The sequence below is a fragment of the Roseovarius salis genome, assembly GCF_044472985.1.
GTDB lineage: Bacteria > Pseudomonadota > Alphaproteobacteria > Rhodobacterales > Rhodobacteraceae > Roseovarius > Roseovarius salis.
The window spans coordinates 1-85,450 of record NZ_JBISDG010000017.1 but is presented as its reverse complement, the minus strand read 5'-3'; the positions used below and the strand labels follow the sequence as shown (position 1 = coordinate 85,450).

Here is an 85,450-nt window from a genome sequence, read left to right as displayed (position 1 = left end):
GGCCGCCCCCGCGGCCGAACCCGCCGGCGCGGTCCCGGCCGGCCCGTCGGCCGACGCCGTGATGGCCATGTACCAGGACCGCGACTACGAGGAGGTCAAGCTGGACGGGATGCGCAAGACCATCGCCGCCCGCCTGACCGAGGCCAAGCAGACGATCCCGCATTTCTACCTGCGCCGCGAGATCCGGCTCGATCCGCTGTTGAAGTTCCGCAGCCAGCTCAACAAGCAGTTGGAAGGCCGGGGCGTGAAGCTGAGCGTCAACGATTTCATCATCAAGGCCTGCGCGCTGGCGCTGCAGGCGGTGCCGGATGCCAACGCCGTATGGGCGGGCGACCGCGTGCTCAAGCTGACCCCTTCGGACGTGGCCGTTGCGGTTGCCATCGAGGGCGGGTTGTTCACCCCGGTGCTCAAGGATGCCGAGATGAAGTCGCTGTCGGCCCTGTCCGCAGAGATGAAGGACCTCGCCGCGCGGGCCCGCGACCGCAAGCTCAGCCCGGATGAGTATCAGGGCGGCAGTTTTGCCGTTTCCAACCTCGGCATGTTCGGCATCGACAACTTCGACGCGGTCATCAACCCGCCGCATGGGGGCATCCTTGCCGTGGGCGCGGGGGTGAAAAAGCCGGTCGTGGGCGAGGATGGCGAGCTGACGGTGGCCACCGTGATGTCGGTGACGCTGTCGGTCGATCACCGGGTCATCGACGGCGCGCTCGGCGCGCAACTGCTGGACCAGATCGTGCAGAACCTGGAGAACCCGATGGTGATGCTGGCCTGATCGAGGCCTTTCGCGCCCCGCTCCAGGCCCCGCGGACACGCCGGTTCGCGGGGCTTTTTTTCGGCTTGATCTGGCGCAAGGAAACCGCCGCCGCAGCCGTCTAGGCGAAGGCAAACCATGACAGGAGACCGCCCGATGGACTGGAAAGCCGCGCTTGCCCATACCAGCAAGATCCTCAACCCGTTTCGCAGGGAACACCCGGAGGTGGCGCGCGGGTTTCACGACCTGCACAACGCGGCACTGGCCGAGGGCGCCATGAGCACCAAGGACAAGGAACTTATCGCGCTGGCCATCGGGGTTTCCAAGCAGTGCAACGACTGCATCGGTTTTCACGTGAAGGCGGCGATCCGCGCCGGCGCGACGCGCGACGAGGTCGCGGAAACCGTCAATGTCTGCGTTCTGATGAATGGCGGGCCGGGCTACATGTACGGGGTCAAGGCGATCGAGGCCTACGACCAGCTGGCATGACGCGATCGTGAATGGCTTTGTGGTGCGTGGCCGCCACGATGCGGGCCCGTTGGGCGGCGGGCCGCCTCGACATCGCGGTTCCCGGGGCATACCTTTGTCGCGGGTCCGGCGGCACAAGGACGGTACGATCATGACAGTCGTGAAGACAGCGGCTCTTGGCCTCGCGGCGGCGCTTTCCATGGCAGCCGCGGTGATGACGCCGCGCGTTGGCGCGGCGCAATCGACGGATGCGCTTGCCACGCGGAACACCTTGACCGAAACCGCCGCCATGGAGGCCGAAGCGGCCCGCGGCGCGGTCAATATCCGGCGTGTGCAACCGCCGGTGCTGTTCGATAAATCCTTCCGCGATGCCTCGGCCCGGCGCCATGCCGAGGATATCGCGGCGCTGACGCAGGCCTTTCTCGACCTCGGCCCGGGCGTCGACCCCGACGAGGCCGCGCGCGCGGCGCGCGTGGTTTACACTTACGTCGACCAGCTGGTCGTGGAGTACGAGATCGAGGATCCGCCGCTGGTGCACAACACCAAGGTCAATTTCGGGGAAAAGCCGCGCGGGCTGTGCTGGCACTGGGCGCACGATCTGGACATCCGGCTGCAGATGGAACGGTTCCGGACCCTCCAGATCCATCGTGCAATCGCCAACTACAACAACCTGCGCCTTGAGCACAGCGCCACGATCCTGGGACGCAGGGGCGACCCGATGGAGGAGTCGATCGTGCTCGATCCGTGGCGCAATGGCGGAGAGCTGTTCTGGGAAATCGTGCGGAAGGACACCCGCTACAACTGGACACCCCGCGCCGAGGTCTTTGCCTACAAGCGCGAACTGAAGTCCAACCGCGCCAGGGCCGAGACGCGCAGCCACGCCGATAGGTAACCCCGCCGCCGCCCCCGGACGGGCGCGGCGCCGGCAGCTCATCCGCCCTGCCGGCGGACCCGCTGCGGCAGGGTGCTCCAGTCGCCGGATGTGCCGTCGCCCAATTGCCCGTTATTGTTGTTGCCCCAGCAGAAGGCGATCCCGTCCTCGCGCAGCGCGCAGCTATGCGAGTTGCCCGTCGATATCCCGGTGACCCCGCGAAGCCGACTGACCCGCTCCCTGAACGCGCTGTTCTCGAGCGTGCCGTTTCCAAGCTGGCCAACGTCGTTCAAACCCCAACAGAACAACAGGTTCTTGTCGGTCCGGGCACAGGTATTCTGATCGGCCGCGGAAATGGCCGTGACGCCCGGCAACCCGCTGACCCGTGTCCGGGTCAAACGGTCCTCGGTGGTGCCGTCGCCGATCTGGCCGCTGAAATTGGCCCCCCAGCAAAAGGCCACGCCATTGTCGCGCAGGGCACAGCTGTGACCGCCGCCTGCCGTGACCTGGGTCACGCGGCCAAGCAATTTGACCGCCACCCGGTACTTCCGGATATCGTCCGTTCCGTCACCCAGCTGGCCGAAGGCATTCCATCCCCAGCAAAAGACGCGCCCGGTCGATTTCAGCGCGCAGCTGTGCGATGCCCCGGCAGCAACCTGCGTGACGTCACCGATGTATTTCACCCTTACGGGCGAACGTCTTTCAATGCCGCCGCCATCACCCAGCTGTCCGTTTCTGTTGTAGCCCCAGCACGACACGCGGCCGTTTTCCTCCAGCGCGCAGACATGGTTCCTGCCACTGGCGATCTGCGTCACATCGGCAAGCTGCTGAACACGGACATTGAGCAGCCGGGTTTCATCCGTGCCGTCGCCGAGCTGCCCCAGCCGGTTGTCGCCCCAGCAGAACACACGGCCCGCGTTGTTCAACGCGCAGCTATGCATGAGCCCGATGGATATCTGGGTGATATCACGCAGCTGCTTGACGCGGGTCGGAATGGTCCGCGCCTGCGTCGTTCCATCACCCAGTTGGCCGTATTCGTTCTGCCCCCAGCAATAGACGCTCCCCGCCGCAACCAGCGCGCAGCTGTGATTGACGCCGGTATCCACCTGAATCACCGGGCTGTCACCCGTGAGGTCGATCAAGCTCGCGGCGTCCGGGGCTTCATTCACGGCAACGGCCGGCGCGCCTTGTGTTTCGCTCAGGGCCGCTGCCCATACGGGTGCCAGCGCCAGCATCGCGGCCAGCCCGAAAAACCGGAATTTCGGCATTTTGTTGTTCCTTGCAAATTACTTGGTCAGACAACAAAGCAAGGCACAACGAAAATTGTCAACGTGTCTAGGCAGGGCGTCCCACCGGCGTGGCAGAAATGACGCCCCGCTGGCCACTCTCGGTTCCGACATGCGACAGCCGCCTCCGCACCACCCCGCTCGATGCCGATCCGGCTGCCTGTCTCAGCCCTCGTCGTCGTCGCTGCCGCGCACGCCCAGAAGCTGGTCCATCGCGACCGAGGGCTGGTCGCACCCCGCTTCGCCGACGATCTTGGCCGGCACGCCCGCCACGGTCTTGCAGGGCGGCACCTCCTGCAGCACCACCGACCCGGCGGCGATGCGGCTGCACTTGCCGACGTTGATATTGCCCAGCACCTTTGCCCCGGCCCCGATCAGCACGCCGTCACCGATCTTGGGGTGACGATCCTGTTCTTCCTTGCCCGTGCCGCCAAGGGTCACGGAATGCAGCATCGAGACGTTGTCGCCCACCACCGCGGTTTCGCCGATGACGATCGAATGCGCGTGATCGATCATGATGCCCTTGCCGATCCGGGCCGCCGGGTGAATGTCAACGCCGAATACCTCCGAGGCGCGCATCTGGAAAAAGCGCGCCATGTCGCGGCGACCCTGGTTCCACAGCCAGTTCGCCACGCGATAGGCCTGCACGGCCTGGAAGCCCTTGAAAAACAGCATCGGCAGGATGAACCGGTCACAGGCCGGATCACGGTCGCTGACCGCCACGATATCGGCGCGGGCCGCCACGCCAAGATCGCTGTCCCCGGCATAGGCCATGTCGCAGATCTCGCGCAGGATCTGTTCGGACATCTCGTTGGAGGTCAGCTTCATCGACACGCGGTAGGCCAGCGCCGACTCCAGCGTTCCGTGGTGCAGGATCGAGGAATGAACCACGCCGCCCAGAAGCGGTTCGTGGTCGATGGCCTCTTCCGCCTCGGTCTTGATGCGGGCCCAGACCGGGTCCAGTTCTGCGAGTTTCTTGCGCGTCTCGGCCATGGCATTGCTCCTCCGGCGTGGACCTGAGTATACCAGATAGGCATATACGGTAAAATGCAAAGGCGTGATCGCGAGGTTTACCGAAATGAATGAGCCGGCTCTGAACGAGTTCCGCGACCTGATCGAGACGCGGTTGCGCGATCTCGACGAGGAAGACACCAAGGGAGAGGAGGGGCAGTCGACCGTGCAGCTTGACCAGCAGGCCGTTGGCCGGCTCAGCCGGATGGACGCGCTGCAGAACCAGGCAATGGCCAAGGCCACCGGCGCACGGCGGAAAGCGGAACGCGCCCGCCTGACCGCTGCGCTCGCCCGCATCGAGGAGGGAGAGTACGGGGTCTGCGAGGATTGCGGCGAGGATATCGCGCCCGGCCGGCTGCGGCTCGATCCGGCCGCGACGCGGTGTGTCGAGTGCGCCGGCGGCTGACCCCGTCAGGCCACCAGCGCCAGGCGGGCGAACCTGCCAGGCCCGTAAAGCGCCGACACCTGAGCAACCCTCAGCTCGAAAGCGCCCGACAGCCCGTCGGCGGCCTGCGCGGCCGCGCCGTAGACCCATCGCGGCTCCGCAACCGTTTCTTCCCGCAGGACGGTCGCCCCCTGCGTCACCTGCACGAGGTACCGCTCCGTTTCCTCTCCGATCGGAACCTCGGCCGTGTCCCAACGGTCACCACCGATCCGCGTACGCCGGATCCAGTGGAACGCCATCTCGTCGCCCGCCACGCCGGACACCGTCAGATGCACCGGGCTGTATGGCCTCAGGCCGACACCGCCGAAGGTGAGCGCCGCGTGAACATATGCGGGATCGTCCACCGGCCGCGACGCTGGTCCAACGCGGTAGTGCCGCTCCAGCCCGAGTTGCGCTTCGTGCAGCCCGATCTGCCGCGGGGTGCCGTCGAGACGCACCACGTAGGAACCCACCGGCCAGATCGATGTCGTTTCCGTTCCCAGCTGACCGCGGAGACGGTGACGGATCTCGTAGGTGTCCACGTCGACCAGCGTGGCATCGCGGAACTGCAAGAGCTCCCACCCCTCCGGCCGGCCGTCGCCGATCGCACACAGGTTCCCGCCGCCAAGCAACCTGGTTTCCCCCACGCTTTCCAGAGCGCCCGTCAGCATGCGCACCCGCAGCGGCGCCCCCCTGTCATACCGTCCGCTCGGCGCAGGCAGGAGCGGCGTTTCCGTCAGGCCGATAGGGGTGCGCGCCGCGAGTATCTGGTCAAGGGCGTACCCCGCATCCTCGTCGGAGGCATAGACCGCCGCCGCCCCGGGCCATGGCCGCGCAGTGACCGCGACATGCGGGGCGTGCGGAACTTCTTCCCCTGTCAGCAGGGGCAGGTCCATGAACACCGGCATCACGGGGGCCGGGGCATCAAAGGCATGAGAGGACGGCGGTGTCTCGTCCATCGGCACGGGGCGATAGCTCTCGGGCTCGATGCGGACGGCCTCCAGCCTCTGGGCATGTGCCATCATCTCGACGCGGTCCACCCGGTAGAGCCCCTCGCCGCCCGCCTCCTCCAGCGCGATGACGTCGCCCGCGCCCACGTCCAGCCGCGAGCGTGGCAGCGTCAGCCGCGCGGAATCCGTCGATACACGCGTCTCCGACAGCCAGCGCGCGACGGTCTGCCGCCCCTCGGCCCGCGTCATGGCCAGCGGGATCTCGGACGTCGAAACGGTGGACGCGTCACCGTCCGGCAGCGCCGCCTCCTCGGAGATCACGGAAAAATCGGAACCGGCCTCGATGAAACGCAACCGCACCCGCCCTGCCAGCTCGGCGGCGCTACCGCGCACTTCCTCCACCGGCCCCTCGCGTTCCGGGTCGCGCACGACCTCGTCGCGGCCGATCGCGTGATCGGCCAGCCCGTCACGCCCGCGGAAGTGCAGCGCGCCGCCACGGTCCACCGCGTCGAAGGCATAGCGCATCGCCAGCGGCTGCAAAACGGCACGCGGCTCTGCCACCTGCTCCACGAGATAGCCGCGCACGTGCCCGTGCAGCCCATCCGTCTCACAGGCCAACACGCCACCGCGTGCGCAGCTTTCCTCTATCACGGTGGCCAGCCGCCACGCCGAAACCCGCCCCGTTATCCAGTGGCCGCGCAGATGGTTCGCCCCATCGGTCCAGAGCGCCGTGTTGTTGGGGAAATAGGGATAGGGCCGCGCGTCCCACGCCCATGCATAGGCATGGTCCATGTCCAGCATCGGCCCCCCATACACCGCCGACACCGGATTGTTCCCCGGATCGCGCCAATACCCGGCAATGGCCCGCAGGTACTGGTACTGGATCAACTCGTCCTGCATCCCGCTGGAATAGTGCGGCAACGCCGATTCCGACGACTTTTCGTCTAGGAACTTGTTGGGCTGGTTCGTCCCCTTGTCCACCGCGGGACAGCCGTACTCGGTAAACCGCACCGGCTTGGACTGCGGCACCCACGGACTCGCCTGTTCGGATCGCACCCCCGCGACCCTGTCATGGTGGGGGGTGGCCCACCAGTTGCGGATGTCCTTGTACCGCCAAACCCACGGCTCGCCATGCGCGCCGTCAGTGATCGGCGTGCGGATCTGGGCATCCCGGGCTTGGTCGGAATGGTAATACCAGTCATACCCCTCGCCACCCTCGATGTTGGCCATGAGGTATCCCAGATCATGGATGGCTCCCCAGTGCGCATCGGCGTGGTCCGTGCCCTCGCGCCAATCGCTAAGCGGCATGTAGTTGTCGATGCCGATGAAATCGATGTTGTCGTCGGCCCACAACGGATCGAGATGAAAGAAGCGGTCGCCGCTGCCGTCCCCCGGCTGGTAGCCGGAATACTCCGACCAGTCGGCGGCATAGCTGATCTTGACCTCGGGGCCGAGAATGGCCCGAACCTCCGCGGCGAGGGCAACCAGATGGGCCACCGCCGGAAAGCTGTTGTTCTCGCCCCGTATCTGGGTCAGCCCGCGCATCTCCGACCCGATGCAGAAGCTCTCGACGCCGCCCGCGGCAAGGCACAGCATCGCCTGGTGCAGGATGAAGCGGCGGTACCCCCATTCATCCGGGCCATCATAGGCCACGGGGCTGCGCTTGACCGGGCCGGTATAGTCCAGCGGATCGAAGCGGGCGTTCTCGCCGCCCTCCGCGGTCTCGTCCTCGCCGCCCGCGTCGAGCGAGAAATCCGCAGCCGTGGCCGTGCCGAAGAACGCGTCCACCTCGGCTGCTGCCGCCGCGGTCCCGTCGGGGCTCCCCGGCCGGCCCGGCGCCTCGGACGTCGTGATACGCCCCCGCCATGGCAACGCGGGCTGGTCCGCCGCGTCGCTGTAGGGGTCGGGCAACCCGTTCCCGGCAAGCTGGTCCATCAGGATGAAGGGATAGTACATAACCTCCAGCCCCTCCGCCTTCATCGCCTCGATCGCCTCGATGACGGACTGGTCGGTGGGGGTGCCGCCATAGACGGGGCGCCCCTCGGCATCCTGGGGCACCAACCGGGCATCCGCGCGGCCCAGCCCCGCGACCTGCCATGGCCGGCTGAACCCGTCGGCGGTGTCGTCTTCGACCTTCGGTCGTATCGTGCAGGCTGCGCAACGCAGGTCATCTCCGAACCAGCTCACGACCAGCGACACTGCCCCGCAATTCGGCAGCTCCCCCTGCAGATCGGCCAGCGCCACGTTGAAATCGGGCTCCGCCGCCGGCGTGTTCACGTTGGCTGCCGCGCTGTTGCCAAACTGGCTGCCCACGTTTTCCCGGCCCGTGGACAGCACGTATTCACCGCTGCCCGGCAGCAACGCCACGGCGCGAACCGAGTGCGCGGGGTCCAGCTGGGCCCCGGCCAGCCCCGGCTGCGGCGGTCGCACGACCTCGAACGTGAGCTGCGGCACGCGGTTGCCGAATTCCGACAGCTCCAGATCCTCGATCACGACATAGGCCGTGCCACGATAGGCAGGCACGGTTCCCGGCCCCTCGACCGCTTCGATTTTCGGATCGGGGAGTTGGTCGCGCGTGCCATTGTAGACCCGCATGGTCAGGTCGCTGCGCGGCATTTCCACCCCGTCGGCCCAGATTCGCGACACGTGGCTGATCTCGCCCTCGCACAACCCGATGGCGAGACTGACCGAATAGGTGTACCTGGCCTGTTTCGGCTTGGGCGGCCCGCCCTTGCCACCGCCGGTCACGGTCCGGGTCTCCTTGAACGCGCTCGCCCAGATGACGTTTCCGGCCACGCGCATCCGGCCCTGCACGCGCGCGATCGCGTCGCCCTCCCCGGCCCCCGTGAGGCGCAGGCGACTCACCCGGCCGATCTCGACTGGGTCCGAGCCGAGGCCGAGCAAGCGGCTGTCAATCGACCGGCCGATCGCGGCCCCGGCAAACCGGCCGACGGCCGCCATCGACAGTCCCAGAACCGTGCCGCCCATCGAGCCGCCGATCGCGGCCCCTGCGGCGGACAGTAGTATCGTTGCCATGCCCTAGCCCTCCTGCGGAAATGCGAACCGGGCCACGATGCGCCGCCGCCATGGCGCGCTCAGCGGGCTTTCCACCACCCCGTGACCCGAATAGGCGTGGATGAAACGTGCCGCATCGCCTGTGGCGGCTTGTATCCCGAGATGCTTTGCCACCGCCCCGTCGCGCATGCGGAACAACAGCACGTCGCCTGGGGCCTCCATGCCGGGCGGCTTGGGCAGGCAATGGCGCCGCGCCGCTTGCCACAGGGGTTCCTGCGCCCCTGTCTCGGCCCAGTCGAAACTGTAGGCGGGCACGCGTTCCGGCTCTTGCCCCATCACCTCGCGCCAGACCCCGCGCACCAGCCCGAGGCAATCGGCCCCTGCCCCCCGGCAGGACGCCTGGTGCCTGTAGGGCGTCCCGATCCAGCCGCGCGCGGCGGCCACGGCCCTGTCTCCGACCCGGCTCATGCCCGTCGGCTCCCGCCGTCCAGCTTGCCCGTCCGGGCCGGGTCCGTGATCGTCCAATCGTCGCTCGGCAGGTCCGGAAACCCCTGGAAGTTTACGAAGTTGCTGAACTTGAAGCGACAGGTCGCGGCCCGCTTGTCGCATCCGGCTTCCAGCCTCAGCATATCCCCTTGCGCGACCCGCGCGCGCAAGGGGTGCCAAAGGGTCACCACCCGCCGCCCGCTTTCAAAGCGGTCATCCTTGACGATCCCCGAAAGTCCCTCCGCCGCGCCGCTCAGAACGGTCAGGGTCCCGAAGCGGAACCACCCCGCCTCGTACCCGTCGACCCCGTCGAAGCGGAAGATCCTGCGCTGCTCGACCGTCTCGACGGCTGTTTCGGCGGAATAGCCCGGCGTATCGAGGTCGAATCTGCAGGCCGCATCGCCCAGCACGGCGCCGCAACTCTTCTGGTAGACGCGACCGACCGGGTGGTTGAGAGCATCGGCAAGACCGCGCAGTTCCGCCTCGAAGGCGCCGCCCGCCCGCCTGATCTCGCCGATATGACCGCGGAAGAGCAATGCGCGCTCCTCGACATTGTGCCAGTTGACCAGCCACGCCAGCACTTCCGCCCCGTCGAACCGGCCGGCCTCGATGTCGTCCTCGCGGATCGACGCGTCGCTCAGCGCGCCAAGCGCCTCGGTGTTGTCGACCGACAGGCCCGTGCTCTGCTGCACCGCCAGCGCGCTCAGCCCGGTATCGGCACGAAAGTCGACGCCACCGAAGCAAAGGGCAACGTCATGGTCCGTAAATCCCATGACCGCGCCGTCGCGCCGCGTTATCGACCAGCATCGGCAAACGGTCGTGACCCCCGTCGCCAGATGCGCTGCCAGGTCCGCGTCGAGCCCGCTCATGCCCGCACCTCCATCACCGGCACGCTCGGCGCATCACCCGCCTGGAAACTGGCCAGACTGGTCTCGATCCGGTCGGTGCCGAAACGCACCGGCACGTCGAATTCGAACCCTGCCGTGATCTCCAGCCCCGCATCGGGGGGATGTGCGAAATTGACGATACCGGTGGTCGTGTCCACCTCGTAATGAACGCCTTCCTTCTGGACGACACCGCCAAGCGCAAGGCTGACCGTGCCGGCCACCGGCTTGGCGATCGGACGGTCATAGACATGCGCGCCCGACCGGTAGCGCTTGACCAGCTGAAACGCCGCGGTCACGTCATCGCCGCGGGCGATGACCTGGTCGCCGGGCCCTGGCTCCTCGCGCGCACCGCACGACTTGTAGTCGGTCCAGTCCTTCCAGCGGAAACCGAAGAGCTGGCCCTGCCGCGCCTCGAAAAAGGCAATCAGTGCCTCGACATCGTCGAGGCTGCGCAGGGCCACGCCCGCATCGTAGCGCCGGCGCGAATGGCGCCATGGCGTGTTGCGCTCCTCGTGCCCGTTGGCCAGCGTGACCACGTCCGTATGGCGTTGGGGCCCGCCAACCGAGCCGAAGCTCAGGCTCGCGGGAAAGCGCACCTCGTGAAATCCCATGGGTCTGCCTCCCTCAGCGGTTCCGGTTGCCGCGCCCGATGGCCCGGCCGAGCTGCGCGGCGATCTGCCCGCGCGAACGGCGGAAGCTTTCCGCATCCGGCGTGGTGACGTTCATCACGACGTTGACCGGGCGCGCCGCGGCCTCGGCGCGAACACCCAGCTTGCCGTCGGCGCCGCGCGAAAGCGGCATGATCGCCTCCGGCCCGGCCTCGCCCATCAGCCCGGTACCGCCCCGCATCGGAAACGTGGTGGGCCCGCGCACGATGCCACCGCTGGCAAACGGCATCACGCGCCCCTGGGCAAGGCCGGCCCCCTTTTCAAACGGCAGCATTTCGTTCACCACAGATCCGATACCGTTGGCCACCAGCCCGCCGACTTGGTTCGTGACCGGCCGCATCGCCGCGTTGAAGGCTGCGTTGATCATGGACTGCGCGAGGGTGCGCAGCGCCTCCGACAAACTGTCGCCCTCGACCACCGCGCCCCGGATCGCCCTGTTCAGACCCCGGCTGATACCGCGTTCCAGCACCGCCACGTCCTGCCCCGTGCCGGCAAAGGTCTCGCGCATGCGCGCCATCTCGGCGTTGAAGGCGGCGGCCATGCCGGCGGCGCGGCCCATGTTCTCCTCCAATGCCTCGACCTGGAGATCGAGGTCATCCAAACGGTCGTAACTATCCATCCTGCTTCCCCTCTTGGCCCCGCGCCCGCCCGTGGTCGGGATAGGTGCGCATCAGCTCGTCAAGCCGCCCGCGCATCAAGGGCGCCACGCCGGCCGCATTGCCCAGCATCAGTTCCAGTTCGGCCGGGGTCAGCGCCCAGAATTCATGCGGCCTCAGCCCCAGCCCGCGCATCCCCGCGCGCATCAGCGCCGGCCAGTCCACCCCGTTCATGCCGCCCCCTCCGGCAGCATGAAGGCCCGCGCCAGAAGCGCGGCGGCGACACGCGCCGCGCCCAGCGGGCCGCCCTCGATCTCGGCGTCCACCAGATCAGACGCCCGGCCCTGCCAGCCGCCGCCGCGCAGGCCCGCGACGATCAGCGCCAGCACGTCGCGGGTGGAAAACTCGGCCCGCTCGAACCGGGCCACCAGCTCGACCAGCGTACCGGTCTCCAGCTCCGCCTCCAGCTCGGCCAGCGCGCCCAGCGTCAGCTTGAGCACGTGCCGCCGCCCGTCGATGACCAGCGCAACCTCGCCGGCCCACGGATTTGCCGCCGCCCCGCCCATCGTCAGGTCGCGGTAAAGGTCAGCTGCCCGGCCGAGGCCAGCGACAACTCATAGGTCGCTTCGCCGTCATGGGTGCCTGCGTACTCGATGCTGGCCACCTGGAACGGTCCCTCGACGATACCGAAATCCGGGATCACCACCTGGAAATCCGGCGTCTCGCCATCGAAGAAAATCTGCCGCGCGCGTTCGTCGCTGGCCGAATCGCGGAAAATGCCCGATCCGCTGATGCTGGCCGTTTTCATCCCCGCCCCCGCGAGCAGTTCGCGCCAGCCCCCGGTCGACTCCAGACTGGTGACGTCCACGCTCTCGGCGTTGAAACTCACCCGCGTTGCGCGCAGCCCCGCCACCGTCTGGAAATTGCCGCTGCCCGTCAGGTCAATCTTGACCAGCAGGTCCTTGCCATTCTGCACTGCCATCCCGTTTGCCTCCGAATTTGAAAGGGTCAGCCCGTCTCTTCCACGCGGGCGCGAAAGGTCAGGTCGATCCGGCGCAGCCGGCCCCTGTCCTCGCGCCGCGCCCGCGCGCGCTGAAAACTGATCGCCACCAGACGTCCGCGCGACAGCACCAGGGGCGCATCGGCAAGCGCATCGCTGATGGCCGATGCCGCCGCTTTTGCAGTGCGGAAACCGGCTTCCGCGCTTACCACCGTAACGGTGATCCGGTGCCACGCGCCCCGGCCCGAGCCGTCCGAGCGGTCGCGCACATCCTCCGGCCCGATCGCGACATAGGTTTCGGGCAACGTACCGGCAGGTGGCGCATCGTAGATGGCGCCCCCCAACAGCGCGACCAGCGCCGCATCGCTGCTCAGCTTCTGGTGCACGGCCTCTTGCAGGGCCGCGGACATCGCATAGCTCATAGCGCCAGCTCCTCCTCGGCAAAACAGGTCAGGTAGCGCCCGCCCGCGTCTTGCTCGGCCACGGCCATGATCGCGAAGATACGATCGCCGTCGCGAAACCGTTGCCCGGGCCGGGGCCGCGACGGCGCCCCGCGCGGCGCGGCGCGCACGACGATCCGGTATCGCATCGCGGACAGGTGCGCCCCCTCGCCGCCGGTGTCCCGCCCGGTGCGCGCGTCGATGTCCGCCCAGAGCGTCCCGAGCACGGCCCAGCTTTGCTGCCACCCGCCCGCCCCGTCGGGCACGCGGCTTGCCTCCTCCAGCATCAGCTGGCGGTTCAGTCGGGGCATCGCCATCACGATGCCCCCCCGGCAAATATCCGCACGTTGCGGTAGCGCTCGATCAGGCTGGTCACGCCGAACGGCATGCAGCCCCCGCCGAGCGCCGTCTCGTGACGGTACTCGTGGTAATGCGCGGCCAACAGCAGCACCGCCTGGCCGAGGTCGGCCGGCAGCCCGTCCCAGTCGGGGGCAAGCCCCGCGTCGAAATCCAGTTCCGCGGTCCCGCCCGTGGGGATCACCGGCAGCACCTCGCCTCTCGGCCGCAGCACGGGCCGGTGCATGTGCTCTTCAAGACGGTAAAGGGCCGGGTCGATCACCTCTTCTTCGTCCTCGCGGTTGCGCAGCACCAGCCGCGTCACCGAACTCACCGGGGCCACCGGCAGCGGCTGCCCGGCGGGATCGCGCCACCGCGACACGATCCAGGAAAATGCGCGGGCGATCAGGATCTTGCCCGTGCGTCCTTCGATGGCCGAGATCGCCGCCCGCAGGAAACTCTCCAGAACCGGGTCCTGCACGTCCCCGTCCGAAAAGCCCGTTCCGAGCCGCAGATGCGCCTTGAACGCATCGATCGGGAGCGCAGATTGCGGCACCGCCGTTTCTTCGATTAACATCATGGGCTTGCTCCAGGAACTTCCGGTCCGTCACTCGCTTGGGGCGGGGATTGGCTCCCCGCCCGCGCCGCGACGTCAGGCAATGCCGAATTTCAGCAGCTTGATCGCCGCGAAATCGCTGACATCCCCGCCCACGCGCTTGGTGGCGTAGAAAAGGACATGCGGCTTGGCGCTGAACGGGTCGCGCAGCACGCGCAGGTCAGGCCGCTCGGCGATCGTGTATCCGGCGCCGAAATCGCCGAAGGCGACCGCCATCGCGTCCGTGGCGATGTCGGGCATGTCCTCGGCGATAAGCACCGGATATCCCAGCAGGCGTGCCGGCTCGCCCGCCGCCAGCCCGTCGGACCACAAAAAGCGCCCGTCTGCATCCTTGAGCTTGCGCACCGCGCCGGCCGTGCGCGAGTTCATCACGAACGTGCCGTTCGCGCGGTATTGCGCCCCGAGTGCATAGACCAGGTCGATGATCGCATCGCCGCCGGCGAAATCGCCATCCGCGCCCGTCGGCACGTAGCCAAGGTTGCCCCACGCCCATACATCGTTGTCCACCGCGGGATGAGCGAGAAACCCGGTCGGCTTGTCGGTGCCGTCCCCGGTGACAAAGGCATCCGCCTCCGCCCGGGCGAACCTGTCGGCGATGCGCCCGGCCAGCCAGGCCTCGATATCGAAAGCACTGTCGTCCAGCAGCCGCTGGCTGGCCTTGGGCAATGCGGAAAGCTCGTGCAGCGGAATGCTGATGCGATCGATGCTGGGCGTGCCGGTCTCGGTCGCGCTGCCGGTCTCGGTGGCCCAGCCATGGCCCACGTCGGAATGGTCGACCAGCACGTCATAAGTGCTCGCCTCCACCTGCACGACGTTGGCGATCGCCCGGATCGAAGCGGTCGAGGACAGAACGCTCTTGATGGTTTCCGATGTCTGCGGGTCGACAAGGTAGCCGCCATCGCCCGCGACGGCGGTGTTCAGCGCCTTGCCCTCCAGCTCCAGCCCGCGCAGGCCGTCGTCATCGCCCGAACGCAGATACGCATCGAATGCCGTCCTGTGCGGGGCGCCCTCGTCGGCAGCGGCTGCCAGTGCGGGGCGCGCGGCCCCGGCCGATTTGCGTTCCATCTTGGTCATCTGTTCTTCCTGCTTTTGAAGTCTCTGTTGAATTTCGGCCTGAAAGCCCTTGAACTCACTCACGAAACCCGCCATCGCGGACTTGACCTCGGACACCGGGGACAGGTCGTCCCCGGCCCGAGACTGCATCTCGGACTTGCTCATTGCTGTTCCTGTTGCTTGCGGTGGTCCCCGGCGCGGCCTCAGCTCCGCGCCATCTCCCGGCGCGCGTCCTCGAAGGCCGCGGCCAACTCGCGCAGGGCATGCTCGGCCCGGGCCTCGCCCTTGGCCCCGACCCGCGCACTGGGCAGCATCGGAAAGGTCACCAGCGACACTTCCCACAGCTCCAGTTCGCGCAAGAGCCGCCGGCCCTTGTCGTTCTTCGCCATTTTCACGGTGCGGTAGCCGATGCTCAGCCCGTCGATCGCCCCCGCCGAAATCAGTGCCGCCGCCTCGCGCGCCTGCGCCACGCCGTCCAGCAAGTGACCCTTCACGTAAAGTCCGCGCCCATCCTCGCGCACCTCGTCCCATACGCCGATGGGTTGGGCCGGATCATGCTGCCACAGCATCTTGACCCGACGGCCCTCGGCCCGCAGCCGCTCCAGCGACCGGGCGTAGGCGCCCTTTTCCACGATGTCGCCACCCCGGTCCTTGTCGCCGAACAAACTCGCATACCCAGCGATCACCTGACCCTCCGCGACTTCAAGACCCGCATCGACGCGGCAGAACTTGTGCTCAAGCTCCCACTCCGTCTCCATCTCGATCATCCTTCCTTTCGCATACCCGCCGTTTGCGGCTCAGGGCATCTTGTCCAGCAGGGGCAGAACCGCCTGCGCCACCAGCGCCGCCGCGACACCGTAAACCGCCAGCCACAGCCGCCTTTCCAGCCGGTCCAGCGCCTCCTCGATCTTGTCCAGCCGCTGCGACAACGCCTCCTGCTGCAACTTCGACACGCGCTCATGCGCCTCAAGCCGCAGCGCCGGGTTGCACTGGAACGCCTCGAAACCGTAGCGCATCGCCTGCCGGTCATCCGGCATCCGGCGCCTCCTCGTCATCGGCCAACGCCGGCAGCCCCAGCAGTGCCCGCTTCTCTGCCCTGCTGAGGAAATCGGCCGCCGCAACGCGCGCCCATTGTGCATCCCGTTCCGCCGCCAGCGCCGGCACCTGGTCGAGATCCGGCTTCAACTCCCACGCCTCTGCAGAGAAGCGTCTCAGCCACTCGGCCACGGCCGCCACGACCCGCGTGGCCAAAGGCAACACCGTCAGGCGGTAAAAGGCGCGGTTCGCCTCCTGGTAGTTGGCGTAAGTGGCGTCTCCCGGGATGCCCAACAGCATGGGCGGCACGCCGAACGCCAGCGCGATCTCGCGCGCCGCCGACTCCTTTGTCTTCTGGAATTCCATGTCCGAAGGGCTGAAGCCCATCGGCTTCCAGTCCAGCCCGCCCTCCAGCAGCATCGGCCGGCCCGCGTTGCGAGCGCCCTGGTGGTGGCTTTCCATCTCGCTCACCAGCCGGTCGTACTGGTCGCCGGTCAGCGTGCCCTGCCCCTCGGCCCCGCGATACACGATCGCCCCCGATGGCCGCGCCGCGTTGTCCAGCAGCGCCTTGGACCAGCGGCTCGCCGCGTTGTGAACGTCCACCGCCTGTGCCGCGGCCTGCAGGGCCGACAGCCCGTAATGGTCATCCTGCGGGTGAAAGTTCTTCAGATGGCAGATGACGTCAGGCGCCCCGCTCACGTCGAAACGGTGCTTGCGTCCGCCGACGGCGTACTCGTAGGCCACGGGCCAGCCATCCGCGCCCGGCACCACGCTCATCCGGTCCGACCGCAGCACGTGAACTTCATCCGGCAGATGACCCTCGCCCGCACCGACGGCCTCGAGATAGGCGTTGCCCGTCAGCATGATCTGCCCGTAGAGCGCCTCGAACAGTTCCGCCCGGCCCTGTGCGGGATTGGGCCGCGCGATCAGTGACAGAACGGGATGCTCGGCGTAGCGTTCGGCGCTGTCCTGCAGCACCAGCGGCAGCGATGCCGCCGCCTCGGCCACCATCCGCACACAGCGAAAGCCCACCGGGTTTCCGGCGAAACCGGTCCGCGTTAGCGTGACCGTGTCGCGCGGGCTCCATGCCACGCGGCCGGCGCCGTGCCATGCCATGACAGGCCCCGCGGCACTCGCCTTGGTCTCCGGCACAGCATCTGCTGTCCCGCTATTCCGGAAGAAGTCCAGGATCATCTCTGGGGGTCTCCTTGCTCGTCCGCCTCGTGTCCGGGGGTCACGCCCCGGCGTCGGGCTGCATCAGACGATGAAAGCTTTACGAAAAGTTTATCAGACCGTGCGCACCCGGGGACGCCGCCACTTGGCCGCGGGTTCGATCATCAGCTCCGTCAGCGCCCAGACCAGCGCGTCCACCCGGTCGGGGCTGCCACGCCCCTCGAAGCCACGCGCCGTCATTGCGCACATCTGTTCCTCCAGCTCGGGCAGCTCACCGACATGGGCCACGCGCCCCTGTTCGTAGAGCGCCGCAACCGGTTCCGCCCGGGCAGCCTTGCCCCGGCTGGCGTGCACCGTCTTGACCGGCACAAGCGGATCGACCTGCCGGATCACCTCCGCCACGAGGTCGCCCCCCTGGTTGACCTCGGCCACCAACCTGTCCGCCCCGTATTGCTCCATCGCCCGGATCGCGACGCCGGCCCACGTGGCCGGGCTCGATGCGCTGACGCTGCAATCGGCCAGCACATGAGCCCGCCAGTCCTGCACCGGTCCGCGCGTCACCGCGCCGGCCACCAGGATTCCGCAGGCGTCAGAGGTCTCGCGCCCCGTCATCGGCGGGTCGAGCGCGACCACGACGCGGTCCAGCTCCGGCGGTGCGTCGGCGCGACAGGCTTCCAACCCGCTGCTTGTCCACAACGCGCCCTCGGCCTCGTCGATCAGCACGCCGTCAAGTTCCTGCCGGCCAAGCCGCGTGCCGGCATAGCGCGCCCGGACCTCCTCGAGAAAGGATTGCGCGAGGTTCGCCGCGTTCGCCTCTGTCGGCGCGTGGGTGACAACCGTCGTCTCCTGCCCCAGCAGCTCCTTCAGCACCGGAACACCGCGCGGCGTGGTCGTCACGCAGACGCGCGGTGCCTCGCCCAGCCTCAGGGCGAACTGCAACATGTCCCACGTATCACGCGCCTTTTTCCACTTGGCCAGCTCGTCGACCCATGCGCAGTCGAATTGCGGGCCGCGCAGGCTCTCGGGGTCGTGTGCGGAAAACACCTGCGCCGTGGCGCCGTTGGGCCAGACCAGACGCTTGCGGGTGGCCTGCCATTCCGGGCGGCGGTCGGGGGGCGAGCAGTTCAGGATGCCGCTTTCGCCGAACACCATGACCTCGCGCGCCTGGTCGATCGTCTCGCCCACCAGCGCGACGGTCCGGCACCGCCCCGGATCGAGCGGCCGTGCTCCCTCGACCTGCGCGCGCACCCATTCGGCCCCGGCGCGGGTCTTGCCGGCCCCGCGCCCGCCCATCGCAACCCATACCCGCCAGTCGCCCCCGGGCGGGAGCTGATGCTCCATCGCCCAGAACTCGAACAGGTAGGGCAGCGCCAGCAACTCCTCGTCGGTCAGCCCGTCAAGGAATTCACGCTCCGTCTCTGGCCCTTCTGAGACGATCCAGGCGGCCGCGGATCGAATCCCGGGCCTCGTCGAGGTCGAGGGCGAAGTCGTGAACGATGCCCTTTTCTCTTTTCCTGCGTCTTTCAAGCTGCACCTCCGCTTCAAGGGCGATCTTCAGCCATTGCCGAATCTCGGCGGTGGCCTTGGTCGCATTTTTCAGTTCGCCGAAATCTCCGGTCCTGATCCGTTCGTAGATCACCTCCAGTTCCGCGCGCATGTCGGCGAGCTGCCGCTCCAGCGAACTGATCGAGGTGGTCAGGCCCGTGGGCCCCTCGTCAGGTGTGATCAAAATCATGTTCTTCCGCTTGTGCCCCGCGGGCATTGTCCCGGCGGCTTCCGGGGCGCCGGGCGTATCCCGGCACAGGCGTTGCCCGCACGGTTACAACCTATACGTGTTTTATTCTTTACAGTCAACGTGTTGCATGGCGATGCAGCCATGCAACTGCACGTTTTCATTACATTTTCTTAGGAAACGGGATTTCGCCTTAGCCGGGAATCGCGCACGCCGCGCGGTCGCCTCGGATCAGTTGTCGTCGCGCTGCGCTTCGATCTCGCGCCAGCGCGCCACGTTGCGATTGTGCTCTTGCAGCGTTTCGGCAAAAGCGTGCCCGCCGGTGCCGTCGGCCACGAAAAAGATATAGTCCGTGTCGGCGGGATTTACCGCCGCCATCAGGCTCGCCTCCCCGGGGTTGGCGATCGGCGTGGGCGGCAGCCCCTCGATGACATAGGTATTGTACGGCGTGGCCCGGCGCAATTCGCTCTGGCGCAGGCCGCGGCCCAGTGTGCCCTGACCGTTCGTGATACCGTAAATCACCGTCGGGTCGGTCTGTAGCCGCATGCCGCGCCGCAATCGGTTGACAAAGACACTGGCAACGGTTTCGCGCTCTTCGGGCACGCCCGTTTCCTTCTCGATGATCGAGGCGAGGATCAGCACATCGGTCGGGCTGTCGAGCGGCAGGTCCTCGTCCCGCGCTTCCCAAGCCGCGGCGAGCCGGGTCTTCTGCACCTCGCGCATCCGCTCCAGCAAATCGACACGGTCATCCCCCCGCTCCACCTCGTAGCTGAAGGGGGCAAGGCTTCCCTCTGGCGGGATGCCATCGACCTCGCCTTCCAGCACCTCGATCGCGCCAAGCGCATTGACCACCTGCCAGCTCGTCACCCCCTCGGCGATGGCGATGCGGTGGCGGGTATCCGCCTGCGCCACGACCTGCTGGAACCGTTCCGGCTGCGCGGCATCCGACAACAGGTCGAATTCCGCCACCTCGACGTAATCCTCTGTGGTGGGGTCCAGCTCCCGCACCTGCGTACGCAGCTGTCCGATCCCGACGCGATAGACCACCTCCGTCCCGCAGGTACTGGCCCCGCCCTGCGTGATCAGTTCGCTCACGTCTGCCATGCTGGCGCCGGCGGGGATGAGCCAGCTGCCAGCCTTCAGGTCATCGTCCTTGCCGGCGTATCGCACCCCGATCCGGAACAGCGCACCGTTTGATACCGCGTTCCGCTCCTCCAGGTCGCGGGACACGGCGCGCATGTTGCTGCCTCTTTCCACTCTCAGGCAAATCGATTCTTCCAGCGGGCCTTGCGCGGTGTAGCGGCTCTGCCCCCACAGGATCACGCCGGCAAGCAGAAAGGCCACGACCACGAGAAACGTCAGGAAATTCGAGGCGATGTGCCGCCACATCAGCGTGGCGTCCCCACGCAAAGCGACGCGTTCGTTCCGCCAAAGCCGAAGCTGTTGGACATCGCCACCTCGATCCTGCGCTCCCGCTTGGCGTTTGCGGCAAGATCCAGCGGCGTCTCCACGGCGGGATCATCGAGGTTGATCGTGGGTGGCGCCACCTGATCGCGCACCGCGAGGATCGAAAAGATCGCCTCGATCGCGCCCGCCGCGCCCAGCAGGTGCCCGGTGGAGGATTTGGTGGAACTCATCGTCGCATCCGCCGCCGCGTTGCCCAGCAGGCGCTCTACCGCCCGGACCTCGATCGTGTCCGCCATGGTCGAGGTGCCGTGCGCGTTGATATAGTCCACGTCCGACGGATCCAGCCCGCCGTTCTTCAAGGCGGCCTGCATCGCGCGATAGCCCCCGTCGCCATCCTCGCTCGGGGCGGTGATGTGATAGGCGTCCCCCGACAGCCCGTATCCCAGAACCTCGGCATAGATCTTGGCGTCGCGCGCCTTGGCGTGCTCCATCTCCTCCAGGACGACCACACCGGCGCCCTCGCCCATCACGAAGCCGTCGCGGTCGGCGTCATAGGGGCGGCTGGCGGTTTCGGGTGCATCCCCGCGCTTCGTTGACAGCGCCTTGCAGGCGTTGAAGCCGGCGATGCCGATCTCGCAGATCGCGGCCTCGGCCCCGCCCGCGACCATGACCTCTGCATCGCCATACTGGATCAGCCGCGCGGCGTCACCGATGGCATGCGACCCCGTGGCGCAGGCCGTCACCACCGCGTGGTTGGGCCCCTTGAACCCATAGCGGATGCCCACCTGCCCGCTGACGAGGTTGATCAGCGCACCGGGTATGAAGAAGGGCGAGACACGCCGCACGCCCCGGTCCCGGATCAGCAGGGTCGTCTCCTCGATCGAGCGCAGGCCGCCGATGCCCGACCCGATCATCACGCCGGTGCGCAGACGGCTCTCCTCGTCTTCCGGCGTCCAGCCGGCATCCTTCACAGCCTGGTCGGCGGCCGCGATACCGTAGAGGATGAAGTCATCCACCTTCCGCCGTTCCTTGGGCGCCATGTAGCTGTCGGCGTCGAACGTTCCGTCGCTGCCGTCGCCAAGGGGCACCTCGCAGGCGTATTTCGTGGTCACGTTGCTGGGGTCGAACCGCGTGATCGGCCCGCCGCCGGACTGACCGTCGAGGATGCGCTGCCAGCTTTTCTCGACCCCGTCGGCGAGGGGCGTGACCAAACCAAGACCTGTGACGACGACTCGACGCATCCTGCTGCCCTTTCCAAAAATTCGTCCGCCGCTCTTACCCTGCCAAGGGGCGGAGGGGCAAGCCCGTCGCGCGCGCCCACCGCCCGCGGCGGGGGGCGTGCCGCGAGGCGGGATCAGCGCATCACCGGATCACTTGAATTGCGCCACCGGCTCGCGTTCGGCCTGCGCCAGCTCCAGCGCCTCGGGCAGGTCGATATCCCTGGACAGCAGGGCGCGACCGATCAGCGTGCCCGAGATGTTGGGCACGTATTTCAGGCGCGCGACATCGTCCACGCTGCGCACCGTGCCCCGCGCGATGACAGGGTGACGGGTGACGCCGGCAAGGCCGCTGATGACGCCGAGGCTGCCATCGGACTCCTCGATGTCGGCATCGATATCGGTCAGGATGATCCCCGCAAGCGGCGCATCGTCGAAAGCCTTGATGTAGGTCTCCGGGTCGAACGCGCTCTTGCTGCGCCAGCCCTCGGTCATCACCGACCCCTCGAACACGTCCACGGCCAGCACGATCTGATCGGGATGCCACTTGGCCAGTTCCTTCAAGAGGTCCGGGTCATGCGCCGCCATCGAACCGATCACGATCCGGCCTGCACCCTTGTCGATCCATGTCTCGACGATCTCGCGCGTGCCGAACCCGCCGCCCAGCTGCACGGGGATGCCCGCGGCGCGGATGATCTCCTCGATCAGCTCGTCGTTGCGGCCCTCGCCCGCCAGCCCGTTGATGTCGGTGACGTGCATCCAGCTCGCCCCGGCCTCGGCAAACCCGCGCGCCGTCTCCACGGGGTCGACATGCCAGATGGTGGGCTCCTCGAGACGTCCGCGGGTCAGCGAGACGCACTTTCCGTTATAAAGCTCAAGAGTGGGGTAAATGATCATGAGATGAGCGCCTTTTGATTCGATCCCGCCACCGCGCTGCGGCGGCGTCAATTCACATGACAGGATATTTCATCTGGCACTGCATTTAAATCGGCATGATGGGGTCCGTTCGCGCCCGGCGTGATGATGCCGGACATGCAAAAGGCCCCCGCCGTCGCGACAGGGGCCTCGGGAAAGCTGAAGCCGTGGGACCGGTCGGCCGCGCTTACGACGCTTCGCTGATGAATTTCACCGCATCGCCGAAGGTCTGGATCGTCTCTGCCGCATCGTCGGGGATCTCGATGCCGAACTCCTCCTCGAACGCCATGACCAATTCGACCGTGTCGAGGCTGTCGGCGCCCAGATCGTCGATGAAGGATGCGTTTTCCGAGACCTTGTCCTCTTCAACGCCCAGATGCTCCACAACGATCTTCTTCACGCGGTCCGAGATATCGCTCATGTCTTCGTTCCTCATATTGTCTCGGGCGCCATGGCCCGTTTTCCGCCCCTGCCCACGTTCGGGAAGCGGCCGTGGATTTTGCCCCTCTGGGCGGTTGGTTCAGCCCGGTTTCCCGGGGGCCGGCGCGCGGGGCCGCGCCCGCCCCGGTGCGAAACTGCGCCGCCTATAGCACATGCCGCGCATTTGGCAAATCATTTCCCGGCCTGCGCATTGTGTCGCCGAGCACCCGCCCGAACCCTTTAAATCATGGCCATTCCGCCGTTCACGTGCAGGGTCGCGCCGGTGACGTATCCCGCCTCGGGGCTGGCGAGGTAAAGCACTGCCGCGGCGATCTCCTCGGGGGTGCCCATGCGGGCCAGCGGGATCTGCGCGTTGATCTTGTCCTTCTGCTCGTCGGACAGCTTCTCGGTCATCGGCGTGGCGATGAAGCCGGGCGAAACCGTGTTGGCGGTGATGCCGCGGCTGGCCACCTCGTAGGCGATCGACTTGGTCATCCCCACGAGCCCCGCCTTGGACGCGGCATAGTTGACCTGCCCCGGGTTGCCGGTGCTGCCCACCACGGACCCGATATTGACGATCCGGCCCCAGCGGCCCTTCATCATGGGGCGCATCACGCCGCGGCACAGGCGCATCGTCGCTGTCAGGTTCACGTCCAGCACCGTCTGCCAGTCCTCGTCGGACATGCGCATGAATATCTGGTCGCGCGTCACCCCGGCATTGTTCACGAGGATATCCAGCCCACCCATCGCGTCGCCGGCCTGCTTGGGCAGGGCATCCACAGCCCCCGGATCGCCAAGATCACAGGGCAGGACATGCGCCCTGTCCCCCAGTTCGGCGGCCAGCGCCTCCAGCGGCTCCAGCCGCGTACCGCTCAGCCCCACGCTGGCGCCGGCACCATGCAGGGCACGCGCGATGGCCGCGCCGATTCCGCCCGACGCGCCGGTGATCAGCGCGCGCTTGCCAGTCAGATCGAACATGCTTTGCCGCCTTCTCTTCCAGTCACTGCGCCGTCCCTTATCACACCGCCCATGCTTTGCCAGCCTTCCGCCGCAAAATTGCCGATCACAAGGGCCAGACTGGCGACCGTGTTGGATGGATCGCAAACCTTCTTGTCACAGGGATCAATGTTCGAAGAAAACCCTTTCTATCACGGCGTCAGTCCATTCGGGGACGACACGCTGCTTTCACTGGGCGTGCTCGGCGTCATTCTCTGTGCCGTCGGGCTTGTCAGTCTGCAAATCTTCACGCGGCGAATGGGGCAGGCCCGGACGGGCCGGAAGCAGCATGGCGCCCCCATGCAGCAATTCGACCCCCGCAAGATGCATCTGCCGCAACACCAGATGCACGTGGTCGCCGCGGCCAGCTTCGAGGTCCAGCCGTTACTCAACGGATCAGAGGCCCGGCTGCTTCCCGTGATCGAATCGGCGCTGGCCACGTACGGGCGCGGCCACCGTGTCATGGCGCAGACAAGCCTTGGGGAACTGTTGCGCCCGTGCCATGAACGGGGGCAAAAGGGCCTTGCTGCCGCAGCCCGGGCCGCGATCAACTCCAAGCGCCTTGATTTCGCGATCGTCGACAGGTCCGGACGCCTCGTCGCCGCGGTCGAGTATCAGGGCAGCGGCCATTACGGGCGCACCGCCTTCATGCGCGACGCGGTCAAGCGCGAGGTCTGCCGCAAGGCGGGCGTGCCCTTCATCGAGGTCAAGAAAGGCATGCGCCCCTCGGAACTTACCGAAACGCTTGGGGCACTGCTTTCGCCGGGCACCCCGGCATCCACCGCGGGATAGTGACGGCGCGGGCTCGCTTCAGCCAAGCGTTTCGGCGGCTGCCTTGACATCCTCGGGCGTGCCGACGGCGCGGCAGGCGATGTTACGGTCGATCCGCCGGATCATGCCGCTCAGCGCCTTGCCCGCGCCGATCTCCCAGATCTCCGTGACGCCTTCGCGTCCCATGTATTCCACCGATTCCCGCCAGCGGACCGATCCCGTGACCTGCTCGACCAGCAGCCTGCGAATGGTCTCCGGGTCCTGCACTGCCTCCGCGGCGACGTTGGCCACCAGCGGCACGCGGGGGACGGCGATCTCGACCTCGGCCAGCGCCTCTTTCATGGCGTCGGCCGCCGGCGCCATCAATGCGCAATGAAACGGTGCGCTCACCGGCAGCAGCATCGCGCGCTTGGCCCCGCGTTGCTTGGCCAGTTCCACCGCCCGTTCAACGGCCTCGCGATGCCCCGAGATCACGACCTGCGCGGGATCGTTGTCATTGGCGGCCTGCAACACCTGCCCCTCCGCGGCATCCTCTGCCAGCTGGCGCGCGGCCGCGAGATCCAGCCCCAGTATCGCGGCCATAGCCCCCTCGCCCACGGGGACCGCCTCCTGCATTGCGCGGCCCCGGATGCGCAGCAGCCGCGCGGTGTCGGCCACGCTCAACGCCCCGGCCGCGGCCAGCGCCGAATACTCGCCCAGTGAATGGCCCGCGACCATGCTGGCCGCCGCGATGCCCGCGCCCTCGGCCTCCAATGCGCGCATCGCCGCCAGCGACGTCGCCATCAGCGCCGGCTGCGCGTTCTGCGTCAGCGTCAGATCGTCCTGATTGCCCTCCCAGGTGAGCGCGCTCAGCCTTTCACCCAGCGCCTCGTCCACCTCGTCGAATATCGCCCGCGCCTGCGGATATGCGTCGGCGAGCGCCTTGCCCATGCCAACGGTCTGCGCCCCCTGCCCCGGGAATACGAATGCTCGGCTCATCGCGCTGTCATACCTTCCGTTTCATAGCTGTCCCCAGATATCGCGCCCACCCGTCATAGGCAACGCCCGCTGCATCGCCGCACGTCATTTGTGCGCAGGGCGCGGTTGTTCTTGCGCACGACCTGCCTACCCTAGAGCTGAACGGAAGGGGACATTCGACAATGCCGATCGCGAACACGCCCACCACCTACGGAGCCATCACCAAGACCTTTCACTGGCTTACCGCGCTGCTGATCCTTGCCGTGATCCCGCTCGGCTTTTTCGCCAACGATCTCGCACATGAGGTGCGCGACCCCGACACGGCCGCGACCGAGGCGCAGGTCGCCCGCGCGACTCTGCTGTTCTCGCTGCATAAGACCGTCGGCATCGCCATCTTCCTCGTGGCGGCGCTGCGCATCCTCTGGGCGCTGACACAGCGCAAGCCCGGGCTGCTCAACGGCGACAAGCGGGCCGAGGCGTGGCTGGCCGAAACCGTGCACTGGCTGCTCTACGGATCGCTTCTCGCCGTGCCGCTGACCGGCTGGATCCACCATGCCGCCACCACGGGATTCGCACCGATCTGGTGGCCCTTCGGACAGTCCCTGCCCTATGTTCCGAAAGACGCAGCCGTGGCCGGGCTGTTCGCCACCCTGCACCTCGTCCTGCAATGGGTGCTTTTCGGCGCACTCGGCCTGCATGTCGCGGGCGCGCTGAAGCATCACGTTCTGGACGGCGACGCCACGCTGCGCCGCATGCTGCCCGGCGAAACCGCCGCGTGGCCGGCCGAACGTCAACCCAAACGCGCCCTGCCCTTCCTGACCGCGCTGGCGGTGTGGGCGGCCACGCTCGGCGGTGCGGGTGCACTTGGCTGGTACGCCCCGGACGGGGCGCCACGCGCCGTTGCGCTCGACGCCGTGTCAAGCGAGTGGACGGTGCAGCAGGGCGACCTCGGGATCACGGTCACGCAGATGGGCTCCGAGGTCACCGGCCGTTTCTCGGAATGGACCGCCGACATCACCTATTCCGAAACGCCAGGGCCCGATGGGCGGCATGGCAAGGTCACGGTCACCGTCTCGATCCCCTCGCTGACACTGGGGTCGGTGACCGATCAGGCCATGGGATCGGAATTCCTGGACGCAACGGATCATCCCCGCGCCATCTTCGAGGCCGACATTCTCGCCATGCAGGAGCGGCACGTCGCGCGCGGCACCTTGACCATCAAGGGACGCAGCGTTCCGATCGAGATGCCGTTCGACCTTTCGCTGGAGGGTGATGTCGCCCGCGCCGAGGGCGGCCTGACGGTGGACCGCCGCGACTTCGGTATCGGCATGGGCACGACCGACAAGGATACGCTCGGCTTCAAGGTGGACATCTCGTTTGAGCTCACGGCCACGCGACAGTGATGACGCCGCCCTGTTTACACCCTGTTCATCAAGGGCGCAGAGGAGCGTCACAGAACTGAAAAAGGCCGCCGGCATGTCCCGGCGGCCTGTCTGACAGCTATCTCTGGTGGCTTATTCTGCCTTCCCCGCTTCGATCGAGATCATCACCTCGACTTCGTCGCTCACCGCCGGGGCAAACTTTCCAAGTCCGTAATCCGACCGCATCAGCGTCGTCGTGGCGTCAAAGCCGGCCCAAGGCTGCCCGTCCTTCATCGGGTGCCCCGACGCCTGGTTGAGTTCGGCATCGAGCACGACGTCCTTGGTGACGCCGTTCAGCGTCAGCTCGCCGGTGATCTTGGCCGTGTCCTCGCCGGTTACCTCGATCCCGGTGGAGGCAAAGGTGATCATGTCGTCCTCCTCGGCACCGAAGAAATCGTCGGACATGAAGTGCTCGAAACGCTTTTCCCAGCCGGTGAACATGGACATCACGGGCATCGAAACCGACACGGAGGAGTTGGCCGGGTCCTCCTCATCGAACATGATTTCGCCCTCGAAACCGGAAAACACGCCGTAAGTCGTTGAATAGCCCAGGTGATTATACGAGAACACGACCTGGCTGTGGCTCGGGTCGAGCGTGTATTTCTCTGCGGCGGCCAATGCGCCCGATGCCGTCATGGCAAGAACTGCGGCGATGGTGGTCACTTTCATGGATCAAACTCCCATTGGAAAAGATACAATAGTGCCGAAGATAATGCGGCATTTTGCCCGATCAATCTGTCACGGTTCAACAGGGCCTGTGGACACAGGAACATCTCCCGCCGGACAATCGGCGGGATCGGGCGCATCACGACAGCGAAAGAGCCCGCCGAATGGCCCGCTCCCGGGCGCGGCCACGCACCGGCACCGACAGCGCAAAACGGCCGGCGCGGTCCAAGGCGACAAGACGCCCGTTGCACAGCGTAACTTCCGACAGGTCCGAAAACCCCGCCTGCTTGTTCAAGACCCGCTCGCCCTTGTCGTCCTGCCGAAACACCCGGATCTCGCGCGCGGCGGTGTCGATTTCAACCAGCCTGCGGTGCCGGCCGGCGTCGGCGGCGACCCAGAAAGCAAGACCAAGCAGCGCCATGCCCGCAGAGGCGCCCAGCTTGACCAGCGCGACCGCCGCATCCGGCGCGGAAAAGGCCCACATTCCGGCCGCGGCGATCCACAAGGCCACGGCGAGGCAGCGCTCGAAGGCGCGGACATGCGCTGCGCCGGCGCCTTGAGTGTCGACAATCTGTTCCGGCAGGGCCTGCACCTGCCGGGCGGCCGCAACGACCGCGTCGTAATCCGTGAAGGATTTCATCGCTTCGCCTCGTGACTTTTTGACTGCTCGGCACCCAGCGTGGCCGTCGATCCTGCCGAAATCGGGGCGTGGCGGTGACGAAATCCGGGCCCGGCGCAACAATTGATCCGGCCTTGTCACGCGGCGTGATCCGTCGTATACGCGCCGTTCCTTCCGCGACTGACGTGAACCGCGCACCCTCTCGTGGACGGGCGGCGGAAGGCAAACGCCCGCCTTTGAAGTGCGCCCTGAAAGAAGTGGAGCTTGCATGCCGCTTTACGAGCATGTTTTCATCGCGCGCCAGGACCTGTCCAACGCGCAGGCCGAAGGGCTTGTCGAACATTTCGGCACCGTTCTCGCGGACAACGGCGGCAAGGTCGTCGACAGCGAGTACTGGGGCGTCAAGACGATGGCCTACAAGATCAACAAGAACCGCAAGGGGCATTACGCCTTCCTCAAGACCGACGCACCCGCGCCGGCCGTGCACGAGATGGAACGCCTCATGCGCCTGCATGACGACGTCATGCGTGTGCTGACCATCAAGGTCGACAAGCACGAGGATGGCCCCTCCATCCAGATGCAGAAGAAGGAAGAGCGTGGCGACCGCCGCGACCGCCGTTGATCCGGAGCCTGAAGAAAGGACACTAAACCATGGCCGCAAAACCGTTTTTCCGCCGGCGCAAGGTCTGCCCGTTCTCGGGCGACAACGCGCCCAAGATAGACTACAAGGACACCAAGCTGCTGCAGCGCTACATCTCCGAGCGCGGCAAGATCGTGCCGTCGCGCATCACGGCGGTGTCGTCCAAGAAGCAGCGTGAACTCGCCCGCGCCATCAAGCGCGCGCGCTTTCTCGCCCTGCTGCCCTACGCCGTGAAGTAAGGAGGCAAGAATGCAAGTCATCCTTCTCGAACGCGTCGCGAAACTGGGCCAGATGGGCGAGGTCGTCGACGTCAAGCCGGGCTTTGCCCGCAATTTCCTCTTGCCACAGGGCAAGGCGCTGTCCGCGTCCAAGGACAACATCGCCCGCTTCGAGGCCGAGAAGGCCCAGCTCGAGGCGCGCAACCTCGAGACGCGCAAGGAGGCCGAGAAACTGGCCGAAACGCTCGACGGGCAAAAATTCGTTCTGATTCGGCAGGCGTCCGACCGCGGCTCGCTCTACGGATCCGTGTCCACCCGCGACGTGGCCGACGCCGCCTCCGAGGCGGGATATTCACTCGATCGCAAGCAGATCGCCATGTCCGGGCCGATCAAGGAACTCGGGCTGCACCAGGTCACGGCGCACCTGCACCCCGAGGTCGAGGTCACCATCACGCTGAACGTCGCCCGTTCCCAGGAAGAGGCCGACCTGCAGGCCACCGGCAAGACCATACAGGAAGCCGCCGCCGAGGAAGAGGAAGCCCACGATTACGAGATCGCGGAACTCTTCGAGGATATCGGCTCGGCCGCGGCGGAGGACACCGCGCTGGCAGACGCGGCGGACGATGTTCTGCCCGAAGAGGACGAAGCGAAGACCGACGACTGATCCCCGGATTTCCAGACGGGTTACGAAAGGCCGCGCCCGGTGCGCGGCCTTTCCTTTTTGAATGGCGCGCGGTCCGGCTGCCCTGCGACGGCACACGCCGCGACGCCGGCACGGCACTTGCCGCGATTTCGGTATGGTGGCCATCACGCGTGGCGCCGTGCCCGCTTCCCTCGGAAAACAAAGGGCCGCCCGATACCGGACGGCCCTGCCATGTTCGCCGGGGCGAATCGGCCTATTCGTTTTCCAGTGACTCCACGGCCTTTTCCAGCTCGTCCTTGGTGACCTCCTTCTCGGTCACCTGGGCCAGTTCGGCGATGTAGTCGATCACCTTGTCCTCGAAGATCGGCGCGCGCAGCTGCTGGCGCATCTGCTGGTTCTGCTGGACGAACTCGAAGAACTCGCGCTCCTGGCCGGGATACTGCCGCGCCTGCTCCATCACCGCCTGCGTCATCTCGGCATCGGTCACCTCGACCTCCGCCTTCTGGCCGATTTCTGCCAGCAACAGTCCCAGACGCACCCGGCGCTCGGCCAGCTTGGTGTGCTCCTCGGTCGGCTCGATCTCCGGGTGATCGTGGCCCTGGACGTCCGGGTTCTCGTCGTGCCAGAGCTGGTGGGCGATCTGCTTGGCCTCGGCCTCGACCATGCTGGGCGGCAGCTCGAAATCCACCATCTGGTCGAGCTTGTCGAGCAGCTGCCGCTTCATCACCGCGCGCGCGGCGCCCGTATATTCCTGCTCCAGCCGCTCCCGGATCTGCTCCTTGAGCGCGTCCAGGCTGTCAGAGCCGTATTTCTGCGCCAGCTCGTCGTCGATCTCTGCCGCGACCGGTTTCTTCACCTCCTTGATCGTGCAGGTGAATTCAGCCTCCTTGCCGGCAAGGTGCTCGGCCTGGTACTCCTCGGGAAACGTGACCGTCACGATCTTTTCCTCGCCGGGCTTGACGCCCTCGAGCTGTTCCTCGAACCCCGGAATGAAGCTGTTGGACCCGATCACCAGCGGGTAGTCCTCGGCGCTGCCGCCCTCGAACGCCTCTCCGTCGACGCGGCCGACGAAATCGATCACGACCTGGTCGCCGCTTTCGGCCGCCGCGCCCTCCTCGCGGTCCTCGAAGTTCTGCGCGCTCTCGGCAAGGTTCTTCAGCGCGTCCTCGACAGCCGCGTCATCGGCCTTGACCGTCATCTTTTCCAGCTCGATCGACTTGAAATCGACCTCGGGGATATCGGGCAGCGCCTCGTAGGTCATCTCGACCTCGACGTCGTCGCCCTCTTTCCAGTCCTCGTTGAGCATCTTGACCTGCGGCTCGGCCGCCGGGCGGTCCCCCTTTTCCTCGAAATGCTCGCTCATCGCGCCGTCGACGGCTTCCTGCATCGCTTCGCCCAGCACACGCTGGCCGAACTGCTTCTTCAGCAGGGGCAGCGGCACCTTGCCCTTGCGAAAGCCCTTCATCTCGATCTCGGGCTGGGCCTCCTTGAGCTTCTCGACAACCTTGTCGTCCAGCTCCTGCGCCGTCAGCACCATCTTGTAGGCGCGTTTCAGGCCTTCGTTCTGGGTCTCGGTGACCTGCATGTCGTCCTCATCCATTGCATTCGGGCCGCAGAGGCGTCCGCGGCGGTCAAAATCAGCCGCCCTTCTAGGGTTGGCGGGCAGCCTGTGCAAGCGGAGTCTTGAGCCTACCCGGCCACGGGAAAATCATGGGCTTGGTGCGGGTGAGAGGACTTGAACCTCCACGCCTTGCGGCGCCAGAACCTAAATCTGGTGCGTCTACCAATTCCGCCACACCCGCCTCGCCGCGCTGCATAGCAAAGCGCACACGGCTATGCGAGAGAAAATCCCGCCGCGCGGCGCACCCCGCGCCAAAGAAAAGGCGCGACATTAACCGAATCTTGCCATATTGTGGGAAAAAACTGAGGCAGAAAAACAGCAGGAACCGATCATGAAACCGGCATTCGTTCGGCATGGCTCAGAGTCTCCACTTCAAAAGGACGCGTTCGGCGACGCGGGCATCGGCGGTCCGTCGCGCATCATGACACTCGACGGGCTGCGCCGCGTCGACACGCTACGCCCCGGCGACCGCGTCGTCACCCGTGACACCGGCGTGGCCGTCCTGCGCGCGGCCCGCCGCCGCCGGACACGCGGACAGGCAGTGCGCATCACTGCCGGCACTCTCGGTCATGGCCGCCCCGACCGTGACACGCTCCTGCCGTCCGGCCAGCCCGTGCTGGTGCGCGACTGGCGCGCCAAGGCGCTGTTCGGGGCGCCGCAAGCTCTGGTATCCGCACGAAGGCTTGTCGACGGCACCTTCGCCACCCTGATCGATGATGCCACGATCACCGTTCACGACCTCGAATTCGATGGACCGCACGTTCTTTACGTCGACGGGCTGGAACTGGCCAGCTCACTCGGCGCCGTTGCGTCACCCTGACCGCATGACATGACTTGGTTCCCTCCGAGAGAGTGAGACCCCGGCGCCGCCGCGCCCGGGGTCTTGCTTTCAGCGGGCCAAGACCCCCAGAACCTCTGGCAAGGCTTCTGGCAGATCCTCGGCGATCAATCCGGGGCCGACCTGCAACGCGCATGCGACATGTAGCCATGCGGCCCCCCGGGACGCGTGAAACGGCGTGACCCCCCGCGCCAGCAATCCGGCGACCAGCCCGGCAAGGACGTCTCCCGCGCCCGCCGTGGCCAGCCACGGAACGGACCGGTCATAAGCCGCGGAATTGAGCCGGCATGCCCCGTCGGGCGCCGCGATCACCGTGTCCGCCCCTTTCAGCAGCACCACCGCGCCGCACCGCGCCGCGGCCTGCCGCGCCGCGTCCGCGCGGGAAAAGGCCGGCCCGGATGCCGGCGGTGCGCGCAGACGCTCTGCGATGTCGGGAAAGAGCCGCGCGAACTCACCGTCATGCGGCGTGAGCACGCAGCGCCCGTGCAACTGTGAAAACAGCTCGGGGTCGTGCCCGATCAGGGTCAGCGCGTCGGCGTCGAGCACCGCGGCGCGGCCGCTGGCAAGAGCCACCTCGACCAACTCTGCCTTTTCCCCGGTCAGCCCCAGCCCCGGCCCGAGGCACAGCGCGTTGAGCCGGTCGTCCTCCAGCAGGTTGTTCAAACCGACGCCATCCTCCACCCGCCGCAGCATCAACGCGGTGATCTGGCAGGCGACTTCCTGCTGCGCCGCCGGCGGCGTGCCCAAGGTCACGAGGCCCGCACCGACACGCAGCGCCGCCCGCGCCGCCAGCCGCGCCGCGCCGGTCCGCCCGGCCTCGCCGGTCAGCACCAACGCGTGACCGTGCGCGAACTTGTGCCTGCCGCTCTTGGCCAGACCTTCCGGCGGCGTCGAGAGCGTCACGGCGTCCGGCACCGAGGTCTGCGACAGGCCGATATCCTTGACCACAACGCAACCGCACGCCTCCGGCCCCTCATCCAGCCGGTGCCCCAGCTTCTCTGCATGGAAGCTCACCGTGAGATCCGCGCGGATTCGCAAGGACTCGTCCAGCGGCTCCGATCTGCGCAGATACCGCCCCGAGTCCGAGCACAAGCCGCTCGGCATATCGACGGCAACCACGCGGGCCCGGCCGGCCCGCGTTGCGCGGGCAAAGGTGTCGAAACCCTCGACGGGGCGGGTCAGCCCCGTGCCGAACAGCGCATCCACGATCAACGCCGTGTCATCATGCGGTGTGAAGACGCCCGCCCCGCTCTCGGCATAGGGCGTTGTCGTGTCGATCCCGTGCCAGAGCCGGTAATTCGCGGCAGCATCGGGCGGCAGCTTTTGCGGATCGCCGAATAGCCAGACCGACACCTCCCACCCCCAGCTCTTCAGCAGCCTGGCGACGACGAACCCGTCCCCGCCATTGTTTCCGGGCCCGCACAGTACGGCCGCCCTGTGCGGCGCCCTTGCAAGATCGGGCCAGTGCTCGAAAACCGCCTCGACCACGCCGCGCCCGGCGCGCTCCATCAGGTCGCGCCCCGTCACCGACCCCGAGTCGATGGCCGACCGCTCCACGGCGCGCATCTGTTCCGCAGTGAGAAGCTGAGCCATCCCGCCCCCTTTTTCAATACCGCCCACATCAACGGCGGTTTGATTAAATTTTGTGCAAACTATTGTCCGCAACACCGCCACGCGACAGTCGGAACCCTATCCGATTGTGCCCGATACTGAGAAGTGGTCGAAATCCACCGAACCAAAGCCACAAGGAGGGCGCCATGAAGAAGGTCGAGGCGATCATCAAGCCGTTCAAGCTCGATGAGGTCAAGGAAGCTCTGCAGGACATCGGCGTTCAGGGCCTGTCGGTGATCGAGGTGAAGGGCTTCGGACGGCAGAAGGGCCATACCGAGCTTTACCGTGGCGCGGAATATGTCGTGGATTTCCTGCCGAAGGTGAAGATCGACGTGGTGCTCGACGACGACCAGGTCGACAGCGCCATCGAGGCCATCACCGAGGCCGCCAAGACCGACAAGATCGGCGACGGCAAGATCTTCGTTTCTCCGGTAGAGCAAGCCATTCGCATCCGCACCGGCGAGTCCGGCTCGGACGCACTCTGACAGCACCAACGACAGGAAAGGGATACCGTCAATGAGTCACACCATCCTACAGCAGATCAAGGAAGAAGAGATCGAGTACGTCGACCTGCGCTTCACCGACCCGCGCGGCAAGCTGCAGCACGTGACCGTCATGGCCGACCAGGTGGATGATGATTTCCTCGAGGAAGGGTTCATGTTCGACGGCTCCTCGATCAACGGCTGGAAGTCGATCGAGGCGTCGGACATGAACATGAAGCTCGACACGGAAAGCGCCTACATCGACCCGTTCTACGCGGAAAAGACGATGTGCATCCATTGCTCGATCGTCGAGCCAGACACGGGCGAACCCTATGAGCGCGACCCGCGCGGCACCGCCGAGAAGGCCGAGGCCTATCTCAAGTCCTCCGGCATCGGGGACAAGGCGTTCTTCGGCCCGGAGGCGGAGTTCTTCCTGTTCGACGACGTGCGGTTCTCCAACGCGATCAACAAGGTGTCCTACGAGATCGACGCGATGGACGGGTCGTGGAACAGCGACACCGAGTACGAGATGGGCAACATGGGTCACCGTCCCGGCGTCAAGGGCGGCTATTTCCCCGTGAACCCCGTCGATGACGGCCAGGACATCCGCAGCGAGATGCTCTCGACGATGAAGCGGCTCGGCATGAAGGTCGACAAGCACCACCACGAGGTGGCTTCCTGCCAGCACGAGCTCGGGCTCATCTTCTCCAGCCTGACCGACCAGGGCGACCAGCTGCAGAAATACAAGTACGTCATCCACAACGTGGCGCAGGCCTACGGCAAGAGCGCGACCTTCATGCCCAAGCCGATCGCGGGCGACAACGGCACCGGCATGCACGTTAACATGTCGATCTGGAAGGACGACAAGCCGCTGTTTGCCGGCGACAAGTATGCCGATCTCAGCCAGGAGGCACTTTGGTACATCGGCGGGCTGCTCAAGCACGCCAAGACGCTCAATGCCTTCACCAATCCCTCGACAAACAGCTACAAGCGGCTGATCCCCGGCTTCGAGGCACCGGTGCTGCGCGCCTACTCGGCCCGCAACCGTTCGGGCTGCATCCGTATCCCCTGGACGGAAAGCCCCAAGGCCAAGCGCGTCGAGGCCCGCTTCCCCGACCCGTCGGCCAACCCCTACCTGTGCTTCGCGGCGCTGCTGATGGCCGGGCTCGACGGGATCCGGAACAAGATCGACCCGGGCGAGGCGATGGACAAGAACCTCTACGACCTGCCGGCCGAGGAGCTGGAGGGAATCCCCACCGTCTGCGGCAGCCTGCGCGAGGCGATCGAGGCGCTGTCGGCCGACCACGAGTTCCTGTTGGCGGGCGACGTGTTCACCAAGGACCAGATCGACGGCTATATCGAACTCAAGATGGAAGAGATCGAAGCCTACGAGCACACGCCGCACCCGGTCGAGTTCCAGCTCTACTACAGCTGCTGACACACCGACCGGCCCGGTCTGGCAAAGCTGCAAAGGCGCCCTGCGGGGCGCCTTTCCACATTTCTGCCATGGAACCCGCGGCAGCGCGCGAACCGCGCCTCAATCGTTTCATGATTGGGTCAAACCGGCTCCTCCATTCGTGGTGTATAAACGCATCAATAACCAAGAACACGAGATGGGGCGCATCATGACTGCAGACGGACGTTTCGGAACAGCCGGCCTGATTTTCACGAGGTTCCGTGACCTGGACATCGTCCGTATCGCGAACCACGCGGTCAACGGGCTCGAGGCACTCGGCCACAGGGTCGAGAGAACGCAGATCCTCTCCGACACCAGCGCCATGGTGATCGCCGCCGACCACGAAATCCACCTCGCCACCGAGGAGGATGTCGCGCTCCCGTCGTTGCCCATGCCGGCGGCAACCTTCCTGTCGGTGTGGATACCGACCGGCGCGCCGCGCACGGCCTCGGCCTTCGCGCGGGATTCCCTCATCGCGCGCATCCTGCAAAGCCTGCACGACGAACTGCAGCCGGATTTCGTCAAGTGGATCGACACCGACGTCGTTCTCACCACCGAGGATTTCGCTGGCGCCACCGGACATGCCCCCGAGGCCGGGGCAGCACCCGGCTCAAGACAATCCGGCCGTTTCAGCAGGTTGCCGGATATCGAGGAAACCAACGAGATCCTGCAACAACGCCTGAGCGATCAAGACCCGGCGATATTCGAGGCCCAGTCCGCGCCGGACCGGGTTCGCAAGGCTTTCGCGGAAAACGCCTATGATCCGGCCGTTTACGCCGAGGCGGCCCTGGAGGATGACATCGAGGATGACGACATCGAGCAGGTTGCGCCCCGCCGCCTGTCGGCGTGGCTCATTTCGATCGCGGTGGCCGCGTTCTCACTGCCGGTCGGGATCGCCCTGCTCGTGATCAACCTTCTAAAGGGCGAGAATTTGCGCCTTGCTTCGCAGACCGCGGCCCTGACGGGAACGTTCATCGGCCTGCAGGCATACGGCAGCACGGCACAGGCCATGGGGGTCATCCAGGGCCTGCTCTACTGATGCACACCCCGCGCCGCCGTTGCGGCCCGACCGACCCGGACCCGCCGGCGACACGATATTTTCTTTCGTTACAAAAACTTCACCCGGAAAACGCCGGACGCCACCAGGTTGCCACAAATTGTCCAAACAACCTCCTGATTACACTGGTTAACATGGGATCAACCTTAACCAAGAGGGCAAAGAGCGATGGAGACGCAGACTTTCGGCTCGATTGTCGCATTGCAGTTCCGGCGTAGACCGGGGATCGAATTTGCCGACATCGTCGAGGAATTCGACAGCGCTTTCCAGATGGTGGACGCCCGCTCGCGTTCGCTGAGCTGGGATTGCGACGACATCGCCGTCATAGAACGCGACAGCGTGCGCGTTGCGCTCGGATGGCTCCCGCCCGAGGACGATACTGGCCGATGGCATCTTATCGTGGCTGTCGGCGCGGTGCCCGGAACGGACGGCGAGAAAATCGCGCCCGAGTCGTTCCGCTATCTCGCCGACCGGATCGTGGAGCGCAGCCGTGCTTTCCTGCCCTTCACCGCCGTGCTGCACGGCAACGCGCAACAGCCCATCGGGCCGGCACTGATCGACACGACATTCGATCTGCTGCGCCTGAACACGAACCACATGCCCGGTGATCAGCGCCAGAGCAAAAAGAACATGGCCTTTCCCGAGAACGTGGAGGACTACGCTGACATGTTCAGCGAGATGACACCCTCCGGACGGGCAGAGGAAAGGGCCGAGCCGGGCCCCTTGAACCAGGCCGACACCGCAAGCAAGAACACTGACCGAAAGCATCCCATAGCCACGGCGGCCTCCGGCATCGCGGGGCATCTGGAAGAGATGATGAAAACGCGGGCGGAGCCTACGGAGCCCTTGCGTCTGACCATCCACACGGTCGCGCTGTCGCTCTTGCTGACCGTGCCGGCGCTCGGGGCCTTCATGTTCACCTACACGATGCTGCGCGACATGACTCAGGTCGCCACCTGATCCGCCATGCCGATGCTGTCACGCCGCAGAACATAGGTATGGATCGAGAAGACACAGGCCCGGGTTTCCGGCAGGCGCAGAACGCATTGGCGTTCCGACCGGATGAACGGGTGGCTTTCGGCGGTATGTGCACCGGCGGACACGCTGCGCCTTTCAGGTTGATGAAGCTGCGCGTCAGCGTAGGACAGCGCGTTGAACCGCCACAGCGGGCGGCCCACCTGCACCCCGTCGAACAGCCGCTGCACACGCCGCGCCAGCGCGTCGTCGTAGGCCGGAACCGGGGTGTGGATCGTGGTCAGCGGCCGGCCTATCTTGTCCGCGAGTCGCCAGCTCGCCGGGAAGCAGACCACGGCCGCCGTCAGCACGTGCTCTTCGCCCTGCCGTTCCATCAGGCATAAATCTTCCTGCACGAGCCGTCCAAGCGTGCCCATCGGGTCATCCGCCACGACGGGGACGGTCACGCCATCGGGGCGCCGCACGGCATCGGCAAAAACGGTGTAGCCCGCCCCGTGCTCGGCGAGCCACGCGAGGACGAAGTTCAGCAATTCGTCGGCCGCCGCCCGCCCCCGCTCGGTCACCGCCACCACGTGTTCCCGTCGGCCGGTCAGCAGGCGCTCGCGCTCGGCCATCTGCCCGGCGAAGGCCTCGTCGACAAGCAGCCACTCCCGCGGGTCGAGCGGCGCGATCCCCGGCAACGGTTTGGGCGCCGCGGTGTCATAGGGGGTCATGGTCTGGAAAATGCCGCTCATGCGTTTGCCCGCCAGTAGAGCGAGTTCATGCGGTAGTCCTTGTGCGGGCCGGTCACGCACCACCGTGCGCGCCATAGCGGCCAGCCTCCGAAATCGTATAGCACCTCGTAAAGATCCGATGCGCAATCGTGACTGTCCGAGGGCCGGTCCGCCGCGGGATCGAACACGTGGAACGCAGCCCCGTCATCGAACAGAACCGCGATGCGGCCATCGTCGCGCGCGCGCCACAGATAGCGCCGCTCGGCCCGGACGGGCGCCTGCCCGGCAATGACCAGCCCGCCTTCCTCGCGATAGGTCAGACCCGCACCGTCCGGCACGAACGACGCGGTCCCGTCGAACCATGCTTCCAGCCCGTCCGCATGCTGGATGTCCCGCACGACGCGCCAATCGCCCTCGAAATCGCCCAAGCCCGGTGCCACTGCCCCGCTCCTGCCTTGCCGCTGCCCGCGCACAAGTCTAAACCCGCGCCGAGGACAGACACAAACCGGAAAGCTGCCGCATGATACCCCGCTACTCCCGCCCCGAGATGGTCCAGATCTGGGAGCCCGCCACCAAGTTCCGCATCTGGTACGAGATCGAGGCTCACGCCTGCGACGCACAGGCCGATCTGGGCGTGATCCCGCGCGAAAACGCCGACGCGGTCTGGAGGGCCAAGGATGTCGAATTCGACGTGGCCCGCATCGACGAGATCGAGGCCGTCACCAAGCACGATGTCATCGCGTTCCTCACCCACCTGGCCGAGCATGTGGGCGCGGACGAGGCGCGCTTCGTTCATCAGGGCATGACCAGCTCGGACGTTCTGGATACCTGTTTCAACATCCAGCTGACCCGCGCCGCCGACATCCTGATCGCCGATGTGGAGGGGCTGCTCGCCGCGCTCAAGCGACGCGCATTCGAACACAAGATGACCGTGCGGATCGGGCGCAGCCACGGCATCCACGCCGAGCCCACCACGATGGGACTGACCTTCGCCCGCTTCTATGCCGAGATGGACCGAAACCTCGCCCGGCTGAAAACCGCGCGCGAGGAGATCGCCACCGGCGCGATTTCGGGCGCGGTGGGCACCTTTGCCAATATCGACCCGGCGGTGGAAGAACATGTGTGCGAACAGCTCGGCCTCAAGCCCGAGCCCATATCAACGCAGGTCATTCCCCGCGACCGCCACGCGGCATTCTTCGCCGCCCTTGGCGTGGTGGCCTCCTCGATCGAGAACCTCGCCATCGAGGTGCGCCACATGCAGCGAACCGAGGTGCTGGAAGGCGAGGAGTTCTTCTCCAAGGGGCAAAAAGGCAGCTCGGCCATGCCGCACAAGCGCAACCCGGTGCTGACAGAAAACCTGACCGGGCTGGCGCGCCTGGTGCGCTCGGCAGTGATCCCCGCGCTGGAGAACGTGGCGCTCTGGCACGAGCGGGATATCTCGCACAGCTCGGTGGAGCGCAATATCGGCCCCGACGCCACCGTGACGCTCGATTTCGCGCTGGCGCGGCTCACGCAGGTTGTTGACAAGCTGGTGATCTACCCGGAAACGATGCTGGCCAACCTGCACAGGTTCCGCGGCCTTGTGATGAGCCAGCGCGTGCTGCTGGCCCTCACCCAGGCCGGCGTGAGCCGCGAGGACGCCTATCGCCTTGTACAGCGCAACGCGATGAAAGTCTGGGAAGAGGACAAGGACTTCAAGACGGAACTCCTCGCCGACCCGGAGGTGACCGCCGCGCTGACGCCCGAACAGATCGAGGAAAAGTTCGATCTGGGCTATCATACCAAGCATGTCGACACGATATTTGCCCGCGTTTTCGGCGAAACCTGAGACGACCGGCGTGGCCGAACGGATTTTTTTCGATAACCGGGGCGAATGTGTTATCATCATCTACGCCATACAGGAGAGGTGATCGAATGAAACTGAAGCTGGTTGTGGCATCCGCCACCCTCACACTTGCCTCGGCCGTGTCGGCCTATGCAGGCTGCGACTATCACAAGCAGCAGCAGGCCATGTCCTGTGCCGACGGGAAAACCTACGACGCCGAAAGCAAGTCCTGCGTGCCCACGACGAGTTGAGGACGCTTGGCGTTGCGATCTACCGGGCGGCCGCGGGGCCGCCCGTTTTCGTTTAGAGCTTTTTCATCCCCCCGTCCTAGGGTCTGCGCCATGTCAGCAGCCGGGACATGCAATGCCCTCAAACGACCTTGCCCGTGTCGCATCACCCGCCCCGCAACACGACGCCGCCGGGCGGCTGACCCGCCCGCAGAAAGCCGCCATCATCGTGCGGTTCCTTCTCAACGAGGGGGCCGATGTCCCCCTGTCCGACCTGCCGGATCCGCTGCAAGAGGTGTTGACCACGCAAATGGGCGCGATGCGTTATGTCGACCGCAAGACGCTCGGCAGCGTCGTATCCGAGTTTGCCGGCGAACTGGAAGGTATGGGTCTGACCTTCCCCCGGGGCGTGGCCGGCGCCCTGTCAGAACTCGACGGGCGCATCAGCCCCCAGACCGCCGCGCGCCTGCGAAAGGAGGCAGGCGTGCGCCAGTTCGGCGACCCTTGGGAACAGGTGCGCAATGCCCCGGCTGATCATCTCCGCGATCTGCTCGAAACCGAGAGTACCGAGGTCGCGGCGATCCTGTTGTCCAAGCTCGACGTGCCGCGCGCGGCCGAACTCTTGGGTCAGCTTCCGGGGCAGACGGCGCGGCGCATCACCTATGCCGTGTCACGCACCAGCGCCGCCACGCCGGAATCCGTGGACCGGATCGGCCTGTCCCTGGCGGCGCAGCTCCACGCCGTTCCGGCGCAAGCCTTCGATGATGGCCCGGTGGAGCGGGTCGGCGCCATTCTGAATTGCTCTCAACGGGCCATCCGGGAGGAACTCCTGACCGGGCTGGAGGAAACGGACGAGGATTTTGCCCAGCTCGTGCGCCGCGCGATTTTCACTTTCGCCAACATCCCCGAGCGACTGGAGCCGTCGGACGTGCCCGCCATCGCCCGCGAGCTGGCGCGCGAAGACCTGGTGACCGCCCTTGCGGGCGCCCGGGGCGCGGGCGAAGAAACGGCCGCGGCGGCCGAGTTTCTGCTCGGCAACCTGTCAAAGAGAATGCGCGATGCCCTGCGCGACGAGGTCGAGGAACGCGGACCCGTCGACGAGCCGGAGGGCGAGGCCGCCATGGCCCGCGTCGTGACCACGATCCGTCAACTGGAAGGGGACGGGCGGATCGCGCTCAGAGTTGCGACGGCGAACGACTCGGCACGCTGAACGTACGGTCTATCCGCGTGGCGCGGCCTCGGGACCAAGAGCTACCTAAACGGCGTGTAACGGGGGCCGTTATTCCGCGGCCGCTTGCGACCCCGAACCGCCCTCGCCGCCGGAGCTGCCGCCGCCATCCTTGCCGGAGGATTTCGGCTTGCGCGGCTTCCGGCTGCGCTTTGGCTTGTCCGGTTGCTGCTGCTGCGGTGCGTCCTCGCCCGACTTGCTCTCGGGCGTCTCCACGAGCCCACTCTCGTCGCCACTGGCGCTACCGGTGTCCTCGATCAAGTCGGCCTGCGACGGGCTGTCGGCGCTTTCCACCAGTTCGCCGCCGTTCAGTTCGCGTTCCTGCCGCTTGGCGCGTTCGCGGTCACGCTCGGCCTGACGTTCACGGTTCTGCCGTTCCTGCTCCTCGCGCTTGGCTTCCTGCTCTTTTTGAGCGGCACCAAGCAGCCGAAGATAGTGCTCGGCGTGCTGCTGGAAATTCTCGGCCGCCACACGGTCGCCCGATAGCTGGGCATCGCGCGCCAGCTGGTTGTACTTGTCGATGATCTGCTGTGGCGTGCCGCGCACCTTGCCCTCGGGTCCCGAACTGTCGAAAACCCTGTTGACCACATTGCCCATCGACCGGTTGCGGTTGGACTTGTTCCGCGAACGTGACTTGGAAGATCTCATAATTTAGCTGTCAGCCCTATGCTCAAAGCGTCGTTCGATCCGCGTGGCGACTGGTGCGCCGAAAATTTTGCGAATCCGACATTTCTTGGCTTGACGTCAAGAGGGACCGCCGCGAGGGCATCCACCTGCGTGACTTCCCCCAGTAAACACGCCCGGCTGCCCGTGACAAGAGGAAACGCCGAAAAATCAGAATTTTCCGCGAAAATCCCCGGAATCGGGGTGGATCGTCACGGCGCGCCCGCATCCTGCCGGCCGCTCACGACCCTGTCGCGCCCGTCGAGGTCAGGCAGGATGCGCACCTCTGTAAGCCCCGCGCGGTGCATCATCCCGGCCACCTCCGGGCCCTGCCGCCATCCGACCTCGACCATGAGACGCCCGCCCGGGACCAGATACGCCCCAACCCGGGCGGTGATCGTGCGGTAGGCGGACAGCCCGTCACCCCCGTCGGTCAGTGCGCCGCGCGGTTCGTGCTCCAGCTCGGGCGCCAGCCCGGCCATCTCGGCGGCCGCGATGTAAGGCGGGTTCGAGACGACGAGATCATACTTGCCCTCTATCCCGTCGAACCAGTCCGCCTCGCGCAACCGGCACCGGTCATCCAGCCCCAGCCGGGTTGCGTTCTCTTGCGCGACAGCCAGCGCGGCCTGCGATATATCCGTCCCCACGCCGCGCGCCAGAGGCCGGGCCGCGAGAAGCGACAGGAGGATACAGCCCGAGCCGGTACCGAGGTCGAGCACCGTTTCGAACGGCACGGCGCAGGCCGCCTCGACCAGTGTCTCGGTTTCCGGCCTGGGGTCGAGCACCTCCGCCGTGACCCTGAACTCGTGACGATGGAACGCGCGCACGCCAAGGATATGGGACAACGGCTCGCGCGCGCAGCGCCGCGCGGCCAGCCTGCCCAGCCTGTCCTCTGCCGTGCCGCTCAGGCTTTCGGTCTGCATAAGGCTCACGCGGTCGGGGGCCACCTGCATCGCCACGGCCATGATCCGGCGCGCCTCCAGCGCGGCGCCGTCGATCCCCGCGGCGGCGAGCCGGCCGCGCAATTCCGCCAAACCCTCGCCGACGGTTCGGCTCATGCCTCCATCTCCGCCAGCAGGTTGGCCTGCGCATCCGCCGTGAGCGCGTCGATCACGTCGTCAAGGTCGCCGCCCATGATCTGGTCGAGCTTGTAGAGCGTGAGCCCGATGCGGTGGTCGGTCAGCCGGCCCTGCGGGAAATTGTAGGTCCGGATACGCTCTGACCGGTCGCCGCTGCCGACCTGAGCCGCGCGGGCCTGGGCGCGGTCGTCCTGCGCCTTCTGCCGCTCCATGTCGAAAAGGCGGGTCTTGAGCACGTCCATCGCGATCTCGCGGTTGCGGTGCTGCGATTTCTGCGACGAGGTCACGACGATCCCGGTGGGCAGATGGGTGATGCGCACCGCCGAATCCGTGGTGTTCACGTGCTGACCACCCGCCCCCGAGGCCCGCATCGTATCGATCCGCAGGTCGTTGGGGTCGATCTGGATGTCCACATCTTCGGCCTCGGGCAGAACCGCCACGGTCGCCGCGGAGGTGTGGATGCGCCCGCCCGACTCCGTTTCCGGAACCCGTTGCACGCGGTGAACGCCGGACTCGAACTTGAGCCGGGCGAAAACCCCCTCGCCCCTGACCAGCGCGACAAGCTCCTTGACGCCGCCCAGCTCGCTCTCCTGGTACTCGATGGTTTCGAACGACCAGCCGCGCGCCTCGGCATAGCGCTGGTACATGCGCATCAGGTCGCCGGCGAACAGCGCAGCTTCCTCGCCCCCGGTTCCCGGCCGTATCTCGAGGATGGCGGGGCGGGCATCGGCCTCGTCGCGCGGCAACAGCGCCAGTTTCAGGCCGGCTTCCATCTCGGGTCGCCGGGCCGTCAGCGTTTCCAGCTCGTCCTCGGCAAGCTCGCGCATCTCGGGGTCGTCCAGCATCGCCTCCGCCGCCTCGATATCGTCAAGAAGCTGGCGATACGCGCGGATTTCCTCGACCAGGGGGCGCAACTCGGCGTATTCGCGGCCGAGGCGGGCAATATCGCCACCACCCTCGGCCATGCGCGCTTCGAGATACTCGAAACGTTGCACGATCTCGTCGAGTTTATCCATCGGCACCATTGCGCCGGTCTCCTCCATTCGCCGGGATTGGTCAAGGCCCGCACTGGTGCTATGATAGCGCCATGAGATGGATCGTGTTACTGGTGGCCGCCACGGCCGGGCCTGCGCTGGCCGACAGCAAGACAGGCGGCAAGACGGTCGATTGCTACTGCACCGACAGCTCCGGAGGACGGGTCGAACTGGGCGAGATGATCTGCCTGACCGTCGACGGGCGGTCCTTCATGGCGCAGTGCCAGATGTCGCTCAACAACCCGATGTGGCGCAAGGTCAGCGACGGTTGCCTGTCATCGTCCCTCGGCGAAGGCCTGAAGCCAGCGGTCGACACGGGCGGCGTTGACGCCCATATCTGAACTGCCGAAACGCAGGCGTGCGTGGATTTCCAGCGTGCCGTCGGTCTTGCGAACGGTGGTGTAATCGGGAAATCCGAACACGAGCGACCGGGTGACATAGGTCACCATGCCCTGCTCCACGCCCCCCGCCAGAACGCGGGTTCGCGGCGTGCCGGTGATGATGTCATGCAGGCGCGCCATGTGCCCCTCGCCGGCTGTGACGACACGCATCGCCCCGCGCGCCATGTCGCGGTTTTCGATCTGTTCGGGCATCTGGTGCCAGCGCGACGGGTCCGTCGGCGCGAAACGGACATAAAGCCCAAGGCCGATGAGGATCAGCAGGACAACGATAAGGGCCATGCGCAGAACCGGTTTCATCCGCCCTGACCGGTCATTCGTGCCTCGCCTGCCGCCGGGTCCAGCCCCAGAGACAGATCAGGTCGGTCACCACGTGCGCGCCCGCCACGGCTGTGGCGCCGCTCGTGTCGAAGGGCGGAGACACCTCCACCACGTCGCCCCCCACCATGTTGATGCCGGCAAGGTCACGCAGAAGGATCGCCGCTTGCCCCGAGCTCAGCCCGCCCCAGACCGGCGTGCCGGTGCCGGGCGCGAAGGCCGGGTCGAGCCCGTCGATATCGAAGGTGACATAGGCTGGATGATCCCCCAGGATCTCCCGCACCCGGCGTGCCGTCCAGGCCGGGCCCTGCTCATGCACCGCGCGTGCATCTATGATGTTGAACCCCATGGTTTCGGGGTTGTCGGTTCGAATACCCACCTGGACGGAGCGCGCCGGATCGACGATCCCCTCCTTGACGGCCTTGTACATCATCGTGCCGTGGTCGATCCGCGCGGGGTTGTCATCGGCCCAGGTGTCGGTATGGGCGTCGACCTGCACCACCGACAGCGGGCCGTGCCGCTCGGCATAGGCGCGCAGGATCGGCAGGGTGATGTAGTGATCCCCGCCAAGCGCGATGCTGGCCGCGCCCGCCTCGAGAATACCCCGGACATGCGCGGTCAGTGCGGCGGGAAAATCGGGAACCATGGCGTAGTCGAACGCCATGTCGCCGTAATCCAGCACCGTGAATTCGCTCAGCGGGTTGTACCCCCAGCCATAGGGGGCATCGGGGCTCTGCAGCGCGCTGGCCTCCCGTATGGCCCGGGGGCCGAGCCGCGTGCCGGGGCGGTTCGTCACCGCCTGGTCGAACGGAATGCCCGTCACGGCGATATCGGCGCCCGACAGGTCCTTGGAATAGCGCCGGCGCAGGAAGGAGGTCGCGCCGCCGAAAGTGTTCTCGCTGGACGGGCCGCGCGGGTCCTCGCGCGTGAACGCGTGATCCACCTGCGTTTTCGCGTCTTCCAAAGCCATGTAACAAAGCCCTTTCGCGTGGCCGGGAAACTCATCCCGCCGGTTGGGCCCGCTCGACGATGCGGGCAAGGAACGAGGCGCCGACCGGCGCAACCGCATCATTGAAGTCAAAGCACTCGTGATGCAAGCCCGCCCCCGGCCCCTGTCCGAGGAACAGATAGGCGCCGGGCCGCTCCGCCAGCATGTAGGCGAAATCCTCCGCTCCCATTTCCTTGGGCCGGTCCGCCGTGACCGCTCCGTCGGTGGCCACTTCCCGCGCGACCTCCGCCGCGAAGGCGGCCCGTTCCGCGTCATTGACCGTCGCGGGATACCCGCGGTCGATGCGCAACTCCGCCGAAACCCCGAAAGACGCCGCTTGCCCTTTCACGATCTCTTCCAGGCGCTGCCATGCCATCGCCTGCACCTTGGCGTCGAAGCTGCGGATGGTTCCGTTTATGTAGGCGTTTTGGGGGATGATGTTCTCGGCGCTGCCCGTGTGGATCTGCGTGACCGAGACCACCAGTTCTTCCACTGCACTGTGGTTGCGGCTGACGATGGTCTGGATCGCCTGGACCATGCCAGCCGCGGCCACGACAGGGTCGCGCGCCTCGTGCGGAAAGGCCCCGTGCCCGCCAAGCCCCGTCACGTCGACGTGGAACGTGTCGACCGCGGCCATGATCGGGCCGGGGCACGTTTCGAAACTGCCCTCGGCCGCGCCCGGCAGGGTATGCAGCGCGTAAAGCTGCTCTATCCCGTGGCGCGACAACACGCCCTCCTCGACCATGAGCTGCCCGCCGCCCGGCCCCTCCTCGGCAGGCTGGAAGATCAGGGCGACGCGGCCGCGGAAATTGCGCGTTTCGGCCAGATACTTTGCCGCCCCCAACAGCATGGTAGTGTGTCCGTCATGCCCGCAGGCATGCATCCGGCCCGGCACCGTCGAGGCATACGGCAGGCCGGTCTGCTCGGTCACGGGCAGCGCGTCCATGTCGGCCCTCAGGCCGATCGTGGGCCCCGGCCCGCACCCCTCGATCACGGCAACCACGCCACTTTGCGCGATTCCCTCCTCGATACGGTTGATGCCGAACTCGCGCAGCCGCTCCGACACGAAGCGCGCCGTGGCGTGACACTCCAGACCCAGCTCCGGGTGCGCATGCAGGTGACGGCGCCAGCCGGTCATCTCCTCCGAGAATCCTGCAATGCGGTTGATCACGGCCATGTCTGGACTCCCGGGCGTCGACGCGTCAGGCTCCAGTCAACTTCAAACACAGGCGCCTTGCAATGCCCGACGATGCTCTTGCCCATGATCCCTCCCGCGGCATGCCGCGGCTGATCGAGATCATGCGCCGGCTGCGCGATCCCGAAACCGGTTGCCCGTGGGATATCGAACAGGATTTCGCCACCATCGCCCCCTACACGATAGAGGAAGCCTACGAGGTCGCCGATGCGATCGACCGCGAATCGTGGGACGAGCTGAAAGCCGAACTTGGCGACCTTCTGTTGCAGGTGGTGTTCCACGCCCAGATCGCGCGCGACCGCGATCTTTTCGATTTCGACGCCGTGGCCGACGCGATATCCGACAAGATGGTAGCGCGCCATCCGCACGTTTTCGGCGCTGAAAGCCGCGACAAGTCGGCCGAACAGCAGACCCGCGACTGGGAGACGGTCAAGGCCGCCGAGCGCGCCGCCAACGCGCAGACCGGGGTGCTGGACGGTGTGGCACAGGGCCTGCCCGCCCTCATGCGCGCGGTCAAGCTGCAAAAGCGCGCGGCGCGCGTGGGCTTCGACTGGCCACAGACGGCGCAGGTGCTCGACAAGATCAGCGAAGAAGCGGCAGAACTGCAGGAGGCCGCCGACACGCTGCCCCCCGACAGGGTGGAGGAGGAAATGGGCGACCTGCTTTTCGTGATGGCCAACCTGGCCCGTCACCTGAGGGTTGACCCAGAGGCGGCCCTGCGCGGGGCCAATGCCAAGTTCACCAGGCGTTTCGCGGCGATCGAGGCCGCGCTGGCCGCCGAAGGCCGGCGCCCCGAGGAGTCCGACCTCGCGGAGATGGACGCGCTGTGGGACGCCGCCAAGGCGGCGGAAAGGCGGTAGCCACGAGATTTTCGCAGAAAAATCTCCTGCTCAGAAAATTCTGCGAATTTTCTCCGCCTGCCTCAACTGTTCGAGCTCGGAAAAAGCCATCGGAATCGACACGCACCTTCATCAGCGGCGTCTTTCCCTGCTGCGACAGGCGTAAGCAGTCCTGGCAACGGCAACTGCTTCAGCGCCAAGAACCTGCCTGACGGCTTTCTCGACACGTCTCCCAAGGGCACGCGGCGGACAGCCACGGTGGCAAGGGCAGCAATGCCGGATGCATCACCCGTCACTGCATTGGCCGGCAACGACAAGTTGCCGGTAGAGGTGCCACGTCGCGTGCCCCAGCAGGGGCAACGCGATGAAGAGCCCAAGAAAGGCCGGGAGCATCGCCACGAATGTCAGCGCGGCCACGAGCGCCGCCCAGGCCAGCATGGGCACGGGGCTTTCCGTCACGGTCCGGAACGAGGTGATCATGGCGGTGACGAAATCCACCTCGCGGTCCAGCAGCATCGGCAGCGACACCACGGTGATCATGTAGAGAAGCAGCGCGAACGCCGCCCCGACGGCCGTGCCAAAGGCCAGCATCGTGAGCCCCTCGCGCGTGAGGTAGATATCGAAAGAGGTGGAGACGTTCGTCATCGTCGAAAAGCCCAGGAACAGGGCGAATATCATGTGCGCGAGAAAGAACCAGAACAGGAACATGATGACGATCACCGCGCAGATCGACGGCAGCTGCCGCCGGCGCTGATGCGCGATCACGCCGAATATGGCGGCCGGCTCCAGCGGCTCGCCCTGTTCCAGGCGGTGGCTCACCTCGTAGAACCCCACCGCCGCGAACGGCCCCACGAGCGGAAAGCCGACGGCGGCAAAGATCAGCCAGTAGCTCTGCCCCGTTGCCCAGGTGACAAGGATCATGATCCAGCCGATCGCCACGTAGACCCCGGAAAAGATCGCGGCATAGCCCGGCGCGCGCACCATGTCGCGCCATCCGCGGCGCAGCGCCGTCCCAAGCATGCTGACCTCCGCCCGCCCCATCGCGGGCGCGCCGTGCGGCTTGTCCTGCATCGGCCTCTCCTCCCGGTTCCCCGGTGCAGACTAGCCAAGCCGGCCCGCCGGACAAAGATGTAAGTGCCGATCAGCTTAGCTTGGGCGGCCGCTCCCGGGGCCAGCCGGTGTCGCGATCATAGGCCTCGGCCAGTTCCAGCAGCATCTTGTCGCCGCCACGCGGGCCGATCAGCTGCACCCCCATGGGCAGGCCGCCACCGCCGAAGCCCGCGGGCATGGCCAGGGCCGGCAGTCCGACCAGGCTGGCTGGGATCATGACCTCCATCCAGCGGTGATAGCTGTCCATCGCGTGCCCCTCGATCGCGCGCGGCCAGTCGTGCCCGGCCGGGAACGGCCAAACTTGCGCCGTGGGCAGCGCCAGCGCGTCGTAGGTGTCGAACAGCGCCAGTGCGGCGCGGAACCAGTCCGACCGGGTGCGGCTGGCCGCGTCGATCTCCGCCGCCGAGAGCGCGCGGCCCTTCTCGATCTCCCAGACCGCCTCGGGCTTCAGACGGTCGCGGGTCGCGGGATCGTCCAGAAGCGGGCCGAGCTCGCAGGCCACGCTCCAGCTGCGCAGGGTCGTCCACGCATGCCACAGGCTGTCGCGCGCGAAGGGTGGCCCCACGGCGTCGATCCGCGCCCCCGCCCCGTCAAGCACTCCGAGCGCGCTCTCGCACAGGGCGAGGATACCGTCCTCGAAAGCCAAAGCACCACCCCAGTCGCCCAGCCAGCCGATCCGCCGCCCCCCTGCGCCCGGGCGGGGCATGCCGCAGGGCGGGTAATCCGCGATCAGAGGCTGACGCGCGTCCGGCCCCGACATCACGTCCAGCATCAACGCAAGGTCGGCGGGACAGCGCGCCATCGGGCCGTTCGTCGACAGCTGGTGGAGGAACAGCTCCCCCTCCCCGCTGGCCGGCACCCGCCCCCATGTCGGCCGCATCCCGTAGACATTGCACCATCCCGCCGGGTTGCGCAGCGAGCCCATCATGTCGGACCCGTCCGCGAGGCTCAGCATCCCCGCGGCCAGCGCCACTGCCGCCCCGCCCGAGGAGCCGCCACAGCTCCGGTCCGGCGCGTATGGGTTCACGGTGACGCCGTGAACGGGGTTGTAGGTGTGGCTGCCCAGCCCGAATTCCGGCGTGTTGGTCTTGCCAATCACGATGGCGCCCGCCGCGCGCAGCCGGGCGACATGCGGATCGTCCCGCTCGGCCAACTGCCCGGCAAAAACCGGCGAGCCGAGACTGGTGGGCAGGCCGCGTGCATTGGCAAGGTCCTTGATGGCGACGGGCAGCCCGTGCAACGGCCCGCCCGTTCCGGCCTTGTCCGCCGCCCGCGCCGCGGCCAGCAGCTCGTCGGCGTCACGCAGCGAAACGATCGCGTTGAGCGTCCCGTTCACCGCGCCGATCCGCTCCAGCGTGGATTGCATCAGCGCCTCGGCCGTCAACCGCCCCTCGGCGATCGCCGCCGCCTGCGCCACTGCGTTCGGTGCCCCGCTCTCGTCCATCAAGCGCCCCTGCTTCTTCTTGGATGAAAATACCCTGGGGGTGAATTGGCCGCAGGCCAAGAGGGGGCAACGCCCCCTGCCCCGCCGGGGCGGCAATCAGGCCTCGTCGCCTTGCGCCTCCGCGCGGCTCTTTCCACTCACGGCCATTGCCAGCGTGGCCGCCATGAACTGGTCGAGATCGCCATCCAGCACGCCCTTCGTGTCCGAGGTCTCCACGCCCGTGCGCAGGTCCTTCACCATCTGGTAGGGTTGCAGCACGTATGACCGGATCTGGTTGCCCCATCCCGCCTCGCCCTTGGCCTCGTGCGCCTCGGCGATGGCCTCGTTCCGCTTGTCCAGCTCCATCTGGTAGAGCCGGGATTTCAGCGCCTTCATGGCGATGTCGCGGTTCTGGTGCTGCGATTTTTCCGAGCTGGTCACGACGATCCCGGTCGGGATATGCGTCATGCGCACGGCCGAATCGGTCTTGTTGACGTGCTGCCCCCCCGCGCCCGAGGCGCGGAAGGTATCGACCCGGATATCGGATGGGTTCACCTCGATCTCGATATCGTCGTCCACCACCGGGTACACCCAGACCGAGCAGAAGGACGTGTGCCGCTTGGCCGCCGAGTCGAAGGGCGAGATGCGCACCAGCCGATGCACGCCGGATTCCGACTTCAGCCAGCCATAGGCGTTGCGCCCGGAAATCTTGTAGGCCGCCGACTTTATCCCGGCCTCGTCGCCGGGCGTCTCGGCCTGCAGCTCCACGTCGTATCCGTGGCTCTCGGCCCAACGGACATACATCCGCGCCAGCATCGCCGCCCAGTCACAGCTCTCGGTCCCGCCCGCGCCGGCGTTGATCTCAAGAAAGGTGTCGTTGGCGTCCGCCTCGCCATCGAGCAGCGCCTCCAGTTCCTTGGCGGCGGCCCTTTTCGCCAGCGCCTTGAGCGCGGCCTCCGCCTCGGCGATGATGTCCTCGTCGCCCTCCATTTCCCCCAACTCGATCAGCTCGACATGCTCGTCGAGCTCTTTCTGGATGGAATCGTGCGTCTCGATCGCGTCGACCAGCGCCTGCCGGTCGCGCATCAGCTTCTGCGCGCGGGCCGGGTCGTTCCACAGCTCGGGGTCCTCGACCCGGGCATTGAACTCTTCCAAACGGTGCTGCGCGGTCTCCCGCCCCATGCGCTGGCGCAACAGGTCGAGCGACTTGCGGATCTCGGCAACGGCGGTTTCGGCTTCGGCGCGCATCAGGTGTCCCCCGGTCTGGTCAGGTGCGGGTGATACCGCAGCGCGGGGGGACGAACAAGATGGCGCGCCCCGTCCGCGGGCCCGCGGTCACCGACCGCGCCGGGTCCGTGCGGGTCAGTAGAGCCCGCCGGAGCTCAGGCTGCCGAAACTCGCCTTCTCGCCATCCTGCCCGGATTCACCGGCAACCGCCGCGCCCGTCTCCGTCGTGGCCTGTCCGCGCTGGCGGCGCTCTTCGAGGATGCGCAGATCGTCGCCCATGGCGAAACCGCCGTCATACACGTAGCCGAAGACAGGCTCCTCGCCCTCGCGGAAATACTCGGCCACGACATGCGGCCCGGTCTCGCCCTCGGGCAACCGCGCGCCGGTATATCGGTCGATCTTGATGAAACGTCCGCCCTCGGGCACCTCGAACGCGCCGCCGCCGTATTTCTCTATCGCCTTTTGCATGAATTCCTGGAACACCGGCCCGCACATCGACGACCCGTAGGCGCCGCGCCCCAGTCCGCGGGGCTGATCGTAGCCGATATAGCAGCCCGCGGCGATATTGCTGGTGAACCCCACGAACCACACATCGCGCGCGTCGTTCGTGGTGCCCGTCTTGCCCGCCACCGGCACCGGCAGGTTGATCGCCCCCGAGGCGGTGCCGCGATCGACCACGCCGCGCATCATCGAGGTGAGCTGATACGCGGTGATCGAGTCGATCACCTGCTCGCGGTCGGACACGATGCGCGGTGCCCTGCCCTCCGGGATGGCGGGATCGTCGCAGCTCACGCATTGCCTGGGATCGTGGCGGTAGACCGTGTCGCCGAAGCGGTCCTGCACGCGGTCCACCAGCGTCGGCTCCACCCGCTCGCCACCATTGGCGAACATCGAATAGGCCGCGACCATGTTGTAGAGGGTCGTTTCGTCGGAGCCGAGCGCGTTGGCAAGGAACGTGCCCATGTCGTCGTAGACGCCGAACCGTTCGGCGTAGTCGGCGACCACCCCCATGCTGACCTCCTGTGCCAGCCGGATGGTCATGAGGTTGCGCGACATCTCGATCCCGGTGCGCAGCGGGGTCGGCCCGTAATAGGTGTTGGTGGAATTGCGCGGCCGCCACAGCCCCTGCGGCGTATCGATCTCGATGGGCGCGTCAATGACGATGGTCGCCGGCGAATACCCGCTGTCCAGCGCGGCGGCATAGACGAAGGGCTTGAAGCTCGACCCCGGTTGCCGCTTGGCCTGCGTGGCGCGGTTGAAAACCGAGTGCTGGTAGGAAAAGCCGCCCTGCATCGCGAGCACACGCCCGGTCTCGACGTCCATCGCCATGAAGCCCCCTTCGACCTCGGGCACCTGCCGCAGGGTCCAGCGGATGAAACTGCCATCGCTGTCAGACGTCATGCGCCGGACATGCACCACGTCGCCGCGCTCGAAGGTCTCGAAAAAATCGCCGGGCAGCCAGGCGATGTCCTTGCGCGGCACCGATTGCACCCCGTCCACGCTCTCGATTCCTATGCGCATCTGCTGCTCGCCGCGCTCCAGCACCACGGCCGGGTACCACCGCCCGTCAAGCTCGATGTCGCGCGCCACGTCCACTTCCGACAGCGCGGCGCGCCATGCCGCCTCGTCCTCCAGCACATCCGCGGGCAGGCGTTCGCCGGTTCCGCGCCATTCCTTGCGTCCACGGTCATATCTTTCCAGCTGGCGCTGCAACGCCTTGGCCGCAGCCTGCTGCATCTCGGGGTCGATCGTGGCGCGCACGGTCAGCCCCCCGGTAAAGAACTCGCCCTCGCCGAAATCGCGGCTGAGTTGGCGGCGTATCTCGTCGGTGAAGTAATCCCGCGGCGGCAGCGTGTCACGCCATTCCCGGAAATCCCCGTTCTGGACCGAGCGGACGGGCGCGTTGATTTCCGACTGCATGACATCCCGGCTGATATAGCCATTCTCGTACATCTCGGTGAGCACGAAGTTGCGCCGCTGGCGCAGCCGGTCCTTTTCCCGCACGGGGTGATAATCCGACGGCGCCTTGGGCATGGAGGCCAGAAAGGCCGCCTCGTGCGGGGCAAGCTCGCCGAGCGTCTTGTTGAAGTAGGTCTGGGCGGCGGCCGTCACGCCGTAAGAGTTCTGCCCGAGGAATATCTCGTTCAGGTAGAGTTCGAGAATGTCTTCCTTGTCCAGTGTCTCCTCGATCCGGGTCGCGAGTATGATCTCCTTGATCTTGCGCTCGATCCGGCGGTCGCCCGACAGCAGGAAGTTCTTCATCACCTGCTGCGTGATCGTCGAGGCGCCGCGCACCACTTCGCCCCGGGTCTGGATCGCCTGCCAGATCGCCGCGGCAATGCCGCGTGCGTCATAGCCGGAATGCTCGTAGAAGTTCTTGTCCTCGGCCGAGATGAAGGCCTGCTTGACGAGGTCGGGTATCTCCTCGGCCGGCGTGAACAGACGCCGCTCGCGGGCGAACTCGTCGATGATCCGCCCCTCGGCCGAGTAGATGCGGCTGATCGTGGGCGGGGTGTAGTTGGCAAGCGACTCGTGGCTGGGCAGATCCTTGCCATAGATGTGGAACACGGCCCCGAGGCTGAGCGCGACCATCACCACCGACAGGGTGACGAGGCTGAACAATGTCCCGAAAAGTGAAAAAATGGGTCTGAGCAAGATCGCCCCCGGGTCAAGACTGGCTTTTCATATACGCACCCTGCCATGGGGCGTCAAAACACATCTGGAACGGTGGCAGCGCCGTGCCGCCTATTGCCGCACCAGCTCGGCCGACGCCGCGTCGGCGGCGCGCCATGCCTGCAGCGCGTCGCGTATCGCTGCTGCCATACGCGCCCGCCAGTCCGCGTCCAGCAAGTTCTCGCGGTCGCGCGCGCTGGACAGAAACCCCAGCTCGACCAGCACCGACGGAATGTCGGGCGATTTCAGCACCGAGAAGCCGGCCTGCCGCAAGGGGCGCGAATGCAGCGGCAGGCCCTGTTCGCGGATACCCAGCCGGACCGCCTGCGCCAGCTTTTCCGAGCGCGGCTGTGTCTCCTGCCGGGCAAGATCCATCAAAACGTCCGCCACCACGTCGTCGCTATGCGACAGGTCGATCCCCGCAATGATGTTCGCGCGGTTGTGGCGCTCGGCAAGGGCGGCGCTGGCCTCGTCCGTGGCGCTGTCGGCAAGGGTGTAGACCGTGGCACCGTGCGCGCGCCCCGCGCTCAGGGCATCGGCATGCAGCGACAGGAAGACATCCGCCCCAAGTTCGTGCGCAATGGCCACGCGGCGCTCCAGCGAGACGAAGACATCCTCCTCGCGCGTGAGGGCCACGTCGAAGCCGCCGGCGCGCAACAGCGTCTCGCGCAGCTCGCGGGCAAAGCGCAGCATCAACGCCTTCTCGTTGTGGCCGTCGCGTTCCGCGCCCGGGTCCACGCCGCCATGCCCCGGGTCCAGCACGATGAGCAGCTTTTCCTCGCCGGTCTGGCGCGCCATCTTGACCGGTGGCAGCCCGGGGTCGTCGACGTCCCATCCGGGCAGCGGCGGGGCTCCCGCAACGGCAGCGAACCGCTCGGCGGAGACTTCGCTCAGAAGCACCTCGATCAGCACCTTGCCCGTCAAGGTGTCGGTTTCTGCGCTTGCCGTCTCGACGGCGAAGGGGCCCGCCAGATCCACCACCATCCGCGACCAGCCGGGCCGGAAGCCCCCAACGCGGACCCGTTCGGCACGGTCGGCCCAATCCAGCAGGTCGGGGTCGATACCCTGCCAGTCGACCTCGCGGAAATCGAGCACCAGCCTTGGCGGGCCATCGAGGGTGAAAACGCGGTACGGCACACCCTGCGTCAGCCCCAGCCGCAGCCGCAGCCCGTCGCGCGTGTCGTCGAGCCGCGACCGGTCGGCGTCGACGCGGGCGAGCGCGCCGAAATCCTGCGCCGGGGCCATGGCCGCGGATGTGCCAAGGGCCACCACGCATATTGCCAGTGCCCGTAAGATCCTGATCATCCTGCTCGTGCCTTAGCCGGTCTTTTGGCGGCATCGTACACCAGCCGGTCCCGCTTGCCCATAGAAGATGAGCACGGGGCACGGCACCGGTCCCGCGTTGCGGGGCGGAAACAGGCCCCTCAGCGGGCCTGCATGAAGGATTTCAGCCGCTCGAGCCCTTCAGCGATATCCTCCGTGCTCCGCGCATAGGAAAATCGCAGCGTGCCACCGCCGCGCACCGGGTCGAAGTCCAGCCCCGGCGTCACCGCCACGCCGGCCTTGTCGAGGATCTCGGCGGCAAAGGCCCGGCTGTCGGTCGTCAGGTGGCTGACATCGGCATAGACGTAGAACGCCCCGTCCGGCGGCGCGATCCGGTCGAAACCGGCGGCCGGCAGCCCCTCCAGCATCAGCCGACGGTTGGTGCGGTAGACCTCCATGTTGGCCTCGAGCTCGTCGTGGCAGTCCATCGCGGCCAGCGCGGCGACCTGGCTGGCATGGGGCGGGCATATGAACAGGTTCTGCGCCAGCCTTTCGATCACGCGCACGTGATCCTCCGGGACCACCATCCAGCCCACGCGCCAACCGGTCATCGAGAAATACTTGGAAAAGGAATTGATGACGTAGGCCTCGTCGCCAAACTCCAGCGCGGTGACGGCCTTATCCTCGTACTCTATGCCATGATATATCTCGTCGCTGATGAAGGCCGCCCCCGCCTCGGACGCCGCGCCCATCAGCGCGCCGAGCGTCTCGCGGCCCAGCATCGTGCCGGTGGGATTGGCCGGGCTGGCCACCATCAAACCGGCGAGATCGTGCGCGGCAATGTCGCCAGGCACCGGCTGATACCGGTTGCCCGCCGACGTCTCGATATCCACCGGCGCAAGGCCGAGGGCCCGCAGGATCTGGCGGTAGCTGGGATAGCCCGGCGCACCGATCCCCACCCTCTCGCCCGTGTCGAAAAGCGCCGTGAAAGCAAGAATGAACGCGCCGGAGGAGCCGGCCGTGACGATCACGCGGCCGGGGTCGAGATCGACATCGTACCAGTCGCCGTAAAGCCGGGCGATGCGCGCGCGCAGCTCCGGCAGCCCGAGCGCCACGGTATACCCCATAGCGCTGCGCTCCATCGCGCCGGCCAGCGCCGCCCGTGCCCCCGCCGGCGCCGGCGTGCCAGGCTGGCCGACTTCCATGTGGATGATACGGTGGCCCGCCGCCTCGGCGCGGCGCGCAGCTTCCATCACGTCCATCACGATAAAGGGATCGACGCCGGATCGGCTTGAGTTCCGCATGGGTTTGTTCCTAGACTGTGGCACGACACCCACGGGTTGCACTGGAAAGAGTCGCGCCGTCAATGCATCTTGTCCGAATCCTCACGGTGGCCCTGTTGCTGGCGGCCACGCTGGCGGCGCCGGGGCGTGCGGCAACCCTGCTGCGCGACGCGGACATAGAGCACGCGCTGAAACGACTCGCCGAACCGATCCTCGACGCGGCCGGGCTGGGCGCGACACGGACGGACATCGTGCTGGTGGACGACCGCAGCCTCAACGCCTTCGTGGTGGACCGCAGCACCATCTTCATCCATTCCGGCCTGCTGTTGAAAATGGAGTCGGCAGCCATGCTGCAGGCGGTCATCGCCCACGAAGCAGCACACATCGCCAACGGCCATCTCGCGCGGCGCCCGGTCAACCTGCGCAACGCGCGGACGGCCGCGGGCATCGGCATGGCGCTCGCGGCGGCGGCGGCCGTGGCATCGGGCCGGGGCGAGGTGGCCACCCTTGGCGCAGTCGGGGCCTCGAATTCGGCGATGCGGATGTTCTTCGTCCATACCCGGGCCGAGGAGAACGCCGCCGACCAGTCGGGCATCCGGTTCCTGACCCGGGCGGGCGTGGACCCCCGTGGCATGGTCGAAGTGATGGACATCTTCCGCGGACAGGAAATGCTGTCATCGGCGCGGCAGGATCCTTACGCGCGCACCCACCCGCTTTCGCGCGACCGTTACCGCGTCGTCCAGCGGCTGGCCGAGGCCCATGGCGGCCAGGCCCGGGACAACCGCGAAGCCGAATACTGGTTTCACCGCGCGAAGGGCAAGCTGTCGGCCTTCGCGCGCTCTCCCAAATGGACCATGAACCGCTTGGGCGAATCCGGATTTGCCGACGTGACCGCGATGCGAGAGGCCGTCGCCCATCATCGCCGCTCGGACCTCGGCCGGGCGTCGGCGGCGATCGACCGCGCCATCGCCGCACGGCCGGAAGATCCCTATTACCACGACCTCAAGGGCCAGATCCTGTTCGAGAGCCGGCGCTTCAGCGCCGCCGCGGCGGCCTATGGCCGCGCCAGGAACCTGGCGCCGGGTAACGCCCTGATCCTCGGCGCCTATGGCCGCGCCCTGCTGGCCGCCGGCGAAACCGCGCAAGCGGTTGAGTATCTCGAGCAGTCTCGGGCACGTGACGGACGTGACCCCCGCGTGCTGAGGGATCTCGCACAGGCCCACGCCAAGCTGGGCAATCGCGGCATGGCGTCGTTGGTGACGGCCGAGCGATACGCGATGAACGGCCGGCTGAAAGATGCCGGCATCCATGCAAAACGCGCATCCGACATGCTGCCGCGCGGCTCAACCGGCTGGCGGCGGGCACAGGACGTGCTATCTGCGTCCGAACGAGCAGAAGAAGGAAACTGACCCGATGACCAGCACGCAACTGTCCGTGGGAATCGCCGGCATCGCCGGCCTTGCCCTGATCGTGGCCATGGCCGGCGATTTCACGCGCGACAGCACCGCCCCGCAAAAAGCCGCCGCGGCGACCATCCCCCATGAGGAAACCTCTTCCGGCGGTTTCGAACTGGACAGCATGACCGAGATCGAGCGCCAGATGTTCCGCGCGGAAATCCGCGACTACCTGCTTGAAAACCCCGAGGTCATCATGGAGGCGGTCGCAATCCTCGAGGAGCGCGAAGCCGAGCAGCAGGCCCATGCCGACGCCCGGCTCGTCGCCGCGAACGCGCAGGCGATCTTCGAGGACGACCACTCGTGGGTGGGCGGCGACCCGGAGGGTGACGTCACGCTGGTGGAGTTCATGGACTACCGCTGCGGCTATTGCCGCCGCGCCGCACCGGATGTGAACGACCTGGTCGAATTCGACGGTGACATCCGGTTCGTCATCAAGGAATTCCCGATTCTCGGCGAGCAGTCGATGATGGCGTCACGCTTTGCCATCGCGACCAAGCAGGTCGCCGGCGATGAGGCCTACAAGGCGGTGCATGACGCGCTCATCGCCTACAAGGGCGAGGTCAACGAGACGGCACTGAAACGTCTCGGCGAGACACTCGGCCTCGAAACGGGTCCGATACTTGACCACATGGACAGCGCGAAGGTGTCCGAGGTCATCGCCAGCAACCATCAGCTCGCCCAGACCCTCGGGATCTCGGGCACGCCGTCTTTCGTCATGGGCGACAGGCTCTTGCGGGGCTACATGCCGCGCAAGGCGATGGAGGACGTGGTCTCCGAGATCCGCGCCGGGGGATGAGCCGCCCCCGCAAATGGGCGCGCACGGGCGCGTTCCTGGCGGTTGCGCTTGCGGGGCCGGGACTGGCGGGAACCGACTTTTCGGACCTGACCGCGGCAGAGCGCGCGATTTTCAGACAGGAAATCCGCGAGGTTCTGCTGACGGTGCCAAGGCTGCTTCCCGACACGGCACCGCGCCGGGCACCGGACGCGCAGGCACTCTACGCCGACGAGATCGAGGCCGACCTGGCGCGTATACGGGCCCATTCCGACGCGCTGTTCTCGCCCGAGCGTCCGGGGTTCGGAGCGCGGGACGCAACGCAGACGGTCGCCCTTTTCATTGCGGCCGACTGCGCCGCGTGTGCCAACGCAAAGAGCGCGCTCAAGGCGCTTGCCGCGTCGCATGACCTGCGCGTGACGCTGCACGACATGGACGAACGGGCGGATCTTGCCGCGGCGCTCGGGCTGGACATGGCGCCAAGCTACGTGTTTCCGGACATGATGGTCCGCGGGGCCGTGCCCCCGATCGTGCTGGAACGCTACCTCGGCAATTGACGGCGCGGCCGCGCGCTACTCTGCGGCGGTCGGCTGGGCCTCCCCCGCCTCGATCTGCGCGGCACGCTTTTCGACTTCTTCAACGATGTGGTCGATCATCTGGTCGTTCGTCATCTTGTGGCTGGCCTTTCCGGCAAGGTAGACCATGCCGGACCCCGCGCCGCCGCCAGTGAAGCCGACATCGGTCATCAGCGCCTCGCCCGGGCCGTTCACCACGCAGCCGATGATCGACAGGCTCATCGGCGTCTTGATATGCTCCAGCCGCTCCTCGAGGATCTCGACGGTCTTGATCACGTCGAACCCCTGCCGCGCGCAGGACGGGCAAGAGATGATGTTGACGCCCCGATGGCGCAGGCCGAGCGACTTCAGGATCTCGTAGCCAACCTTGATTTCCTCCACCGGGTCGGCGCTCAGGCTCACCCGCAGCGTGTCGCCGATGCCCATCCAGAGCAGGTTGCCCAACCCGATGGCCGACTTGATCGTGCCAGTCATCAGCCCGCCCGCCTCGGTGATGCCGAGATGGATGGGCGCATCGGTCTGCTCGGCCAACTGCATGTAGGCGGTGGCGGCCATGAACACGTCCGACGCCTTGCAGCTGATCTTGAACTCGTGGAAATCGTTGTCCTGCAGCACCTTGATGTGATCGAGGCCGGATTCGACCATCGCATCCGGCGTAGGCTCGCCGTATTTTTCCAGCAGGTGCTTTTCCAGCGACCCGGCATTCACGCCGATACGCATGGAACAGCCGTGATCCCGCGCGGCCTTTATGACCTCGCGCACGCGGTCCTGGCTGCCGATATTGCCCGGGTTGATCCGCAGGCAGGCCGCACCGGCCTCGGCCGCCTCGATGCCACGCTTGTAGTGAAAATGGATGTCCGCCACGATCGGCACCGGGCTTTCGCGCACGATCGACTTGAGCGCGCGGGCCGATTCCGCGTCCGGAACGCTTACGCGCACGATGTCCGCCCCCGCCTCGGCAGCGGCCTGCACCTGTGCCACGGTCGCTGCGACATCCGTGGTATCGGTGTTGGTCATCGTCTGAACACTGATCGGCGCCCCGCCGCCAACTGGCACGTCGCCCACCATGATCTGGCGGCTTTCCCGGCGGTGAATGTTGCGCCAAGGTCGGATATGGTTGGTCTGCATCCCTACCCCGATGGTTCCGAAGGGTTCGTCACGCCAAACATAGGCCCGAGAGGCAGGTCCGGCAATCGGCGGGCGTCACTCGCGCCCTGCACCGCCCTGTTCCAGCTCGGCCACGTAACGCGAAAGATCCCGGTCCTGCGACAGGTCCGCAACGTCATACCGCTCGGTCAGACCGTCAGCCGAAAGCGCGAGGTCCGACGTGACGGACCCCTGCGGCCCCACCGGCCCGTAATGCTTGCCGTCCACCTCGAAATACACGGCACCGGACTCGCCCACGCGCAGGGTTGGCGGCTCCTCGGTCGCGGCTACCTCGTAGGTGTCGCCTCCGTTCAGGATCCCCTCGAACACCACGCTTCCATCCGCGGCCCGCACGCGAATCCAGGCCGGACGCACGGCCACCACGCGAATGCCCGGCGGCGGGGCGGCCACCACCTGCGGTGTCGGGGTTTCCGCGGCCTCCGCCTCCGCCGGGTTTTCGGCGACCACGCTGGCCACGACGCTGTCGATCGCCCGGCGGTCGGCGCCGGGCTCCTCGGCCGGAGCGCTCTCGGTCTGCGCGGCTTCGGCGCGGAAGGTGCCCATTTCCGCAGGATCAAGGGTCGATATCGGGCCGTCGCGGGCAACCATCACCGGAACGTCCAGCGCCTCGGGCCTGTACAGCCGGTCGAGCCCGTCCTCCGTCCCGCGGGGTTTCGCACCGGCGATACGGGTCGGTTCCGTCGTGTCAGGGTCCGCAGGCGTGGCCGCGTCCAGCGGATCAAGATCCGTCAGGACATCCGGGGTATTCTCGACGGGGGCGAACTGAACCCGCTGGATTTCGTTGAGAACGGACCATCCGCCGTAGCCGATCGCCGAAATCAGGGCCACCAGCACCAGAACGGACCCGATGGCGCCCGGCTCGATCCGGCTGAACACGCTCTCGCGTTCGGGAAGGAACGGTGTCGACGGCGCGATCAGCGGATCGGTATCGCGCGGCTGGCTGCGACGCGGCGTATCCTCGGGCTTGCGGATGCTGGAGGCCCCGGCCGACATGCCATGCGCCACGGAGAAGCCGCATTCGGCACAGAACTGGGCAAAGGCCCGCTCTGGGTCCATGCCGAGGTAACGGGCATAAGACCGCACGTAACCGGGGATGAAGCCCGGCGTGTCGAACGCGTCCGGATCCGCGTTCTCGATCGCGGCGATGTAGGAGGCACGGATGCGGATCTCGCGTTCAACGTCAAGCAAGGACTTGCCCATCGTCGCGCGCTCGCCGCGCATCATGTCGCCAAGCCGCAGGTCATACGCATCGAACCCGCGCGGCGTAGCCGATGATGTTGTAATTTCAGCGGATTTGCGGCGTCTGACCATGCGCCCCCTGCCCCTTGTAATCCGTCGCCCGCAGCCGAAGTTCGATTCGACTCCTGCTCTTTTGTTTACAAGAGGTTATCATAGCGCAACTTGTTTTGCACGTGCGGCGTCGTCAGGCGCTCAGTTCGGCACGATTCAGCGCGCAATGGCTCCACAATTCATCCATTGCATGGATAAGCCGGTCCATCTCGTCGGGGCCGTGGACAGGTGATGGCGTGAACCTCAGCCGCTCGGTCCCCCGCGGGACCGTCGGAAAGTTGATCGGTTGCACGTAGATGCCGTAGCCGTCGAGCAGCATGTCCGAAAGCTGCTTGGTGTGCACCGGGTCGCCCACGATCACCGGCACGATATGGCTGCCATGGTCGATAAGCGGCATACCCATACCCTTGAGCCGTGTCTTGAGGATCCTGGCCTGGGTCTGGTGCTTGTCCCGCAGTTCCTGGTCATGTTTGAGATGCGCGACGGACGCCGCGGCACCGGCCGCCACTGCCGGGGGCAGCGACGTGGTAAAGATGAACCCGGGCGCATAAGACCTTACGGCATCGCACATTTTCGCGCTCGCAGCGATATAGCCCCCCATCACGCCGAACGCCTTGGCCAATGTTCCGTTGATGATGTCGAGCCGGTGCATCAGCCGGTCGCGCTCGGCCACGCCGGCACCGCGCGGGCCGTACATGCCCACGGCGTGCACCTCGTCGATATAGGTCAGCGCCCCGAACTCGTCGGCGAGGTCGCAGATGGCCTCGATGGGGCCGAAATCACCGTCCATGGAATAGACGCTCTCGAACGCGATGAGCTTGGGTGCGGCCGGGTCGTCGGCGGCCAGCAACTCTCGCAGGTGCTCGACATCGTTGTGGCGGAATATGCGCTTGGCCCCGCCGTTGCGGCGCACGCCCTCGATCATCGAGGCGTGGTTCAGCTCGTCACTGTAGATGACAAGCCCGGGAAACAGCTTGGGCAGGGTGGACAGGGTCGCGTCATTGGCGATGTAGGCACTCGTGAACAGCAGCGCCGCCTCCTTGCCATGCAGGTCGGCCAGCTCCGCTTCGAGCTGCTTGTGATAGACGGTCGTGCCGGAGATGTTGCGCGTCCCGCCCGAGCCGGCGCCGGTGGCGTCCACCGCCTCGTGCATGGCCCGAAGAACGACCGGGTGCTGGCCCATGCCCAGATAGTCGTTGCCGCACCACACGGTGATCGGTTGCTCGGTCCCGTCGGCGCGGCGCCACGTGGCGTGAGGGAACTGACCCTGCTTGCGTTCGATGTCGATGAAGGTCCGGTAACGGCCCTCGTCATGCAACCGGGTGATCGCCTCGTCCAGCTTGGCGGTATAGTCCACTTCGATCCCCTCCTTGACCGGTCTCGTCCCGCGGCGTCCGACACACCCGGACATATTCACCTTCTCGTATACATTCCGAGCCATGCATATAAGAAGTGGCGCAATCCGACAACTATGTTCAAACACACTCCAAGCACAGGTTACAAATTGCCACGGCAAGCCACATTGACCTAGGTCAAGCATCTGGACAGCCGCGCGCAGGCTGATACGGTCCGCCCTGTTCAACATCTTGCCCGGAGTCCTTCATGCCCATCGACGCCGTTCTGACGCGTATCGACGACCAGCTGCCCGCCGCGCTCGACCGCCTGATGGCGTTCCTGCGGATCCCCTCCATTTCCACGGACCCGGCCTATGCCCAGGCGTGCGACGAGGCGGCGGACTGGTTGGTGGCCGATCTGCAAGACATCGGCGTGCAGGCCGAAAAGCGGCAGACCAAGGGGCATCCGATGGTCGTGGGCCACGTCGACGGCGACGGGCCGCACCTGCTGTTCTACGGGCATTACGACGTGCAGCCTGTCGATCCGCTGGAGTTGTGGAACACCGATCCTTTCGCCCCCGAGATCCAGCAGACGGAACAAGGCCGCGTGATCCGCGGGCGCGGCGCCTCGGACGACAAGGGGCAGCTGATGACCTTCGTCGAGGCATGCCGGGCCTACAAGGCAGAGCATGGAAGGATGCCGTGCCGGCTGACCTTCTTCTTCGAGGGCGAGGAGGAGTCTGGGTCGCCCTCTCTGATTCCGTTCCTCGAGCAGAACGCGTCCGAACTCTCGGCCGATCTTGCCCTTGTCTGCGACACCGCGATGGTCGCGCCGGGGGTGCCGTCCATCGCGTCACAGCTGCGGGGGATGCTCAAGGACGAGTTCACCCTGCACGGACCATCGATAGACCTGCACTCGGGCCATTACGGCGGCCCCGCGCTGAACCCGCTCAAGGAAATCGCGCGCATCATCGCGTCGTTCCATGACGAAAATGGCCGCGTGGCGGTCGAGGGTTTCTATGACGGGGTCGAGGAGGTTCCGGACGAGCTGTTGCGGCAGTGGGAAAACTGCGGCTTCGACGAGGACACCTACCTCAAATCGGTCGGCCTGACGCGTGCGCACGGGGAAGATGGCTACTCCGCGCTGGTCCAGCAATGGGCCCGCCCCACGCTGGAGATCAACGGGCTATGGGGCGGTTACATGGGCGCAGGCACGAAAACCGTGATCCCTGCCGAGGCGCATTGCAAACTGACCTGCCGACTGGTCGGCGAGATGGACCCTGACCGCCTGCGGCAAAAGATCCGGGACCACGTGGAGCGCCGCCTGCCCGTCGACGCGCGGGTCACGTGGAACCAGGATCTCGACGGCTCCCCGGCTTCGGTGATGAACACCGCGCGCCCCGAGTTCGAGACCGCGCGCGCCGCGCTCAGCGAGGAGTGGAACCGCGAGGCGGTATTCTCGGGCATGGGCGGGTCGATCCCCGTGACGCGCCATTTCAAGGACATCCTCGGGCTCGACTCCATGCTGATCGGGTTCGCGCAGGAGGATGACGCGATCCACAGCCCGAACGAGAAATACAACGTGGAGAGCTTTCACAAGGGCATCCGGAGCTGGGCGCGCGTCCTGCACCGGCTGGCGGCAGGGTGATGGCAGAGTCCCCCCATCCGCAGGGATATCGGGCGTGACCATCCCCGGCTTCACGGAACGCACCGCCACCCTGAACGGTCTGAACATCGCGTGGTCCGAGAGCGGCGATGGCCCGCCGCTGCTGTTGTTGCACGGGTTTCCGCAGACACGCGCCATGTGGACGCCGATCGCCTCCGCGCTCGCGGCAACGCACCGCGTCATCTGCCCAGACCTGCGCGGATACGGCGCCAGCGACAAGCCCCACGGCATCCCGGCCTACAGCTTCCGTGAAATGGCCGGCGACCAGCTCGCGCTGATGGACCTGCTCGGCCACGAACGCTTTGCCGTGGCCGGCCACGACCGTGGCGGGCGCGTTGCACACCGGCTGGCGCTGGATTCGCCCGGGCGGGTGGCGCGATTGTGCGTGATGGATATCGTGCCCACACACACCCTGCTGGAACCTCTGCGCCGCGACGTGGCGCGGGCGTATTATCACTGGTTCTTTCTCGCGCAGCCCGAACCTTTTCCGGAGACGATGATCGGCCACGACCCGGACAGCTTCTACGAGTCCTGTCTGCTGGGTTGGGGCGGCGCAAAGCTTGATGATTTCAACGCCGATCAGCTGGCGGTCTACCGCACGGCGTGGCGCGACCCGGAGACGATTCGCGGCATGTGCAACGACTATCGCGCCACGCTCGACCACGACTTCCGGCACGACGCGGATGATCTGGACCGCCGCGTTACCTGCCCGACGCTCGTGCTTTACGGCGCCAGTGGCGCAATGGCCAAGGCGTATGACATGAACGCCGTCTGGGCGGCGAAATGCGTATCGGTCGAAACGCGGGCGATCCCCGGGGGGCACTTCTTTCCCGATACCGGTCCCGAGGAGACCACCGCCGCCCTCAGGGGCTTTTTCGGCTGAACCACCGCAGGCCCTTTGCCGCAAGCAAAAGCCAGGGCGCCCCGTGAAGAGCAAGATCGAACCAGTCGACAGCGGCCCGCAGCTCGCCCGCGGCGAGCATCCTCAGCTTTTCCCACACATGGGGCTCGGGGGTGAACGGCGCCAGGCCAAGCGTTGCGCACGCCGCCAGCACGGCCCAGACGGGCAGGCTGTCCAGCAGTCGGGCCATCGGCGCCTCCGAAGTGGAAGGAATGGCGCGGTTGACGGGGCTCGAACCCGCGACCTCCGGCGTGACAGGCCGGCACTCTAACCAACTGAGCTACAACCGCACGATTGGTGACCAGTTCCGGTTCAGGGCAGGGATGGCGCGGTTGACGGGGCTCGAACCCGCGACCTCCGGCGTGACAGGCCGGCACTCTAACCAACTGAGCTACAACCGCTCGCTGCCCGCCCGGATGACCCCAAGCGTGAGGCGCTTCTTATGCGCGTGGCCCGGCCCCGTCAAGCGTGCAAAACACGGAAAGTGACGCTTTCCGGACGCCGCCCCGATCGTGCCGTGCCGCTAGTGAAGGGAGCGGATGAGCCGCCCGAGGGCGGCCCTGTCCCGCGGGTCGTCGCAGCCGCGGTGCCAACGTTCCAGCAGGACACGCTCGCCCGGCCGCAAGAGCGGTGCGTCCGCCTGCTGGGGAAAGCGGTGAACGGTCGTAACCGACCGTTCGGCACGGCGTGGTGCGTCATTGCTTTCGTCCCGGCCCATCCGGCGCTCCGCTGTGGTCGAACATATCCAGAAGCCTAGCGATGATCCGCATCCGCCATCGCCAAGTCAAGAGCTGCGGCGCGGCGCCCGCCGCGTCCGTTCGCATTGTCGGGCGGAATGGTGGGTCGTGAGAGATTCGAACTCCCGACATCTTCGGTGTAAACGAAGCGCTCTACCAGCTGAGCTAACGACCCCGTGCCGCGCGTATTACAAAGAGCCGTCGGCAGGTGCAAGAGACATGGTCACGAATGGCAGACGCCGGTGCAGCGCCCTCTTGCCGGGCGGGTTGCCCAACCACCTGCCGATGCCGTGACCGGTCAGGCTCCGACCACGCGCGCCACCCCGCCTTTGACATGGTGCACGATCCCCTGCCCGCCCGGCAAGGTCGACAGCTCCGTTGGCGGGCGGCCCAGCAGCAGGCATCGCAGCACCCGCGAGGTCACCCCGTGGGTCACGAGCACCGTGGGCCCGTCAAGCCGTGCCACCAGGCCGGTGAGCCGCGCGACCATCTCGTCGATGCGTTCGCCCCCCGGCGCGCCGAATTTCCAAAGATGCGGATCGTCCGTCGCGCCGCGCGGCAGCTCCGCGGCGATCTCGTCGATTCGCCGCCCCTGCCATTGGCCGACACGGACTTCGCGCAATGCCTCGTCGCAGGCCACTGACAGGCCGAGAGGCTCGGCCACGATCCGGGCGGTTTCCAAAGCCCGCTCCGACGGGCTCGACACCACCGTGACGCCGCGCGGAAGGCCCCGGCGCAGGATCTCGCGCTGCGTGCGTGCCTGTGCGTAACCGTTCTCGGTAAGCGGGCTGTCCAGATGCCCCTGCAGCCTGCCCTCCACGTTCCAGGCGGTTTCGCCGTGCCGCAGGATCCACAGCTCGGGCGCGCTCAGACCCATCCCGGTGCCTCGTGGTTGAGAGATGGTGGGTGATAGAAGATTCGAACTTCTGACATCTTCGATGTGAACGAAGCGCTCTACCACTGAGCTAATCACCCGCCGATGCGGTATTTAGCGTCACTCCGCGCCGTCTGCAACCGCCTCTTTCACTTCTTGCGCGGCCGTGCCATCCGACTCTTCGGGCGCGGCTGCGGATTGCTTGTTCTGGCGGATCTTGGCCATCACGATGCGCGCGTTCTGGCCGTCCTTCGTGCGTTGAGGCTTGATCTTGCCCATGGGTTGAAGATTCACCTCTCGCCCCTCGCCGATGGCATCGCCCAGAACGTCGATCATCGCCTCTATGACGGGTTTGGCGTACTTCTTCTTCACGCCCGTCCGCGCCAGCACGCTGTCGATCAGCTCCTTCTTCCTGAACTCCGGCGCGGCCGTGTCAGGCTCCGTTCCCGGCACGACGTCCGGCTCGGGGGTGGGGGCCTTCGCCTGAACCGTACGGGGCGAGGCGGGCGTGCGGCTGGCTGAGGGTTTGGCGCTGCCCGGCGCGGGTTTCGCAGGCGCCGCGGGCGAGGATTTGGCCTTTGCGGATTTTCTCACTGCCATGGTGTGCCCCAATTGTTTCACTTTGCGCAAAAGACTAAAGCTTCGCACCCTCGTTGGCCAGCACCGAGTTGACGTAGGTTGGTGAGCCTCTTTAACTGTTTCCAGTTATTGTTTGGGGGACAATCGTGAACAAGACTCTCATCGCCGTCACCTTTGCCGCAATCCTTGTCACCGGTGCTGCCTATGCGGGTACGCTTTCGGACCCCGTCGTGGCACCCGAGGTCGTGGTTGCGGATGCCGTCGAAAGCTCGTCCAACGTCGAGGGCCTGATCGCGGCGGTTGCGCTGATCGCCATCATCCTTGGGGCCGCCGGCGCATTCTGATCCGGCAGGGCGATTTCGGCGCACGCGGGTTCGTCGCACACAGGGGGCTTGGGGCCGCATGCTGCTTGCGGTCACCGGTGTCGGGCGGTGGCCCTCTCACCGGGTGGCGTTGCACGGCCTGAAAGGCCCCCTGCCCGTCTCGCATTGAAAAGGGCGCCCCCGTCCGGGAGCGCCCTTTGCGATTTCAGCCCGCCTTGGGGGCGGAGGGTCAGTGCGTGACCGTGCCGGCGGCATTCGCCTCGGTGCGTCGCGCCGCCTCGGCCTCGGCGGCGGCTGCTTCTTCGGCGGCCTCGTCCCATTCGATCGGCTCGGGCTGGCGCACCAGCGCGTGATCGAGCACGTCGCGCACGTGTGAGACGGGGATGATCTCGAGCCCTTCCTTCACGTTGTCGGGTATCTCGATAAGATCCTTCTCGTTCTCCTCGGGGATCAGGACCGTGTCGACCCCGCCGCGCAGTGCCGCCAGCAGTTTTTCCTTCAACCCGCCGATCGGCAGGACGTTGCCACGCAGCGTCACCTCCCCGGTCATGGCGATGTTCTTCTTGACCGGGATCTTGGTGAGCACCGACACGATGGAGGTGACCATCGCCACCCCGGCCGAGGGGCCGTCCTTGGGCGTCGCCCCCTCCGGCACGTGAACGTGGATGTCCCAACTGTCGAGCCGCGGGGGCTTGATGCCGATCTCGGGCGCGATCGAACGCACGTAGCTGGACGCCGCGTCGATCGATTCCTTCATGACATCACCCAGCGTGCCGGTGGTCTTCATCCGACCCTTGCCCGGCAGGCGTAGCGCCTCGATGTTCAGAAGCTCGCCGCCAACCGATGTATAGGCCAGTCCGGTCACAACGCCGACCTGGTCCTGCTCCTCTGCGAGACCGTACTTGTACTTCTTGACGCCAAGGAAATCCTGCAGGTTCTCCGGCGTCACGGTGATGGTCTCGGCCTCACCCTTGACCAGTTGGGTCACGGCCTTTCGCGCGATCTTGGCCAGTTCGCGTTCAAGATTCCGAACGCCCGCCTCGCGGGTGTAGGTGCGGATGACCTCGGTCAGCGCCTCGTCGGTCAGCTCGAACTCGCCCGACTTCAGCCCGTGGTTCTTGATCTGCTTGGGCAGCAGGTGCTGCTTGGCGATCTCGCGCTTTTCATCCTCGGTGTACCCTGCAAGCGGGATGATCTCCATCCGGTCCCTGAGCGGATCGGGCATGGCGTAGCTGTTCGCCGTCGTCAGGAACATCACGTTGCTGAGATCGTACTCGACCTCGAGGTAATGGTCCACGAAGGTCGCATTCTGTTCGGGATCGAGCACTTCCAGCATGGCGCTGGCCGGGTCACCACGGAAATCCTGCCCCATCTTGTCGATCTCGTCGAGCAGGATGAGCGGGTTCGTCGTCTTGGCCTTTTTCAGCGCCTGGATGATCTTGCCCGGCATCGACCCGATATAGGTCCGCCGGTGACCGCGGATCTCGGATTCGTCACGCACCCCGCCCAGGCTGATGCGGATGAACTCCCGCCCGGTGGCGTGCGCCACGGATTCACCAAGGCTGGTCTTGCCCACGCCCGGCGGGCCGACAAGGCACAGGATCGGGCCCTTGAGCTTCTTGCTGCGCTGTTGCACGGCAAGGTACTCGACGATGCGCTCCTTGACCTTCTCAAGGCCGTAATGGTCGTCATCCAGCACTTTCTGGGCGCGGCCGAGATCCTTCTTGACGCGGCTCTTCTTGCCCCACGGGATGCTGAGCATCCAGTCGAGGTAGTTGCGCACCACGGTCGCCTCGGCGCTCATCGGGCTCATGTTCTTGAGCTTCTTGAGCTCGGCCTCCGCCTTCTCGCGTGCCTCCTTGGACAGCTTGGTTTCCTCGATGCGGCTCTCCAGCTCGGCGATCTCGCCTTCGCCGTCCTCGCCGTCGCCCAGCTCCTTCTGAATGGCCTTCATCTGCTCATTCAGGTAATATTCGCGCTGCGTGCGCTCCATCTGGGACTTGACGCGCGTCTTGATCTTTTTCTCGACCTGCAGGACGCTCATCTCGCCCTGCATCAGGCCGTAGACCTTTTCCAGCCGCTCGCTGACCGACAGCGTCTCAAGCAGGTCCTGTTTCTGCCCCACCTCGACACCGAGATGCCCGGCCACGAGATCGGCCAGCTTGGCGGCCTCGTCGGCCTCGGCCACGGCCGAAAGCGCTTCTTCGGGGATGTTCTTCTTGACCTTGGCGTAGCGCGCGAACTCGTCCGACACGGTGCGCAGCAGCGCCTCGATCGTGGCGGCGTCACCCGGCATCTCGCTGAGATACTCGGCCCGCGCCTCGAAGAAATCGTCGTTATCCAGGTATTCCGTGATCCGCACCCGCGCGATGCCCTCGACGAGCACCTTGACCGTGCCATCCGGCAGTTTCAGCAGCTGCAGAACATTGGCCAGCACGCCCGTGCGATAGATCCCGTCCGTCGCCGGGTCGTCCTCGCTCGGGTCGATCTGGCTCGACAGCAGGATCTGCTTGTCGTCCTGCATCACCTCTTCCAGTGCGCGGACCGATTTATCGCGCCCGACGAAAAGCGGCACGATCATGTGGGGGAAAACCACGATGTCGCGCAGCGGCAGCACTGGGTAGGATTGGTTGAGTGAGTCTTGCATGCTCGTGTCCTGTTCTCTTGGCAAAACGGCACAGGCCCCGCTAAACCGGCAGCCTTGTCCGTCTCCGTTTCCAGAGGGTTAATCTGGGGCGGATATGCCCCGCTTTCAACCGATCTGGGCAACAATGCCCTTCCGCACAGCCGGGGGCAAGCGCCGAATCCGGCCTCCGCACCAGCCCTGCACGCGCCGTGCGATGCCTGCGCGACGACGTCGCCGCCCCCGCCTGCGGGGTTTGACCATGGCGTTCGTTGCGCGTCAGAGCGGGTCGATATCACCCTCGGCCCGGGCCGCGTGAAACTCCGCTTCCCACTCGGCAAAGCATCCTGCCGCGATGGCCGCCCGCATCCCCGCCATGACCTGCTGGAAATAATGCAGGTTGTGCCATGTCAGCAGCATCGCGCTGATGATCTCGTGGCTGCGAAAAACATGATGCAGGTAGGCGCGGCTATACGCACGACAGGCGGGGCAATCGCATTGATCGTCCAGCGGGCGCGGGTCCTCGGCGTGCCGGGCATTCTTGATGTTGAGTTGCCCGCGGCGGGTGAAAACCTGTCCGGTGCGCCCCGACCGCGTGGGCAGCACGCAATCCATCATGTCGATGCCCCGCTTCACGGCGCCCACGATGTCGTCGGGCTTGCCCACCCCCATCAGGTAGCGCGGGCGATCGCGCGGCAGCATTTCCGGCGCGTAATCGAGCACGTCGAACATCGCCTCCTGCCCCTCGCCGACGGCGAGCCCGCCGACGGCGTAGCCGTCAAAGCCGATTTCGCGGAGCATCCCGGCACTTTCCTCGCGCAGCGCGCGGGTAACGCCGCCCTGCTGGATACCGAACAGCGCGTGGCCCGGGCGGCTGCCGAAGGCGTCCCTTGACCGCTTCGCCCACCGCATCGACAGGCGCATGCTCTCGGCCACCTGCTTCTCGGATGCCGGCAGGGCGGGGCATTCGTCGAAGCACATCACGATATCGGACCCCAGAAGCGCCTGGATCTCCATTGATCTTTCGGGGGTCAGCATGTGGCGCGAGCCGTCGATATGGGACTTGAACGCGACACCGTCCTCCGTCAGCTTGCGCAGCCCAGCCAGGCTCATGACCTGAAACCCGCCCGAGTCCGTCAGGATGGGCCGGTCCCAGTTCATGAAACGGTGCAGCCCGCCAAGCCGCGCCACCCGTTCCGCCCCGGGCCGCAGCATCAGGTGATAGGTGTTGCCAAGGACGATGTCCGCGCCGGTTTCGCGCACGTTCTCGGGCAACATGGCCTTGACCGTGCCGGCAGTGCCCACGGGCATGAAGGCCGGGGTGCGGATCTCGCCGCGCGGCGTCGAGATGACCCCGGTGCGCGCACGGCCGTCGGTGGCGTGGAGTGCAAAGGAAAAGTTCTTCATGCCCGCTCCAATGCACCCGAATCCCGGGCTTGCCAAGTCGTCCTTGTTTCCGGTGTCCATCCATGCTGTCATCGCTTGACAGCAGGATGTGCCGGCCTCCCGCACCGGCCGACCGACAACCCAGAGGAACCGCGCATGGCCGAAACCGAGGCACCCGAGACACTGAATTTCGGTTGGGAGGAATGGATATCCCTGCCCGATCTCGGAGTGCCGGCCCTGCGCGCCAAGGTCGATACCGGCGCGCGGACATCCGCGCTGCACGCCTTTGACATCGAGACCTTCGGCACGCAGGCGAAACCCAAGGTGCGCTTTACCGTCCACCCCATCCCCGGGCGCGACGACCTTGTTATCCCCTGCTCCGCCCCGATCCTCGACCGGCGGGAGATTGCGTCGTCCAACGGCGAGAAGGAGATGCGGTTCGTCATCGAAACGACGCTGGCGGTCAACGGGCAGAGCTGGCCCATCGAACTGACCCTCACCAACCGTTCCACCATGACGTCGCGCATGCTGCTGGGGCGCCAGGCCCTGAAGGATCATATCACGATCGTGGCGACCGACCGGTTCCTGCAGCCCGAGCTGAGCTACGACGTCTACCACACCTCGCGCATGCGCGAGGCCCAGCCCAACCGCGCGCTGCGCATCTGCGTGCTGTCGCGCGAGAACAACTACTCCACCCGCCGGCTGGTCGAGGAGGGCGAAAAGCGCGGCCACACCGTCGAGGTCATCGACACCAGCCGGTGTTACATGGCGATCAACGCGCTGGCCCCCGAGGTGCATTACGACGGCAAGCGCCTGCCGCGTTTCGACGCGGTCATCCCGCGGGTCGGCGCCTCGATCACCTCCTACGGCGCGGCCATCGTGCGGCAATTCGAAACCATAGGCACCTATTGTGTGAACGGCTCGGCGGGCATTTCGACCAGCCGGGACAAGCTCTACGCCCACCAGATCATGGCCCGCGCCCGGATCGGCATGCCCAACACCGCCTTTGCCAGCTCGCCCCGCGACACCGGCAACATCATCAGCCTCGTGGGCACGGCCCCGCTGATCGTCAAGCTGCTGGAATCGACGCAGGGAAAAGGCGTGGTGCTTGCCGAGACGAAAAAGGCGGCCGAGTCGGTGATCGACGCCTTCCGCGGGCTCAAGGCCAATTTCCTCGTGCAGGATTTCGTCAAGGAAGCCGCGGGCGAGGACATTCGCTGCCTCGTGATCGGCGGCAAGGTCGTGGCCTCGATGAAACGCACCGGCGCCGAGGGCGATTTCCGCTCCAACCTGCACCGCGGCGGCTCGGCCAGATCGATACGGATCACCAAGGAAGAGCGTGACACGGCGGTGCGCGCCGCGCGCGCCTTCGATCTCAACCTTGCCGGGGTCGACCTGCTGCGATCGGAATCCGGGCCCAAGGTGCTGGAGGTGAATTCGTCGCCGGGCTTCGAGGGGATAGAGAAATCCACCGGCAAGAACATCGTCGGACGACTGTACGACCAGATCGAGACCCGCGTGCGCCCCGTCCCCATCAAGCGCCGCAAGCAGGGCGTCAGCGCCGCACGCGCGAAAAGCTGAGTGGCAGCACCCTCTGGACGCTCTGCCGCGGAAATCCTATATCTTTGGTCGGAATAACATAGGCGAGCCCCAGATGACGCAGAGCCCAGAACCCCTTGAAGGCACACCGCTGATCGCCCCTTCGAGCACCGAGCACCCGCTATACGACCAGATCGTGGAGGCCTGCCGGTCCGTCTACGACCCGGAGATCCCGGTCAACATCTACGATCTGGGCCTGATCTACACGATCAAGATCGATTCCGAGAACGCCGTTCAGGTCATCATGACCCTGACGGCGCCGGGCTGTCCGGTGGCGGGCGAAATGCCCGGCTGGGTGGCCGAAGCGATCGAGCCGATCCCCGGGGTGAAGCAGGTCGACGTGGAAATGACGTGGGACCCGCCCTGGGGCATGGACATGATGAGCGACGAGGCCCGGCTGGAGCTCGGCTTCATGTGACACGGACGCCGGGGCCCGTGCGCCGGCGGCATCCCGCGCTTGCGCCCCGGGCTGCAGGACGGTTGAGATCGCGCGCCGGGCGCCCTAGGTTTGACGGGGACGCAGAGAGGTGAATCATGTTCGGAATACCCGGAAAGCAGGCGCTGACCATGACGCACGCGGCTGCCACGCAGATCGCGAAACTGATGAGCAGGGACGGCACCAAGGGACTGCGCATCGGCGTCAAGAAGGGCGGCTGCGCGGGCATGGAATATACCATGGACTACGTCGAGGAGGTCGATCCGAACGACGAGGTGGTCGAACAGGACGGCGCGCGCGTCATGATCGCGCCGATGGCACAGATGTTCCTTTTCGGTACCGAGATCGACTACCAGACCTCGCTGCTCGAATCCGGTTTCGTGTTCAACAACCCCAACGTGACCGAGTCCTGCGGGTGCGGCGAATCGATCAAGTTCGAAGGCATGTGAGCATTGCACCCCGCGCCCTGACGCTCTAGGCACCGGGCAAAGGAAAGGGTGAGGGATGAAACGCAAGCTGGCCGCGGGCAACTGGAAAATGAACGGAAACCGGGCCGCGCTGGCCGAGATCGATGCTGTCGCGGCGGCGCACGATTCATCGGTGGCGGATATCCTGATTTGCCCGCCTGCGACACTGCTGGCCGAAGCGGCCGAGCGGGCGGTCGAAACCCCCATCCGCATCGGCGCGCAGGACTGCCACCCCGAAGCGGATGGCGCCCACACGGGCGACGTTTCGGCCGGCATGATCGCCGACGCCGGGGCGCAGGCGGTCATCCTGGGTCATTCGGAGCGGCGCGAGGATCATCAAGAGACGAGCGCGCTGGTGTGCCGCAAGGCACGCGCGGCACACCAGGCCGGGCTTGTCGCGGTGATCTGCCTGGGGGAGTCGGAAAGCCAGCGAGAACGCGGCGAGACGCTCGACATCATCGGTGCACAGCTCGACAGTTCGGTGCCGGATGACGCACGGCCCGAGACCACGGTCATCGCCTACGAGCCCGTCTGGGCCATCGGAACCGGCAAGGTGCCGACGACCGCGCAGATCGAAGAGGTGCACGACTTCATCCGCGGCCGGCTCGCCGCGCGCTTCGGCCCCGACGCGGCGGCGGCCATCCGCCTCCTCTACGGCGGATCGGTCAAACCCGGCAACGCGGCGGAAATCTTTGCGGCAAGCAATGTCGACGGCGCGCTCGTCGGTGGCGCCAGCCTGAAGGCGGCCGATTTCTCGCCCATCATCAAGGCACTGGAAGGCGCAGCTTAAGCAACGCCCTGCCACGTATTGTTGTCGAGACCACCCGGGCCCGCCCTCACAAGGGCAACATCGTCGTCGACTTTATCTCTTCCATCGACAGCAGCGCGGTGACGTTGTGCACCTTCACCTCTGAAATCAGCGCCTGGTAGAAGCTGTCATAGGCGCGGGCATTCGGCACGACCACCTTGAGGATATAGTCGATGTCCCCCGCCAGCCGATGCGCCTCCTGCACCTCGGGGCGGTCCTGCAGCGCCTTGAGGAACCGCGCCTGCCACTCGGCGTCGTGTTCAGACGTGCGGATCAGCACGAAGAAGCACGCCTCGAACCCCAGCGCCTCGGCGTCCAGCAGGAAGGTCTGCTGGCGTATCACGTCGCCTTCCCGCATCTTGCGAATCCGGTTCCACACCGGGGTCTTGGAGCTGCCCACGGCGCGGGCGATCTCGTCGAGGGACTGGCCGCCATCGCGCTGCAGCTCCATGAGGATTTTCCGGTCGAGATCGTCGAGGCGAACAGCCATTCGTGAATTTCCCTCTGCATGGAACGTTCCGGTCAGCTCACCTGACATCCAGAACGATAGTTCTTATTTCCGCCGCCATATGGCCTTGGATCGGGACATTTTCCTATATTGCGGGTGAAGTCAAACCGCTTGCGAGGGTCCGCGACATGTTCGACACGCTTCCCCCCAACCATCCGCCGGCAGGTTATCCCGGCCCCGGATACGTCACTTTCGTCGGCGCCGGGCCGGGCGATCCCGAACTGCTGACAATGAAGGCGTGGCACGCGCTGCAGGCCGCCGACGTGGTCATCCACGATCGGCTCGTGGCGCGGGCCGTCCTCGATCTCGCCCGTCATGGTGCGGGGATGATCGACGTTGGCAAGCAGGGGTTCGGCCCCTCCGCCCGGCAGGAGGACATAAACAGGCTGATCGTCGAACATGCCGGGCGCGGGGCGCAGGTGGTCCGCCTGAAGGGCGGCGATCCGGCGGTGTTCGGGCGCCTCGACGAAGAGCTGGCGGCGGTCGAGTCCGCCGGCGTGCCGTGGCATATCGTCCCCGGCATCACCGCCGCCTCGGCCAGCGCGGCCGCGATCGGGCAGAGCCTGACGCAGCGCCGGCGCAACTCGGCCGTCAGGTTTCTCACGGGCCACGACATGCAGGGGTTTGCCGACCAGGACTGGGGCGCGCTCGCGCGGCCCGGAGAGGTGGCCGCCATCTACATGGGCAAGAAATCTGCCCGCTTCATCCAGGGGCGCCTGCTGATGCACGGCGCCGACCCTGCCACGCCCGTGACGATCATCGAGAACGCCTCGCGGCCCGATGAGCGCGTCGTCGCAACCACCCTGGGCGGGCTTGCGCAGGATCTCTCGGCCGCCGGGATCACGGGGCCGGCGCTGACCTTCTACGGGTTGGCGCCACGATTGGCGCGTGCCTTGTCTTCCACAACCGAACAGGAGCTTGCCTGACATGCCCAAGGCATTCACCCCCAAGGTCGTCACGGCCAATGCCCTGATAGATGGCGACGTTGTCTACCTGTCGGCCGATGACAGCTGGACACGCGACATGCGGGCTGCCGAACTCGTTACGGACGAGGCGGTCGCGCAGGAGCGTTTGTTATTCGCACAAGCGCAGGGCGGAACGGTGGTCGGCGCCTACCTCGCCGATGCTGCCGATGGCCCCGACGGGCCCGAGCCCACGCATTTCCGCGAGGCATTCCGCGACACCGGCCCGTCCAACTACTTCCACGGCAAGCAGGCGGAGCGTGAAAATGTATAGATACAACGAGTTCGACGCGGCCTTCGTGGCCGAGCGCAACCGCCAGTTCCGCCGGCAGGTGGAACGGCGCATCGCCGGACACCTGACCGAGGAGGAATTCAAGCCTCTGCGCCTGATGAACGGACTCTACCTTCAACTGCACGCCTACATGCTGCGCGTGGCCATCCCCTACGGCACGCTCGACAGCCGCAAGATGCGCCAATTGGCGCATGTGGCCGAGCGGTGGGACAAGGGTTACGGCCACTTCACCACGCGCCAGAACATCCAGTTCAACTGGCCGAAACTGCGCGATGTGCCCGACATCCTCGACGCGCTGGCAGAGGTCGAGATGCATGCCATCCAGACCTCCGGCAACACGATCCGCAACGTGACCGCCGACCATTTCGCCGGCGCCTCCGCCGACGAGGTGGCCGACCCGCGGCCGGTGGCCGAGCTCATTCGCCAGTGGTCCACGGACCACCCCGAGTTCCAGTTCCTGCCCCGCAAGTTCAAGATCGCGGTCACGGGCAGCCCGCAGGACCGCGCGGTGATCAAGGCGCATGACATCGGCCTGCAAATCGTGGAACGCGGCGGCGAAACCGGTTATCGCGTAATGGTGGGCGGTGGCCTCGGCCGCACGCCGATGATCGGCAAGGTTCTCAACGATTTCGTCCCCCAGGCGGACCTGTTGCCCTATATCGAGGCGGTCGTCAGCGTGTGGAACCTGCTGGGCAGGCGTGACAACAAATTCAAGTCCCGCATCAAGATCACCGTGCATGAGCATGGAATCGAAGAGATTCGATCGCTCGTGGACGAGAGGTTCAGCGTCATCCGACCCACCTTCACCGGGGTCGACCAGGCACTTCTGAAAGATATCCGGGCCGCCTTTGCGCCGCCGGCTTTCCGGACACGCAACACGGCGCCGTTCGATACGGCCTACCGCAACGACCCTGTTTTCCGCGCATGGGCCGACACCAACCTCGCGCCACATCGCGCGCCGGGCCACGCGATCGTCCAGATCAGCCTCAAGGCGCACGGGGCGACACCCGGCGATGCCTCGGCCCGGCAGATGCGGGTGATGGCCGATCTGGCCGAGCGTTTCGGTCATGACGAGCTGCGCATCAGCCACGAGCAGAACGTGATCCTGCCGCACGTGCACAAGTCGGACCTGCCTGCCCTGCATGCCGAGCTGAAACAGCACGGGCTGGCCACGGCGAATATCGGCCTGATCTCCGACATCATTGCCTGTCCGGGAATGGACTACTGCGCGCTGGCCACCGCCCGCTCGATTCCCGTGGCCCAGCAGATCGCGACGCGCTTCGAGGAGCTCAAGCTGGAGCACGACATCGGCGAGATGAAGATCAAGATATCGGGCTGCATCAACGCCTGCGGCCATCACCACGTGGGCCATATCGGCATTCTCGGGCTCGACCGCGCGGGGGTGGAGAACTACCAGATCACGCTTGGCGGTGACGGGACCGAAACCGCCGCGATCGGTCAGCGCACCGGCCCCGGCTTCTCGGCCGGCGAAATCGTGCCCGCGGTGGAACGGATCGTGCATGCATACCTGGATTTGCGCGAGGGGCCGGGCGAAACATTCCTGCAAACCTACCGGCGGGTCGGCATGGAACCGTTCAAGTCCGCCTTGTACGAAAGGGCGCAAGCCTATGCCGCGCAGTGACCTGACAGCGACGGTCCGGGCGCTCAACGCGCGCTACCGTCATCACTCGGCCGTCTCCGTGCTGGCAGGCGCGTTCGCAGATCCACGGACGGGAAAGCTGGCACTGGTTTCCAGCTTCGGGGCGGAATCGGTTGTCCTGCTGCACATGCTTTCGCTCACGCGGCCCGACACGCCTGTAATCTTCCTCGATACCGAGTTGCTCTTTGCCGAAACGCTTGTCTACCAGCAGGAGGTGAGTGAACGACTCGGGCTGCGTGATGTCCGGGTGATCCGCGCCGATCCCGCCGATCTGCGCGCCCGCGATCCCGACGGGATGCTGCACCGGCGCGACACCGACGCCTGCTGTGCCCTGCGCAAGACCGCGCCGCTGCAACACGCGTTGGCGGGGTTCGACGGCTGGATCACCGGGCGCAAGCGGTTCCAGGGCGGCGCACGCGCGGCGCTCGGCTTCTTCGAGGTGGAAACGGGCACCGGCCGCATCAAGGTAAACCCGCTGGCACATTGGCGGCAGGAGGATGTGCGCACCTACATGGAGGAAAACCGCCTGCCGCGGCATCCGCTCGTGGCGCATGGTTATCCCTCGATCGGCTGCATCCCTTGCACCTCGCCAGTTCAAAGGGGCGAAGATATCCGCGCAGGACGCTGGCGTGGAACGGAAAAAGAGGAATGCGGCATCCATTTCTCAGAGGGCAGGACGATACGCAAAGGAGTGGACGCATGAGCGTGATCGTGACAGACACCGGCTTTGGCCACGACGATTGGAGCGGCACTTTCGCCACGCACGGGGCAGCGGACGCGGGGGCGACCGCGTTGGACCTGCCCTGCGACACCGATCCATCGACGCTGGCGGGCCGGCTGGACAGCCTAGGCATGATCCGGGTGGACTTTCCCTCTTTCGCCGACGGGCGCGGGTTTACCATCGCGCGCCAGCTTCGGCTGATGGGATACACCGGGCGCCTGCGGGCCGCCGGGCACGTGATCTCCGACCAGTACACCATGGCCCGACGCGCGGGCTTCGACGAGGTCGAGATCCCCGACGAACTGGCACGGCGCCAGCCCGAGGAGCAGTGGCTGTTCCGTTCGGATTGGAAAGCGTGCGACTATCAGGCGCGCCTGCGCGGATAAGCCCGCTTCACCTGACATGGATCAATGATTATTTGCATATGCCGGTTTATTCGACCGGCGGGAGTAGACTATGAACGAAGGCGTACCCGTGACAGAAGCCAAGGCCGTCAAAGTGCCCACTCTTCCAGATGCTCAGACCGTGACCGAGGTCAAACACTACACTGACCGGTTGTTTTCCTTCCGCGTGACCCGGCCGGCGAGCCTGCGCTTCCGCTCCGGCGAATTCGTGATGCTGGGGCTGATGCAGCAAGACCCCAAGACCGGCAAGGAAAAGCCGCTGCTGCGCGCCTATTCCATCGCCTCGCCGTCCTGGGATGACGAGCTGGAGTTCTACTCGATCAAGGTGCAGGACGGCCCGCTCACGTCGCGTCTGCAGCATATCGAGCCGGGCGACCAGATCATCCTGCGGCCCAAGCCCGTCGGCACGCTGGTGCACGACGCGCTTCTGCCCGGCAAGCGGATCTGGTTCTTTGCGACCGGCACCGGCATCGCGCCGTTCGCCTCGCTCCTGCGCGACCCGCAGACCTACGAGGACTACGATGAGGTGATCGTCACCCATACCTGCCGCGAGGTGGGCGAATTGCAATACGGGCGCGACCTGATCGAGAGCATCCGCAGCGACGAGATGCTGGAGGAACTGATCGGCGAGGGCTTTCACGAAAAGCTGCGTTACTACCCCACGACGACCCGCGAGGAGAGCCCCAAGATGGGACGTATCACCGACCTGATGCGCTCGGGCGAGGTGTTCGACGATCTTGGCGTCGCGCCGCTGTCGCCGGAAACGGATCGCGCGATGGTGTGCGGCAACCTTGCCTTCAACCTCGAACTGAAGGACATGCTGGAGGAATACGGGTTGCGCGAGGGCGCCAACTCGGACCCCAAGGAATACGTGGTGGAAAAGGCGTTCCTGGACTAGGCGCCCCTGAAATGTGCCCGGCCTGGCCACCCGAACCCCGGGGGCATATGCCAGCCCCCGGTCAGTCGCCCGGCAGGCGCGGTCAGTATCCCAGATCGTCGCGGACAGCCCGCAGCGCCGAGCGGAGCAATTCCGGTTCGTCGGCTGCCTGAGTGACCGATTCCGTCAGGCTGTCCTTGCGAACGTCGTCCAGATCGGACTCGGCAATCAGCGCCTTGACCTTTTCCAGGTCGAACCCCTCGACGGTGAGGAGCTCGCGGGGTGACGGCTCGTCAGCCGCATTCTGCTCCACGGCATCATCGGCGGCACCGGCGGCATCATCCTCGACGGCGTCGCCATCCATCGCCGGCTCTTCCGATGCGTCCCCCGCCGGGACGTCGTCCTGCTGCGTGCCCTCTTCGGCGGCAGCCTCGGCCCCGGTATCCTCCTCGGGTGCCGTGGCGGCGGTGGTGTCATCCTCAACGGCCGGCTCTGTCGGGGCCCCGGCGCCCGTGCCGCTGTCGCCGGTGGTGTCCTCTGCAGGCTCCACCGCGCCATCCATCGCATCGACCGCCTCGGTCGCCGCCTCCTCGGCAGCCTCGACCGTCTCTTCGGCGGTGCCGGTGACGGTATCGGCGGTCTCCTCCGCCGCGTCGCCCGCGGTATCCACCATGGTATCGGCGGCATCGCCTGCCGTCTCGGCCGTCTCTTCCACGGTTTGCATCGCAGCGTCGGCCGCGCTGTCAGCGGCCTCCGCGGCCTCGTCAACCGCCGTGTCGGCCGTCTCCCCGACCGTATCGGCCGCCTCGTCTGCCGCGCCGGTGGCGGTCTCCATTGCCTCCTCGGCCCCCTCGGCAGCTTCCTCGGCGGTCTCTTCCACCACGTCCGCCGTGGCCTGAACCGCCTCGTCGGCCTCCTCGGCAACGGTGCTGTCGGACATGCCGGCCATATCGGCCATGTCCTGGAACGTCTTGCCGGTGAACAGCATGTAGCCGCCCACCAGAACAATGATCGCGACGACAATCCAAAGCAGGTTTCGCATGGGTCTTCCCCCTGAGACTCGCGCCCGCCCGCGTGCCGGGCAAGGCAGTGTACAATATCACAATGCACATGGCCCGCGGGTTGGGAAGGAACAAGGGGAATTTCGCCTCCTGTCGGCCCGCAGCCGCCGATTTTGCAGGTTGAATCGGGGGGGAAGCGGCGCTAACTTGCGGCTTCATTCACGTTCAACGACCAAAGGAATACAGCCATAGCCCGCAGACCGCACAACGCGCCTCCCACGCGCGACACAGGACCCCGCGTCAATGACAAGATCCGCGCCCCCGAAGTCCGCCTGATTGGCGCGGACGGCGACAATGTGGGGGTCGTCACGCCTGAAAAGGCGATGGAACTCGCCCAGGAGGCAGAGCTCGATCTCGTGGAGATCTCGCCGAATGCGAAACCGCCGGTCTGCAAGATCATGGACTACGGCAAGTACAAGTACGAGCAACAGAAACGGGAATCCGAAGCGCGCAAGAAACAGAAGGTCATCGAGGTCAAGGAGGTCAAGTTCCGCCCCAACACCGACACCCATGACTACGACGTGAAGCTGCGCAACGTGACCCGGTTTCTCGAGAACGGCGACAAGGTGAAGGTCACGCTCCGGTTCCGCGGGCGCGAGATGGCGCACCAGGAGCTGGGCCGTGAACTGCTGCAGCGCGTGGCGAGCGACGTCGAAGGCCTGGGCAAGGTCGAGAACATGCCCAAGATGGAAGGTCGCCAGATGATCATGATCATCGCCCCGACAACCAAGTAACGCCGGCCGCCCGTCCGACGGACCGCGACCCCGTGCCGCCGCGCACGGGGTTTTTCGTTGCCGCTCGGCGACAGGCGCAGCGCCCGGGCCGCAGCCCGGCTATTGATCTTCATTCTGGTTGCTTCAGTATCGGCGGCGTTTCCGGCCCCGCGGCGGGCGTTCCGGGCCGGGCAAGAGAGACAATCGACGGTCCAGCAAGGGAGACCCGAATGACTTTCCGATCCATCCTACTCGGCGGAGCGGCCGGCATGGCGCTGGCAAGCGGTACCATGGCGCAGCGGGCCAGCGATGGCCAGGTGAACATCATCTACTGGCAGGCCCCCTCGATCATGAACCCGTATCTTTCCGGCGGGACCAAGGATCTCGAGGCGGCGAGCCTCGTGCTGGAGCCGCTGGCACGCTATGACGAGACCGGCACGATCGTTCCGTGGCTGGCACGGGAGGTTCCCACCGTCGAAAACGGCGGGGTTGCCGAGGATCTCACCTCGATCACGTGGAAGCTCAGGGAGGGGCTCACCTGGTCCGACGGATCGCCCGTGACCTCGGAGGATGTGAAATTCAGCTGGGAATACTGCACCGCGGAGGGCGGCGGCTGCGCGCAGGTCGAGAAATACGGCGGAATCGCCGAGATCGAGACCCCGGACGCCCTGACGGCGGTGGTCAGGTTCGACGGCCCCAAGCCGTTCCCCTACACGGCGTTCGTCGGTGCGCAGGCACCGATCCTGCAAAAGGCGCAGTTCGAGGACTGTCTCGGGCCACGCGCCCCGGAATGCACCGAGGCGAATTTCTACCCCGTGGGCACCGGCCCCTTCGTGGTTGACGACTTCCGGCCCAACGACGTGATCCAGTTCTCGGCCAATCCCCACTACCGCGAGCCCGACAAACCCGCCTTTGCAAAGGTTCTTTTCAAGGGCGGCGGCGATGCCACCGCGGCGGGTCGTGCGGTGCTGGAGACGGGGGAATACGACTACGCATGGAACCTGCAACTGGCCCCGGACGTGCTGGCCAACATGGAATCGGCTGGCAAGGGCGAGGTCATCTCGGGCTTCGGCACGCTGGTCGAGCGGATCATGATCAACCTCACCGACCCTTCGGCCGAGCACGGCGCGCGCCGCTCGACGCGCGATCATCCGCATCCCTTCCTGACCGACGAGGCGGTGCGAAAGGCCCTGTCGATGGCCATCGACCGCGAACTGCTGGTCGAGATCGGCTATGGCGACGCGGGACGCGTGACCTGCAACGTGCTGCCGGCACCGGACATCTACGCCTCGTCCGCGAATGACAGCTGCAAGACACAGGACATTGAGGGCGCGAGGAAGCTCCTGGACCAGGCCGGCTGGACCGACAGCGACGGCGACGGCGTGCGCGACAAGGACGGGGTGGAGCTGAGCATCCGGTACCAGACCTCGACCAATGCCGTCCGGCAGGATTTCCAGGCGCTCATCAAGCAATGGTGGAGCGAGATCGGCGTCGAGACGGAGCTGCGCAACATCGACGCAAGCGTCTTCTTCGGCGGTGATCCGGGCAGTCCCGACACCTTTCAGAAATTCTATGCCGATGTCGAGATGTACGCCAACAACTTCGACGGCACCGACCCCGAGGCGTACATGTCGAACTGGCATTGCAACCAGATCCCCGCGCCGGAAAACCAGTGGCAGGGCAACAACATGCCGCGCTACTGCAACCCCGAGTACGACGCGCTGGTCGAGGAGATGCAGCGCACCGGCGAGCTGGAGAAACGCGCGGAACTGGCCAAGGAGATGAACGACATGCTGATGCAGGACTACATCATGCTGCCGCTGGTCGACCGTGGCCGCGTTTCAGCCAAGGCCGACAGCCTTGGCGGCGTGGTTCTCAACACCTGGGACAGCGAGTTGTGGAACATCGCCGACTGGTACCGCAAGGACATGGACTGAACGGCCATGGGGGGGGGGGGGGGGGGGGGGGGGGGGGGGGGGGGGGGGGGGGGGGGGGGGGGGGGGGGGGGGGGGGGGGGGGGGGGGGGGGGGGGGGGGGGGGGGGG

At 66.3% G+C, this 85,450-nt stretch carries 90 protein-coding genes, 5 tRNA genes and 1 pseudogene; 37 read left to right on the top strand and 59 right to left on the bottom strand.

Going from position 1 to position 85,450, the window contains the following annotated elements; genetic code table 11:
• The 3 genes from ACH13J_RS09225 to ACH13J_RS09215 all read left to right on the top strand — a co-directional run.
• The coding region (locus ACH13J_RS09225) for a 2-oxo acid dehydrogenase subunit E2 (RefSeq protein ID WP_397543036.1) at positions 1–772 on the top strand (772 nt) is incomplete at its 5' end.
• 135 nt (positions 773–907) lie between these two features.
• Positions 908–1,240 carry a carboxymuconolactone decarboxylase family protein gene (locus tag ACH13J_RS09220; RefSeq protein ID WP_397543035.1) on the top strand — a complete coding sequence of 111 codons (333 nt, stop codon included), beginning with the start codon at positions 908–910 and terminating at the stop codon, positions 1,238–1,240.
• A gap of 130 nt (positions 1,241–1,370) precedes the next feature.
• Positions 1,371–2,111, top strand: coding sequence for a hypothetical protein (locus ACH13J_RS09215; protein ID WP_397543034.1), 741 nt, complete (start codon positions 1,371–1,373; stop codon positions 2,109–2,111).
• A gap of 38 nt (positions 2,112–2,149) precedes the next feature.
• On the opposite strand, the gene ACH13J_RS09210 is transcribed toward ACH13J_RS09215, so the two are convergent.
• Together ACH13J_RS09210 and cysE are read right to left on the bottom strand one after the other, a co-directional pair.
• Positions 2,150–3,358: an RCC1 domain-containing protein gene (locus ACH13J_RS09210; protein ID WP_397543033.1), complete on the bottom strand. Its 1,209-nt coding sequence runs from the start codon at positions 3,356–3,358 to the stop codon at positions 2,150–2,152.
• A gap of 183 nt (positions 3,359–3,541) precedes the next feature.
• On the bottom strand, positions 3,542–4,369 hold the full coding sequence (cysE, locus tag ACH13J_RS09205) for a serine O-acetyltransferase (RefSeq protein ID WP_397543032.1): 828 nt from the start codon (positions 4,367–4,369) through the stop codon (positions 3,542–3,544).
• Positions 4,370–4,454: 85 nt separating this feature from the next.
• On the opposite strand from cysE, the gene ACH13J_RS09200 reads away from it, so the two are divergent.
• The gene (locus ACH13J_RS09200; RefSeq protein ID WP_397543031.1) at positions 4,455–4,793 is read left to right on the top strand and encodes a TraR/DksA C4-type zinc finger protein; all 339 of its coding nucleotides are present in this window, start codon (positions 4,455–4,457) and stop codon (positions 4,791–4,793) included.
• Positions 4,794–4,798: 5 nt separating this feature from the next.
• Here ACH13J_RS09200 and ACH13J_RS09195 read toward each other — a convergent pair whose 3' ends face one another.
• The 22 genes from ACH13J_RS09195 to fabG form a co-directional block, all read right to left on the bottom strand.
• Positions 4,799–8,797: a baseplate multidomain protein megatron gene (locus ACH13J_RS09195; protein WP_397543030.1), complete on the bottom strand. Its 3,999-nt coding sequence runs from the start codon at positions 8,795–8,797 to the stop codon at positions 4,799–4,801.
• Between the two features lie 3 nt (positions 8,798–8,800).
• A complete protein-coding gene (locus ACH13J_RS09190; protein WP_397543029.1) occupies positions 8,801–9,244 on the bottom strand; it encodes an NlpC/P60 family protein in 444 nt (147 codons plus the stop codon).
• A complete protein-coding gene (locus tag ACH13J_RS09185; RefSeq protein WP_397543028.1) occupies positions 9,241–10,131 on the bottom strand; it encodes a DUF2163 domain-containing protein in 891 nt (296 codons plus the stop codon). The genes ACH13J_RS09190 and ACH13J_RS09185 overlap by 4 nt, the downstream gene beginning before the upstream one ends.
• Positions 10,128–10,760 (bottom strand): phage distal tail protein, Rcc01695 family, encoded by a 633-nt coding sequence (locus ACH13J_RS09180; protein WP_397543027.1) that lies wholly within the window; start codon positions 10,758–10,760, stop codon positions 10,128–10,130. Before ACH13J_RS09180 ends, ACH13J_RS09185 begins: the two co-directional genes overlap by 4 nt.
• A gap of 13 nt (positions 10,761–10,773) precedes the next feature.
• The gene (locus ACH13J_RS09175; RefSeq protein WP_397543026.1) at positions 10,774–11,436 is read right to left on the bottom strand and encodes a phage tail tape measure protein; all 663 of its coding nucleotides are present in this window, start codon (positions 11,434–11,436) and stop codon (positions 10,774–10,776) included.
• A complete protein-coding gene (locus tag ACH13J_RS09170) occupies positions 11,429–11,647 on the bottom strand; it encodes a rcc01693 family protein (RefSeq protein ID WP_397543025.1) in 219 nt (72 codons plus the stop codon). The genes ACH13J_RS09175 and ACH13J_RS09170 overlap by 8 nt, the downstream gene beginning before the upstream one ends.
• The gene (locus ACH13J_RS09165; RefSeq protein ID WP_397543024.1) at positions 11,644–11,979 is read right to left on the bottom strand and encodes a gene transfer agent family protein; all 336 of its coding nucleotides are present in this window, start codon (positions 11,977–11,979) and stop codon (positions 11,644–11,646) included. Before ACH13J_RS09165 ends, ACH13J_RS09170 begins: the two co-directional genes overlap by 4 nt.
• A 2-nt stretch (positions 11,980–11,981) precedes the next feature.
• Entirely contained in the window at positions 11,982–12,395 is a 414-nt protein-coding gene (locus tag ACH13J_RS09160) for a phage major tail protein, TP901-1 family (protein ID WP_397543023.1), read from the bottom strand.
• Positions 12,396–12,421: 26 nt separating this feature from the next.
• Positions 12,422–12,835, bottom strand: coding sequence for a DUF3168 domain-containing protein (locus ACH13J_RS09155; RefSeq protein ID WP_397543022.1), 414 nt, complete (start codon positions 12,833–12,835; stop codon positions 12,422–12,424).
• A complete protein-coding gene (locus ACH13J_RS09150) occupies positions 12,832–13,170 on the bottom strand; it encodes a phage head completion protein (protein WP_397543021.1) in 339 nt (112 codons plus the stop codon). Before ACH13J_RS09150 ends, ACH13J_RS09155 begins: the two co-directional genes overlap by 4 nt.
• On the bottom strand, positions 13,170–13,769 hold the full coding sequence (locus tag ACH13J_RS09145) for a head-tail connector protein (protein ID WP_397543020.1): 600 nt from the start codon (positions 13,767–13,769) through the stop codon (positions 13,170–13,172). Before ACH13J_RS09145 ends, ACH13J_RS09150 begins: the two co-directional genes overlap by 1 nt.
• A 72-nt stretch (positions 13,770–13,841) precedes the next feature.
• Complete coding sequence (locus ACH13J_RS09140) at positions 13,842–15,023, bottom strand: phage major capsid protein (protein WP_397543019.1); 1,182 nt, start codon at positions 15,021–15,023, stop codon at positions 13,842–13,844.
• 38 nt (positions 15,024–15,061) lie between these two features.
• Entirely contained in the window at positions 15,062–15,616 is a 555-nt protein-coding gene (locus ACH13J_RS09135; protein WP_397543039.1) for an HK97 family phage prohead protease, read from the bottom strand.
• A 39-nt stretch (positions 15,617–15,655) separates the two neighbouring features.
• Positions 15,656–15,895, bottom strand: a complete 240-nt coding sequence (locus tag ACH13J_RS09130; RefSeq protein WP_397543018.1) for a GTA head formation protein, RCAP_rcc01685 family — start codon at positions 15,893–15,895, stop codon at positions 15,656–15,658.
• A complete protein-coding gene (locus ACH13J_RS09125; protein ID WP_397543017.1) occupies positions 15,885–17,087 on the bottom strand; it encodes a phage portal protein in 1,203 nt (400 codons plus the stop codon). The genes ACH13J_RS09130 and ACH13J_RS09125 overlap by 11 nt, the downstream gene beginning before the upstream one ends.
• A gap of 93 nt (positions 17,088–17,180) precedes the next feature.
• Positions 17,181–18,524, bottom strand: coding sequence for a DNA-packaging protein (locus ACH13J_RS09120; RefSeq protein WP_449619226.1), 1,344 nt, complete (start codon positions 18,522–18,524; stop codon positions 17,181–17,183).
• On the bottom strand, positions 18,472–18,801 hold the full coding sequence (locus ACH13J_RS09115; RefSeq protein ID WP_397543016.1) for a hypothetical protein: 330 nt from the start codon (positions 18,799–18,801) through the stop codon (positions 18,472–18,474). Before ACH13J_RS09115 ends, ACH13J_RS09120 begins: the two co-directional genes overlap by 53 nt.
• A 228-nt stretch (positions 18,802–19,029) precedes the next feature.
• Positions 19,030–20,187 carry an endolytic transglycosylase MltG gene (mltG, locus tag ACH13J_RS09110; protein WP_397543015.1) on the bottom strand — a complete coding sequence of 386 codons (1,158 nt, stop codon included), beginning with the start codon at positions 20,185–20,187 and terminating at the stop codon, positions 19,030–19,032.
• Positions 20,187–21,446 (bottom strand): beta-ketoacyl-ACP synthase II, encoded by a 1,260-nt coding sequence (gene fabF / locus ACH13J_RS09105; protein ID WP_397543014.1) that lies wholly within the window; start codon positions 21,444–21,446, stop codon positions 20,187–20,189. Before fabF ends, mltG begins: the two co-directional genes overlap by 1 nt.
• A 129-nt stretch (positions 21,447–21,575) precedes the next feature.
• Complete coding sequence (locus ACH13J_RS09100; protein WP_397543013.1) at positions 21,576–22,319, bottom strand: 1-(5-phosphoribosyl)-5-[(5-phosphoribosylamino)methylideneamino] imidazole-4-carboxamide isomerase; 744 nt, start codon at positions 22,317–22,319, stop codon at positions 21,576–21,578.
• A 205-nt stretch (positions 22,320–22,524) separates the two neighbouring features.
• Positions 22,525–22,758, bottom strand: a complete 234-nt coding sequence (locus ACH13J_RS09095) for an acyl carrier protein (protein ID WP_397543012.1) — start codon at positions 22,756–22,758, stop codon at positions 22,525–22,527.
• A gap of 239 nt (positions 22,759–22,997) precedes the next feature.
• Complete coding sequence (fabG, locus tag ACH13J_RS09090; protein ID WP_397543011.1) at positions 22,998–23,735, bottom strand: 3-oxoacyl-[acyl-carrier-protein] reductase; 738 nt, start codon at positions 23,733–23,735, stop codon at positions 22,998–23,000.
• Between the two features lie 147 nt (positions 23,736–23,882).
• Between fabG and ACH13J_RS09085 the strand changes: the two genes are divergently transcribed.
• On the top strand, positions 23,883–24,545 hold the full coding sequence (locus ACH13J_RS09085; RefSeq protein ID WP_397543010.1) for a DUF2726 domain-containing protein: 663 nt from the start codon (positions 23,883–23,885) through the stop codon (positions 24,543–24,545).
• A gap of 18 nt (positions 24,546–24,563) precedes the next feature.
• On the opposite strand, the gene fabD is transcribed toward ACH13J_RS09085, so the two are convergent.
• Positions 24,564–25,502: an ACP S-malonyltransferase gene (fabD, locus tag ACH13J_RS09080; RefSeq protein ID WP_397543009.1), complete on the bottom strand. Its 939-nt coding sequence runs from the start codon at positions 25,500–25,502 to the stop codon at positions 24,564–24,566.
• 161 nt (positions 25,503–25,663) lie between these two features.
• On the opposite strand from fabD, the gene ACH13J_RS09075 reads away from it, so the two are divergent.
• The gene (locus ACH13J_RS09075) at positions 25,664–26,884 is read left to right on the top strand and encodes a cytochrome b/b6 domain-containing protein (RefSeq protein ID WP_397543008.1); all 1,221 of its coding nucleotides are present in this window, start codon (positions 25,664–25,666) and stop codon (positions 26,882–26,884) included.
• Positions 26,885–26,995: 111 nt separating this feature from the next.
• Here ACH13J_RS09075 and ACH13J_RS09070 read toward each other — a convergent pair whose 3' ends face one another.
• On the bottom strand, positions 26,996–27,571 hold the full coding sequence (locus tag ACH13J_RS09070; RefSeq protein ID WP_397543007.1) for a YceI family protein: 576 nt from the start codon (positions 27,569–27,571) through the stop codon (positions 26,996–26,998).
• A 136-nt stretch (positions 27,572–27,707) separates the two neighbouring features.
• Positions 27,708–28,457 carry a hypothetical protein gene (locus tag ACH13J_RS09065; RefSeq protein WP_397543006.1) on the bottom strand — a complete coding sequence of 250 codons (750 nt, stop codon included), beginning with the start codon at positions 28,455–28,457 and terminating at the stop codon, positions 27,708–27,710.
• On the opposite strand from ACH13J_RS09065, the gene rpsF reads away from it, so the two are divergent.
• From rpsF to rplI, 3 genes are read left to right on the top strand one after another with little or no spacing between them, the layout of a single operon-like run.
• Positions 28,456–28,809 (top strand): 30S ribosomal protein S6, encoded by a 354-nt coding sequence (rpsF, locus tag ACH13J_RS09060; protein ID WP_397543005.1) that lies wholly within the window; start codon positions 28,456–28,458, stop codon positions 28,807–28,809. The two genes, ACH13J_RS09065 and rpsF, sit on opposite strands and share 2 nt — an antisense overlap.
• 29 nt (positions 28,810–28,838) lie before the next feature.
• Positions 28,839–29,066, top strand: coding sequence for a 30S ribosomal protein S18 (gene rpsR, locus ACH13J_RS09055; protein WP_020040241.1), 228 nt, complete (start codon positions 28,839–28,841; stop codon positions 29,064–29,066).
• 10 nt (positions 29,067–29,076) lie between these two features.
• Entirely contained in the window at positions 29,077–29,709 is a 633-nt protein-coding gene (gene rplI / locus ACH13J_RS09050; RefSeq protein ID WP_397543004.1) for a 50S ribosomal protein L9, read from the top strand.
• Between the two features lie 232 nt (positions 29,710–29,941).
• Here rplI and tig read toward each other — a convergent pair whose 3' ends face one another.
• Both tig and ACH13J_RS09040 read right to left on the bottom strand, forming a co-directional pair.
• Positions 29,942–31,273, bottom strand: a complete 1,332-nt coding sequence (gene tig / locus ACH13J_RS09045; protein ID WP_397543003.1) for a trigger factor — start codon at positions 31,271–31,273, stop codon at positions 29,942–29,944.
• A gap of 132 nt (positions 31,274–31,405) precedes the next feature.
• Positions 31,406–31,490: transfer RNA gene (locus ACH13J_RS09040), tRNA-Leu, on the bottom strand.
• Positions 31,491–31,640: 150 nt separating this feature from the next.
• On the opposite strand from ACH13J_RS09040, the gene ACH13J_RS09035 reads away from it, so the two are divergent.
• Positions 31,641–32,129: a Hint domain-containing protein gene (locus ACH13J_RS09035; protein ID WP_397543002.1), complete on the top strand. Its 489-nt coding sequence runs from the start codon at positions 31,641–31,643 to the stop codon at positions 32,127–32,129.
• Positions 32,130–32,198: 69 nt separating this feature from the next.
• Here ACH13J_RS09035 and ACH13J_RS09030 read toward each other — a convergent pair whose 3' ends face one another.
• On the bottom strand, positions 32,199–33,740 hold the full coding sequence (locus ACH13J_RS09030; RefSeq protein WP_397543001.1) for an NAD(P)H-hydrate dehydratase: 1,542 nt from the start codon (positions 33,738–33,740) through the stop codon (positions 32,199–32,201).
• A gap of 164 nt (positions 33,741–33,904) precedes the next feature.
• Here ACH13J_RS09030 and ACH13J_RS09025 point away from each other — a divergent pair, with 164 nt between their 5' ends.
• From ACH13J_RS09025 to ACH13J_RS09010, 4 genes are all read left to right on the top strand, one after another.
• Positions 33,905–34,243, top strand: a complete 339-nt coding sequence (locus tag ACH13J_RS09025) for a P-II family nitrogen regulator (RefSeq protein WP_397543000.1) — start codon at positions 33,905–33,907, stop codon at positions 34,241–34,243.
• A 31-nt stretch (positions 34,244–34,274) separates the two neighbouring features.
• Complete coding sequence (gene glnA, locus ACH13J_RS09020) at positions 34,275–35,678, top strand: type I glutamate--ammonia ligase (RefSeq protein ID WP_397542999.1); 1,404 nt, start codon at positions 34,275–34,277, stop codon at positions 35,676–35,678.
• A 187-nt stretch (positions 35,679–35,865) separates the two neighbouring features.
• On the top strand, positions 35,866–36,735 hold the full coding sequence (locus ACH13J_RS09015; protein ID WP_397542998.1) for a hypothetical protein: 870 nt from the start codon (positions 35,866–35,868) through the stop codon (positions 36,733–36,735).
• 186 nt (positions 36,736–36,921) lie between these two features.
• Positions 36,922–37,713, top strand: a complete 792-nt coding sequence (locus ACH13J_RS09010; protein ID WP_397542997.1) for a hypothetical protein — start codon at positions 36,922–36,924, stop codon at positions 37,711–37,713.
• On the opposite strand, the gene ACH13J_RS09005 is transcribed toward ACH13J_RS09010, so the two are convergent.
• Together ACH13J_RS09005 and ACH13J_RS09000 are read right to left on the bottom strand one after the other, a co-directional pair.
• Positions 37,698–38,462: a heme-dependent oxidative N-demethylase subunit alpha family protein gene (locus tag ACH13J_RS09005; protein WP_397542996.1), complete on the bottom strand. Its 765-nt coding sequence runs from the start codon at positions 38,460–38,462 to the stop codon at positions 37,698–37,700. The two genes, ACH13J_RS09010 and ACH13J_RS09005, sit on opposite strands and share 16 nt — an antisense overlap.
• On the bottom strand, positions 38,459–38,881 hold the full coding sequence (locus ACH13J_RS09000) for a DUF6314 family protein (RefSeq protein WP_397542995.1): 423 nt from the start codon (positions 38,879–38,881) through the stop codon (positions 38,459–38,461). Before ACH13J_RS09000 ends, ACH13J_RS09005 begins: the two co-directional genes overlap by 4 nt.
• An 80-nt stretch (positions 38,882–38,961) precedes the next feature.
• On the opposite strand from ACH13J_RS09000, the gene purB reads away from it, so the two are divergent.
• The 3 genes from purB (at position 38,962) to ACH13J_RS08985 (ending at position 41,703) form a co-directional block, all read left to right on the top strand.
• A complete protein-coding gene (gene purB, locus ACH13J_RS08995) occupies positions 38,962–40,269 on the top strand; it encodes an adenylosuccinate lyase (protein WP_397542994.1) in 1,308 nt (435 codons plus the stop codon).
• Positions 40,270–40,355: 86 nt separating this feature from the next.
• Positions 40,356–40,517 (top strand): hypothetical protein, encoded by a 162-nt coding sequence (locus ACH13J_RS08990; RefSeq protein WP_397542993.1) that lies wholly within the window; start codon positions 40,356–40,358, stop codon positions 40,515–40,517.
• 112 nt (positions 40,518–40,629) lie between these two features.
• Positions 40,630–41,703, top strand: a complete 1,074-nt coding sequence (locus tag ACH13J_RS08985) for a flagellar motor switch protein FliG (RefSeq protein WP_397542992.1) — start codon at positions 40,630–40,632, stop codon at positions 41,701–41,703.
• Between the two features lie 69 nt (positions 41,704–41,772).
• On the opposite strand, the gene ACH13J_RS08980 is transcribed toward ACH13J_RS08985, so the two are convergent.
• The 3 genes from ACH13J_RS08980 to prfA form a co-directional block, all read right to left on the bottom strand.
• Positions 41,773–42,369 carry a DUF4167 domain-containing protein gene (locus ACH13J_RS08980; RefSeq protein ID WP_397542991.1) on the bottom strand — a complete coding sequence of 199 codons (597 nt, stop codon included), beginning with the start codon at positions 42,367–42,369 and terminating at the stop codon, positions 41,773–41,775.
• Positions 42,370–42,596: 227 nt separating this feature from the next.
• Positions 42,597–43,442: a peptide chain release factor N(5)-glutamine methyltransferase gene (gene prmC, locus ACH13J_RS08975; protein ID WP_397542990.1), complete on the bottom strand. Its 846-nt coding sequence runs from the start codon at positions 43,440–43,442 to the stop codon at positions 42,597–42,599.
• Positions 43,439–44,488, bottom strand: a complete 1,050-nt coding sequence (prfA, locus tag ACH13J_RS08970; protein WP_397542989.1) for a peptide chain release factor 1 — start codon at positions 44,486–44,488, stop codon at positions 43,439–43,441. The genes prmC and prfA overlap by 4 nt, the downstream gene beginning before the upstream one ends.
• 62 nt (positions 44,489–44,550) lie before the next feature.
• Here prfA and ACH13J_RS08965 point away from each other — a divergent pair, with 62 nt between their 5' ends.
• On the top strand, positions 44,551–44,838 hold the full coding sequence (locus tag ACH13J_RS08965; protein WP_397542988.1) for a hypothetical protein: 288 nt from the start codon (positions 44,551–44,553) through the stop codon (positions 44,836–44,838).
• On the opposite strand, the gene ACH13J_RS08960 is transcribed toward ACH13J_RS08965, so the two are convergent.
• The 3 genes from ACH13J_RS08960 to ACH13J_RS08950 are packed head-to-tail and all read right to left on the bottom strand — an operon-like array spanning position 44,773 to position 47,378.
• Entirely contained in the window at positions 44,773–45,195 is a 423-nt protein-coding gene (locus tag ACH13J_RS08960) for a DUF1499 domain-containing protein (RefSeq protein WP_397542987.1), read from the bottom strand. The genes ACH13J_RS08965 and ACH13J_RS08960 overlap by 66 nt on opposite strands.
• A 13-nt stretch (positions 45,196–45,208) precedes the next feature.
• Positions 45,209–46,183: an agmatinase gene (speB, locus tag ACH13J_RS08955; RefSeq protein WP_397542986.1), complete on the bottom strand. Its 975-nt coding sequence runs from the start codon at positions 46,181–46,183 to the stop codon at positions 45,209–45,211.
• A gap of 31 nt (positions 46,184–46,214) precedes the next feature.
• Positions 46,215–47,378: an amidohydrolase gene (locus ACH13J_RS08950; RefSeq protein ID WP_397542985.1), complete on the bottom strand. Its 1,164-nt coding sequence runs from the start codon at positions 47,376–47,378 to the stop codon at positions 46,215–46,217.
• Between the two features lie 62 nt (positions 47,379–47,440).
• Here ACH13J_RS08950 and mazG point away from each other — a divergent pair, with 62 nt between their 5' ends.
• Entirely contained in the window at positions 47,441–48,256 is an 816-nt protein-coding gene (mazG, locus tag ACH13J_RS08945; protein WP_397542984.1) for a nucleoside triphosphate pyrophosphohydrolase, read from the top strand.
• Positions 48,257–48,520: 264 nt separating this feature from the next.
• Here the strand turns inward: mazG and ACH13J_RS08940 are convergent, their stop codons facing one another.
• From ACH13J_RS08940 to ACH13J_RS08915, 6 genes are all read right to left on the bottom strand, one after another.
• Positions 48,521–49,306, bottom strand: a complete 786-nt coding sequence (locus ACH13J_RS08940) for a DUF2189 domain-containing protein (protein ID WP_397542983.1) — start codon at positions 49,304–49,306, stop codon at positions 48,521–48,523.
• A gap of 70 nt (positions 49,307–49,376) precedes the next feature.
• Positions 49,377–50,789 (bottom strand): amidase, encoded by a 1,413-nt coding sequence (locus tag ACH13J_RS08935; RefSeq protein WP_397542982.1) that lies wholly within the window; start codon positions 50,787–50,789, stop codon positions 49,377–49,379.
• A gap of 96 nt (positions 50,790–50,885) precedes the next feature.
• Entirely contained in the window at positions 50,886–52,016 is a 1,131-nt protein-coding gene (prfB, locus tag ACH13J_RS08930; RefSeq protein ID WP_397542981.1) for a peptide chain release factor 2, read from the bottom strand.
• Positions 52,017–52,130: 114 nt separating this feature from the next.
• Entirely contained in the window at positions 52,131–54,650 is a 2,520-nt protein-coding gene (locus ACH13J_RS08925) for a PBP1A family penicillin-binding protein (RefSeq protein ID WP_397542980.1), read from the bottom strand.
• Between the two features lie 90 nt (positions 54,651–54,740).
• Entirely contained in the window at positions 54,741–55,973 is a 1,233-nt protein-coding gene (locus ACH13J_RS08920) for an N-acetylmuramoyl-L-alanine amidase (RefSeq protein ID WP_397542979.1), read from the bottom strand.
• Between the two features lie 119 nt (positions 55,974–56,092).
• Positions 56,093–57,235: an aminotransferase class I/II-fold pyridoxal phosphate-dependent enzyme gene (locus ACH13J_RS08915; RefSeq protein WP_397542978.1), complete on the bottom strand. Its 1,143-nt coding sequence runs from the start codon at positions 57,233–57,235 to the stop codon at positions 56,093–56,095.
• 62 nt (positions 57,236–57,297) lie between these two features.
• On the opposite strand from ACH13J_RS08915, the gene ACH13J_RS08910 reads away from it, so the two are divergent.
• Genes ACH13J_RS08910 through ACH13J_RS08900 form a run of 3 tightly spaced genes read left to right on the top strand, consistent with a single transcriptional unit; the run spans position 57,298 to position 60,000 of the window.
• Complete coding sequence (locus ACH13J_RS08910) at positions 57,298–58,623, top strand: M48 family metalloprotease (RefSeq protein WP_397542977.1); 1,326 nt, start codon at positions 57,298–57,300, stop codon at positions 58,621–58,623.
• Positions 58,624–58,627: 4 nt separating this feature from the next.
• The gene (locus ACH13J_RS08905) at positions 58,628–59,467 is read left to right on the top strand and encodes a DsbA family protein (RefSeq protein WP_397542976.1); all 840 of its coding nucleotides are present in this window, start codon (positions 58,628–58,630) and stop codon (positions 59,465–59,467) included.
• Positions 59,464–60,000, top strand: coding sequence for a hypothetical protein (locus tag ACH13J_RS08900; RefSeq protein ID WP_397542975.1), 537 nt, complete (start codon positions 59,464–59,466; stop codon positions 59,998–60,000). Before ACH13J_RS08905 ends, ACH13J_RS08900 begins: the two co-directional genes overlap by 4 nt.
• 15 nt (positions 60,001–60,015) lie before the next feature.
• On the opposite strand, the gene ispG is transcribed toward ACH13J_RS08900, so the two are convergent.
• From ispG to hemA, 3 genes are all read right to left on the bottom strand, one after another.
• Positions 60,016–61,146 carry a flavodoxin-dependent (E)-4-hydroxy-3-methylbut-2-enyl-diphosphate synthase gene (gene ispG, locus ACH13J_RS08895; RefSeq protein WP_397542974.1) on the bottom strand — a complete coding sequence of 377 codons (1,131 nt, stop codon included), beginning with the start codon at positions 61,144–61,146 and terminating at the stop codon, positions 60,016–60,018.
• A gap of 75 nt (positions 61,147–61,221) precedes the next feature.
• A complete protein-coding gene (locus tag ACH13J_RS08890; protein WP_397542973.1) occupies positions 61,222–62,496 on the bottom strand; it encodes a RodZ domain-containing protein in 1,275 nt (424 codons plus the stop codon).
• Positions 62,497–62,608: 112 nt separating this feature from the next.
• A complete protein-coding gene (gene hemA, locus ACH13J_RS08885; protein WP_397542972.1) occupies positions 62,609–63,832 on the bottom strand; it encodes a 5-aminolevulinate synthase in 1,224 nt (407 codons plus the stop codon).
• Positions 63,833–64,077: 245 nt separating this feature from the next.
• Between hemA and ACH13J_RS08880 the strand changes: the two genes are divergently transcribed.
• Entirely contained in the window at positions 64,078–65,457 is a 1,380-nt protein-coding gene (locus tag ACH13J_RS08880; RefSeq protein ID WP_397542971.1) for a dipeptidase, read from the top strand.
• Between the two features lie 34 nt (positions 65,458–65,491).
• Entirely contained in the window at positions 65,492–66,358 is an 867-nt protein-coding gene (locus ACH13J_RS08875) for an alpha/beta fold hydrolase (RefSeq protein WP_397542970.1), read from the top strand.
• On the opposite strand, the gene ACH13J_RS08870 is transcribed toward ACH13J_RS08875, so the two are convergent.
• The 8 genes from ACH13J_RS08870 to ACH13J_RS08835 all read right to left on the bottom strand — a co-directional run bounded on the left by ACH13J_RS08870 (position 66,339) and on the right by ACH13J_RS08835 (position 68,587).
• Positions 66,339–66,566 (bottom strand): RND transporter, encoded by a 228-nt coding sequence (locus ACH13J_RS08870; protein ID WP_397542969.1) that lies wholly within the window; start codon positions 66,564–66,566, stop codon positions 66,339–66,341. The two genes, ACH13J_RS08875 and ACH13J_RS08870, sit on opposite strands and share 20 nt — an antisense overlap.
• 23 nt (positions 66,567–66,589) lie before the next feature.
• Positions 66,590–66,666 (bottom strand) — tRNA-Asp (locus ACH13J_RS08865).
• 34 nt (positions 66,667–66,700) lie between these two features.
• Positions 66,701–66,777 (bottom strand) — tRNA-Asp (locus ACH13J_RS08860).
• 122 nt (positions 66,778–66,899) lie between these two features.
• Complete coding sequence (locus ACH13J_RS08855) at positions 66,900–67,094, bottom strand: hypothetical protein (RefSeq protein WP_397542968.1); 195 nt, start codon at positions 67,092–67,094, stop codon at positions 66,900–66,902.
• A 118-nt stretch (positions 67,095–67,212) separates the two neighbouring features.
• A tRNA-Val gene (locus ACH13J_RS08850) sits at positions 67,213–67,288 on the bottom strand.
• Positions 67,289–67,411: 123 nt separating this feature from the next.
• Positions 67,412–67,990 (bottom strand): histidine phosphatase family protein, encoded by a 579-nt coding sequence (locus ACH13J_RS08845; RefSeq protein WP_397542967.1) that lies wholly within the window; start codon positions 67,988–67,990, stop codon positions 67,412–67,414.
• A gap of 23 nt (positions 67,991–68,013) precedes the next feature.
• Positions 68,014–68,088, bottom strand: a tRNA-Val gene (locus ACH13J_RS08840).
• A gap of 19 nt (positions 68,089–68,107) precedes the next feature.
• Positions 68,108–68,587 (bottom strand): HU family DNA-binding protein, encoded by a 480-nt coding sequence (locus tag ACH13J_RS08835; RefSeq protein ID WP_397542966.1) that lies wholly within the window; start codon positions 68,585–68,587, stop codon positions 68,108–68,110.
• Between the two features lie 125 nt (positions 68,588–68,712).
• On the opposite strand from ACH13J_RS08835, the gene ACH13J_RS08830 reads away from it, so the two are divergent.
• Positions 68,713–68,910 (top strand): hypothetical protein, encoded by a 198-nt coding sequence (locus tag ACH13J_RS08830; RefSeq protein WP_397542965.1) that lies wholly within the window; start codon positions 68,713–68,715, stop codon positions 68,908–68,910.
• 208 nt (positions 68,911–69,118) lie between these two features.
• Here the strand turns inward: ACH13J_RS08830 and lon are convergent, their stop codons facing one another.
• Complete coding sequence (gene lon / locus ACH13J_RS08825; RefSeq protein ID WP_397542964.1) at positions 69,119–71,536, bottom strand: endopeptidase La; 2,418 nt, start codon at positions 71,534–71,536, stop codon at positions 69,119–69,121.
• Between the two features lie 255 nt (positions 71,537–71,791).
• Entirely contained in the window at positions 71,792–72,919 is a 1,128-nt protein-coding gene (gene tgt / locus ACH13J_RS08820; protein ID WP_397542963.1) for a tRNA guanosine(34) transglycosylase Tgt, read from the bottom strand.
• A 135-nt stretch (positions 72,920–73,054) separates the two neighbouring features.
• Here tgt and rimK point away from each other — a divergent pair, with 135 nt between their 5' ends.
• The 4 genes from rimK (at position 73,055) to tpiA (ending at position 76,190) form a co-directional block, all read left to right on the top strand.
• A complete protein-coding gene (gene rimK, locus ACH13J_RS08815; protein WP_397542962.1) occupies positions 73,055–74,479 on the top strand; it encodes a 30S ribosomal protein S6--L-glutamate ligase in 1,425 nt (474 codons plus the stop codon).
• 73 nt (positions 74,480–74,552) lie between these two features.
• Complete coding sequence (locus ACH13J_RS08810) at positions 74,553–74,915, top strand: SUF system Fe-S cluster assembly protein (RefSeq protein WP_397542961.1); 363 nt, start codon at positions 74,553–74,555, stop codon at positions 74,913–74,915.
• A gap of 116 nt (positions 74,916–75,031) precedes the next feature.
• Positions 75,032–75,382, top strand: a complete 351-nt coding sequence (locus ACH13J_RS08805) for an iron-sulfur cluster assembly accessory protein (RefSeq protein ID WP_397542960.1) — start codon at positions 75,032–75,034, stop codon at positions 75,380–75,382.
• 55 nt (positions 75,383–75,437) lie between these two features.
• Positions 75,438–76,190: a triose-phosphate isomerase gene (gene tpiA, locus ACH13J_RS08800; protein ID WP_397542959.1), complete on the top strand. Its 753-nt coding sequence runs from the start codon at positions 75,438–75,440 to the stop codon at positions 76,188–76,190.
• Positions 76,191–76,236: 46 nt separating this feature from the next.
• On the opposite strand, the gene ACH13J_RS08795 is transcribed toward tpiA, so the two are convergent.
• Positions 76,237–76,698, bottom strand: a complete 462-nt coding sequence (locus tag ACH13J_RS08795; RefSeq protein ID WP_397542958.1) for an Lrp/AsnC ligand binding domain-containing protein — start codon at positions 76,696–76,698, stop codon at positions 76,237–76,239.
• A gap of 197 nt (positions 76,699–76,895) precedes the next feature.
• On the opposite strand from ACH13J_RS08795, the pseudogene cobA reads away from it, so the two are divergent.
• The 6 genes and pseudogenes from cobA to ACH13J_RS08765 form a co-directional block, all read left to right on the top strand.
• A pseudogene (gene cobA / locus ACH13J_RS08790) lies at positions 76,896–77,642 on the top strand (uroporphyrinogen-III C-methyltransferase); the annotation flags it as partial.
• A gap of 1 nt (position 77,643) precedes the next feature.
• On the top strand, positions 77,644–77,952 hold the full coding sequence (locus ACH13J_RS08785; protein ID WP_397542957.1) for a DUF2849 domain-containing protein: 309 nt from the start codon (positions 77,644–77,646) through the stop codon (positions 77,950–77,952).
• Positions 77,945–79,612 carry a nitrite/sulfite reductase gene (locus ACH13J_RS08780; RefSeq protein ID WP_397542956.1) on the top strand — a complete coding sequence of 556 codons (1,668 nt, stop codon included), beginning with the start codon at positions 77,945–77,947 and terminating at the stop codon, positions 79,610–79,612. The genes ACH13J_RS08785 and ACH13J_RS08780 overlap by 8 nt, the downstream gene beginning before the upstream one ends.
• A complete protein-coding gene (locus ACH13J_RS08775) occupies positions 79,599–80,333 on the top strand; it encodes a phosphoadenylyl-sulfate reductase (RefSeq protein WP_397542955.1) in 735 nt (244 codons plus the stop codon). The genes ACH13J_RS08780 and ACH13J_RS08775 overlap by 14 nt, the downstream gene beginning before the upstream one ends.
• Positions 80,330–80,737, top strand: a complete 408-nt coding sequence (locus ACH13J_RS08770) for a DUF934 domain-containing protein (RefSeq protein ID WP_397542954.1) — start codon at positions 80,330–80,332, stop codon at positions 80,735–80,737. Before ACH13J_RS08775 ends, ACH13J_RS08770 begins: the two co-directional genes overlap by 4 nt.
• Before the next feature lie 70 nt (positions 80,738–80,807).
• Complete coding sequence (locus tag ACH13J_RS08765; protein ID WP_397542953.1) at positions 80,808–81,653, top strand: ferredoxin--NADP reductase; 846 nt, start codon at positions 80,808–80,810, stop codon at positions 81,651–81,653.
• An 82-nt stretch (positions 81,654–81,735) separates the two neighbouring features.
• Here the strand turns inward: ACH13J_RS08765 and ACH13J_RS08760 are convergent, their stop codons facing one another.
• Positions 81,736–82,674 (bottom strand): hypothetical protein, encoded by a 939-nt coding sequence (locus tag ACH13J_RS08760; RefSeq protein ID WP_397542952.1) that lies wholly within the window; start codon positions 82,672–82,674, stop codon positions 81,736–81,738.
• Between the two features lie 207 nt (positions 82,675–82,881).
• Between ACH13J_RS08760 and infC the strand changes: the two genes are divergently transcribed.
• Together infC and ACH13J_RS08750 are read left to right on the top strand one after the other, a co-directional pair.
• The gene (gene infC / locus ACH13J_RS08755) at positions 82,882–83,427 is read left to right on the top strand and encodes a translation initiation factor IF-3 (RefSeq protein WP_397543037.1); all 546 of its coding nucleotides are present in this window, start codon (positions 82,882–82,884) and stop codon (positions 83,425–83,427) included.
• A gap of 209 nt (positions 83,428–83,636) precedes the next feature.
• Positions 83,637–85,343, top strand: coding sequence for a peptide ABC transporter substrate-binding protein (locus ACH13J_RS08750; protein WP_397542951.1), 1,707 nt, complete (start codon positions 83,637–83,639; stop codon positions 85,341–85,343).
• The last annotated feature ends 107 nt before the right edge of the window (positions 85,344–85,450 follow it).

Excerpts from the sequence above, each read along its gene's own strand:
- ACH13J_RS08880 (WP_397542971.1), top strand. The coding sequence starts at position 64,078 with ATGCCCATCGACGCCGTTCTGACGCGTATCGACGACCAGCTGCCCGCC.
- ACH13J_RS09035 (WP_397543002.1), top strand. The coding sequence starts at position 31,641 with ATGAAACCGGCATTCGTTCGGCATGGCTCAGAGTCTCCACTTCAAAAG.
- ACH13J_RS08890 (WP_397542973.1), bottom strand. The coding sequence starts at position 62,496 with ATGGTCAGACGCCGCAAATCCGCTGAAATTACAACATCATCGGCTACG.
- mazG (WP_397542984.1), top strand. The coding sequence starts at position 47,441 with ATGCCCGACGATGCTCTTGCCCATGATCCCTCCCGCGGCATGCCGCGG.
- fabF (WP_397543014.1), bottom strand. The coding sequence starts at position 21,446 with ATGCGTCGAGTCGTCGTCACAGGTCTTGGTTTGGTCACGCCCCTCGCC.
- ACH13J_RS09200 (WP_397543031.1), top strand. The coding sequence starts at position 4,455 with ATGAATGAGCCGGCTCTGAACGAGTTCCGCGACCTGATCGAGACGCGG.
- ACH13J_RS08835 (WP_397542966.1), bottom strand. The coding sequence starts at position 68,587 with ATGGCAGTGAGAAAATCCGCAAAGGCCAAATCCTCGCCCGCGGCGCCT.
- rpsF (WP_397543005.1), top strand. The coding sequence starts at position 28,456 with ATGCCGCTTTACGAGCATGTTTTCATCGCGCGCCAGGACCTGTCCAAC.
- mltG (WP_397543015.1), bottom strand. The coding sequence starts at position 20,187 with ATGTGGCGGCACATCGCCTCGAATTTCCTGACGTTTCTCGTGGTCGTG.
- lon (WP_397542964.1), bottom strand. The coding sequence starts at position 71,536 with ATGCAAGACTCACTCAACCAATCCTACCCAGTGCTGCCGCTGCGCGAC.
- tig (WP_397543003.1), bottom strand. The coding sequence starts at position 31,273 with ATGCAGGTCACCGAGACCCAGAACGAAGGCCTGAAACGCGCCTACAAG.
- prfA (WP_397542989.1), bottom strand. The coding sequence starts at position 44,488 with ATGGTGCCGATGGATAAACTCGACGAGATCGTGCAACGTTTCGAGTAT.
- ACH13J_RS08980 (WP_397542991.1), bottom strand. The coding sequence starts at position 42,369 with ATGAGATCTTCCAAGTCACGTTCGCGGAACAAGTCCAACCGCAACCGG.
- ACH13J_RS09195 (WP_397543030.1), bottom strand. The coding sequence starts at position 8,797 with ATGGCAACGATACTACTGTCCGCCGCAGGGGCCGCGATCGGCGGCTCG.
- ACH13J_RS08760 (WP_397542952.1), bottom strand. The coding sequence starts at position 82,674 with ATGCGAAACCTGCTTTGGATTGTCGTCGCGATCATTGTTCTGGTGGGC.
- ACH13J_RS09005 (WP_397542996.1), bottom strand. The coding sequence starts at position 38,462 with ATGAGCGGCATTTTCCAGACCATGACCCCCTATGACACCGCGGCGCCC.
- speB (WP_397542986.1), bottom strand. The coding sequence starts at position 46,183 with ATGGCTTTGGAAGACGCGAAAACGCAGGTGGATCACGCGTTCACGCGC.
- ACH13J_RS08915 (WP_397542978.1), bottom strand. The coding sequence starts at position 57,235 with ATGCGGAACTCAAGCCGATCCGGCGTCGATCCCTTTATCGTGATGGAC.
- ACH13J_RS08810 (WP_397542961.1), top strand. The coding sequence starts at position 74,553 with ATGACGCAGAGCCCAGAACCCCTTGAAGGCACACCGCTGATCGCCCCT.
- ACH13J_RS08920 (WP_397542979.1), bottom strand. The coding sequence starts at position 55,973 with ATGATCAGGATCTTACGGGCACTGGCAATATGCGTGGTGGCCCTTGGC.
- rimK (WP_397542962.1), top strand. The coding sequence starts at position 73,055 with ATGGCCGAAACCGAGGCACCCGAGACACTGAATTTCGGTTGGGAGGAA.
- ACH13J_RS09070 (WP_397543007.1), bottom strand. The coding sequence starts at position 27,571 with ATGAAAGTGACCACCATCGCCGCAGTTCTTGCCATGACGGCATCGGGC.
- ACH13J_RS08765 (WP_397542953.1), top strand. The coding sequence starts at position 80,808 with ATGAACGAAGGCGTACCCGTGACAGAAGCCAAGGCCGTCAAAGTGCCC.
- ACH13J_RS09165 (WP_397543024.1), bottom strand. The coding sequence starts at position 11,979 with ATGGGCGGGGCGGCGGCAAATCCGTGGGCCGGCGAGGTTGCGCTGGTC.
- ACH13J_RS09170 (WP_397543025.1), bottom strand. The coding sequence starts at position 11,647 with ATGAACGGGGTGGACTGGCCGGCGCTGATGCGCGCGGGGATGCGCGGG.
- ACH13J_RS09175 (WP_397543026.1), bottom strand. The coding sequence starts at position 11,436 with ATGGATAGTTACGACCGTTTGGATGACCTCGATCTCCAGGTCGAGGCA.
- ACH13J_RS08905 (WP_397542976.1), top strand. The coding sequence starts at position 58,628 with ATGACCAGCACGCAACTGTCCGTGGGAATCGCCGGCATCGCCGGCCTT.
- ACH13J_RS08780 (WP_397542956.1), top strand. The coding sequence starts at position 77,945 with ATGTATAGATACAACGAGTTCGACGCGGCCTTCGTGGCCGAGCGCAAC.
- ACH13J_RS08870 (WP_397542969.1), bottom strand. The coding sequence starts at position 66,566 with ATGGCCCGACTGCTGGACAGCCTGCCCGTCTGGGCCGTGCTGGCGGCG.
- ACH13J_RS09075 (WP_397543008.1), top strand. The coding sequence starts at position 25,664 with ATGCCGATCGCGAACACGCCCACCACCTACGGAGCCATCACCAAGACC.
- ACH13J_RS08775 (WP_397542955.1), top strand. The coding sequence starts at position 79,599 with ATGCCGCGCAGTGACCTGACAGCGACGGTCCGGGCGCTCAACGCGCGC.
- ACH13J_RS09160 (WP_397543023.1), bottom strand. The coding sequence starts at position 12,395 with ATGGCAGTGCAGAATGGCAAGGACCTGCTGGTCAAGATTGACCTGACG.
- ACH13J_RS09115 (WP_397543016.1), bottom strand. The coding sequence starts at position 18,801 with ATGATTTTGATCACACCTGACGAGGGGCCCACGGGCCTGACCACCTCG.
- ACH13J_RS09155 (WP_397543022.1), bottom strand. The coding sequence starts at position 12,835 with ATGAGCTATGCGATGTCCGCGGCCCTGCAAGAGGCCGTGCACCAGAAG.
- purB (WP_397542994.1), top strand. The coding sequence starts at position 38,962 with ATGATACCCCGCTACTCCCGCCCCGAGATGGTCCAGATCTGGGAGCCC.
- ACH13J_RS09010 (WP_397542997.1), top strand. The coding sequence starts at position 36,922 with ATGGAGACGCAGACTTTCGGCTCGATTGTCGCATTGCAGTTCCGGCGT.
- ACH13J_RS08770 (WP_397542954.1), top strand. The coding sequence starts at position 80,330 with ATGAGCGTGATCGTGACAGACACCGGCTTTGGCCACGACGATTGGAGC.
- ispG (WP_397542974.1), bottom strand. The coding sequence starts at position 61,146 with ATGCAGACCAACCATATCCGACCTTGGCGCAACATTCACCGCCGGGAA.
- tgt (WP_397542963.1), bottom strand. The coding sequence starts at position 72,919 with ATGAAGAACTTTTCCTTTGCACTCCACGCCACCGACGGCCGTGCGCGC.
- ACH13J_RS09100 (WP_397543013.1), bottom strand. The coding sequence starts at position 22,319 with ATGATCATTTACCCCACTCTTGAGCTTTATAACGGAAAGTGCGTCTCG.
- ACH13J_RS08990 (WP_397542993.1), top strand. The coding sequence starts at position 40,356 with ATGAAACTGAAGCTGGTTGTGGCATCCGCCACCCTCACACTTGCCTCG.
- ACH13J_RS09095 (WP_397543012.1), bottom strand. The coding sequence starts at position 22,758 with ATGAGCGATATCTCGGACCGCGTGAAGAAGATCGTTGTGGAGCATCTG.
- ACH13J_RS08940 (WP_397542983.1), bottom strand. The coding sequence starts at position 49,306 with ATGCAGGACAAGCCGCACGGCGCGCCCGCGATGGGGCGGGCGGAGGTC.
- ACH13J_RS09150 (WP_397543021.1), bottom strand. The coding sequence starts at position 13,170 with ATGGCGATGCCCCGACTGAACCGCCAGCTGATGCTGGAGGAGGCAAGC.
- glnA (WP_397542999.1), top strand. The coding sequence starts at position 34,275 with ATGAGTCACACCATCCTACAGCAGATCAAGGAAGAAGAGATCGAGTAC.
- ACH13J_RS08985 (WP_397542992.1), top strand. The coding sequence starts at position 40,630 with ATGCCCTCAAACGACCTTGCCCGTGTCGCATCACCCGCCCCGCAACAC.
- ACH13J_RS09025 (WP_397543000.1), top strand. The coding sequence starts at position 33,905 with ATGAAGAAGGTCGAGGCGATCATCAAGCCGTTCAAGCTCGATGAGGTC.
- rplI (WP_397543004.1), top strand. The coding sequence starts at position 29,077 with ATGCAAGTCATCCTTCTCGAACGCGTCGCGAAACTGGGCCAGATGGGC.
- ACH13J_RS08960 (WP_397542987.1), bottom strand. The coding sequence starts at position 45,195 with ATGAAACCGGTTCTGCGCATGGCCCTTATCGTTGTCCTGCTGATCCTC.
- prmC (WP_397542990.1), bottom strand. The coding sequence starts at position 43,442 with ATGAGCCGAACCGTCGGCGAGGGTTTGGCGGAATTGCGCGGCCGGCTC.
- prfB (WP_397542981.1), bottom strand. The coding sequence starts at position 52,016 with ATGCGCGCCGAAGCCGAAACCGCCGTTGCCGAGATCCGCAAGTCGCTC.
- ACH13J_RS09215 (WP_397543034.1), top strand. The coding sequence starts at position 1,371 with ATGACAGTCGTGAAGACAGCGGCTCTTGGCCTCGCGGCGGCGCTTTCC.
- ACH13J_RS09085 (WP_397543010.1), top strand. The coding sequence starts at position 23,883 with ATGTTCGAAGAAAACCCTTTCTATCACGGCGTCAGTCCATTCGGGGAC.
- ACH13J_RS08795 (WP_397542958.1), bottom strand. The coding sequence starts at position 76,698 with ATGGCTGTTCGCCTCGACGATCTCGACCGGAAAATCCTCATGGAGCTG.
- ACH13J_RS08935 (WP_397542982.1), bottom strand. The coding sequence starts at position 50,789 with ATGGACGAGAGCGGGGCACCGAACGCAGTGGCGCAGGCGGCGGCGATC.
- ACH13J_RS08805 (WP_397542960.1), top strand. The coding sequence starts at position 75,032 with ATGTTCGGAATACCCGGAAAGCAGGCGCTGACCATGACGCACGCGGCT.
- ACH13J_RS08750 (WP_397542951.1), top strand. The coding sequence starts at position 83,637 with ATGACTTTCCGATCCATCCTACTCGGCGGAGCGGCCGGCATGGCGCTG.
- ACH13J_RS08855 (WP_397542968.1), bottom strand. The coding sequence starts at position 67,094 with ATGGGCCGGGACGAAAGCAATGACGCACCACGCCGTGCCGAACGGTCG.
- tpiA (WP_397542959.1), top strand. The coding sequence starts at position 75,438 with ATGAAACGCAAGCTGGCCGCGGGCAACTGGAAAATGAACGGAAACCGG.
- ACH13J_RS08965 (WP_397542988.1), top strand. The coding sequence starts at position 44,551 with ATGAGATGGATCGTGTTACTGGTGGCCGCCACGGCCGGGCCTGCGCTG.
- ACH13J_RS08950 (WP_397542985.1), bottom strand. The coding sequence starts at position 47,378 with ATGGCCGTGATCAACCGCATTGCAGGATTCTCGGAGGAGATGACCGGC.
- ACH13J_RS08910 (WP_397542977.1), top strand. The coding sequence starts at position 57,298 with ATGCATCTTGTCCGAATCCTCACGGTGGCCCTGTTGCTGGCGGCCACG.
- ACH13J_RS08785 (WP_397542957.1), top strand. The coding sequence starts at position 77,644 with ATGCCCAAGGCATTCACCCCCAAGGTCGTCACGGCCAATGCCCTGATA.
- ACH13J_RS09145 (WP_397543020.1), bottom strand. The coding sequence starts at position 13,769 with ATGATGTTAATCGAAGAAACGGCGGTGCCGCAATCTGCGCTCCCGATC.
- rpsR (WP_020040241.1), top strand. The coding sequence starts at position 28,839 with ATGGCCGCAAAACCGTTTTTCCGCCGGCGCAAGGTCTGCCCGTTCTCG.
- ACH13J_RS09190 (WP_397543029.1), bottom strand. The coding sequence starts at position 9,244 with ATGAGCCGGGTCGGAGACAGGGCCGTGGCCGCCGCGCGCGGCTGGATC.
- ACH13J_RS09125 (WP_397543017.1), bottom strand. The coding sequence starts at position 17,087 with ATGATCCTGGACTTCTTCCGGAATAGCGGGACAGCAGATGCTGTGCCG.
- ACH13J_RS09180 (WP_397543027.1), bottom strand. The coding sequence starts at position 10,760 with ATGGGATTTCACGAGGTGCGCTTTCCCGCGAGCCTGAGCTTCGGCTCG.
- ACH13J_RS08845 (WP_397542967.1), bottom strand. The coding sequence starts at position 67,990 with ATGGGTCTGAGCGCGCCCGAGCTGTGGATCCTGCGGCACGGCGAAACC.
- cysE (WP_397543032.1), bottom strand. The coding sequence starts at position 4,369 with ATGGCCGAGACGCGCAAGAAACTCGCAGAACTGGACCCGGTCTGGGCC.
- ACH13J_RS09210 (WP_397543033.1), bottom strand. The coding sequence starts at position 3,358 with ATGCCGAAATTCCGGTTTTTCGGGCTGGCCGCGATGCTGGCGCTGGCA.
- ACH13J_RS09030 (WP_397543001.1), bottom strand. The coding sequence starts at position 33,740 with ATGGCTCAGCTTCTCACTGCGGAACAGATGCGCGCCGTGGAGCGGTCG.
- ACH13J_RS08900 (WP_397542975.1), top strand. The coding sequence starts at position 59,464 with ATGAGCCGCCCCCGCAAATGGGCGCGCACGGGCGCGTTCCTGGCGGTT.
- ACH13J_RS09220 (WP_397543035.1), top strand. The coding sequence starts at position 908 with ATGGACTGGAAAGCCGCGCTTGCCCATACCAGCAAGATCCTCAACCCG.
- ACH13J_RS09140 (WP_397543019.1), bottom strand. The coding sequence starts at position 15,023 with ATGAGCAAGTCCGAGATGCAGTCTCGGGCCGGGGACGACCTGTCCCCG.
- ACH13J_RS09185 (WP_397543028.1), bottom strand. The coding sequence starts at position 10,131 with ATGAGCGGGCTCGACGCGGACCTGGCAGCGCATCTGGCGACGGGGGTC.
- ACH13J_RS09130 (WP_397543018.1), bottom strand. The coding sequence starts at position 15,895 with ATGCCGGATGACCGGCAGGCGATGCGCTACGGTTTCGAGGCGTTCCAG.
- ACH13J_RS09015 (WP_397542998.1), top strand. The coding sequence starts at position 35,866 with ATGACTGCAGACGGACGTTTCGGAACAGCCGGCCTGATTTTCACGAGG.
- fabG (WP_397543011.1), bottom strand. The coding sequence starts at position 23,735 with ATGTTCGATCTGACTGGCAAGCGCGCGCTGATCACCGGCGCGTCGGGC.
- ACH13J_RS09135 (WP_397543039.1), bottom strand. The coding sequence starts at position 15,616 with ATGGAGACGGAGTGGGAGCTTGAGCACAAGTTCTGCCGCGTCGATGCG.
- ACH13J_RS09065 (WP_397543006.1), bottom strand. The coding sequence starts at position 28,457 with ATGCAAGCTCCACTTCTTTCAGGGCGCACTTCAAAGGCGGGCGTTTGC.
- fabD (WP_397543009.1), bottom strand. The coding sequence starts at position 25,502 with ATGAGCCGAGCATTCGTATTCCCGGGGCAGGGGGCGCAGACCGTTGGC.